Source organism: Methylophilus sp. TWE2 (assembly GCF_001183865.1).
Taxonomy (GTDB): Bacteria; Pseudomonadota; Gammaproteobacteria; order Burkholderiales; family Methylophilaceae; genus Methylophilus.
In genome coordinates, this window is sequence record NZ_CP012020.1 from 2638061 (window position 1) to 2751795 (window position 113735).

At 49.9% G+C, this 113735-nt stretch carries 120 protein-coding genes, 1 tRNA gene and 1 other RNA gene (2 of these 122 running past the window's edge); 44 read left to right on the forward strand and 78 right to left on the reverse strand.

The features are described from left to right. The 7 genes from argA to ACJ67_RS12450 form a co-directional block, all read left to right on the forward strand. Positions 1–1404, forward strand: partial view of an amino-acid N-acetyltransferase gene (gene argA, locus ACJ67_RS12420; RefSeq protein WP_049639340.1) — the 3' portion only. Its footprint begins 165 nt before the window's first position; only the last 1404 of its 1569 coding nucleotides appear in the window; the start codon falls outside the window, past its left edge; the stop codon is at positions 1402–1404. Between the two features lie 70 nt (positions 1405–1474). Next, positions 1475–2356 (forward strand): acetylglutamate kinase, encoded by an 882-nt coding sequence (argB, locus tag ACJ67_RS12425; protein WP_049639341.1) that lies wholly within the window; start codon positions 1475–1477, stop codon positions 2354–2356. 31 nt (positions 2357–2387) lie between these two features. Further along, complete coding sequence (locus ACJ67_RS12430; RefSeq protein WP_049639342.1) at positions 2388–3005, forward strand: glutathione S-transferase family protein; 618 nt, start codon at positions 2388–2390, stop codon at positions 3003–3005. A 15-nt stretch (positions 3006–3020) separates the two neighbouring features. Beyond that, positions 3021–3677, forward strand: coding sequence for a pyrimidine 5'-nucleotidase (locus tag ACJ67_RS12435; RefSeq protein WP_049639343.1), 657 nt, complete (start codon positions 3021–3023; stop codon positions 3675–3677). Positions 3678–3750: 73 nt separating this feature from the next. After that, positions 3751–4344 carry a nucleoid occlusion factor SlmA gene (slmA, locus tag ACJ67_RS12440; protein ID WP_049639344.1) on the forward strand — a complete coding sequence of 198 codons (594 nt, stop codon included), beginning with the start codon at positions 3751–3753 and terminating at the stop codon, positions 4342–4344. Between the two features lie 18 nt (positions 4345–4362). Further along, positions 4363–4587: a DUF2788 domain-containing protein gene (locus tag ACJ67_RS12445; protein ID WP_018987356.1), complete on the forward strand. Its 225-nt coding sequence runs from the start codon at positions 4363–4365 to the stop codon at positions 4585–4587. A gap of 116 nt (positions 4588–4703) precedes the next feature. Continuing rightward, a complete protein-coding gene (locus tag ACJ67_RS12450; protein ID WP_049639345.1) occupies positions 4704–5639 on the forward strand; it encodes a sensor domain-containing diguanylate cyclase in 936 nt (311 codons plus the stop codon). A gap of 19 nt (positions 5640–5658) precedes the next feature. Here ACJ67_RS12450 and ACJ67_RS12455 read toward each other — a convergent pair whose 3' ends face one another. The 21 genes from ACJ67_RS12455 to mraZ all read right to left on the reverse strand — a co-directional run bounded on the left by ACJ67_RS12455 (position 5659) and on the right by mraZ (position 28644). Next, positions 5659–6879: a multifunctional CCA addition/repair protein gene (locus tag ACJ67_RS12455; protein WP_049639346.1), complete on the reverse strand. Its 1221-nt coding sequence runs from the start codon at positions 6877–6879 to the stop codon at positions 5659–5661. Positions 6880–6896: 17 nt separating this feature from the next. After that, entirely contained in the window at positions 6897–7859 is a 963-nt protein-coding gene (locus tag ACJ67_RS12460) for a complex I NDUFA9 subunit family protein (RefSeq protein WP_049639347.1), read from the reverse strand. 56 nt (positions 7860–7915) lie between these two features. Further along, a complete protein-coding gene (locus ACJ67_RS12465) occupies positions 7916–9895 on the reverse strand; it encodes a transglycosylase SLT domain-containing protein (RefSeq protein ID WP_231587178.1) in 1980 nt (659 codons plus the stop codon). A 33-nt stretch (positions 9896–9928) separates the two neighbouring features. Continuing rightward, positions 9929–10111, reverse strand: a complete 183-nt coding sequence (locus tag ACJ67_RS12470; protein ID WP_049639348.1) for a hypothetical protein — start codon at positions 10109–10111, stop codon at positions 9929–9931. 19 nt (positions 10112–10130) lie between these two features. Next, complete coding sequence (gene lpxC, locus ACJ67_RS12475; protein ID WP_049639349.1) at positions 10131–11066, reverse strand: UDP-3-O-acyl-N-acetylglucosamine deacetylase; 936 nt, start codon at positions 11064–11066, stop codon at positions 10131–10133. An 87-nt stretch (positions 11067–11153) separates the two neighbouring features. Beyond that, a complete protein-coding gene (ftsZ, locus tag ACJ67_RS12480) occupies positions 11154–12314 on the reverse strand; it encodes a cell division protein FtsZ (protein ID WP_049639350.1) in 1161 nt (386 codons plus the stop codon). Between the two features lie 80 nt (positions 12315–12394). Then, a complete protein-coding gene (gene ftsA / locus ACJ67_RS12485; RefSeq protein ID WP_018987364.1) occupies positions 12395–13633 on the reverse strand; it encodes a cell division protein FtsA in 1239 nt (412 codons plus the stop codon). A gap of 35 nt (positions 13634–13668) precedes the next feature. After that, positions 13669–14373, reverse strand: a complete 705-nt coding sequence (locus ACJ67_RS12490; protein WP_049639351.1) for a cell division protein FtsQ/DivIB — start codon at positions 14371–14373, stop codon at positions 13669–13671. 17 nt (positions 14374–14390) lie between these two features. After that, positions 14391–15311, reverse strand: coding sequence for a D-alanine--D-alanine ligase (locus tag ACJ67_RS12495; protein WP_049639352.1), 921 nt, complete (start codon positions 15309–15311; stop codon positions 14391–14393). Beyond that, a complete protein-coding gene (gene murB / locus ACJ67_RS12500; protein ID WP_049639353.1) occupies positions 15308–16213 on the reverse strand; it encodes a UDP-N-acetylmuramate dehydrogenase in 906 nt (301 codons plus the stop codon). Before murB ends, ACJ67_RS12495 begins: the two co-directional genes overlap by 4 nt. Beyond that, the gene (gene murC, locus ACJ67_RS12505; protein ID WP_049639354.1) at positions 16210–17616 is read right to left on the reverse strand and encodes a UDP-N-acetylmuramate--L-alanine ligase; all 1407 of its coding nucleotides are present in this window, start codon (positions 17614–17616) and stop codon (positions 16210–16212) included. The genes murB and murC overlap by 4 nt, the downstream gene beginning before the upstream one ends. Further along, positions 17613–18695 (reverse strand): undecaprenyldiphospho-muramoylpentapeptide beta-N-acetylglucosaminyltransferase, encoded by a 1083-nt coding sequence (gene murG, locus ACJ67_RS12510; RefSeq protein ID WP_049639355.1) that lies wholly within the window; start codon positions 18693–18695, stop codon positions 17613–17615. Before murG ends, murC begins: the two co-directional genes overlap by 4 nt. Continuing rightward, positions 18692–19858 carry a putative lipid II flippase FtsW gene (ftsW, locus tag ACJ67_RS12515; RefSeq protein ID WP_082164045.1) on the reverse strand — a complete coding sequence of 389 codons (1167 nt, stop codon included), beginning with the start codon at positions 19856–19858 and terminating at the stop codon, positions 18692–18694. The genes murG and ftsW overlap by 4 nt, the downstream gene beginning before the upstream one ends. Continuing rightward, the gene (murD, locus tag ACJ67_RS12520) at positions 19843–21213 is read right to left on the reverse strand and encodes a UDP-N-acetylmuramoyl-L-alanine--D-glutamate ligase (RefSeq protein WP_049639357.1); all 1371 of its coding nucleotides are present in this window, start codon (positions 21211–21213) and stop codon (positions 19843–19845) included. Before murD ends, ftsW begins: the two co-directional genes overlap by 16 nt. Positions 21214–21241: 28 nt before the next feature. After that, complete coding sequence (mraY, locus tag ACJ67_RS12525; RefSeq protein WP_049639358.1) at positions 21242–22345, reverse strand: phospho-N-acetylmuramoyl-pentapeptide-transferase; 1104 nt, start codon at positions 22343–22345, stop codon at positions 21242–21244. Positions 22346–22353: 8 nt separating this feature from the next. Next, positions 22354–23718, reverse strand: a complete 1365-nt coding sequence (gene murF / locus ACJ67_RS12530) for a UDP-N-acetylmuramoyl-tripeptide--D-alanyl-D-alanine ligase (protein WP_049639359.1) — start codon at positions 23716–23718, stop codon at positions 22354–22356. Continuing rightward, positions 23715–25175, reverse strand: a complete 1461-nt coding sequence (locus ACJ67_RS12535) for a UDP-N-acetylmuramoyl-L-alanyl-D-glutamate--2,6-diaminopimelate ligase (RefSeq protein WP_049639360.1) — start codon at positions 25173–25175, stop codon at positions 23715–23717. Before ACJ67_RS12535 ends, murF begins: the two co-directional genes overlap by 4 nt. After that, positions 25172–26899 (reverse strand): penicillin-binding protein 2, encoded by a 1728-nt coding sequence (locus tag ACJ67_RS12540; RefSeq protein ID WP_272227272.1) that lies wholly within the window; start codon positions 26897–26899, stop codon positions 25172–25174. The genes ACJ67_RS12535 and ACJ67_RS12540 overlap by 4 nt, the downstream gene beginning before the upstream one ends. A gap of 24 nt (positions 26900–26923) precedes the next feature. After that, on the reverse strand, positions 26924–27202 hold the full coding sequence (gene ftsL, locus ACJ67_RS12545) for a cell division protein FtsL (protein ID WP_049639362.1): 279 nt from the start codon (positions 27200–27202) through the stop codon (positions 26924–26926). 9 nt (positions 27203–27211) lie between these two features. Continuing rightward, the gene (gene rsmH, locus ACJ67_RS12550; RefSeq protein ID WP_049639363.1) at positions 27212–28201 is read right to left on the reverse strand and encodes a 16S rRNA (cytosine(1402)-N(4))-methyltransferase RsmH; all 990 of its coding nucleotides are present in this window, start codon (positions 28199–28201) and stop codon (positions 27212–27214) included. After that, entirely contained in the window at positions 28198–28644 is a 447-nt protein-coding gene (gene mraZ, locus ACJ67_RS12555; protein WP_018987378.1) for a division/cell wall cluster transcriptional repressor MraZ, read from the reverse strand. The genes rsmH and mraZ overlap by 4 nt, the downstream gene beginning before the upstream one ends. A gap of 416 nt (positions 28645–29060) precedes the next feature. On the opposite strand from mraZ, the gene ACJ67_RS12560 reads away from it, so the two are divergent. Beyond that, the gene (locus tag ACJ67_RS12560; RefSeq protein WP_231587179.1) at positions 29061–29348 is read left to right on the forward strand and encodes a glutaredoxin family protein; all 288 of its coding nucleotides are present in this window, start codon (positions 29061–29063) and stop codon (positions 29346–29348) included. Between the two features lie 140 nt (positions 29349–29488). On the opposite strand, the gene ACJ67_RS12565 is transcribed toward ACJ67_RS12560, so the two are convergent. From ACJ67_RS12565 to rnpB, 3 genes are all read right to left on the reverse strand, one after another. Then, entirely contained in the window at positions 29489–30649 is a 1161-nt protein-coding gene (locus ACJ67_RS12565) for a hypothetical protein (RefSeq protein ID WP_049639364.1), read from the reverse strand. A 103-nt stretch (positions 30650–30752) separates the two neighbouring features. Beyond that, positions 30753–32327 carry a diguanylate cyclase gene (locus tag ACJ67_RS12570; protein ID WP_053092901.1) on the reverse strand — a complete coding sequence of 525 codons (1575 nt, stop codon included), beginning with the start codon at positions 32325–32327 and terminating at the stop codon, positions 30753–30755. Between the two features lie 259 nt (positions 32328–32586). Next, an RNA gene (rnpB, locus tag ACJ67_RS14530) (RNase P RNA component class A) lies at positions 32587–32929 on the reverse strand. 67 nt (positions 32930–32996) lie between these two features. Between rnpB and ung the strand changes: the two genes are divergently transcribed. Then, positions 32997–33683 (forward strand): uracil-DNA glycosylase, encoded by a 687-nt coding sequence (gene ung, locus ACJ67_RS12575; protein WP_197080623.1) that lies wholly within the window; start codon positions 32997–32999, stop codon positions 33681–33683. On the opposite strand, the gene pyrC is transcribed toward ung, so the two are convergent. Both pyrC and rsmI read right to left on the reverse strand, forming a co-directional pair. Continuing rightward, positions 33680–34714 (reverse strand): dihydroorotase, encoded by a 1035-nt coding sequence (gene pyrC, locus ACJ67_RS12580; protein ID WP_049639366.1) that lies wholly within the window; start codon positions 34712–34714, stop codon positions 33680–33682. The two genes, ung and pyrC, sit on opposite strands and share 4 nt — an antisense overlap. A gap of 14 nt (positions 34715–34728) precedes the next feature. Further along, positions 34729–35577 (reverse strand): 16S rRNA (cytidine(1402)-2'-O)-methyltransferase, encoded by an 849-nt coding sequence (rsmI, locus tag ACJ67_RS12585; RefSeq protein ID WP_049639367.1) that lies wholly within the window; start codon positions 35575–35577, stop codon positions 34729–34731. A 66-nt stretch (positions 35578–35643) separates the two neighbouring features. On the opposite strand from rsmI, the gene ACJ67_RS12590 reads away from it, so the two are divergent. From ACJ67_RS12590 to ACJ67_RS12600, 3 genes are all read left to right on the forward strand, one after another. After that, positions 35644–36000, forward strand: a complete 357-nt coding sequence (locus ACJ67_RS12590) for a YraN family protein (RefSeq protein ID WP_018987386.1) — start codon at positions 35644–35646, stop codon at positions 35998–36000. 75 nt (positions 36001–36075) lie between these two features. Beyond that, entirely contained in the window at positions 36076–36660 is a 585-nt protein-coding gene (locus tag ACJ67_RS12595; protein WP_049639368.1) for a BON domain-containing protein, read from the forward strand. 28 nt (positions 36661–36688) lie between these two features. Further along, on the forward strand, positions 36689–36976 hold the full coding sequence (locus ACJ67_RS12600; protein ID WP_018987388.1) for a DUF3579 domain-containing protein: 288 nt from the start codon (positions 36689–36691) through the stop codon (positions 36974–36976). An 8-nt stretch (positions 36977–36984) separates the two neighbouring features. On the opposite strand, the gene ACJ67_RS12605 is transcribed toward ACJ67_RS12600, so the two are convergent. Beyond that, positions 36985–37503: a TlpA disulfide reductase family protein gene (locus ACJ67_RS12605; protein WP_049639369.1), complete on the reverse strand. Its 519-nt coding sequence runs from the start codon at positions 37501–37503 to the stop codon at positions 36985–36987. Positions 37504–37694: 191 nt separating this feature from the next. Here ACJ67_RS12605 and trxA point away from each other — a divergent pair, with 191 nt between their 5' ends. The 4 genes from trxA to ACJ67_RS12625 all read left to right on the forward strand — a co-directional run bounded on the left by trxA (position 37695) and on the right by ACJ67_RS12625 (position 41483). Next, positions 37695–38021: a thioredoxin TrxA gene (gene trxA / locus ACJ67_RS12610; RefSeq protein WP_018987391.1), complete on the forward strand. Its 327-nt coding sequence runs from the start codon at positions 37695–37697 to the stop codon at positions 38019–38021. Between the two features lie 80 nt (positions 38022–38101). Continuing rightward, a complete protein-coding gene (gene rho / locus ACJ67_RS12615) occupies positions 38102–39361 on the forward strand; it encodes a transcription termination factor Rho (RefSeq protein WP_049639370.1) in 1260 nt (419 codons plus the stop codon). 103 nt (positions 39362–39464) lie between these two features. Beyond that, on the forward strand, positions 39465–39665 hold the full coding sequence (gene rpmE / locus ACJ67_RS12620) for a 50S ribosomal protein L31 (protein WP_049639371.1): 201 nt from the start codon (positions 39465–39467) through the stop codon (positions 39663–39665). 138 nt (positions 39666–39803) lie between these two features. Beyond that, the gene (locus tag ACJ67_RS12625) at positions 39804–41483 is read left to right on the forward strand and encodes a glycosyltransferase family 39 protein (RefSeq protein WP_049639372.1); all 1680 of its coding nucleotides are present in this window, start codon (positions 39804–39806) and stop codon (positions 41481–41483) included. Positions 41484–41571: 88 nt separating this feature from the next. Here ACJ67_RS12625 and ACJ67_RS12630 read toward each other — a convergent pair whose 3' ends face one another. Genes ACJ67_RS12630 through ACJ67_RS12650 form a run of 5 tightly spaced genes read right to left on the reverse strand, consistent with a single transcriptional unit; the run spans position 41572 to position 47691 of the window. Then, positions 41572–41790: a formate dehydrogenase subunit delta gene (locus ACJ67_RS12630; RefSeq protein ID WP_049639373.1), complete on the reverse strand. Its 219-nt coding sequence runs from the start codon at positions 41788–41790 to the stop codon at positions 41572–41574. 25 nt (positions 41791–41815) lie between these two features. Beyond that, a complete protein-coding gene (gene fdhD / locus ACJ67_RS12635) occupies positions 41816–42721 on the reverse strand; it encodes a formate dehydrogenase accessory sulfurtransferase FdhD (protein ID WP_049639374.1) in 906 nt (301 codons plus the stop codon). After that, entirely contained in the window at positions 42721–45612 is a 2892-nt protein-coding gene (fdhF, locus tag ACJ67_RS12640; protein WP_049639375.1) for a formate dehydrogenase subunit alpha, read from the reverse strand. Before fdhF ends, fdhD begins: the two co-directional genes overlap by 1 nt. A 20-nt stretch (positions 45613–45632) precedes the next feature. After that, positions 45633–47198, reverse strand: a complete 1566-nt coding sequence (locus ACJ67_RS12645; protein WP_049639376.1) for an NADH-quinone oxidoreductase subunit NuoF — start codon at positions 47196–47198, stop codon at positions 45633–45635. Further along, entirely contained in the window at positions 47191–47691 is a 501-nt protein-coding gene (locus ACJ67_RS12650; RefSeq protein WP_178055115.1) for a formate dehydrogenase subunit gamma, read from the reverse strand. The genes ACJ67_RS12645 and ACJ67_RS12650 overlap by 8 nt, the downstream gene beginning before the upstream one ends. A gap of 116 nt (positions 47692–47807) precedes the next feature. Here ACJ67_RS12650 and moaA point away from each other — a divergent pair, with 116 nt between their 5' ends. From moaA to lplT, 8 genes are all read left to right on the forward strand, one after another. Continuing rightward, positions 47808–48809 carry a GTP 3',8-cyclase MoaA gene (gene moaA / locus ACJ67_RS12655; RefSeq protein ID WP_049639377.1) on the forward strand — a complete coding sequence of 334 codons (1002 nt, stop codon included), beginning with the start codon at positions 47808–47810 and terminating at the stop codon, positions 48807–48809. Beyond that, positions 48809–49381, forward strand: coding sequence for a molybdenum cofactor guanylyltransferase MobA (mobA, locus tag ACJ67_RS12660; protein ID WP_049639378.1), 573 nt, complete (start codon positions 48809–48811; stop codon positions 49379–49381). Before moaA ends, mobA begins: the two co-directional genes overlap by 1 nt. Before the next feature lie 2 nt (positions 49382–49383). Continuing rightward, positions 49384–50649, forward strand: a complete 1266-nt coding sequence (glp, locus tag ACJ67_RS12665; RefSeq protein ID WP_049639379.1) for a gephyrin-like molybdotransferase Glp — start codon at positions 49384–49386, stop codon at positions 50647–50649. Positions 50650–50732: 83 nt separating this feature from the next. After that, a complete protein-coding gene (locus tag ACJ67_RS12670; protein WP_197080624.1) occupies positions 50733–51533 on the forward strand; it encodes a TonB family protein in 801 nt (266 codons plus the stop codon). Positions 51534–51540: 7 nt separating this feature from the next. Further along, complete coding sequence (locus tag ACJ67_RS12675; RefSeq protein ID WP_049639380.1) at positions 51541–53016, forward strand: HAMP domain-containing sensor histidine kinase; 1476 nt, start codon at positions 51541–51543, stop codon at positions 53014–53016. Between the two features lie 95 nt (positions 53017–53111). Beyond that, positions 53112–53573, forward strand: a complete 462-nt coding sequence (locus tag ACJ67_RS12680) for a peroxiredoxin (protein WP_049639381.1) — start codon at positions 53112–53114, stop codon at positions 53571–53573. An 11-nt stretch (positions 53574–53584) separates the two neighbouring features. Continuing rightward, positions 53585–54979, forward strand: a complete 1395-nt coding sequence (locus tag ACJ67_RS12685; RefSeq protein WP_049639382.1) for a PhoH family protein — start codon at positions 53585–53587, stop codon at positions 54977–54979. Positions 54980–55000: 21 nt separating this feature from the next. Then, positions 55001–56167 carry a lysophospholipid transporter LplT gene (lplT, locus tag ACJ67_RS12690; RefSeq protein ID WP_049639383.1) on the forward strand — a complete coding sequence of 389 codons (1167 nt, stop codon included), beginning with the start codon at positions 55001–55003 and terminating at the stop codon, positions 56165–56167. Positions 56168–56229: 62 nt separating this feature from the next. On the opposite strand, the gene ACJ67_RS12695 is transcribed toward lplT, so the two are convergent. The 5 genes from ACJ67_RS12695 to ACJ67_RS12715 all read right to left on the reverse strand — a co-directional run bounded on the left by ACJ67_RS12695 (position 56230) and on the right by ACJ67_RS12715 (position 61985). Beyond that, positions 56230–57561: an NAD(P)/FAD-dependent oxidoreductase gene (locus ACJ67_RS12695; protein ID WP_049639384.1), complete on the reverse strand. Its 1332-nt coding sequence runs from the start codon at positions 57559–57561 to the stop codon at positions 56230–56232. A gap of 68 nt (positions 57562–57629) precedes the next feature. Continuing rightward, positions 57630–58142 carry a cytochrome c gene (locus tag ACJ67_RS12700; RefSeq protein WP_049639385.1) on the reverse strand — a complete coding sequence of 171 codons (513 nt, stop codon included), beginning with the start codon at positions 58140–58142 and terminating at the stop codon, positions 57630–57632. 144 nt (positions 58143–58286) lie between these two features. After that, positions 58287–58769, reverse strand: coding sequence for a cytochrome c (locus ACJ67_RS12705; protein WP_049639386.1), 483 nt, complete (start codon positions 58767–58769; stop codon positions 58287–58289). Positions 58770–58996: 227 nt separating this feature from the next. Next, entirely contained in the window at positions 58997–59875 is an 879-nt protein-coding gene (locus tag ACJ67_RS12710; protein WP_049639387.1) for a quinoprotein dehydrogenase-associated putative ABC transporter substrate-binding protein, read from the reverse strand. A 244-nt stretch (positions 59876–60119) separates the two neighbouring features. Further along, positions 60120–61985 (reverse strand): PQQ-binding-like beta-propeller repeat protein, encoded by a 1866-nt coding sequence (locus ACJ67_RS12715; protein WP_049639388.1) that lies wholly within the window; start codon positions 61983–61985, stop codon positions 60120–60122. Positions 61986–62292: 307 nt separating this feature from the next. On the opposite strand from ACJ67_RS12715, the gene pip reads away from it, so the two are divergent. The 7 genes from pip to ACJ67_RS12750 all read left to right on the forward strand — a co-directional run bounded on the left by pip (position 62293) and on the right by ACJ67_RS12750 (position 71973). Next, a complete protein-coding gene (gene pip / locus ACJ67_RS12720; RefSeq protein WP_049639389.1) occupies positions 62293–63243 on the forward strand; it encodes a prolyl aminopeptidase in 951 nt (316 codons plus the stop codon). Positions 63244–63268: 25 nt separating this feature from the next. Next, positions 63269–64558, forward strand: a complete 1290-nt coding sequence (locus tag ACJ67_RS12725) for a YhjD/YihY/BrkB family envelope integrity protein (RefSeq protein ID WP_049639390.1) — start codon at positions 63269–63271, stop codon at positions 64556–64558. A gap of 100 nt (positions 64559–64658) precedes the next feature. After that, on the forward strand, positions 64659–66164 hold the full coding sequence (locus ACJ67_RS12730) for a tetratricopeptide repeat protein (RefSeq protein WP_049639391.1): 1506 nt from the start codon (positions 64659–64661) through the stop codon (positions 66162–66164). Between the two features lie 263 nt (positions 66165–66427). Then, a complete protein-coding gene (locus ACJ67_RS12735) occupies positions 66428–66895 on the forward strand; it encodes a YfiR family protein (protein ID WP_231587181.1) in 468 nt (155 codons plus the stop codon). A gap of 7 nt (positions 66896–66902) precedes the next feature. After that, complete coding sequence (locus ACJ67_RS12740) at positions 66903–68981, forward strand: EAL domain-containing protein (RefSeq protein ID WP_049639393.1); 2079 nt, start codon at positions 66903–66905, stop codon at positions 68979–68981. A gap of 53 nt (positions 68982–69034) precedes the next feature. Next, positions 69035–70309 (forward strand): OmpP1/FadL family transporter, encoded by a 1275-nt coding sequence (locus ACJ67_RS12745; protein ID WP_049639394.1) that lies wholly within the window; start codon positions 69035–69037, stop codon positions 70307–70309. A 191-nt stretch (positions 70310–70500) separates the two neighbouring features. Next, a complete protein-coding gene (locus tag ACJ67_RS12750; protein ID WP_049639395.1) occupies positions 70501–71973 on the forward strand; it encodes a porin in 1473 nt (490 codons plus the stop codon). A 104-nt stretch (positions 71974–72077) separates the two neighbouring features. On the opposite strand, the gene ACJ67_RS12755 is transcribed toward ACJ67_RS12750, so the two are convergent. The 6 genes from ACJ67_RS12755 to ACJ67_RS12775 form a co-directional block, all read right to left on the reverse strand. Further along, positions 72078–74714, reverse strand: coding sequence for an EAL domain-containing protein (locus tag ACJ67_RS12755; RefSeq protein WP_231587182.1), 2637 nt, complete (start codon positions 74712–74714; stop codon positions 72078–72080). Positions 74715–74922: 208 nt separating this feature from the next. Next, a complete protein-coding gene (locus ACJ67_RS12760) occupies positions 74923–75582 on the reverse strand; it encodes a pyridoxamine 5'-phosphate oxidase family protein (protein WP_049639939.1) in 660 nt (219 codons plus the stop codon). 106 nt (positions 75583–75688) lie between these two features. Beyond that, positions 75689–76453, reverse strand: a complete 765-nt coding sequence (locus tag ACJ67_RS12765; RefSeq protein ID WP_197080625.1) for a hypothetical protein — start codon at positions 76451–76453, stop codon at positions 75689–75691. 131 nt (positions 76454–76584) lie between these two features. Beyond that, entirely contained in the window at positions 76585–77871 is a 1287-nt protein-coding gene (locus ACJ67_RS12770) for a diguanylate cyclase domain-containing protein (protein WP_049639941.1), read from the reverse strand. Between the two features lie 226 nt (positions 77872–78097). Next, complete coding sequence (locus ACJ67_RS14865; RefSeq protein ID WP_156171685.1) at positions 78098–78262, reverse strand: DUF3309 domain-containing protein; 165 nt, start codon at positions 78260–78262, stop codon at positions 78098–78100. A gap of 173 nt (positions 78263–78435) precedes the next feature. Next, the gene (locus ACJ67_RS12775; RefSeq protein WP_231587183.1) at positions 78436–78885 is read right to left on the reverse strand and encodes a CBS domain-containing protein; all 450 of its coding nucleotides are present in this window, start codon (positions 78883–78885) and stop codon (positions 78436–78438) included. A gap of 74 nt (positions 78886–78959) precedes the next feature. Here ACJ67_RS12775 and ACJ67_RS14870 point away from each other — a divergent pair, with 74 nt between their 5' ends. Together ACJ67_RS14870 and ACJ67_RS12780 are read left to right on the forward strand one after the other, a co-directional pair. Next, complete coding sequence (locus ACJ67_RS14870) at positions 78960–79124, forward strand: hypothetical protein (protein WP_156171686.1); 165 nt, start codon at positions 78960–78962, stop codon at positions 79122–79124. Between the two features lie 2 nt (positions 79125–79126). Continuing rightward, positions 79127–80380, forward strand: coding sequence for a cytochrome P450 (locus ACJ67_RS12780; RefSeq protein WP_049639397.1), 1254 nt, complete (start codon positions 79127–79129; stop codon positions 80378–80380). Here ACJ67_RS12780 and ACJ67_RS12785 read toward each other — a convergent pair. Together ACJ67_RS12785 and ACJ67_RS14700 are read right to left on the reverse strand one after the other, a co-directional pair. Beyond that, positions 80365–80676, reverse strand: a complete 312-nt coding sequence (locus ACJ67_RS12785) for a hypothetical protein (protein WP_049639398.1) — start codon at positions 80674–80676, stop codon at positions 80365–80367. The genes ACJ67_RS12780 and ACJ67_RS12785 overlap by 16 nt on opposite strands. Before the next feature lie 4 nt (positions 80677–80680). Then, positions 80681–80833 carry a DUF3309 domain-containing protein gene (locus tag ACJ67_RS14700; protein WP_018987428.1) on the reverse strand — a complete coding sequence of 51 codons (153 nt, stop codon included), beginning with the start codon at positions 80831–80833 and terminating at the stop codon, positions 80681–80683. A 204-nt stretch (positions 80834–81037) separates the two neighbouring features. On the opposite strand from ACJ67_RS14700, the gene ACJ67_RS12790 reads away from it, so the two are divergent. Beyond that, positions 81038–81517, forward strand: coding sequence for a DUF421 domain-containing protein (locus tag ACJ67_RS12790; protein WP_231587184.1), 480 nt, complete (start codon positions 81038–81040; stop codon positions 81515–81517). Between the two features lie 315 nt (positions 81518–81832). After that, complete coding sequence (locus ACJ67_RS12795) at positions 81833–83434, forward strand: EAL domain-containing protein (protein ID WP_049639399.1); 1602 nt, start codon at positions 81833–81835, stop codon at positions 83432–83434. A gap of 35 nt (positions 83435–83469) precedes the next feature. Here ACJ67_RS12795 and ACJ67_RS12800 read toward each other — a convergent pair whose 3' ends face one another. From ACJ67_RS12800 to ACJ67_RS12815, 5 genes are all read right to left on the reverse strand, one after another. After that, positions 83470–84417, reverse strand: a complete 948-nt coding sequence (locus ACJ67_RS12800) for a PA2778 family cysteine peptidase (RefSeq protein WP_049639400.1) — start codon at positions 84415–84417, stop codon at positions 83470–83472. 47 nt (positions 84418–84464) lie between these two features. Further along, on the reverse strand, positions 84465–84863 hold the full coding sequence (locus ACJ67_RS12805) for a PA2779 family protein (protein WP_049639401.1): 399 nt from the start codon (positions 84861–84863) through the stop codon (positions 84465–84467). Positions 84864–84906: 43 nt separating this feature from the next. Beyond that, positions 84907–85059, reverse strand: coding sequence for a DUF3309 family protein (locus ACJ67_RS14705; RefSeq protein WP_081620827.1), 153 nt, complete (start codon positions 85057–85059; stop codon positions 84907–84909). Positions 85060–85391: 332 nt separating this feature from the next. Then, on the reverse strand, positions 85392–86177 hold the full coding sequence (locus ACJ67_RS12810; RefSeq protein WP_156171687.1) for a hypothetical protein: 786 nt from the start codon (positions 86175–86177) through the stop codon (positions 85392–85394). A 180-nt stretch (positions 86178–86357) separates the two neighbouring features. Beyond that, positions 86358–86768 carry a hypothetical protein gene (locus ACJ67_RS12815; RefSeq protein WP_049639402.1) on the reverse strand — a complete coding sequence of 137 codons (411 nt, stop codon included), beginning with the start codon at positions 86766–86768 and terminating at the stop codon, positions 86358–86360. A 170-nt stretch (positions 86769–86938) separates the two neighbouring features. Between ACJ67_RS12815 and ACJ67_RS12820 the strand changes: the two genes are divergently transcribed. Next, positions 86939–87172, forward strand: coding sequence for a hypothetical protein (locus tag ACJ67_RS12820; RefSeq protein WP_049639403.1), 234 nt, complete (start codon positions 86939–86941; stop codon positions 87170–87172). Between the two features lie 373 nt (positions 87173–87545). On the opposite strand, the gene ACJ67_RS12825 is transcribed toward ACJ67_RS12820, so the two are convergent. The 10 genes from ACJ67_RS12825 to ACJ67_RS14715 form a co-directional block, all read right to left on the reverse strand. Next, positions 87546–88409: a hypothetical protein gene (locus ACJ67_RS12825; protein ID WP_049639404.1), complete on the reverse strand. Its 864-nt coding sequence runs from the start codon at positions 88407–88409 to the stop codon at positions 87546–87548. A 25-nt stretch (positions 88410–88434) separates the two neighbouring features. Continuing rightward, complete coding sequence (locus ACJ67_RS14710; RefSeq protein ID WP_081620828.1) at positions 88435–88587, reverse strand: DUF3309 family protein; 153 nt, start codon at positions 88585–88587, stop codon at positions 88435–88437. A 413-nt stretch (positions 88588–89000) separates the two neighbouring features. Further along, positions 89001–89477 (reverse strand): acyloxyacyl hydrolase, encoded by a 477-nt coding sequence (locus tag ACJ67_RS12830; protein ID WP_049639405.1) that lies wholly within the window; start codon positions 89475–89477, stop codon positions 89001–89003. Between the two features lie 53 nt (positions 89478–89530). Continuing rightward, a complete protein-coding gene (locus ACJ67_RS12835; protein ID WP_049639406.1) occupies positions 89531–89734 on the reverse strand; it encodes a hypothetical protein in 204 nt (67 codons plus the stop codon). 29 nt (positions 89735–89763) lie between these two features. Next, positions 89764–90234: a CBS domain-containing protein gene (locus ACJ67_RS12840; protein WP_053092903.1), complete on the reverse strand. Its 471-nt coding sequence runs from the start codon at positions 90232–90234 to the stop codon at positions 89764–89766. 317 nt (positions 90235–90551) lie between these two features. Beyond that, positions 90552–90785 (reverse strand): DUF2171 domain-containing protein, encoded by a 234-nt coding sequence (locus ACJ67_RS12845; protein WP_049639407.1) that lies wholly within the window; start codon positions 90783–90785, stop codon positions 90552–90554. A 133-nt stretch (positions 90786–90918) separates the two neighbouring features. After that, entirely contained in the window at positions 90919–91407 is a 489-nt protein-coding gene (locus ACJ67_RS12850) for a TIR domain-containing protein (protein ID WP_049639408.1), read from the reverse strand. Between the two features lie 25 nt (positions 91408–91432). Next, entirely contained in the window at positions 91433–92017 is a 585-nt protein-coding gene (locus tag ACJ67_RS12855) for a hypothetical protein (RefSeq protein WP_049639409.1), read from the reverse strand. Further along, on the reverse strand, positions 92014–93147 hold the full coding sequence (locus ACJ67_RS12860; protein ID WP_053092904.1) for a toll/interleukin-1 receptor domain-containing protein: 1134 nt from the start codon (positions 93145–93147) through the stop codon (positions 92014–92016). Before ACJ67_RS12860 ends, ACJ67_RS12855 begins: the two co-directional genes overlap by 4 nt. Before the next feature lie 252 nt (positions 93148–93399). Further along, on the reverse strand, positions 93400–93741 hold the full coding sequence (locus ACJ67_RS14715; protein WP_082164049.1) for a PilZ domain-containing protein: 342 nt from the start codon (positions 93739–93741) through the stop codon (positions 93400–93402). A gap of 506 nt (positions 93742–94247) precedes the next feature. On the opposite strand from ACJ67_RS14715, the gene ACJ67_RS12865 reads away from it, so the two are divergent. The 5 genes from ACJ67_RS12865 to ACJ67_RS14875 all read left to right on the forward strand — a co-directional run bounded on the left by ACJ67_RS12865 (position 94248) and on the right by ACJ67_RS14875 (position 97216). Then, positions 94248–94589 carry a helix-turn-helix transcriptional regulator gene (locus ACJ67_RS12865; protein WP_049639947.1) on the forward strand — a complete coding sequence of 114 codons (342 nt, stop codon included), beginning with the start codon at positions 94248–94250 and terminating at the stop codon, positions 94587–94589. Continuing rightward, a complete protein-coding gene (locus ACJ67_RS12870; RefSeq protein WP_049639410.1) occupies positions 94586–95044 on the forward strand; it encodes an ArsI/CadI family heavy metal resistance metalloenzyme in 459 nt (152 codons plus the stop codon). The genes ACJ67_RS12865 and ACJ67_RS12870 overlap by 4 nt, the downstream gene beginning before the upstream one ends. Beyond that, a complete protein-coding gene (gene arsB / locus ACJ67_RS12875) occupies positions 95045–96091 on the forward strand; it encodes an ACR3 family arsenite efflux transporter (RefSeq protein WP_049639411.1) in 1047 nt (348 codons plus the stop codon). It begins immediately after the preceding gene. A 16-nt stretch (positions 96092–96107) separates the two neighbouring features. Beyond that, a complete protein-coding gene (locus ACJ67_RS12880; RefSeq protein WP_049639412.1) occupies positions 96108–96587 on the forward strand; it encodes an arsenate reductase ArsC in 480 nt (159 codons plus the stop codon). Between the two features lie 125 nt (positions 96588–96712). Continuing rightward, the gene (locus ACJ67_RS14875) at positions 96713–97216 is read left to right on the forward strand and encodes a hypothetical protein (RefSeq protein WP_156171688.1); all 504 of its coding nucleotides are present in this window, start codon (positions 96713–96715) and stop codon (positions 97214–97216) included. 491 nt (positions 97217–97707) lie between these two features. On the opposite strand, the gene ACJ67_RS12890 is transcribed toward ACJ67_RS14875, so the two are convergent. The 6 genes from ACJ67_RS12890 to rpsU all read right to left on the reverse strand — a co-directional run bounded on the left by ACJ67_RS12890 (position 97708) and on the right by rpsU (position 103420). Then, on the reverse strand, positions 97708–98535 hold the full coding sequence (locus tag ACJ67_RS12890) for a tetratricopeptide repeat protein (RefSeq protein WP_053092905.1): 828 nt from the start codon (positions 98533–98535) through the stop codon (positions 97708–97710). Positions 98536–98630: 95 nt separating this feature from the next. After that, positions 98631–98709 (reverse strand) — tRNA-Ile (locus ACJ67_RS12895). A 20-nt stretch (positions 98710–98729) separates the two neighbouring features. Further along, on the reverse strand, positions 98730–100679 hold the full coding sequence (gene rpoD / locus ACJ67_RS12900; RefSeq protein ID WP_049639414.1) for an RNA polymerase sigma factor RpoD: 1950 nt from the start codon (positions 100677–100679) through the stop codon (positions 98730–98732). Positions 100680–100830: 151 nt separating this feature from the next. Further along, a complete protein-coding gene (gene dnaG / locus ACJ67_RS12905; RefSeq protein WP_049639415.1) occupies positions 100831–102570 on the reverse strand; it encodes a DNA primase in 1740 nt (579 codons plus the stop codon). Positions 102571–102647: 77 nt separating this feature from the next. Continuing rightward, positions 102648–103091, reverse strand: a complete 444-nt coding sequence (locus tag ACJ67_RS12910; RefSeq protein ID WP_049639416.1) for a GatB/YqeY domain-containing protein — start codon at positions 103089–103091, stop codon at positions 102648–102650. A 116-nt stretch (positions 103092–103207) separates the two neighbouring features. Beyond that, a complete protein-coding gene (gene rpsU, locus ACJ67_RS12915) occupies positions 103208–103420 on the reverse strand; it encodes a 30S ribosomal protein S21 (RefSeq protein WP_018987466.1) in 213 nt (70 codons plus the stop codon). Positions 103421–103558: 138 nt separating this feature from the next. On the opposite strand from rpsU, the gene tsaD reads away from it, so the two are divergent. Beyond that, positions 103559–104581 (forward strand): tRNA (adenosine(37)-N6)-threonylcarbamoyltransferase complex transferase subunit TsaD, encoded by a 1023-nt coding sequence (gene tsaD / locus ACJ67_RS12920; protein WP_049639417.1) that lies wholly within the window; start codon positions 103559–103561, stop codon positions 104579–104581. 12 nt (positions 104582–104593) lie between these two features. Here tsaD and plsY read toward each other — a convergent pair whose 3' ends face one another. Then, entirely contained in the window at positions 104594–105205 is a 612-nt protein-coding gene (gene plsY, locus ACJ67_RS12925; RefSeq protein WP_049639418.1) for a glycerol-3-phosphate 1-O-acyltransferase PlsY, read from the reverse strand. Positions 105206–105315: 110 nt separating this feature from the next. Between plsY and folB the strand changes: the two genes are divergently transcribed. Together folB and ACJ67_RS12935 are read left to right on the forward strand one after the other, a co-directional pair. Continuing rightward, positions 105316–105669: a dihydroneopterin aldolase gene (gene folB, locus ACJ67_RS12930; RefSeq protein ID WP_049639419.1), complete on the forward strand. Its 354-nt coding sequence runs from the start codon at positions 105316–105318 to the stop codon at positions 105667–105669. After that, positions 105666–106598 carry a hypothetical protein gene (locus ACJ67_RS12935; RefSeq protein ID WP_156171689.1) on the forward strand — a complete coding sequence of 311 codons (933 nt, stop codon included), beginning with the start codon at positions 105666–105668 and terminating at the stop codon, positions 106596–106598. Before folB ends, ACJ67_RS12935 begins: the two co-directional genes overlap by 4 nt. A gap of 155 nt (positions 106599–106753) precedes the next feature. Here ACJ67_RS12935 and xerD read toward each other — a convergent pair whose 3' ends face one another. The 11 genes from xerD to tolB all read right to left on the reverse strand — a co-directional run. Next, positions 106754–107671 (reverse strand): site-specific tyrosine recombinase XerD, encoded by a 918-nt coding sequence (gene xerD / locus ACJ67_RS12940; RefSeq protein WP_049639421.1) that lies wholly within the window; start codon positions 107669–107671, stop codon positions 106754–106756. Positions 107672–107676: 5 nt separating this feature from the next. Further along, positions 107677–108153 (reverse strand): methylated-DNA--[protein]-cysteine S-methyltransferase, encoded by a 477-nt coding sequence (locus tag ACJ67_RS12945; RefSeq protein WP_049639422.1) that lies wholly within the window; start codon positions 108151–108153, stop codon positions 107677–107679. A 116-nt stretch (positions 108154–108269) separates the two neighbouring features. Further along, positions 108270–108659 carry a 50S ribosomal protein L19 gene (gene rplS / locus ACJ67_RS12950; RefSeq protein ID WP_049639423.1) on the reverse strand — a complete coding sequence of 130 codons (390 nt, stop codon included), beginning with the start codon at positions 108657–108659 and terminating at the stop codon, positions 108270–108272. A gap of 94 nt (positions 108660–108753) precedes the next feature. After that, positions 108754–109494: a tRNA (guanosine(37)-N1)-methyltransferase TrmD gene (gene trmD, locus ACJ67_RS12955; protein WP_197080720.1), complete on the reverse strand. Its 741-nt coding sequence runs from the start codon at positions 109492–109494 to the stop codon at positions 108754–108756. Positions 109495–109512: 18 nt separating this feature from the next. Further along, complete coding sequence (gene rimM, locus ACJ67_RS12960) at positions 109513–110049, reverse strand: ribosome maturation factor RimM (RefSeq protein ID WP_197080626.1); 537 nt, start codon at positions 110047–110049, stop codon at positions 109513–109515. Between the two features lie 37 nt (positions 110050–110086). Then, positions 110087–110521 (reverse strand): 30S ribosomal protein S16, encoded by a 435-nt coding sequence (gene rpsP, locus ACJ67_RS12965; protein WP_049639426.1) that lies wholly within the window; start codon positions 110519–110521, stop codon positions 110087–110089. A gap of 80 nt (positions 110522–110601) precedes the next feature. Next, positions 110602–111303, reverse strand: coding sequence for a 7-cyano-7-deazaguanine synthase QueC (queC, locus tag ACJ67_RS12970; protein WP_049639427.1), 702 nt, complete (start codon positions 111301–111303; stop codon positions 110602–110604). Positions 111304–111305: 2 nt separating this feature from the next. Then, positions 111306–111947, reverse strand: coding sequence for a 7-carboxy-7-deazaguanine synthase QueE (gene queE / locus ACJ67_RS12975; protein ID WP_049639428.1), 642 nt, complete (start codon positions 111945–111947; stop codon positions 111306–111308). 84 nt (positions 111948–112031) lie between these two features. After that, complete coding sequence (locus ACJ67_RS12980) at positions 112032–112901, reverse strand: YbgF trimerization domain-containing protein (protein ID WP_049639429.1); 870 nt, start codon at positions 112899–112901, stop codon at positions 112032–112034. After that, positions 112888–113439 (reverse strand): peptidoglycan-associated lipoprotein Pal, encoded by a 552-nt coding sequence (gene pal / locus ACJ67_RS12985; RefSeq protein ID WP_049639430.1) that lies wholly within the window; start codon positions 113437–113439, stop codon positions 112888–112890. Before pal ends, ACJ67_RS12980 begins: the two co-directional genes overlap by 14 nt. Positions 113440–113482: 43 nt before the next feature. Beyond that, on the reverse strand, positions 113483–113735 hold the 3' portion of the coding sequence (gene tolB, locus ACJ67_RS12990; protein ID WP_369799085.1) for a Tol-Pal system beta propeller repeat protein TolB. 1061 nt of this gene lie beyond the right edge of the window; 253 of the gene's 1314 nt are visible here — the last part of the coding sequence; the start codon falls outside the window, past its right edge; it ends in the stop codon at positions 113483–113485.

Below are 113735 nucleotides of genomic sequence, written 5' to 3' on the forward strand. Positions count from 1 at the left end.
ACCCCCGGGCGCTTGTATGACGCCAACCTGACGCCTGTGTCACTGACCAACACGCCACCGGCCATTTTGTCGCATGCCAATAGCAAAGACTTTGTGCACTGGTTCCGCTCGGCGGCGCCTTACATTCACGCCTTTGGCGGTAGCACGTTTGTCATCGCTTTTGGTGGCGAGGTGGTAAGCGAACAGCAGTTTGTCGCCTTGTCACACGACCTCAACCTGCTGGCTAGCCTGGAAGTCCGGCTGGTGCTGGTACATGGCGCACGGCCACAAATTGAGCAGCGACTCAAGCGCGACAACCTGACGCCCAAACTGCATAACGGCCGCCGTATTACTGATGATGCCGCCATGGAGGCGGTCAAAGAAGCCAATGGCGCCATCCGCGTGGAAATCGAATCCTTGCTTTCCATGGGCATTGCTAACTCGCCGATGGCGGGCAGCGATATCCGCGTTGCCAGCGGCAACTTTGTCACGGCCAAGCCACTTGGGGTGCGCGACGGTGTGGATCTTCAACATACTGGCGAAGTGCGCAAAATTGATGCCACCGGTATCCAGAAACGGCTAGACGACGGCGAACTGGTGCTGTTATCACCCATGGGTTATTCCCCCACTGGCGAAACCTTCAACCTGACACTGGAAGATGTGGCAGTGAGTGCCGCAATTGCGCTGGATGCGGAAAAACTGATTTTCCTGATGGATTCTGAAGGCGTCCAGAACCTGCGCGGCGAGTTGTTGCGTGAAATGACCTCAGCCAAAGCCAAAAACCTGCTGCGCAATGTGCAGGAAAGTGACGAGCCGATTCATTACTCGGAAGATGTGAACTACTACCTTCCTGCCGCCGTACGCGCCTGCGAGCATGGTGTGGCCAGGACGCACCTGATCTCGCGCCATATTGATGGCGCCATTATCCAGGAGCTGTTTACGCGGCAAGGCATAGGCACCATGATTACCGAACTGCCGCTGGAAACCATGCGTCAGGCTAATATTGACGATGTAGGTGGTATCCTGATGCTGATTGAGCCGCTGGAAAATGAGGGCATTCTGGTGCGGCGCGGCCGCGAACGCATAGAGATGGAGATCAACTATTTTTATGTGATGGAGCACGATAATCGGATCATAGGCTGCGCAGCCCTGTATCCATTCCCACAGGAGAAAATGGTGGAATTTGCCTGCCTGGCCATCGACCCAGCTTACCGTGGGGGAGGCCGTGGCGACAAATTGTTTAATTTTTGCCAGCAGCAAGCCAGTCAAAAAGGCTTTAAACAGCTTTTTTGCCTGACGACGCGCACCGAGCACTGGTTCCTGGAGCGCGGCTTTAGGGAACTGGAGATAGACCAATTGCCGCAGGAAAAGCAAAAACTCTACAATTTTCAGAGAAAATCCAAAGTTTTCATCAAATCGTTATGAGTTTTTAGCTAAAATTCAGCCTGTACCCGATTGATCGCAATCGCCTGATGATTGAATGAAAGTTTGACCTATGCAAACCTCCACCGCTAGCCAAAAAGCGCAAACCCTGTCTGAAGCCTTACCCTACATCAAACGCTTTTTTGACAAAACCATCGTCATCAAATACGGCGGCAATGCCATGACAGATGACCGCCTCAAGGAATGCTTTGCGCAAGATGTTGTGCTGCTCAAACTGGTAGGCATGAATCCGGTCGTGGTCCATGGCGGTGGTCCGCAAATTAATGAAATGCTGGATAAACTAGGCAAAAAAGGCGAGTTTATCCAAGGCATGCGTGTCACCGACGAGGAAACCATGGATGTGGTGGAAATGGTGTTGGGTGGACAGGTCAACAAAGAGATTGTGAACCTGATCAACCGTCATGGCGGCAAGGCTGTCGGTTTGACCGGCCAGGATGGCAACTTTATCCATGCGCACAAATTGCTCATGGAAGACCTTAAGGATCCAACCAAAATGATAGACGTGGGCCATGTTGGTGAAATTTCGGGCATAGACCCCAGCATCATCACGTTTCTGGACAGTGGTGACTTTATTCCAGTGGTTGCCCCGATTGGCGTTGGCAAAGATGGCGAAACTTATAACATTAATGCCGATGTGGTGGCTGGCAAGCTGGCAGAGATACTCAATGCCGAAAAACTCATTTTATTGACTAACACGCCGGGTGTGCTGGACAAAAGCGGGCAGTTGCTGACTGGCCTCACCCCGAAACAGATTGACGACTTGGTAGAAGATGGCACACTGAGTGGTGGCATGCTACCAAAAATCGGCTCCGCACTGGATGCCGCCCGCAGTGGCGTCAAGTCTGTGCACATCATTGATGGTCGCGTGGAGCATGCATTGTTGCTGGAAGTGTTGACCGACGAGGGCGTAGGCACTCTGATTAAAGCCAAATAATCCTACCTCCACCGCTGACAACCCGTTAACCATGGCCGAGATTGTTTTATACAGCAACAAACTGTCGCGTGGCCGCGCCGTGCATTGGCTGCTTGAGGAGCTGGCGCTGGACTATGAAGTGGTGTGGCTGGATTTTGGCCAGCCCATGAAAGAGGCAGAATATCTGGCGATCAATCCCATGGGCAAGGTGCCTGCCCTCAAACATGGAGAAGCCGTTGTCACTGAAACGGCAGCCATCTTGACCTATCTCGCGGATACTTTTCCCGAAAAAGGCTTGATGCCCGCTACTGGCTCTCCCGACAGGGCAGCATTTTACCGCTGGATGTTTTTTATCACAGGCCCACTGGAAGCGGCGACTACAGCTGAGTTTCTTGGCTGGAAAACACCACAAAAAACCCCATTGGGCACGCCCTGCCAAGCTTTTCTTGGTTTTGGCTCCATGGCATTGACACTGAATACGCTTGAGTCGCATTTAAGCCAGCATGCTTATGTGGTCGGTGACCAGTTCACGGCAGCAGACGTCTATCTGGCAACCCACCTGAACTTTGGCATGCGTTACACCAAGGCTTATCAGCCACGCCAGGTGTTTGAGGAGTATGTAAACCGTCTGCTGCAACGCCCTGCCAAGTTGCGTGCAGACGCCCTTTAAGCGGATCAATACGCGATGTCACGCCGGGTGTGGATTTTTGATCTGGATGACACCCTGCACAACGCTTCGGCACAGATATTCCCGGTCATGAACCAGTGCATGACGCGCTACATCATGCAGAGGCTGGAGATGGAGGAAGCGGAAGCTCACCAGTTGCGGCAGCATTACTGGCGTATTTATGGCGCGACTCTGAAAGGACTGATGCGCCATCACGGCGTCAACCCGTATCACTTCCTGGCCGAAACGCACGCTTTTTTAACCGACGACATGGTGCAAACCACCCGCCAGCTAAGGCAATTACTCAACAGCCTGCCAGGGCGCAAATGCGTATTCACCAATGCTCCACGCGTCTATGCCATGCGCGTCCTACAAGTGCTCGGTATTGCAGATTGTTTTTCACTGGTATTTAGCGTCGAATCCAGCCGCTTTCATGCCAAACCCAGCGTACGTGGATTCCAGCTATTGTTACGCCAGTTACGTTGCCGGGCCACCGACTGCACCTTGTTTGAAGACAGCCTGCCAGCATTGATGACCGCAAAACGATTAGGCATGCGTACCGTGTGGATCAGCCGTCGTTTGCATAAGCCAAACTTTGTGCAATATAGGTTGCCGCATGTGTTGGCACTCACTCACTGTGCACTGAAAAAAGCACCACATCCATTCCCGTGCTGAGCGAATACAGTTAAAATACTAGCCAAAATAACAACTTCAATAGGGTCAACAGGGCCTGGTCACGGAAATCATTATGGCAACGATCAATAAAGAAGCACGCGCAAACCGTAAGCAGCAGATTCTGGAAACACTGGCAGGTATGCTGCAAACCCCGCGTGGCGAAAAAATCACGACAGCGGCCCTGGCGGCCAAACTGGATGTCTCCGAAGCGGCGTTATACCGCCACTTTGCCAACAAGGCCAAAATGTTTGAAGGTCTGATTGAGTTTATCGAAAGCGCATTGTTTGGCGTCATGAATAAAATCACCAGCGATGAAACGGATGGACTTAAGCAGGTGCAACTGATGCTGCAAACCATGCTGAAGTTTGCCGAGCGCAATCCCGGCATGTCACGGGTATTGATCGGCGACGCACTGGTCAATGAAGACGAAGCCCTGCAAGCGCGTATCAACCAGTTACTGGACCGCCTGGAAGCCAGCCTAAAACAATCGCTGCGCATCGCCGAAGCGCAAGGCAACAAGATCACTGATGCAGGCATCGCGGCTAATACCATGATCAGCTTTGTGCTGGGCCGCTGGCATGCGTTTGCCAAAAGTGGCTTCAAGCGCAAACCCAGTGACAACCTTGAACAGCATGTGACGCAATTGATTACCGGCTGTTTGCAATAGAAGATTAGAAAGTTTTAGATGGAAACCACCGTTTTTGGCATGAATGAAGCCCAGCTGACCGAGTTTGGTATGAGCTGGGGCCTCGCTGGCCTGATCCTGTTCATCGTATTTATTGTCGGCAATCTGGCCTGGAAATCCAAGGCAGGCAAAACCGGGACATTTGCCTTATTTCTTGCACTCACCCTAGGCATGGTGGGTTTCGTGGCCAAACTGCTGATACAGCATTATCTGAATATCCATTAATTGTTCAGTAGCTGGCCAGGCAGTAATTAATACTTTATTTCGTAGGTGCTCCTGCAGACCATTGCGATGCAGATCACAGGCCCTAGATTATCAACAGCGATAAAAACTTGCAGGCTATGGATAACTCACCTCCTAATGATAGCGATACCTACAAAACCTTACTCGAATCAACCAAGGCTATTCCGTGGAAGATAGATTGGGCCAGTAAGCAATTCACCTATATCGGTCCACAGATCGAACCTTTATTAGGCTGGGCGCCAGAAAGCTGGCACTCCGTAGAAGACTGGGTCGCGCGTATTCATGAAGAAGACCGTGAGCGTGTATTTAATTTCTGTGTGCAGCAGTCCCTCCAGGGTTTAGACCATGAAGCAGACTACAAGGCACTGGCCGCAGATGGCAGTTATGTGTGGATCCGCGACGTGGTGCATGTCATACGGACGCCAAGTGGCGAACCGGAAGCCCTGATCGGTTTCATGTTTGATATCAGCGAACGCAAAAAAACCGAAGAACAGCTGCTGAACATGCAAAAACAGCTGGAAGAGCTTTCGTACAAGGATGGCCTCACCGGGGTTGCCAATCGCCGAATGTTTGATAGCGTGCTTGAACGCGAATGGCTGGAAGCCAGGCAGCATCAGCAGCCGCTGTCACTGATCATGATTGATATCGACTATTTCAAGCAGTATAACGACTTTTACGGGCACCTCCAGGGGGATGAAGTGCTAAAACAGGTGGCGAAAACCCTGTCTCACGCCGGCGTACGGGCCAAGGACTTTTTTGCGCGATTTGGTGGTGAAGAATTTGCACTGATTTTACCTGAGACCAATGCGCTCTCAGCCAGCAAGATTGCCGAGCGCTGCCGTAATCTGGTGTTCAAGGAACAAATCCCGCATGCGAAATCGGAAATCAGCCAGATACTGACGATTAGTGTCGGTGCTGGCAGTATGACGCCTGGTCCAACCGATGACCTTAAAGCATTTGTTGAGTCGGTAGATGCGCTGATGTATCAGGCCAAACACGACGGCCGCAACCGTATCGTAGTGAAAAGCACCTGACCCAAATCAGCTGGGCAACTTAATGCGTTAAGCGAAGTGCAGACTGTATCGCCTGTATACGGGCTTCTGCAACAGACTGCTTGATATGTGCCGGGGAATGGCATGTTTGTGCAATGGCGCCTGCATCTACCGTCCCCGCCGCTTGCAAAGCGGCTGACAAGTGCTTGGCATCGTCTAAAGGACAATTTTCCAGTCCCAGGCGGCCACGGCTATCGCATTCGCATGCGAGTAAAAAGTCCTCGAAGCGCCCACGCTGGCGGAACGCATCCAGTTCTTCCAGAAACTGCAGCAAGGTGCTGGCTTTCATTTGCCTGGCGGCATGTAGTTTGCCATGGTACTTGGCCACCACCAGGGCCAAGTCCTTGCAATCATTTGGCACACGCAGGCGGGCAACCACCTCACGTATCAGATCCACACTGCGCAACTCATGGCCGATATGGCGTGGCAGTACCTCAGCAGGCGTCGTGCCCTTGCCCAAGTCGTGCGTGAGTGCGGCAAAGCGTACTGGCAAGCCGTAGCTTTGTTTCGCAGCATAATCAATCACCATCATGACATGAATGCCGGTATCAATTTCGGGATGATAAGTGGCGGTTTGTGGCACGCCCCACAAGCGATTAAGTTCAGGCAATATCACCTGTAACGCGCCACAATCGCGCAACATTTCAAACATGCGGCTAGGTTGCTTTTCCATCAGCCCTTTGGCTATCTCCTGCCAGACACGTTCAGGCACTAGCGCGTCCACTTCCCCAGCAGCAACCATGCTGCGCATCAGCGCCAGGGTTTCAGGTGCCACTGAAAAATCTGTGAACCGTGCAAGAAAACGGCCTGCGCGCAATATGCGTACCGGATCTTCACTAAAAGCCTCGGTCACATGGCGTAATGTTTTTTTCTGAATATCAGCCTGACCTTGAAATGGATCGATCAAGCTGCCATCTTCAGCCTGGGCAATCGCATTGATGGTGAAATCGCGGCGAGCAAGGTCTTCTTCCAACGTGACCTTGGGATCGGCATACACGCTAAACCCTTTATAGCCTTTCGCAGTTTTGCGTTCGGTACGGGCAAGTGCGTATTCCTGCTGGGTATGTGGGTGCAGAAACACCGGAAAATCCTTGCCCACCGGCCGGTATCCAGCTGCTACCATCTGATCGGGTGTGGCACCCACGACCACGTAATCGCGGTCCTTGACCGGCAGGCCAAGCAGGCTATCGCGTACAGCGCCTCCTACCTGATAAATCTGCATGACTGAACGGGTGGAGCTTAGCGCCTGGCGTTGATCACTCGGCCAGCTGCGGCACGGAAATGGTCGTAGGCACCGCGAGGGGTGTTTTTGACCAGATAGCCGGAAATGACCGCAAACATATCGGTGGGTACCACGCACAGTTCATTGGCCATCGGTTGCTGGCAGACATTATCGACCTGCATGGATTTGACGTTATCGCGGGAAATCAGCTTGATCGGCAGTAATTGCATAAAGCTGCCTTGCAATAGAGACATCCTGAGGCTCAGGCCTATGATGGGTCGCTGGACATGAATGGTTTTCATGACCGCTTCCATGATTTGCTGCAAGGTCATAATGGCCGGCCCACCCAGTTCATAGATTTTTCCGTAGGTCGCTGGTTCATCCACCGCATTCACCATAGCGGCAGCCACATCCTCTACCCAGATCGGCTGGAATTTGGCTTGTGGCATGGCCAATACCAGCACTGGAATCCACTGGATCAGTTTGGCAAACAGGTTGATAAAGCGGTCACGCGTACCAAAAATCACCGATGGCCTGAAAATCGTGACATTCAGTTTCTTGCTGTACTCCATCACTGCCTGGTCACCGGCTGCTTTGCTACGTAAGTATTCGCTGGGCGCGCTAGCTGAGGCTTGCAGTGCGCTCATGTGTAACAAGCGTGAGATGCCCAATTCTTCACACAACTGCGCCACGCGACGTGGAAACTGGTGATGCATTTGCTCAAAGCCGTTATCACGTGTTTGATGCAGGATACCGATCAAGTTGATGACAACATCGCTGCCTTGTAATTGCGTTTTCAAGGCGGCATGGTCATGGATATCACATTCGACCACTTGCACTTTGGGCAACAGGATCAAGTGCTTGGCCTGCTCGCGCCTGCGCGTCAGCACCTTGACTTTGTAGCCGGCCTGGTCCAGCCGGGCAACTACACTACTGCCTACAAAACCACTACCGCCTAATACAGTCACTGTCTTCATCATGCTTATTCCTGATACGTCTTGCAATGGTTTCTATTGTACCAAAATACCCAGAGAAGCTACTCTTGCTCTGAAATAACAATGGTCGTCGTCACATTTTCCACCTCAGCGACCGCACGGGCGGGAATGACCCCCAGCCGCTTTTTAAGTGTCAGCATGGGTAGCCCCAGCCTTGGTGCATACATATGTGCATTGGCTAGTACTTTTTTGACATAATTGCGTGTTTCACTGAAAGGGATAGTTTCAGCATAAATGGCACCTTCGAGCGGGGTATTAGCGGCCCAGCGACGCGCACGGCTGGGTCCCGCATTGTAGGCAGCGGTCGCCATGACTTCCTGGCCGTTAAAAGTATCCAGCGTATAGCGCATGTAATACGTCCCCAGGTTCACATTAGTATCAATATCATGCAGCATGCCATCATGATAGCCATTCAAACCCAGTTTTTTGGCAATCCATTTGGCTGTGGCTGGCATCACCTGCATGAGCCCCCCGGCACCAACGGAAGATTTGGCATAATGCATGAACCGGCTTTCCTGGCGGATAATGCCATAGACCCAGGCCTCATCAATCGCGCGGCTGCGTGAAGCCTTTTGCAGGTAATCGCGGTATGGCGTGGGGTAACGCAGTTCAAAATTATGTGTACGGCTGGTTTTGTCGGCGGCCAGCACGGCGAGGTCATACCAGCCTTTGAGCAAGGCATATTGTGCGGCGACAATACGCGTAGGATCATCCAGCGCCTCTAGCAAATACATCCACTCCAGCCGTGCTTCATAGCGCGCATCTGCGTCAAATAGCGCTTCCATACGCTTGATGACAGGCTGCCTGGCAAACTGACGCACTTCTTCATCTGCAGGCTGATAAGTAGCCATAGGTTCCCCTGCCACCGGTCCCAAGTCTTCAGCCGCCAGCCAGCCATAAAAATGCCGCTCTTGTGACAATTTGGCCAGTATCTGGTTGGCATCCGCCATCTGTCCTTTGGCAATCAGCGCACGGGCTTTCCAGTAACGCCAGGCAGCCTCTTCGGCCAATACGGCAGGCATGTCATTAATGACTTTAAGTAAGCGCTCCCAATCCTGCTGGCGCAAGGCGCTGCGAGCATACCATTCCCACTGCTCGCTGCTGAGTATGGATGCATTCACTCGGTTAAATCCTTGCAAGGCTTCTGGTTCGTGTTTGCGTGCCGCTTCTAGCGCGATATACGCCTGGGCGAGTTGCTTTTCTTCGTTATCCAGCAAGCCGCTATACTTCTGGTAACTGGCCTTTGCCACATTGATATCTGCTTTGGCCTGGCGATGTATGGCATATAAATACAGTGCACGGCTATAGGCAGAGCGTTGCTGGATATTTCCCTTCTTAAGAGCCAGTGCCGGATTCTGCGCCATCTCATCAATTTGTTTGAATATGCCAGCATCGGTTTTGCTGCTACGCTTGGCCAGCACCTTGGCCAGGCCGGTTTTATTACTAAACAAAGCATCTCTGTAAAGGGTAAGCAACAGTTTTTCGTCGAGCACGCCAACCTGCTGCAAAGCCTCCATCATGCCCTGGCAATCAGCTGGTAAGTCCTTGCCATCCAGCAGCAATTTTTTGCCATCTTCATAGGCATTGGGATCATCCAGCGCGATCCCTGCCTGCACCTGATAGCACTGGTTACCTAAATCATTGAAGCTGTAATACATCGGGATTTGCGCACGCACTTCCACAAACTGGTCCCAAAACTGCACACGTCCCAGGCGCTTCAGCCACAGCTCCCGCACACGTTGCGAGAGCAGAGATTCGTTGTTTTCCTGTAAAAAAGCCTGTACCTGGTCATAAGAAAGCTGATCCAGGGTCAGAATCATTTGCCAGTATTGCAGATAAGGTAATAGCGGGGAACGACGTTGCCTGAGCGTTTCGGTGGCTTCAACCAGTTGCGGCAGGTTTCTACTCTGATACGCCTGCTTTGCCTGCACGTAGACTTCGCTATCTCCAGCAAACACTGACCTGGTCATCGCCAGCAGGCAAGCAGCAAAAACGAGGAGAGAATTGAGTTTAGTCTTCATGCGCCAACAATCACGTGCATCACGTGAGGACAATCAAATTCTGGCCAAGCGACTCAGAAAGAAAAACAGCAACAGCAGTAGGATAACCACAAAACCGCCACGCCAGACCATTTTAAGCCAGCGCCAGTAACGTGGCTGGCCTGTTTGCCAACCCAATAGCCCCAGCACCAGGGTGCTGATCACTAAGACTGTAAATAAAATACGTATCCACCACATAGACGCGATCTGCCTGGGCTTACACTGGCAACAGGGGTGCCGGCTTAAAGTACTCGCGCTGCTTGAGGAAGCCCACCGGCGCTTGGGCATCATTATCAAACGTGCAATATTCCCAGGCGGAATCATCGGCCAGCAGTGCTCGCAACAACTGGTTATTGAGGGCATGGCCGGACTTGAAAGCCGTAAACTGACCAATAATCGGATAGCCCAGGATGTAAAGATCGCCTATGGCGTCTAGCACCTTGTGTTTGGCGAACTCATCGTCGTAACGCAATCCGCCTCCATTCAATACCTTGTACTCATCGAGCACAATCGCATTATCCAGGCTACCACCTTTAGCCAGGCCATTCGCACGGAGGTACTCCACCTCGTGCATAAAACCAAAGGTACGTGCTCGGCTGATCTCGTCGACATAACTTTGGCTGTCGTAATCGATAGTGACTGTTTTACCAGAGAACTCGAACACAGGGTGTGCAAAATCAATGGTAAATTCGGCTTTAAAGCCATGATGCGGTGTAAATTTTGCCCATTTATCACCGTCTTGTACTTCTACCGGCTTGAGGATACGCACAAACTTTTTGGGCGCGTCCAACTCTGCCAGTCCGGCCGTTTGTAACAGATAGATAAACGGCCCCGAACTGCCATCCATGATGGGCACTTCAGCAGCCGTCAGCTCTATCAGTATATTGTCTACCCCCAGACCGGCGAGAGCAGACATTAAATGCTCCACGGTAGCAACGCGCGCACCTGAAAACTCTAGGGCGGAGCTCAGGCGGGTATCGTTCACTGCCGTCGGGGCGACCCGCATGGCAGGCGCATCGGGCAAATCGACACGCTGGAACACGACACCATGATCGGCGGGCGCAGGCTTGAGCGTCAGCGTGACTTTTTCACCGCTGTGCAGCCCAACGCCCGTGGCGCTGATCGTTTGTTTAAGCGTGCGTTGCTTTAACATGGTTTTCTCTGTATTAACTGATTGGCTCCATTATAAGCCAATCTCTTTAGTTACTAATCATTCGTCTGGCCAATCAAGGCTGGGCGATTAATCAGCCTGTTTACGCAAAAACGCTGGGATATCATATTCTTCAATCCCGGAGTTTTTCATGGCTTCTACCTGCGCGCGACGGCTGTTGCTGGTAAATACGGCTGGCTCATCTTCTTCTACTGTGTTGAAGATAGGCTGGTTAGTCGTCCCATCACGCAATGTTGTCATCACTTTCAGCTCTGGTTTGGCCTGGCGTTTGCCCAGTGAACCGTTCAAACCGGTCGCCACCATGGTCACACGCAGGTTGTCACCCATGCTTTCGTCCATGACGTTACCCACGATCACTGTGGCATCTTCTGCGGTGAATTCTTTGATGGTGTTCATCACATCATAGTATTCACGCATCTTGAAGCTGCCGCTGGCACTGATGTTGACCAGCACGCCACGCGCGTTCGCCAGGTTGACATCTTCCAGTAATGGGCTGGCAACCGCTTGTTCGGCCGCGATACGTGCCCGGTTAGGGCCGCTGGCTTCAGCAGAGCCCATCATCGCCATGCCCATTTCAGACATCACGGTACGTACGTCGGCAAAGTCGACGTTGACCAAGCCTGGGCAGTTGATGATCTCGGCAATGCCAGACACGGCATTATGCAATACATCGTTAGCGGCACGGTAAGCTTCCACCACGGTCACATCTTCACCCAATACGTCCATCAGCTTCTCGTTAGGGATAACGATAAGAGAGTCCACATATTGTGAAAGTTCTTCCAGGCCTTCTTGGGCAACCTTGGCGCGCTTGCCTTCGAATGAGAATGGCTTGGTCACCACAGCCACCGTCAGGATGCCCATTTCACGCGCGACTTCGGCAATGATAGGCGCAGCCCCGGTACCGGTACCACCACCCATGCCTGCTGTAATAAACAGCATGTCAGCGCCGTCTATGGTTTCAGCGATGCTGTCGCGGTCTTCCAATGCAGCTTCGCGGCCGATTTCAGGCTTGGCACCAGCGCCCAGGCCTTTGGTGATATCAGAACCAATTTGCAATACCACTTTTGCATGGCTCTTTTTCAGCGCCTGCATGTCTGTGTTGGCACAAATAAACTCTACGCCAGTCACGCTCTTGGTCATCATGTGCTCAACGGCGTTACCACCGCAACCACCGACACCAATCACCTTGATCACGGCGCCGTCATTCTCTTTATCAAAAATCTCAATCATACTAACCCTCCATTGCCTATTATTTGAGTGATTGGTTTGCCCCGCACACTCGCCCTAAAACATATAAAAAACGACCAAAATTAAAAGTTACCGGTAAACCAGCTCTTCATTCGTTCCAACAGTCTGCCAACTGACCCAGACTGCAAATTACCTACCATTTGTTTTTCTACCTGTTGCTTGGCCATGAGCAACAGGCCTATGCCGGTGGCATAACGTGGATTGCCCACGACCTCGGACAACCCTTCCACGCCCCTGGGCACGCCCAGGCGTACCGGGGTGTGGAAAATTTCTTCGCCCAGCTCAACCATGCCACGCATCTGTGCCGCGCCACCGGTAATCACAATGCCTGAGGCAATCATGGACTCCATGCCACTACGACGTAGCTCTTGCTGCACAAACTCGTAAATTTCTTCCACGCGGTCTTCAATCACCTCGGTCAATGCCTGGCAAGACAACTGACGCGGCTCACGGCCGTCGACTGCTGGCACTTCCACCACTTCACGCGGGTCCGCCAGCTGGCGCAAGGCACAGCCATGCTTGACCTTGATCTCTTCGGCCGATTGCGTCGGTGTGCGCAAGGCAACAGCGATGTCATTGGTGATCTGGTCACCGGCAATCGGGATGACCGCGGTATGGCGAATCGCGCCGTTCTTGAACACTGCCAGGTCCGTTGTACCGCCACCGATATCCACCAGACACACGCCCAGCTCTTTTTCATCATCGGTCAATACAGATTCGCTGGAGGCCAATGGCTGCAAGATGAGGTCGCTCACTTCGAGGCCACAACGTTTGATACACTTGATGATGTTTTGCGCTGCTGCAATGGCACCAGTGACAATATGCACGCGCACCTCAAGGCGGATGCCACTCATGCCCAGCGGCTCACGCACATCTTCCTGGCCATCAATAATGAATTCCTGGGTCAGGATATGCAGGATCTGCTGATCGGCTGGCAAGGCGATGGCACGTGCAGTTTCCACCACCCGGTCTATATCCATCTGTGAGACTTCGCTCTCCTTGATTTTCACCATGCCATGCGAATTCAGGCTCTTGACGTGGCTGCCCGCGATGCCTGAGTACACCGTGTTGATCTTGCAGTCGGCCATGAGCTCGACTTCTTCAATCGCACGCTGGATCGCCTGCATGGTGGAATCAATATTCACCACCACGCCTTTCTTCAAGCCACGGGAAGCATGCTGACCGACACCGATCACCTTCAACGTGCCTTCGGGCAGTATCTCAGCTGCAATGGCCACGACTTTGGAGGTGCCTATATCCAGGCCCACAATTAAATTTTTATCTTCTCTGACTCTACTCATGTTTCTTCCTTGACCTTTTTCTGGCAGTCTTATTTTCAGGCGCCACCACGTGGCATGCGCAATGCAAAACCATTCGGGTAGCGCAAATCGGCATAACGCCAGTCACTCTCTGCGATACTTGCCTGCTGGCGGTAAGCCGCCACAAACTGCTGTAATCGCTGCTTGGCCGCTTCACGACCCAGCATCATTTGTCGGCCATCGGCCGTTCTAATCTCCCAGGCGCGGCGTGAAGACAGGCTCAGCTGCTGAATTTCCAGCGGCGTCCCTGCCAGCATCTGCGCAAAACTGGCGTAACCCTGTGCCACTTCCTTGACGGCATCGCCAGGACCATAAAAGGTCGGCAACTGCGAATCTGACGCGGCCTGGAACAACTCGCCATGGCGATTGACCAAGGCAACCCCACCCCAGCGGCCCAATGCCTGGTGTTCCTCAATCTGCACGACTATTGTGTCCGGCCATTGGCGACGTACACTCACCTTGCGTGCCCACGGCAACTTCTCAAACGCAATGCGCGTACGCTGCAAGTCCAGCGTATAAAAATTACCTTTGAGGTACTTGCTGACAATCAACTGGATCTGTTCATGATTGACGTGATCCAGGTTACCTTCCACCTGCACCTGCTTGACCGGGAAGATAGGCAGGTGCAACACCACAAACAACAAGGCATAGAACAGCATCACCACTGCCAGTGAAAACAGCAGGTTGGCAATCCAGTTCAGCAATGTTGGCCTATCCCACATAGCTTCAATCGTCCTCTTTAAACGTTACCCAGTGTTTGTTGCAAAATTCGGATGACCAAAGCATCAAAATCCATGCCGGCTGCTTTAGCAGCCATCGGCACCAGGCTGTGGTCTGTCATACCCGGGCTGGTATTCACTTCCAGGAAGTAATGCTTACCTGCGTCATCCATCAAAAAGTCCACACGTCCCCAGCCTTGACAGCCCAAGACCTTGAACGCTTGCACCGCTTCGGCCTGTATCTGTTTTTCCTGCTCGGCAGATAAGCCGCAAGGGCACAAGTACTCAGTGTCATCACGCAGGTACTTGGCTTCGTAATCGTAATATTCGTTTTTAGGCACAATGCGCACGATGGGCAACGCAGTTTCACCCAGAATGCCGACCGTATATTCACCACCGCCGACAAACTGTTCGGCAATCACCAACGGGTCAGACTGCTTTGCCAGGTTGTAGGCGGCCATCAAATCGCCTGCCTGCTTGACCTTGCTCACGCCTATGCTGGAACCTTCATTGGCTGGTTTCACAAACAAGGGTAAACCCAATGCAGTCACCACATTCTCGGCGTGTGTGCTGTCATCCATGAGGACGTAGTTAGGGGTGGTCACACCTGCGGCGGTCCATAGCAACTTAGTGCGCCATTTGTCCATACCTAATGCCGAGGCCATCACGCCACTGCCGGTGTAAGGAATGCCCATCAGCTCCAGTGCGCCCTGGATAGTGCCGTCTTCACCATAGCGGCCATGCAAGGCAATAAAGGCACGGTCAAACTGCTTGAGCGCAGACAATTCTTGGCTGGCCGGATCAAACGCATGCGCATCGACGCCCTGGCGCTGCAAGGCCGCCAACACGGCAGAACCGCTTTTGAGCGACACTTCGCGTTCGCCGGAGCGACCACCGAACAACACGGCTACCTTGCCAAATTGAGACTGACTTGCACTCATGCTTGTAAAACACCTTCCCCAATGACTTTAACTTCTTGCACCAATGCCACGCCTTGTTTGGCGAGCACTGTGCTTTTCACCTGCTCGATCAAGGCTTCAATATCTGCTGCGCTGGCATGCCCCAGATTCACAATAAAGTTGGCATGCTTTTCTGAGACCTGCGCGCCACCGATGGTGAGACCTTTTAAGCCTGTAGCTTCAATCAGCCTGGCGGCAAAATCGCCTTCAGGATTCCTGAAGGTAGAGCCTGCACTCGGCATATTTAGTGGCTGGCTAGCCAACCGCTTTGCCAACAACTGTTTAATCTGTTCCGCAGAGGCCTTGCCATCGCCCGCAGGCACGGCAAACCAGCCACCCAAAAACCACTCATCCGCAGCCGGATGTACCACATGGCGGTAACTGGGCTGATATTCTGCCTTGGCGCGGATTTGCACAACCCCTGCACGGTTAATCGTCTTTACTTCATCCACCCATTGCCAGGTTTCGCCACCATAACAACCGGCATTCATCGCCAGCGCGCCGCCCACAGTGCCCGGAATGCCTGCCATAAACTCTGCGCCAACACGGTCTTGGCTAGCCGAAAAACGCGCCAGCTTGGCACAAGTCACGCCAGCATCTGCATAAATACGCTCACCTTGTATCTCTAGCGCTTGCAGCGCCTGATGCATGACCACGACCGTCCCACGCACACCGCCATCGCGTACCAGCAGATTGCTGCCCAAGCCAATAAAGGTCAGCGGCTCACTGGCCGACAATTGCTGCAAAAACTGCTGCAATGCTTGTACGCTGTCAGCCAGCACCAGCCGATCCGCAGGACCGCCAACGCGCCAGCTGGTATAGCGGGCCAACGGCTCGTTTTTAAGCACTTGCAAGCCGTCCGTTTTTAAACCCGTTGCACTCATGCGCTGGCCAACTCCCGTGTTTTGGCTGCCACACTGCCAATATTGCCGGCCCCCATCACCACCACCACATCGCCAGGCAACACACTCTCAAGAATGGTTGCAGGCAACTCTTCCGTGGTTTCTACAAACCGTGGCTCAACTTTGCCATTGACGCGGATGGCACGGATCAGGCTACGCGTATCCGCGGCCACAATCGGTGACTCACCGGCCGAATACACTTCGGTCAACAGCAGCGCATCCACGGTCGACAGCACTTTTACAAAATCTTCAAAGCAATCACGCGTCCGGGTATAACGATGTGGCTGAAAAGCCAGTACCAAACGTCTATCCGGGAAGGCGCCGCGCGCGGCTGCAATCACCGCCTGCATTTCAATCGGGTGATGGCCATAGTCATCTACCAGCGTGAAATGGCCGGGTTGCTGTCCGTTATTAGTCGGGATTTCACCGTAACGCTCAAAGCGACGGCCCACACCGCGGAACTCTGCCAGCGCCTTCAGGATGGCGGCATCCGGGACATTCAACTCGGTCGCAATCGCAATTGCCGCCAACGCATTCAACACATAGTGATGGCCTGGCAGGTTTAGCGTCACCTCGTTACGCACAGTCACGCCGTTTTTACGCACCAGCGTGAAATGCATTTTGCCGTTGTCAGCCACGATGTTTTCTGCGCGGATCGCTGCTTCCTCGTGCGTACCATAGGTCGTCACCGGACGCGTCACGCGCGGCAGGATTTCACGCACATTGGCGTCATCAATGCACAACACGGCCATGCCCCAGAAAGGAATCTGCTGCAAGAACTCCACAAACGCTGTTTTGAGTTTGTCAAAACTATGCTCATAGGTGTCCATGTGATCCTGGTCGATATTAGTCACCACCGCCATGATGGGGGTCAGGTGCAAGAAGGAGGCATCAGACTCATCGGCCTCCACCACGATCAACTCACCGGTACCCAAACGGGCATTGGCGCTGGCCGCTTCAAGCTTGCCGCCAATGACAAAGGTCGGATCCATATCGGCCTCGGCCAAAATACTGGCAATCAGGCTGGTCGTCGTCGTTTTTCCGTGCGTCCCTGCCACGGCAATGCCCTGCTTGAAGCGCATTAACTCGGCCAACATGACCGCACGTGGAATCACGGGCACTTTGCGCGCACGCGCCGCGATAATTTCAGGGTTCTCTTCATTGATCGCACTGGAGACCACCACTACATCCGCATTGCCAAGGTGCTCAGTCGCATGCCCTTGAAATACCGTGGCACCAAAACCTTGTAAACGCTTGGTAGTCGTGTTGCTCGCCAGGTCAGAACCACTCACCTCAAAACCAAGGTTGAGCAACACTTCGGCGATGCCGCTCATGCCTGAGCCGCCTATGCCGATAAAGTGGATCTTTTTGACTTTATGTTTCATGCTAACTTTCCTGTTGCCAGCTGCTGGCAAATCTCTGCAACCTGTTGCGTGGCTTGCGGCCTCGCCAGGGCACGTGCTTTTCTTGCCATCTCCAGGCAGGTGCTGCGATCAATCGTTTTTAAGGTATTTGCCAGTTGCGTCACATCCAGGTCACGCTGCTGGATCAGCAAGGCGGCCCCCGCCTGCTGCAAATACGCGGCATTGGTGGTCTGATGGTCGTCCACAGCAAACGGGAACGGCACCAGGATGCTGGCCGCGCCTACATTGGCCAGTTCTGCCACAGTGAGTGCGCCCGCGCGGCAAATCACCAAATCTGCCCAGGCATACACTTCAGCCATGTCATGAATAAAGGCCCGGCAATCGGCCGCGACACCGGCTTCTGCATAGTTCTTTTTAAGCGCCTCAATCTGCTTTTCACCGGCCTGGTGAATAATCTGCGGGCGCGTATTGACCGGCAACTGTGCGAACGCCTGTGGCAACAAAGTGTTCAACGCCACGGCACCCAGACTGCCACCCACCACCAATACGCGTAACACGCCGTGATGTTCGGCAAACCGCTGATCTGGCGTGGGCAGGGTTGTGATGACTTCACGCACCGGGTTACCCACCATTTCCCCCTTGTTGCCCAAGGCTTTGGGGAATCCAGTCAACACACGGTTAGCTATCTTGGACAGCACTTTATTGGTCAGGCCTGCGATGGAGTTCTGCTCGTGAATCACCAGTGGCACACCCGCCAGCTTGGCCATCACGCCGCCCGGAAACGCCGCAAAACCACCCATCCCCAGCACAACATCTGGACGGTGCTGGCCGATGGCCGCACGTGCTTGTGTAAAGGCGCGCGCCAGTTTCACCGGCAAAGTCAGCCAGCCCATCAAGCCTTTGCCTCGCACACCTTGCATGGTCATCATGGCCTTGTCATATGGCTTGTCTGCAATCAGATGATTTTCCATGCCGCCCGCAGTTGCCAGCCAGACAATCTTCCAGCCTTGCGCATGCAAGACATCAGCCACCGCGATCGCAGGGTAGACATGGCCACCGGTGCCGCCCGCCATCACCATGAGTGTGTATTGGCTGCTCATGTCTGCAAGCCTTTCTGCAACCGGCGGTTCTCAAAGTCGATGCGCAATAAGACTGACAAGGCGATGCAATTGGCCAAAATACCGCTACCGCCGTAAGACAGCAGTGGCAGGGTCAAACCCTTGGTTGGCAGCAAGCCCATGTTCACGCCCATATTGATAAAGCCCTGCACCCCCATCCACACACCAATGCCCTGGGCCAGTAAGGCAGAGTAATAACGCTCATTGGCGACGGCCTCTTTGGCAATGCTGAACGCGCGGATCACCAGCCAGGCGAATAGCAATACCACCACCAGCACGCCGACATACCCCAGCTCTTCGGCCACCACCGCCAGCAGGAAGTCGGTATGGGCTTCCGGCAGGTATAACAATTTCTCTACGCTGCCACCCAGACCCACACCCCAGAATTCACCCCGGCCAAACGCGATCAAGGCATGCGACAACTGGTAACCAGTATCAAATGGGTCATCAAACGGATTCAGGAACCCTTTCATACGTTCCAGACGGTAGGGCTCCATCACGACCAGGCCAATCACTGCCAATGGCAGGGCAGCCAGCATGGCCAGGAATACTTTGAGGTTCACGCCACCCAGCCACATAATGGAAAACGCAATGGAGGCGGTCACAGCAAAGGCACCGAAATCCGGCTCTTTAAGCAGCAAGACACCGACAAACACCATGACGCCCAGCATCGGCAAGAAGCCTTTTTTAAAGCTGTGCATATTACTGGCCTTGCGCACGGCATAATCGGAGGCGTACATGGCAATAAACAGCTTCATGAGTTCGGAAGGTTGCAGGTTCATAACCAGCAATGAAATCCAGCGGCGGCTGCCGTTCACCACTTTGCCTATGCCGGGAATCAAGACCAGGATGAGCAGCACAATGCCCATGATGAACAGGTAAGGCGACATTTTTTGCCACCAGGCCATGGGAATCTGGAACACCACCACGGCGGCGACCAGGCCAATGCCGATATACAGCGCCTGACGCATCAGGAAGTAGGTACTGTTATGGCCAAACATCTTGCTGGAATCCGCGTAAGCAATGGAGGCGGAATACACCATCACCATGCCAAACGCCAACAAGCACAATACCACCCATAACAACGACGCATCGTAACTGGGCGAGTTGTAGCGCTCACGGTTCATCATTAGTGGCCCAAGCATGCGGCCTCCAGTGCTTTCACAGCATCCACAAACACCTGTGCCCTGTGTTCGTAATTGCGGAACATATCAAAACTGGCGCAGGCCGGTGATAACAGCACGGCGTCGCCTGGCTCAGCCAGGGTTTTGGCGATGTGCACAGCAGCAGTAAGATCCACTGCATCCACTACCGGCAATTGCAAATTGTGCAAAATCTGCTGAATTTTTGGTCCATCGCGGCCGATCAACACCACGGCCCTGGCATGGTTCAATACTGCTTCGCGCAAGGGGTTGAAGTCTTGGCCCTTGCCGTCACCGCCAGCAATCAAAACCACTTTTTGCGGTTTGCCTTGCTTGAGCATACCGCTGATGGCGGCACAGGTGGCACCGACATTGGTGCCTTTTGAGTCATCGTAAAAATCCACATCATCGATATTGGCCACCCACTCCACGCGGTGCGGCAAACCGGCAAAAGACTGCACCGTATGCAGGATAGAGACTTTGTCGATGCCGATGGCTTGTGTGAGTGCAATTGCCGCCAGCGCATTGGCGATATTGTGTTTGCCACGGATCTGCAGACTGTCGGCTTCAATATAGTGCCGATTGCCGGCACATAACCAGCCTGCATCGTTCAGTCCGTAATCGTTGATGGTTGGCGAAGGATTCACGCCAAAGGAGACTTGCGGCATCTGACCAGCCAGTACTGCACTTGCTGAATCATCACGATTCACGATGGCAATACGGGCATTCTGGTAAATCCGCGCCTTGGCTTGCCCGTAATCGTGCATGCCGTCATACCTGTCCATATGATCTTCTGACAGATTAAGGATAGTCGCAGCATCGACCTGTAAATTGTGGGTGGTTTCAAGCTGGAAGCTGGACAGCTCAAGCACATACACATCAGGCGCCGTCATTTGCAAGGTGTCCAGCACCGGCAGGCCGATATTACCCGCGACAATGGTATTCAGGCCTGCCTGTTTGCAGATTTCGCCAACTAATGAGGTCACCGTCGTTTTACCATTGGAGCCCGTAATGGCAATCACCTTGGCGTACGGTGCGCGGAAGCGTGCAAACAGTTCCACATCACCCACCACACTCTTGCCCTGTGCCATCAACTCGACAATGACAGGCTCTTTTAATGAGACCCCAGGGCTAGCCACAATCATGTCCATTAACGCCAATAAAGAGGGATTGAACGGACCGAGATGGTATTCCACATCTGGAAACTCTTCATGCAGGCGATCAAGGTTCGATGGATGCAGGCGCGAATCAAACATGACCACTTGCGCATCCATCTGGCGCAGCCAGCGCAACGCTGAGAAGCCGGTGTCACCCAGTCCCAGTACGGCTATACGCTGTTGTTCAAAGTGTTTTTTCATGTGTTGACCCAACGAGTGATCCCGTGTTTTATCTCAGTTTCAGGGTGGATAAGCCCACCAGCACCAGCATCATGGTGATAATCCAGAAACGCACAACGACTTGTGTCTCTTTCCAGCCTTTTTGTTCATAGTGATGGTGCAGGGGCGCCATCAGGAAAATGCGCTTGCCTGTACCGGTCATTTTTTTGGTGTATTTGAAATACAGCACCTGCGCTGCCACTGAGAAAGTCTCGATCACAAACACGCCACCCATGATGAACAGCACGATTTCCTGGCGCACAATCACGGCCACCACGCCCAACGCAGCCCCTAATGCCAGTGCTCCCACATCGCCCATGAACACTTCTGCCGGATAGGCGTTAAACCACAGGAAACCAAGGCCTGCACCCGCCATGGCCGCACAAAACACCATCAACTCACTGGCACCAGCCACATATGGAATGCCCAGATATTTTGAAAAGACTGCATGCCCAGCGACATAGGAGAAAATGGCAAGAGCACTTCCTACCAATACCGTTGGTAGTGTCGCCAGGCCGTCCAGGCCATCGGTCAGGTTGACGGCGTTGCTACTGCCCACAATCACCAGATAGGTCAATACGATGAAACCCACGGCACCCAGTGGGAACACCAGATGTTTGAAAAAAGGCACAATCAGCGTGGTTTCAACCGGCGTCGTGGCGGTGGCGTAGAGAAAACCGGCTACACCGAAACCGATCAGGCTTTGCCAGAAATATTTTTCCTTGGCAGACAAGCCCTTAGGATTTTTGTATACGACCTTACGGTAATCATCGACCCAACCCACCGCACCAAAACCCAATGTAGTGACCAGTACGACCCAGACAAAACGGTTATGCAGATTGCCCCACAACAAGGTAGAAATAGCGATAGCCACCAAGATCAGTGCGCCCCCCATGGTCGGTGTCCCAGCCTTGACCAAATGCGTCTGCGGCCCATCATCGCGCACGGACTGACCAACCTTGTATTCCGTCAGCTTGCGTATCATGCCAGGCCCGACCAGGAATGAAATTGCCAGTGCAGTCAGTGTCGCCAGGACAGCACGCAAGGTGATGTAATTGAATACATGAAATCCATGGATATCTACTGCCAGCCATTTCGCCAGTTCAAGTAACATAAGCTTCCCTATTTCCCCACTGATTCAGTGGTTTGCGACCCAACCAAGGCATTGACCACACGCTCCATTTGCATAAAGCGCGAGCCCTTCACCAATACCACGTCTTTTGTTGTTATTTCCGCCTGCAAGGCAGCCACTAGATCCTCCACGGAGGCAAAGTGTCGCGCTGATCCGCCAAAGGCTTGCACCGCTGCCTGCGTCAATTTACCCAAGGCATACATCCTGCCTATGCCACTGTCTTTGGCATAATGGCCAATTTGCGCATGCATGGCCTCGGCATCTGTGCCCAACTCACCCATATCACCCATCACAAACACCGTGTTTGCGCCTGCGTTTTTCAATACATCCAACGCCGCTTTCATGGAGTCCGGATTCGCGTTGTAAGTGTCGTCTATCAGTGTTGCTCCAGTAGCGGCTGTTTTCTGCTGCAACCGCCCCTTCACGCCGCCAAATCCCTGCAAGCCCTGCGCCACTTCCACCAGGCTAGCGCCTGCAGCCAGGCTGGCTGCTGCTGCGGCCAACGCATTCATGATGTTATGTGTGCCAGGCACAGCCAGCGTCAATTTCGCCTCTTCTGCCTGATAGTGCAGTTTGAAACTGGATGCCACATCCAATACTTCACCTCGCACATCAGCAGCAGGGTGCAAGCCAAATGTCAGCACCTTGCGCCCGGCATTCAAGCCACGCCAGTAATCAGCAAACTCGCTATCAGCATTGATTACCGCGATACCGTCATGACCCAATCCGGCAAAAATCTCGCCTTTGGCCTTGGCGATATTTTCACGTGAGCCAAGCTCGCCAATATGCGCCGTTCCGGCATTGTTAATCACCGCGACATCTGGCCGCGCCAGGCGCGTCAGGTAATCAATCTCGCCGAGGTGGTTCATGCCCATTTCGATCACGGCACAACGGTGCGCCGGGCGTAAACGCAACAAGGTCAGTGGCATGCCGATGTCGTTATTAAAATTACCGGCAGTGGCTAGTACATTGTCCGCACCACCCACATGCACCTGCATAATGGCGCTGATCATTTCCTTGGTGGTGGTTTTACCATTACTCCCAGTCACAGCAATCAGCGGCAATGCGCGTTGCTGACGCCACCAGCTGGATAATTGGCCCAATGCCAGACGTGTATCTTTCACCAGCACGGTTGGTAAAGCAGTTTCAACAGGCTTGCTCACCAGCGCAGCCACCGCACCCTGCACAGCAACCTGCGGCAGGAAATCGTGGCCATCAAATTTTTCGCCAGGCAAGGCAACAAATAGCTGTCCCGGTTGCACGCGATGGCTATCGGTGTCGACCGAAGTCACAACGGCGTCGCCTCCCTGCATGATGCCTTGCAATACCTCAGCGATTGTCTGTAGTGAGATCATGCGGGCACCTTCTGACTGAATGTATTCTGATTCAATGCACTTTTTTTCAATGCGTTTTGCACCCACTCGGCATCACTGAACGGATATCTAATTCCCTGGATTTCCTGATAGTCCTCGTGGCCTTTACCAGCAACCAACACCACATCTCCTTTTGCTGCCTGGCTGATGGCAAGTGCAATCGCTTTGGCCCTATCTGTTTCTATTTCCACATCCCGTGTCATGCCCTCTGCAATGGCAGCAATAATCGCGTAGGGATTCTCAGAGCGTGGATTGTCGTTGGTTACAATCACGGTATCAGCCAGTTCGTCGGCAATACGGCCCATTTCACTGCGTTTGCCCGCATCGCGGTCACCGCCACAACCGAATACGCAGAGCAATCTGCCACGCGCCTGGATACGCAAAGTGTGTAAAGCCTTTTCCAATGCGTCTGGCGTGTGGGCATAATCGACCACTACCAGCGGTAAATCCCCCCCACCAAACATCTGCATACGACCAGCGACTGGGACCAGACCAGAGACTGCCTGCAACGCCGCTGGCAAAGCCACATCATTCGCAAGCAGGCTGGTCAGCACTGCCAGCGCGTTATACACATTGAACTGTCCCAGGGCATGCAACTGGATATCGCCACGGCCTTGCGCCGTGCGCACCTGGATTTCAAAACCCGTGGCATGCATGGTAACGGCAGTAGCACAGACATCAGCTTCCTGGTGCAAGCCATAACTCAACACTTTTTTGCCCTGCTTGCGCAGCGCATCGATCAAGCTCAGGCCAAAGGTATCATCCGCATTAACGACAGAAGCAGAGAGGGTTTGCCAGTCAAACAGTTTGCGCTTGGCTGCTTGGTAAGCCTCCATCGTCTGGTGGTAATCAAGGTGGTCACGCGTCAGGTTAGTGAACACAGCCACATCAAAAGCAACGCCATTGACTCGACCCTGGTCCAGGCCATGTGAAGACACCTCCATCGCCACCATGCGCACTTCATCCAGTACGAAGGTAGCCAGCAACTTTTGTAATTCCACCGGCCCTGGCGTGGTGTTCTGGGTTGGCTGCAAATCATCCAATGCCCCGTTACCCAGCGTGCCAATCACGGCCGATTTTTGCTGCAGGAAGCGGTAGGCTTGCGCCAGCCAATGGGTGACTGTTGTTTTACCGTTAGTGCCCGTGACACCCACGCACCACAGCTGTTCGGAAGGATCCTTATAAAACTGGCTGGCAATATGCCCAACTTGCGACTTGAGGTTAGGGATGGCGATATTGTGCACCGTCCATTCCGGGTTCCAGTCAAATCCCTGGCTGTCCCAGATCACGGTATTCACCCCTTTGGCGATGGCGTCTTCAATATAGTCGCGGCCATCGCTGTGCTGTCCTGGATAGGCCAGGAACAAGCCATGCTTTTCCACCTGGCGGCTGTCTGCCGTAATGCCGTGCACGGGCGCTGGAATAATGTATTTACTCACATCGCCTCCTTCACTTCAGCCGCATCAGCAGGGGTTGCGATTGGCAATGCATTGCCATCCTGCGGAATCACCAGCATACGCAACACATCGTTCATGACCGCACTAAACACCGGCGCCGCCACGCTGCCGCCGTAATATTCGCCATTGTTAGGCTCATCTATCATCACCGCCATGATCAGGCGTGGATTGGAAGCCGGCACCATACCGACAAAGGAACCCACGTATTTATCATGCTCGTATCCACTCGCACCCAACTTGTGCGCTGTTCCTGTCTTACCTGCCACACGATAGCCTGTGACTTGCGCTTTCAGTGCGGTACCACCCGGTTGCACCACCAGTTCCAGCATATCCTTGACTGCGTTGGCAACCTTGGCTGAGAACACCTGGCGCCCCACTGGCGGCTCAGGCAGCTTGGTCAGCGTGACGGGCAACAGCTCACCCTCATTAGCAAACACGGTGTAGGCGCGCGCCAATTGCAGCAAGGTCACGCTGATGCCGTGACCGTAAGACATGGTGGCCTGCTCAATGGGGCGCCAAGTTTTATAATCGCGCACTTTGCCAGAAGCCTCACCCGGGAAACCAATTTTGGTGGGTGTGCCAAAACCCAGTTGCACATAGGTATTCCACAACTGCTCGCGATTCAGGTCGAGCGCCATTTTGGCCGAACCGACATTGGATGACTTTTGAATCACTTGCGATACGCTTAACACCTGATTTGGGTGTGCGTCGTGTATGGTCGCCGAGCCTATGCGCAGGTAACCTGGTGCCGTCTGAATCTTGGTATCGGGCTGGTAAGGGCCGAACTCCATGGCCGCCGCCGCAGTCACCGGCTTCATGGTGGAGCCCGGCTCAAAAATATTGACGATGGCAGAGTTGCGCAATTTGCTGGCAACATTCACCGGATTGTTCGGGTTGTAAGTGGGAATATTGACCAAGGCCAGGACTTCGCCTGTTTTGGCATCCAGCACGACAGCGGCGCCTGCCTTGGCCTTGTGCTTTTCAACTGCACGGGACAATTCACGGTGGACCACATATTGCACGGTCCGGTCTATGCTCAACACCAGGTCCTGACCGTCATGGGGCAATTTCACGGCGACCAGATCTTCTACCACATGCCCCTTGCGGTCACGCACAAAGTCGCGTTTGCCTGGCGTACCAGACAGCACATTGTTGCGGTACAGCTCCATGCCTTCTACGCCTGTGTCATCGACACCCGTGAAACCGACGATATGCGCCGCCACTTCTGCCGCAGGGTAGAAGCGTTTGTATTCTTTCTGACTGAATACGCCGGGCACTTTCATCGCCATCACCTGTTTTGCCACATCGGGCGCCACTCTCCGTTTGATATACACAAATTCTTTTTTCTTTTGCTGCACTTTTTGCTGCAGCTCTTTTGCTGGCATGTCCAGCAATTTAGCCATCTGTTTCAGTTGAACCGGCGATATTTGCACGTCGGTCGGGTTCACCCATAACGACTCCACCGGCAGGCTGATGGCCAATGGCTTGAAGTGTCGGTCATAAATCTTGCCTCTGTGCGGCATTAGCACTACTTTGCGCCGTGAGAAAGCTTCACCCTTTTTAATCAGGTAATCCTTATGCAGGGTTTGCAGGTAGAACCCGCGCCCCAGCAGCAGGCCAAAACTCAACAGCAGCAACACCAGCAGCGTCCTGCGCCGCCAGGCCGGCAGCTTCACCAGCTTGTGTTGACTCTCTTTAAGCAGCATGACCATTTTTATGCAACTCCACACTCAAGGTGCAGGTGGAACATCCACCATGATCACCTGTGTTTGCTGCATGCTCGGGCTATGCATATGCAAACGAGTGGTCGCAAAGTCTTCCAGCCGCGAATGCATGGCCCAGGTACTTTGCTCAATCTGTAACTGGTCATATTCGGTCATATACTGCTTGGTCAGCATTTCCTGCCTGTCCAGCTCAAAATACAATTTGCGCGCCTTGTATTGCGCAGTCACCACGCCCAACGCCATGGCGATAGTCACTGCAAACAAAATCAAATTCAGGCGCAGCATAAATTAGCTCTATTGCACAATGGTGCGCTCAGCCACACGCAGCACCGCGCTACGTGAACGGACATTGGCGGCGACTTCTGCCTTGCTCGGCTTAATCGTTTTACCGACCGAGACCAGGCGCGGCTGCGGTAAATCCTTGGCGCGCACGGGCAGTCCTGCAGGCAGATTGTCCCGGTCCTCCTCAGACTGGATAAAGCGCTTGACGATACGGTCTTCCAGCGAATGAAAGCTGATCACCGCCAACCGGCCTTGCGGCCGCAGCAGGCGCAAACAATCCGGCATCACTAGCGAGAGTTCCTCAAGCTCTTGATTGACGAAAATCCGTAGAGCCTGAAATGTGCGCGTTGCAGGGTTCTGGCCCGGCTCATTCTTGGGGATGGCGCCTGCCACGACCTTGGCAAGTTGCCCTGTAGTGGTGATGGGACGCCCATCTTCGCGCTCCTTAACAATCGCCCTTGCAACCTGCTTAGCAAACCGTTCTTCACCATAATCCCTTATCACCTCAACCAATTGCTTCTCTGAAATAGCGGCCAACCACTCTGCGGCAGTCTGCCCCCGGCTTTGATCCATACGCATATCCAGCGGCCCGTCAAAACGGAAGCTGAATCCGCGCTCACCTTCATCAATCTGCGGCGACGAAATACCCAAGTCGAGCAAAATGCCATCCACCGCCTGCACACCCAACTCCGCCAAAACAGTAGCCATCGATGAAAAGTGTGCGTGCACCATGCTAAAACGCGCATCTGCAATCGCTTGCCCATGCGCCACCGCCGCCAGATCCCGGTCCAGGCCGATCAGGCGACCTTGACTACCCAATTTGGAAAGGATGAGCCGGCTATGGCCGCCGCGACCGAAGGTGCCATCGACATAAATGCCATCAGCCCGCACGTTTAATGCCTCTACCGCCTCATTGAGCAATACGGTGATATGACTGGCGGCGACTGGTGACACTGACGTTTCCGTCAAGGACGCGGGCGCTGACTTCGCGCCCCGCGTCATAGCGAGAATCCTTCTAGCTCTTGCGGAATCTGTAGCTGGTCAGCCGCCATCAGGCTCTCCAATTGCTGATCCCATGCGGCGACATCCCATAGTTCAAAATGACTACCTTGCCCGACCATCATCACGTCCTTGTCGAGCTTGGCAAACTTGCGCAGCACGGCATTCACCAGCAAGCGGCCAGCAGAATCCAGATGCATCACATCTGCCTGGCCCACGATCATGCGTTGAATACCACTGGTTTGAGGATTAAAACTGGACAAACTGGTCAGCTTGGTTTCAATCGGCTCCCAAGCTGCTTGCGGATAAAGAATCAGGCAACGATGGGGATGCGCTGTCAGCACCACTTCACCTTGCCCGCCTGCGGTCAGGGCGTCACGGTGCTTGGCCGGCACACTGAGCCGCCCCTTTGCATCCAAACTTAACTGTACCGCCCCACGAAACATGATTTATCGTTCCCACAACCCGTTTTTGATTAAAAATGGAAAAAATTTCCCACAATTCAACACAAAACCACCCTTTTGCACACTATAGATAAAAAAAAAGTGCTTGGCAAGCACTTTGGATGAAAAAATCTCTTTTAAAGACAATGACTTAGGTCATTTTAACAAAGCAATTCAAATCAATAGATTGGCGCAATAAACACATAAAGTTGTTTAATAAAAATAGATATCTCATTGAAATTATTGAATAATTAAAAAACGTTATTTTTTGATGATTTTTTACGCAAAAAACCGGTCCATTTCATCATGCCTATTTCTCTCAACCACCTATGACTATAAAGCTTTCCCCGCGACTGAAATTCCTACTCATCGGGACGGCCATTCTCATCGCCACGGAATGGCGCACGTGGTGGTTTTACTTGAATCCACCGCCTGACTTTAGTCACGGAAAAGTAGTGCTCTATGCCACCGACTGGTGTCCATATTGCGAAAAAACACGCACCCTGCTGACAGCCAAAGGCATTCCTTATCAGGAAATGAATATCGAAACCTCAGAAGAGGCGCGCAGCCAGTACCAGCGACTGGCCGGGGATGGCGTGCCAGTATTGCTGGTGGCAGGGGATGTGGTGCGAGGTTACAACCAGAAAAAAATGGAAGCAGTGCTAGATCAGTGGCAACAACAGAAGTCAGCCAGCCCGACCAAGTAGTAGATCAAATCGAAATGCCTGGCGTGACGGCGAGAAAAATGCATGATAGAAAAATCTGCTGTGAGGTGAGGCCGAAGTGAATAACGCCGGCCTCACCTCACAGGGTGCTGAGCAAACAATGGGACATGCGCCCCACAGCATTAATGCTTGTGACCATTATTGAGGATACTGGTGTTAAACCCAAACACCTTGCCCGCCCAGATAAACACCACCCATACCAGCACCCCAAATGGCAAATAGCCGGCAAAGCCTAGCAAGGGCATTTCAGCATGAATATGAATCACATTCACGTAAGGAATATCGTATACCCAGTAATTCGGGTTGGTGACAGGCAAAGCAGGATGCGCGCTGCCGTAGTTCCAAACCTCCCAGAAAAATCCGTTAAACAATGAGCTGAGCGCCATCAGCAGGACAGGACTCCAATTGCCATTGGCGAGATCAGTAAACGGCGTCCATATACACCGCATCATCAATATGCCAGCGATGCCTATCAGTGGGGCGATCCACATGGCCCAGAACAAAGGATAAGGCCAGAACGGCACGGCGGCAAACAACACAAAACTCAAAGACAACATTGGCTTTGCCGGGAGCGCGAGTGCGGGGCCTTGTGAATAACGACCTGCAATCTTAGGGAAAGCATTCAGCAAGGTATACCACTCAAAAACAGCAGGCCAAACGGTGGTATAGGCAAAAATAAAAATCCACACAATCGTGGTATGGCTTAATCCCGGGATATCGGTATTGGGGTAATACCAGTTACCCAAGGCAAAATAATCGAAATATTCAAAGAAATACCAACCGCCAATCGACACAATGGCACTGATGAGAAATGTTTTAGGGCGGCTGGCAAACAATGAATATCCGTTAGAATAACGGAATGTGAGGCCGTCAAGCACGAAGATAAATCCCCACCACATAGGGGTAAAGGCATAGTAGACCAAGTCACCAAATGGCGTCGTGCGTGTCCACAATAACCACCAGAAAAACAGCGTGGCAACCCCCCCCGCCCAAAACCACCAGGGAAATGCAAGCGGGTTTGGCGCTGGCGATGGGGCAACTGGTTTAAAACCAAACCATTGCGGAAAAATCAGAAAGACAGCAAATGCTGCTTCTAGCAGGGCCAATACAATAAAAACTGTCAGGTTAAACCCAGGCGGCTGCTCCACAAACTGTGGTGGAAAAACGCCAAAACCGGGAGGCAGATGCGTGGATGGATAAGCAAACCAGGAAGCGGCCAACGGGATCAACACCATCGCCAGAACAGCCATTACCAGCACATAACGTGTTTTAGTAGAAAACATGCACTCCCCCGCTTGATTTATAAATGACTTATTTAATGATCAGAACTGATTGAATGTTGCATGGCCAGATAGTGATTGCATTGCCACTTTAGCACTGCAATCGTCACCCCTGCTGGCGCGACCGCTTATTTTCATACATACGCTCGTCGGCGATGCGCAAGAGTTCTGCGATGGTATCTGCCTCATAATAATAGGCATAACCCGCGCTGGCACCAGAAAACTCAAACCCCTCAAGGCGTACGCGTTCAATCGCTTGCTGCAGCGCCCGCTCGACAACCGTCACCTCACCCTTGTAACTCATCACCGCAAACTCATCGCCTCCCAGCCGGTACAGGACGAGATCACTACCCAAAGAATGCTGATAGTTTTTTGCAAAGCAAATAAGCAGTTCGTCCCCACGCGCATGGCCATACTGATCGTTGTAGAATTTGAGTCCATCCAGATCAATAAAGGTCAGGCTGCCTTGCATGGTCATCTGCTCCAGCGCCTTTGCAAACGCATAGCGGTTCGGCAAGCTGGTTAACGCATCTGAATGAGCCACTTTTTCTGTCATGCCCAGCGCTTCCAGCGCCTCCTCTTTTTCTTGACGTAATTGCGAGAACTGGAAGGAAAGCACCAAGGCCAGCAATACCACCTCAATGGCCACACTCACCAATCCAAGATGTTCAATATACAAATCAAACTGCTGGTCAAGTTTGCTAAGACTAATCGCAATAATGCCGCATACAAAAAACAGGCTGATCGCCACCAAATAGCGTTTGGCGGTTGCATTTTTACGTTGACTTTGCCGGATAGCCACTGCTAGCCCATAGCATAAAAACAGCGCAACCTCATAGCGACAAAACTCCAGGGCCCAATTGGGGAATGCGATCCCCAGGCAAAGAAACAACACCATCATGAGCAAAATGAAAACACCAGCATAGTACAGTCGCTTGTGCTGATAAGGATTGATTTCCAAAAGACGCATCACAAACAACATGTAAGCCATGCTGGAAACCAGCACCGGCATAGAAACCAGATAAATCGAGTGCAGATTGAGAAGATCAGAGATAACAAGCAGCGCGGCACTGTTATAAATAAAGTTACCGGCAATAAAAATGGCATACATCGCTTCTACGCTGCGATTACGGCTCGCCGCAAGGACTGTATAGTAAATTCCCAGTCCCCAAAATATCCCCAGGCCAAACAATGTCAGTGCATTGCCGCGCTTGATCGCATGCATGTAGCTTGCCTGGTCATCCAGATAAGGTTCAGGAATCGCCAGATAATTGGTAGAAATCAATTGTGTGGCCAGGACATATTTTCCTGGCACCAGGGTCACAATGCGTCCATGCCTCAAGAAAAAAGGATTTTCCGCTCTAAGGCCGATGCCCCCCTCCAGGCTGACCACTTCACGACCTTGCTGGTCATATACCTGATGCCGGAAAAACTCTATCGTACTGGTGTTTTTGAAATCAATCACATACGCCTGCGCCTTGCTGATTTCAAAAGAAGCAATATAAAGATAATGCCCACCCGTCGGGCTCACTGTGTTAACTGAGGAGTATTTCTTTTGTAGCGGCTTAGAGAGAAATTGATGGTGATTTTGCGTACGCTCGTACGGATGTACAAGATACCAGTCACCCTCGATAGACTGAGGGAGTGCCTGTGCCGAGCCAATGGACAGCAAAGCGATCATGATCGCTATCACCCCCCGGCCGAAACAATCAAACATCCCCACTATAAAACTCACCGCTTTTTTATTAATTAATAAGCAAACTATACAAGAAAGTCATCCCATCGCCCAGTTTAACCAATCATCGCCGCTCCAATCTGAACGACCCAGGCGTTCAAAGCGACAGACTGATCGGAAGTCACCCAATGGCAAAAGCAGGCAACATTGCATGACCTGATTGAGATTTAAGAAGAGTCTTATAAAAAGATTGCAAGATGAGGGAAAACAAAGCCAACCGGTAAGCCGGGTTCTGTAACTACTTGCGTAGCTGACAGTCATTCCTCTAGGCGTGCAATTACTCACACGCTCAAGCTATCTACCCGCTGGCAGCGCGAGCCACGCCTTATGTCTTGCGACAAATGCCAGCCTATTTGATATTGCTGCAGATGGAGGTTACCGCGTTTCACATCCACCTCCCGAAAGAGGTTTACTCGTCTCTGTGGCCCTATTCCTCGCCTTATACTGTTGCCAGCTTTCAGCGTACGGCCGTTAGCCGTCATCCCGCTCTGTGCAGCCCGGACTTTCCTCCCCCTGTTTGCACAGGCGGCGACTGTCTGGTTGGCTTCACTGCTATTTTACCACGCATGGGTGAACACCCTATAATGTGCAAAATCGTTACTCACTTCAATACTAATGCACCTACAAGAAAAACCCGGTCAACTCGATCCCTCCTGGCAAGCTGTACTCGGCGCAGAATTTGAGAAGCCTTATATGCAGTCACTCAAGGCGTTTTTGCAACAGGAAAAGGCCGCAGGCAAAACCATCTTCCCCCCAGGTCCGTTGATTTTCAATGCCTTTAATCACACGCCTTTCAATCAAGTACGCGTGGTGATTATCGGCCAGGACCCTTACCACGGCCCTGGTCAGGCACATGGCCTGAGTTTCTCTGTCCAAGCCGGGGTTGCATTACCACCCTCTCTGGTCAACATCTTTAAGGAGATTCAATCAGATTTAGGGATACGCATGAGTGGCAACGGCGATTTAACACCTTGGGCAGATCAGGGCGTATTGTTACTCAATGCCACGTTAACCGTGCAGATGGCTAATGCCGGTTCACACCAGAATCGCGGCTGGGAGACTTTTACTGATGCGGCGATTGCCGCTCTCAATGCGCAACGCGAGGGCTTGGTATTTGTGTTATGGGGCAGCTATGCACAAAAAAAAGGGGCCATGATAGACCCGCATAAACATTTGGTTTTAAAGTCAGTGCATCCTTCACCACTCTCCGCGCACCGAGGTTTCTTTGGTACGCGACAGTTTTCAAAAATCAATGACTATTTGGTTTCGCATGGGCAAACGCCTATCAACTGGCAACTTTAAACCAGCCTCCACGCCACTGTTTGTCCTGCGCGCAATGGCACCAGCACATCCTCTGCAAAAGGGATGGTTTCAGGCACCAGCCAGCTCTCGTTCCGCAAGGTGATTTTGTCAGTATTGCGTGGCAAGTTGTAAAAATCTGGCCCATAGAAACTGGCAAAGCCTTCGAGTTTATCCAACGCCCCGGCCTCCTCAAAGGCCTCAGCATACAACTCAATCGCTGCGTGTGCTGTATACATGCCTGCACAACCACAACTGGCCTCTTTGGCAGACTTAGGATGTGGAGCACTGTCCGTGCCCAGGAAGAACTTTCCAGAATCCGAAATAGCCGCTTTCACCAAGGCTTGCCTATGCGTCTCACGTTTCAGGACGGGTAAGCAATAATGGTGCGGGCGAATACCGCCGGTGAACATGGCGTTACGATTCATGAGCAGGTGATGCGCAGTGATGGTCGCCCCTAATGTATCAGGGCCTGTAGCTACGAATTCAGCGGCATCCTTGGTTGTAATATGCTCAAACACCACTTTCAGGCCAGGGAAGTCTTTTAACAGTGGCCGTAAATGACGCTCGATAAATACCTTCTCACGGTCAAACACATCCACATCAGCATCAGTCACTTCACCATGAATTAGCAGCGGCATGCCTTGCTTTTCCATCTCTGCCAGCGCACTAGCACATTTATACAAACTCGTCACACCAGAATCGCTATTGGTGGTCGCACCAGCAGGATACAGTTTGACCGCATGTATGACACCACTTGTACGGGCTGCGGCAATCTCCTTTGCTGGCGTGTTGTCAGTCAAATATAAAGTCATGAGTGGCTCAAAAACCAGCCCTACTGGCAACGCCTGCTGGATGCGCTGGTAATAGGCAAGCGCAGCTTCGGCAGTCGTCACGGGCGGACGCAAATTGGGCATCACAATGGCACGCGCAAACTGCCTAGCCGTATCCGGCAATACAGCCTTCAGGCCGTCACCATCGCGCAGGTGCAAGTGCCAGTCATCGGGGCGGATCAGGGTTAATTCAGTAGTCATTCTATTACCTTTTTTTAGCTTCCGGCCTTGAGCGCAAGGGCCGTTTCATACAATTCATTTTTCTTGTGGCCAGTGATATCGGTTGCCAGCGCTACGGCCTGCTTGAGAGGGAGTTCCTGTAGCAAGCGCTGCAAAATTCTTAACGCCTCTTCATCCAGTCCTTCTGCCTTCTCCTGAATATCAGGATGCACCAGCAGGACAAACTCTCCGCGCTGCTGGTTGGGATCAGCCTTTAACCAGTCTACCGCCTGTGTCAATAGGCAGGTGTGTATGGTTTCAAAAGTTTTGGTCAATTCACGCGCCAGCGTCAATTGACGCGCTCCACCCAGCACATCATGCAGGTCCTGAACGCACTCCACAATGCGGTGTGGCGCCTCATAAAAAACCAGTGTTGCCGGAATTGCTTTCAGCGCCTGTAAACGCTTGCGACGTTGTGACCCGGAGGCTGGCAAAAAGCCTTCAAAATAAAAGCCTGGTTGTGTAATGCCTGATGCTGACAACGCTGTAATCACCGCACTCACACCGGGTACAGGCACCACCCGGATGCCTGCCTGACGCACCGACTGCACCACGACCGCCCCCGGGTCGCTTACTGCGGGCGTTCCCGCATCCGTCACCAGCGCGATAGACTCTCCAGCCAGCAATCGCTTGATCAAACCCTGTGCAGACTGGTGTTCGTTGTGCTCATGCACGGCCAGCAAAGGTTTGCTGATACCGAAATGACGCAACAGGCCCACGCTGTGGCGCGTATCTTCGGCAGCAATCGCATCCACTTGCTGCAAGGTAGCGAGCGCTCGCTGGGTCACGTCGCCCAGATTGCCGATGGGCGTTGCCACTACATATAATATGCCTGCTTCATTCATTTCATTATTTTAAGGCATCGTGCTGGTTTCGCTAAGTAATAAAATAACTCCGGCAAACTCAAGACCATGAAACTTAACCAGAATAACCAGGGGTTGGCGGCAGAAAAGGCGGCGGCGTTATTTCTGCAGCAGCAAGGCTTGTCTTTGCTTGCGCAAAACTATAGTTGTCGTTATGGGGAGATAGACCTGATTATGCGCGAAAGCAAAACGCTGGTCTTTGTAGAAGTCCGCTTGCGTACTCATCGCGGATTTACCAGCGCGGCCGACAGCATAGACCAGCGCAAACAACAAAAACTGATCCGGGTTGCACAGTTTTACTTACAAAGCCACGACCTGAATATGCCATGCCGCTTTGATGCCATCCTGTTTGATAACAGCGAATACCAGTCTCCAAACTGGATTCGTAATGCAATAGACACATAAAAAGCGTAGAATTTTATTTATTACCTGCTGTCACACCCAACATCTTTAGTTTTTCTCACAGATCTAGGAAGCTTCATGACCCAAAAAAAATTCACTGGTAAGATCTCCGCTATTGCCTTGTTACTGATCAGCACCCAATTGAGCGGTTGCTTTCCAGCCGTCGTCGGTGGTGCGGCAGCTGGAGGTGCCATGGCAGCAGACCGCCGCACTTCAGGCATTTATGTAGAAGATGAAAACATTGAATTAAAAACATTGAAACGCCTGTCGCAATATATGGACAAGGCGTCTCATATCAATGTGACCAGCTATAACCGCATTGTTTTATTGACAGGCGAGGTGCCTAACGAGGGCCAGCGTACGCAGGCGGAAACACTGACAAAGGAAATTTCCAGCGTCCGCAACATCCACAATGGCCTGACCATAGGCCCGGCTTCTTCCATCGGCGATCGCAGCAATGACACCTACCTGACCACCAAGGTTAAAGCACGCTTTGTCAGCGAAAACCTGTTCCCGGCCAATGTGGTAAAAGTAGTGACCGAAGCCAGCGTGGTATACCTCATGGGCATCGTGTCTGAAAAAGAGGCCAATGACGCGGTGGAGATCGCCAGAACGACAGAAGGCGTGAGCAAGGTCGTCAAGGTATTTGAATACACCAATTAATTATCAACTACATTCTCAAGGAATTTGAATGGAAAATCAGGAAATCATCATCCAGGGCATTACACTGGCTGGCAAGCCTTTCCGCCCTAGCGACTGGGTGGACCGTATGTGCAGCACTTACGCGTCATTTGGCGACGACAAGAAATTGCGCTACTCGCCTTACCTCAAGCCCAAACTGGTGAATAACGTGCGTAGCCTGTCAGTAGACATGAAATTAAAGGATGTGAATCCGGCTGGTTTTGAGCAATTAATGCAATTTGCCAAAGAAAACCAGCTCAGCGTGATTAATCCGGCGGGTGAAGCAGTAACCATTTAGTTTCAGCATCATTTGGACGCTGACGCGGCCTCCTTGAGCAAGGTTTCCAACCAACCTCTACTCAAGGCGCCGCGTTTTACTTTATAGAGCGAGCCATCGGGGGCATAAATATACGTCGTCGGCAACACCTCAGGTTGCAATAGTGCGCTTTTTTGCGCATCCCCCAGGATGATGGGATAAGAAATGAGCATATCGTCGACATAATCACGCACCGACCGCTCCGTTTTATATTGCACTGCCACGCCCAGCACGACGGCATCATGCCTGGCATGCGCGTCATAAAAAGTGACCAGGTCAGGCATCTCTTCCAGGCAGGGCGGACACCATGGTGCCCAATAATTCAAGATCACCCAGCGCCCCTTGTACTGGGATAGCTGGTGTGTGTGCCCAGCCATATCCTGCATGACCCAGCTCGGGCTCGCCGCTAAGCACGGATTGGGCCGTAACAAGCAGGCAACTAGCGCCAACGTGCCAAATAGGCAGAAGAGCTGGCAGCTCCTCTTGTTTTTATCCAAAATATTCCCCATATTGAATGACGTAGACGGAAAAAACTTGATTATGCTGGAAAACTGTTGCTATACTAGCCTTATCCCGTTTGGTAATTTCACCTTTCAGCAAATTACTCATCCAAACAAAAATTAGCCACACATTCAAAATTTTTCTGTTTAAATCCAGTCTACATTTGATTTAAATCCTTTACCATTCTTAAGAGGCAATAATGAGCGACAACATTACCCATTTAAGCGACGCCAGCTTTGAACAAGAAGTATTGCAATCCACGATTCCGGTACTGGTTGACTACTGGGCTGAATGGTGCGGACCTTGTAAAATGATTGCGCCTATCCTGGACGACATCAGCAAAGAATATGCTGGCCGCCTGAAGGTCGCCAAATTGAATATTGATGACAACCAGAATACTCCGCCAAAATATGGTATTCGTGGCATTCCAACCCTGATGTTGTTTAAAAACGGTAATGTTGAAGCCACCAAAGTTGGCGCATTGTCCAAGTCTCAACTCAGCGCGTTTATTGATAGCAACATTTAATTCTCTTGCCCGGTTTCCAGTCTGCGAAACCGGGTTTTCTTTTCAATCTCTCCGGCGTTTCTCAGTCTAGCGAGTTACTCATGCACTTATCCGACCTCAAACATCTTCCCGTGACCGAACTGGTCGAAATGGCAATTGCCAATGACATTGAAAATGCCAGCCGCATGCGCAAGCAGGATCTTATTTTTGCGATCCTCAAAAACAAGGCAAAAAAAGGTGACAGCATTTTTGGTGATGGCACACTGGAGGTATTACCGGACGGATTTGGTTTCCTGCGATCCCCGGACACTTCTTACCTGGCGGGTCCGGACGACATTTACGTGTCACCTTCGCAGATTCGCCGCTTTAACCTGCATACCGGTGACACCATCCAAGGCGAGATTCGTACTCCTAAAGATGGCGAACGTTACTTCGCCTTGGTGAAAGTCGATAGCGTCAATGGTGAAGCGCCAGAGAATACCAAACACAAGATTCTGTTTGAGAACCTGACACCGCTGTTCCCCACTGTGCCACTGACACTGGAACGCGACATCCGTGGCGAAGAAAACATTACCAGCCGCGTCATTGACATGATTGCGCCAATTGGTAGAGGCCAGCGCGCCTTACTGGTCGCGAGCCCCAAAAGCGGTAAAACCGTCATGCTGCAGAATATTGCACATGCGATTACCGCCAACCATCCCGACTGTGTCCTGATCGTATTGCTGATTGACGAACGTCCGGAAGAAGTGACCGAAATGACCCGCTCCGTACGTGGCGAAGTGGTGGCGTCTACGTTTGACGAACCTGCAACCCGTCACGTGCAAGTGGCTGAAATGGTGCTGGAAAAAGCCAAACGCCTGGTTGAGCACAAAAAAGATGTGGTGATCCTGCTTGACTCCATTACCCGCCTGGCCCGCGCTTACAACACGGTGATCCCATCTTCGGGCAAAGTCCTGACCGGCGGTGTGGATGCCAATGCGCTGCAAAAACCCAAACGTTTCTTCGGTGCAGCACGTAACGTAGAAGAAGGTGGTTCATTAACCATTATTGCCACGGCCCTGGTGGATACCGGCTCGCGGATGGATGACGTGATCTACGAAGAATTCAAGGGTACCGGCAACATGGAAATCCACCTGGATAGACGCATGGCCGAGAAACGGATTTACCCAGCCATCAACGTCAACAAGTCAGGCACCCGCCGCGAAGAGTTGTTGCTGGACAAAGATGTACTGCAAAAAATATGGGTTCTGCGCAAATTGCTTTACCCCATGGACGACCTCGAAGCGATGGAGTTCTTGCTCGATAAGATCAAAGGCACCAAGAGCAACAACGATTTCTTTGACAGCATGCGTCGGGGCTAAACCTCAGACGGATGCAATTATTTATCGAGTTGCTATTGATAAATCTGTCAAAATCATAGATAATCGCGCGTTTACTGCAACTGCTTAAGATTAGAGAGAAAGCATGAAAGCTGATATTCACCCAAATTACCCGGAAATCAACGTCACATGTAGCTGTGGCAACAAATTCAAAACCCGTTCGACTACCGGTAAAGACCTGAACATTGAAGTATGTTCACAGTGTCACCCGTTCTACACCGGCAAACAAAAGATCGTCGATACTGCTGGTCGCGTTGAGAAATTCCGCCAAAAATACGGCATGTAATTTCGGCACAGTATGTACAGAAAGGCAGCATGGCTGCCTTTTTTGTTTTATCTGCAGCAGTTCACTCTGGGCGCATACGCTTTGCGCTAATATATAACAACCGTATCATGCGTTTTATTCTGCGACTCGAATTCAAACATGCAGTTTTATATTGATCACGACTGGCAAGAAAACATGGCCACTCCCCGCGCCAAGGTGGGTGAGCGAGCAAAAACGCATTTATTGATTTTGCTGTGTGCCATCTGGCTTTGTGTGGGCCTGGTCGGCCACTCACCCTGGAAACCTTTCGAGTCCCAGTCAGCGAGCATCATTCAAAATCTGATTAACCACCCTTTTTTATCTCTTGATAGCTGGACAAATGGCTATTGGATTGCCCCAACTTCTGCCGGGCATCCGCTTCTGGAAACACCCCCATTATTTTATTGGGCAGCCACCGGCTTTGCTCATCTGCTCTCTCCATTGCTTCCTACCCACGATGCAGCACGTCTCAGCGTAGGCCTGTGGATGCTACTGACACTGATCATGACCGGACTCAGTGGCCGTGAGTTATGGAATCTGGGGGTAGGCCGCCAGACCAACTTTATTTTTATCGGCTGCCTGGGATTGGTAGTCAGCGCACACACCATGATGCCAGCTGTCGCTGCATTGAGTGGGATCACCATGGCGTTTTATGCGCTGGCGCTGGCAAAGCGCAAGCCTATGCGGGCCATGTGGTTATTGTGCACCGGATTATTAGTCGCCTTTCTCTCCGGTGGCGTTGTGCCAACACTGATGATTGTGTTGTCCGTCAGCTGCCTTCTATTACTGCCCTCCATTCGCCAGCAGAAAGTCGCTTCCCGAGCAATGATCATCGGCACAATTTTGGCCTTGCCTGGCATCTACTTATGGTGCTGGCTCTGTCAGCAATGGGCGCCAGGACTTTGGCACGCTTGGTGGGAAACACAATGGCAGGTACAGTGGCCCAGCAATCATGGCTATTTTCTGAGAACACTGGCTTGGTATGCCTGGCCAGCGCTGCCATTTGCCATGTGGGGCATATGGCGCTTCAGGCATTCTGTACTGACAACTTACCGCTTTCAGTTGGGACTGATTTTTTTTGGCATTGCCTTTATCCTGATTGGTTTTTTAAGTGATCGCAGCGAAGTCAGTGCTTTACCGTTACTGGTTCCCCTGACGGTGTTGGCAGCAGGCAGCATAGAAACCCTTAAACGTGGCGCAGCCGGTGCATTAAACTGGTTCGGACTCATCCTGTTTGGCATCCTGATCGCCCTCGCCTGGATTGGCTGGTGGGCGATGCTCAACGGCACACCGGTCAGGTTTTACCAACGTTTAAGCTACCTATCTGGTCTGCAAACCATCCCCTTCAGCCTGCTATATGGAGCGATTGCCGTTGCAGTGACGCTGATCTGGCTCTCCATTGTCTTGCGTTCCAAGCACTCCAACCGGTCCAGTGCCACCAACTGGGCCATCGGCATGACTTGCGCATGGACGGTGTTCATGAGTTTATGGCTGCCCATGATAGAAGCCGCACGTACCTACCAGCCGCTGTTTGAAGACCTGCGCAAACACTTGCCTGCGCATTACAATTGTATCCACGCCCAAAACATTGGCGCTTCACAGGCGGACCTGCTGCACTATCATGCTGGCATAAGGTTGAATTACCATATACCGAGCAACCCCACGCACTGCAATTTGTACCTGATTGAAGATCAGCCCGGGAAACGCCACGCATTACCCGGTGAAGGTTGGCAAGTGATCTGGGAAGGTGAGCAAACCCGTCAAAACAAGGAATCTTTCAGGTTGCTTCAACACCGCTAACAGATTATCAATGCTAGAAGTGATTAAGGCTGTATGTAGCTAGGTAATCACAGCCTTGCTGAGATAATTGCTTATTGTTAACGCTAATTCAGAGATGCACATGCTGCTGAATCGCAGCAATCACTTTGGGATGCAAACCCTGCCCCTGTTGCTGCTGCACATGCGCCACCAGGGTTTTAATCATGATTGAATTCCAGAACTTCTTCAGGTGACTGGCAATTTCCCGCTTCGCCTCTTCAACATCTGGATTTGCCTCAAAAAAATCGCCAATCTGGTTGGCCATTTTGATTAACTTTTCCACTTCCATACTTGCTTACTCTTTCTAGCGACTTTCAACGCTTACGATGGTCACGCAATTCCCCGCTATACACGACACATTGCGTGGCTCTAGCAAATCCAACCAGCAAAAAATCATACTCCTTTGCCAAACTGACAGCCAGCGCTGTCGGGGCTGACAATGCAACCAATGTCCTTCCGCCACAGACAGCCACTTTCTGAACCATTTCGTAACTTGCACGGCTGGTGGTTAATACCCAATGCGACGTCCAGAATACTGAAAAATCATGGCCTTGACGCAACAAGCTACCTATCAGTTTATCAAGCGCATTGTGGCGGCCAACATCTTCCCGCACGCATACCACCTGTCCGTGTGCATCTGCGATAGCGCTCGCATGTGTAGCACCCGTCAGCTGCTGCAGCGGCTGACGGGTCTTCAATCCATTCAATGCGGCCTCTAGCGCGGTTAATGCCAGTGACACCAGAGGGCCACTGGCTGGCATGGGCTGTTTAAAAACCTGCTGCAAACTCTCGGCACCACACAACCCACATCCGGTGCGACCGGTTAAATTGCGCCGCTGTGCTTTGAGCGCGACAAATTGCTCTGTCGCCAGCTCAATATGCAGTTCAATTCCTTGCAATTGACCATCTGCCTGCGTCAATGCTCTGGGCTCTACGCCATAGATTTGGCCGCGTTCGGTGATAATGCCTTCGGTAAATGAAAAACCATAAGCAAAATCCTCAAGATCCGCCGGTGTTGCCAGCATCACCACATGCGAAATACCGTTATATATCAGCGCAACAGGCACTTCCTGCGCCAACGCATCCGCCACAGTGGTGGACTGATCTTCACGCCACCGGGTGACGATCAGCGTAGTCGCAGCCTGTTCTGCAAGCATAGGCTGCCATTCCTGGCTATCAACCAACGCATAATCCTGCTCGTTTACGACGTCCAATGCCATCAAGAAACGACCGTTTGCGGATCCATCCCAGACAGTTCAATTTGGGTATCACTAAACGAACGATACTGCTTCTGCCAATCAGACAGCTGGTTGACTTTGGACACCTGAACTGCAGTCACCTTGTATTCAGGGCAATTGGTCGCCCAGTCAGAGTTGTCTGTAGTAATCACATTGGCACCAGATTCAGGATGGTGGAAAGTGGTATACACCACGCCTGGCTGCACGCGATCGGTAATCTTGGCCCGTAATACCGTCTGCCCGGCACGGCTGGTAATGCCCACCCAATCGCCTTCAGCAATGCCACGGTCTTCGGCGTCATGCGGATGAATTTCAATCACATCCTCATGGTGCCATGCCACATTATGCGTACGACGGGTCTGTGCGCCGACATTATATTGAGACAGGATACGACCGGTGGTTAAAATCAGCGGGTATTTTTGGTTGACGCGCTCAGTGGTCGGCACATATTGGGTAATAAAAAACTTACCTTTACCACGCACAAACTCATCCACATGCATGGTTGGCGTCCCCGTAGGAGCTTCGTCATTACATGGCCACTGGATACTGCCCAGTTCATCCAGTTTTTTGAAGCTGACACCAGTAAAGGTCGGCGTCAGGGCCGCAATCTCATCCATGATTTCACTGGCATGAGCGTAATGCATGGGGTAACCCAAGGCCTCTGAGAATTTAGCAGTAATCTCCCAGTCTTCCATGCCATTTTTTGGCGTCATCACTTTACGCACAGGTGAAATACGGCGCTCGGCATTGGTGAATGTGCCGTATTTCTCCAGGAAAGAAGCCCCTGGGAAGAAAACGTGGGCGAACTTGGCCGTTTCGTTCAGGAACAAATCCTGCACAATGACGCACTCCATGTTTTCCAGCGCATGTGTCACATGCTGGGTATCAGGATCAGATTGTGCAATATCTTCGCCTACACAGTACACCGCTTTAAAGCTACCTTCCGCAGCCAGGTCCAGCATATTGGGAATACGCAAACCAGGGTCTGCACTCAACGTCACGCCCCAGGCCTTTTCAAACTGTGCGCGAGTGGCATCATCAGAGACATGCCGGTATCCTGGGAACTCATGCGGCATGGAGCCCATGTCACAAGACCCTTGTACATTGTTTTGACCACGCAATGGATTCACCCCTACGCCTTCGCGGCCAATATTAGCGGTTGCCATCGCCAAGTTGGCAATCCCCATCACTGTGGTGGAGCCCTGGCTATGTTCGGTGACACCCAGGCCATAATAAATAGCAGCATTACCGCCTGTTGCATATAAACGTGCCGCTTCGCGTACATCGTTGGCTGGTACGCCTAATTCTTTTTCCAGCGCTTCTGGGGAGTTTTCCGGCTTGGCAGCAAAGTCGCGCCAGGCTACATAAGAATCCCACTCGCAACGGGCTTTGACAAATTCTTCCTGTACCAGACCTTCAGTCACAATCACATGTGAAATCGCGGAAATCATGGCCACGTTGGTGCCAGGACGCAGTTTGAGGTGATAATCAGCACGTATATGCGGGGAGTTATCCACCAGGTCAATTTCACGTGGATCAACCACAATCAGCTTGGCCCCTTCACGCAAGCGGCGCTTCATGATGGAAGCAAATACCGGGTGGCCATCAGTGGGGTTGGCGCCCATGACAAAAATCACGTCAGACTTCATGACAGAATCAAACGTTTGTGTACCGGCTGATTCGCCCAAGGTTTGTTTCAGTCCATAACCAGTTGGACTATGGCAAACACGTGCGCAGGTATCCACGTTATTGACGCCGAATACGGCGCGGATCAATTTTTGTGTGACATACACCTCTTCATTGGTGCAACGGCTGGAGGTGATCCCACCGACGGCTTCTTTGCCATATTGAGCCTGAATACGCTTGATTTCGCTGGCAGCGTAATTAATCGCCTCATCCCAACCGACTTTTTGCCAGGGATCATGAATACTCTTACGTATCATAGGCGTGGTAATACGGTCAGCATGGGTCGCATACCCCCAGGCAAAACGGCCTTTGACACAGCTATGCCCATGGTTGGCACCACCCTCTTTGCTCGGGGTCATGCGTACGACCTGCTCGCCTTTCATCTCGGCATCAAAGCTGCAACCAACGCCACAATAAGCGCATGTTGTGGTAATTTTGTGTTCAGGCGTACCCGCCTCAATCACGGTTTTTTCCATCAGGGTGGCAGTTGGGCACGCCTGTACGCAGGCGCCACAAGAAACACACTCCGAGTCGAGGAAATCCTTATTGCCGGCAGAGACTTTGCTATCAAAACCGCGCCCCTGAATCGTGAGTGCAAAAGTCCCCTGCGTTTCTTCACAGGCACGTACACAGCGTGAGCAGACGATACATTTAGAGGGATCAAACGTGAAATAAGGATTGGACTCATCCTTGGCCTGGCCCAGGTGATTTTCACCTTCATAGCCATAACGCACTTCGCGCAAACCGACAGCGCCAGCCATGTCCTGCAATTCGCAGTCGCCATTGGCAGCACAGGTCAGACAGTCCAGCGGATGGTCAGAGATATACAATTCCATGACGCCGCGACGAACATCTGCCAGTTTGGGCGTCTGGGTTTTGACTTTAAGCCCGGGGGCAACAGGCGTGGTACAAGAAGCCGGGTAGCCGCGCCGACCTTCAATCTCCACCAGACATAAACGGCAGGAACCGAAAGGCTCTAAAGAATCAGTAGCACACAGCTTGGGAACGGTGACACCTCCCAGTTGCGCCGCATGCATGATGGAAGTTCCGTCTGGCACTGTCACATCTACGCCGTCAATGTTCAGGGTCACCATGGTGGCACTGTCAGACTTCGGCGTGCCGTAATCCTTGTCAGGATCATACTTCGGCATCTGTGGCTGGGAAGAGGAGTATTTGATGTCGTCCATAATGTCTTCCTTTGCTACCCTCAGGCAGCAGCTTCTTTATTGCTTAGACCAAAATCTTCAGGGAAATGATTCAAGGCGCTTAACACCGGATATGGCGTCATGCCGCCCAGTGCACACAACGAACCATTGAGCATCGTATCGGACAAATCGCGCAGCAATTGCACATTTTGCGGATGGTTTTTGCCAAGCACTATCTTGTCCATGACTTCAACGCCGCGCGTCGAACCTATGCGGCACGGTGTACATTTGCCACAGCTTTCTTCAGCACAGAACTCAAACGCATAGCGCGCCATTTTGGCCATATCCACGCTATCATCAAAGGCGACGATACCGCCATGGCCCAGCACCGCCCATATCTTGGCAAACTCTTCGTAGTCCAGCGGTGTATCAAACTGGCTCTCTGGCAAGTAAGCGCCTAAGGGCCCACCCACTTGCACCGCGCGAATAGGCTTACCAGAAGCTGAACCACCACCAAAGTCGTACAGCAACTCGCGCAAGGTGGCACCAAAAGCCAGCTCAACCAAACCAGTTTGCTTGAGATTGCCTGCCAACTGAATAGGCAAAGTACCGCGTGAACGGCCCATGCCGTAATCGGCATAATATTGCGCGCCCTTATCTAAAATAATCGGCACCGTAGCCAGTGAAATCACATTGTTGACGATGGTCGGCTTGCCAAACAAGCCTTCTATCGCAGGGAGCGGTGGTTTGAACCGCACCAGTCCACGCTTGCCTTCCAGGCTTTCAAGCAAGGAGGTTTCTTCGCCGCAGACATAAGCGCCAGCGGCACGACGCACTTCAAGATGAAATGTATGGCCAGAACCGAGAATATTTTCACCTAAATACCCTTCCAAATTGGCTTTGCGGATGGCTTCATTGAGCGTTTTCAGCGCATGCGGGTATTCACTGCGCAAATAGATATAGCCTTGTGTGGCACCCACTGCAATACCGGCGATAGTCATGCCTTCAATCAAGACAAAAGGATCGTCTTCCATGATCATGCGGTCGGAATACGTACCTGAATCACCTTCGTCAGCGTTACAGACCACGTATTTTTGCTCTGCTGGCGTATTGAGCACAGTATTCCATTTGATCCCTGTCGGGAAAGCTGCGCCGCCACGGCCGCGCAAGCCAGAGTCTGTCACGGCTTTTACGATATCCGCACCGGACATCGCCAAGGCATTTTTCAAGCCCTTATAGCCATCATGCGAAACATAATCCTCCAGGGATAACGGATCAATAATACCCACACGCGCAAAGGTCAAACGTTGCTGTTTTTTCAGCCAGGCCAATTCATCCGTGAGGCCTAAATACAAAGCATGTGCTTTAGCTTTGTCGGCGAGGGCGTTGGTAAACTCTGCATCGAACAAGCTGGCCACATTTTTCGGTTGCACCGGCCCAAAAGCCACTCGGCCTTGCGCAGTATCCACCTCAACGAGTGGCTCTAGCCAAAACAGACCTCTCGAGCCGTTGCGAACCAGTTCAACCTGTATTCCACGCGTTTGCGCTTCTTGAACGATTCTGTTGGCGGTGCGCTCAGCGCCTAAAGAAAGCGCCGTCGAATCAATAGGCACATAAACCTTAACCATGACACACCTCTGCAATCAACTCTGTCACTTTTTCTGTGTTCATGCGCCCATAGACCTCATCGTCGAGCATCACGGCTGGTGAACAGCCACAGTTCCCCAGGCAATAGACAGGTAATAGAGTCACACTACCGTCAGCAGTGGTCTGATGGTAATCCACACCGAGTTTTGCCTTGAGTTCAGCCTCCATTTTTTCGGAACCCATGGACTGGCAGGACTCCGCACGGCAAACCTGCAACACATGTTTACCGATGGGATGGGTGCGGAAATGATGGTAAAAAGTGACGACACCATGCACTTCAGCCACAGACAGGGCCAGCGCTTTGGCAATCTCGGGATACACGACTTCAGGGACATAGCCGATATCGTCCTGAATCGCATGTAACAAGGGCATTAAGCCGCCTGGCACATGCTGGTGTGCTTGAATATGCGCTTGAATTTGCGCGTGTTGCTCATTGCTTAATGTGTTATCCAAACCGACCTCACATCCAACCATTTACAATTCAGTTACATTCTACCATCCTCGAATCATATCCTCTATTTATGCCTTGTGAAAGCACAAAAAGGGCATAAAATACGAATTACTTTAGGCGTTCACCAGTCAAACCGACAATGACCAACATTCCTTCACAATTGATAGACCAGTTTGGCCGACGTGTGGATTATATCCGCCTGTCGATCACTGACCGTTGTGATTTTCGTTGCCAATACTGCATGGCCGAAGACATGACTTTTTTGCCGCGCGAGCAAGTCCTGTCACTCGAAGAATGTGCACGTCTTGTTAAACTCTTTGTCCGTATGGGCGTACGCAAAGTTCGCGTGACAGGAGGGGAACCCCTGGTACGCAAAAACGCCATGTGGCTGTTTGAAGAAATCGGCCATTTACCAGGACTGGATGAGTGTGTACTTACCACCAATGGTGGCCAATTGGATAGATACGCCATTGACTTAAAAAACGCTGGCGTCAAACGCATTAATATTTCCATCGACAGCCTGCAAGAAGACCGTTTTAAAACCATCACGCGTGTGGGTGCGCTTTCAAAAGTGCTGACCGGACTGGATGCCGCGATTGCGGCTGGTTTCGACAATATCAAGATCAATACGGTGCTGATGCGCGGCATCAATGAAGACGAAGCAGAAGCGCTGGTAAGCTTCGCTATTCATAAACAGGTGGATATCAGCTTTATTGAAGAAATGCCTTTGGGCGAAGTGAATCATGACCGTGAACAAAGCTGCGTCAGTAATTCAGACACCCTGGCCCTGTTAAAAAGTAAGTTCTCACTCACACCTAGCACGCACCGTACAGGTGGTCCGGCCCGTTATTGGCAAGTCAATGGTCATGCCACCAAAATCGGGTTTATTTCTCCGCATAGCCATAACTTCTGCGAAAGTTGCAACCGTGTTCGCATCACTTGCCAGGGAGAGCTATTCCTGTGCTTGGGGCAAGATCATCAGGTGAATCTGATGCCCTTACTGCGCGACCATCCTGATGACGACCAGCCATTAGTTGACGCCATACTGCATGGCATGCGTATCAAACCACAAGGCCATGACTTTGATTTGCGCCGAGCAGCGCCTGCGGTAGTACGTTTTATGTCTCATACAGGTGGTTAATGCAGATTACCGCAGTGATTCTGGCCGGTGGCCGCGGTATGCGTATGGGTGGCGTGGATAAGGGGCTGGTAGATTATCAAGGCCAGGCCATGATTGAACATGTACTATCCCGCATGACGCCGCAAGTCGATCAAGTCATGATTAACGCCAATCGGAACCTGGACCGCTATCAACAATACGGTGTTCCGGTGATCACCGATGAGACCGACCAGTTTGATGGCCCGCTGGCTGGCATGCAGGCTGGCATGCGTCATGCCAAGCATGACTGGGTACTCAGTGTGCCTTGCGATTCGCCTTTATTGCCCTTGGACCTAGCAAATCGGCTGAGCCAGGCCATACAAACCATGCAAGCCCTCTCCCATCCGCCCTCCATCCTAGCCATCGCCCGAAGTGCCAGCGGCACGCATCCCGTGTTTTGCCTCATGCCACGTCAACTGGGCAATGATCTGGATGCCTTTCTGCAAAGCGGCCAGCGCCGTGTCAGTGCCTGGCAAGACAGGCATCCGCATGTATTTGTGGACTTCAAGGACGAGCAAGCGTTTACTAACATCAACCAGCTTCAGCAGACATGAATATGAATAACCAAGATCTTTTACAGCAGCTGGCTAGCAACCCTTCTTGCGCAGACGACTATGACCCGAATGCCATGTCAGTGACGCAAGCACGCCAGTATATCCAGCAATTTCTGTCTCCCGTGCAGGAAATCGAGACCGTTCCGATCAAGCAGTCTTTGGGCCGTACGCTCGCCGCACCCATTATTTCTGCCATCAATGTCCCAGGGCACAACAATTCCGCCATGGATGGTTTTGCCTTCAGACATGCTGAGGCGGCACAGCCGTTGAAAATAGCTGGCACAGCCTTGGCTGGCAAGCCATTTACCGGATCGCTGCCTCCAGGTGGTTGCATCAAAATCATGACAGGTGCCGTGATTCCAGCTGACGTAGATACCGTGGTCATGCAGGAACATACTTCTACACAAGGTGACATGGTGACGTTGAGCAAGGTCCCGCCATTGGGTGCCAATATTCGCCTGGCCGGGGAAGATATCTCCATCGGTCAAACCGTGCTAGCTTGTGGTCATCAGATGCATCCGGCCGACATGGGCCTGCTGGCCTCGCTAGGGATCGCTGAGATTCAAGTGTATCGCCAATTAAAAGTCGCTTTTTTCAGCACAGGCGATGAACTGATCAGCGTCGGCAAGCCATTGCAAACAGGCCAGATTTACGACAGCAACCGCTACAGCTTATGGGGCATGTTGCAGGCACTGGGGGTGGATGTGCATGATTTGGGAAATGTAGGCGACAACCCAGATGCATTAGAAAAAACACTGCTACAAGCAACGGCGGAACATGATGTGGTGATCACCAGTGGCGGCGTCTCTGTCGGTGAGGCAGACTTCATGAAGCAACTGTTGGCCAAACACGGACAAGTCCTGTTCTGGAAAATCAATATGAAACCGGGCCGCCCACTCGCTTATGGCAAAATTGGCCAGTCTCATTATTTTGGTTTGCCAGGCAACCCGGTCTCTACCATGGTGACCTTCTACCAGTTTGTACAGGAAGCGCTGAAATGTTTGATGGGATCCAGCAGTCCCCTCGTTCCTTCATTCAGGGTGGAATGTGTGACTGCCATCAAAAAAGCACCTGGGCGCACTGAGTTTCAACGCGGCATCCTATTCAAGGAAGGATCTGACTGGAAGGTAAAAACCACAGGCGGACAAGGCTCAGGCATATTAAGTAGCATGAGCCAAGCCAATTGCTTTATTGTGCTGGATGAACAATCAGGTACGCTAGAAGCTGGCACGCTGGTGGAGGTTCAGCCCTTTTACGGTATTTGCTAAACCCTATCTCAATCTGAAATCCTTACTCAGTCTGGCAACAACCATCAAAAATAGCTTATAGTTATGGGTCGTAGTGGGGGTTAATGATTAAGGATAGTGGCGTGCAAGCCGTTTTAAAAGAGTCAAAACAGTTCAATCATTTATTAGAGTGGTGCCTGGTTGCTTCGCTACTGATACATGCATTGTTTATGTTTACGCTGCCCAAGCCGGACTACGACCTGCCGCCACCCCAAAAGCAGGAAATTCGTATTGAGCTGGTGAAAGAACAGCCGCCAGTGCCTGTGCAGCCCGCGGCCGAGCCTGAGCCTACACCACCCAAGCCACTCCCGGAGCCTCCTAAACCAAAGCCGACACCGGTGAAACAAGAGCCCAAACTCACTAAACAAGAGCCGGTACCGCAAAAACCCACACCAGTCCCCGAACCTGTCGTGGAAGCTCCTCGCCCGGCTGTTGAGTCCCACACACCACCAGTGATTGCTGCCAAACCGACTGTCAGCGAAGCAAGACCGGAAGTGGTCGTTCCGCCCCCGGCTCCGCCAGCACCCCCACCTGAACCCATCAAAGTAGGGCCCAGTGAAGGTGATATTGAGGCGGCACGCAATGCCTTCAGAAATGCAGCCCATAGAGAGCTCAAGAAAAACCAGCGCTACCCCAGAATTGCCCAAGACAGGGGCATTGAAGGAGACGTAAAGTTAAGCATCAATATTGATGAACACGGCAATATCACTGGCATCGAAATCGTGGAGTCCAGTGGTAACAAAGCCATTGATCATGCAGCAATGACAGCTGCGCAAAAGTCTCAATTAAAACCGCACTTCAACGAAATACTGCGTGGCAAAATCAATAATATTATTGTCACGGTCAGCTTCAAACTGACCAGTTAACTCCTTCATGTTTTTCCAGCGTACATCTTCATCAGCTCACGGTGCTCACGACAAGCCGCTCCGGTACCTGCTCTTATTTCATGACCTGTATTTCATTGCCCTTATCATTCTGGCCGTCGCAAGTGGCGGCTATGGTATTTACCTATGGGACAAAGCATCCGCGCAATCACAGCGCATTAATTTCGTGATTCAGGAAATTTACCTGGTGCGTGGCGACCTTTACCGACAGACCAAGGAATTATTCGACGCTTTTTTCTTGCAGGAAGAAAATGCCTTGCATGAATATAACCAATACACTACCTCCATCCTTGCGCATCTGGAACGTCTCCAAAACATTGCAATTGATCAGCAGGAACGCGAAGCACTCATGGAAATTGAGCGCAAATACCGCAGCCTGGTGAACGAAGCGCCTGCTCTGTTCTATCGCTATCAAAACAATCCTAACCGCAAAGCACAAAAGTCTATTTACCAGGATATTGAAACCGGGATATTCCGGCATTATGAGGAGGTTTCCAAGCGGGCAGAATACCTGCTCATGGTTAAACAAGAGGAAATCAAACACCGTTTAGATGATGCCAGAAGCAACTCGATTGCCGTACTATCCATGCCGTTGATACTTGGCTGCATCCTCATTATCTATTCCCGTCGGATTTTGAAAAACTCTATCGTCAGGCCGATTAATGACATCATGCAAGCCACCAATGCCATCAGTGCTGGCAATCTGAGCCACCAGGTGCCGGAAGCTGGCGCAGAAGAACTGGCAGTCCTTTCCCGGGAAATCAATAAAATGGCTGAAGACCTGGCCGCCAGCCGCGACGCACTGGTTAAAAGTGAGAAACAGGCCGCGCTTGGCTTACTGGTCCCCATGCTCGCCCACAACATCCGCAACCCACTGGCTAGCATCCGCGCCACGGCACAAGTGATTGATGACCCGCTGCTGGATAAAGATACGCAGGAGTCCATCCAAGGGATTATGCACACGGTAGATCGCCTGGAGCGGTGGACTGGCAGCCTGCTGTCTTACCTGCATCCGATCAAACCCATGCTCAATCAGTTGCTACTGTCTTCCATTGTGCAGGGAGCCGTTTCGACCTTGCAACCCAAACTCGACGAAAAGCAGATCGCAATCATAGAAGACAGTGCAAACGTCAAACAACTGATCCTCACCGACGAGCATTTGCTGGAACAAATGCTTTATAACCTGCTTCTCAATGCAGCTGAAGCATCGCCCAAAGGCGCTGAAATCAAGATTTTGTGTAGCCTGGCGAATAATCTTTTAACGCTGGTGATGATTGACCAGGGGCCGGGCATGCCGTTTAAACCAGATCCACATGCCCTCACCCCAGGACCAACAACCAAACGATTCGGTACCGGCCTGGGCATTCCGTTTGCGTTCAAGGTCTGCGAAGAACTGGGGGGTGCCATGTCCTTTGAAAGCGATGCGGGTAGAGGCACTCGTATTACCATTACATTGCCACAGTAATATGCCTACCAGCCACTGTAATTAAATTTGCGTTTTGTGCTTGCTTAATTTTGTATTTTTATCAACAATGTGATTAAGTGATTGTCATGACTACTATGTTGAATTCACCTGTTCCAGAACTCTCCTTACCGGCTACCTCCAGCCTGCAATTTAATAGCAAAGACTATTTGGGTAAGTTTCTTGTTCTCTATTTTTACCCCAAAGATGCAACGCCCGGCTGTACCACACAGGGCATGCAGTTCCGCGATATGCATGATCAGTTTGCCGCAGCCAATGCTGTCATCTTTGGCATTTCACGCGACAGCCTGAAATCCCATGAAAACTTCAAAGCCAAGTACAGTTTTCCTTTCGAGCTGATTTCTGACAGCGAAGAAACCGCTTGCCAGGCCTTCAATGTGATCAAAATGAAAAACATGTACGGTAAACAGGTACGTGGCATTGAGCGCAGCACATTTCTTGTTAACCCACAAGGCATCATCGTCCGCGAGTGGCGGGGTGTCAAAGTGGATGGTCATGCCGCTGAGGTATATGCCAGCATCCAGTCTTCCCACTCATAAAGTGATTTTCTATGGCACGTGCTCCACACACCAAGCTGTTTGTTCTTGATACTAACGTCCTGATGCACGACCCATCGTCGCTGTTCAGGTTTGAAGAGCATGATGTCTATTTGCCAATGGTGACATTGGAGGAACTAGACAACAATAAAAAGGGATTAACTGAAGTCGCCCGCAACGCGCGCCAGGCAAGCCGCTTTCTTGAAGAAATCATCGGCAGCATAGAGACAGACAAACTGGAAGAAGGCTGCCCCCTTGGTATTCAGGGAAATCGTCACCTCACCGGCAAGCTATTCTTCCAGATGGAACATGTGCCGACAGACCTGCCAGGCCTCGCAGGTAGCAAGGCCGATAACCAGATTATCGGTGTCGCCCTGGCACTAAAAAAACAACACTCTAAACGCAGTGTGATCCTTGTTAGCAAGGATATCAATATCCGGATTAAAGCCCGTGCCATGGGCGTGCCGTCTGAAGATTACTTCAATGACAAGGTGCTGGAAGACAGCGACATGCTGTATACCGGCTTACGCGAGTTGCCAGAAGACTTCTGGGAATCCCACAGTAAGGATATGCATTCATGGCAAGAGTCTGGCCGCATGTTCTATAAAATCAGCGGGCCTATCGTCAAGTCGCTGCTGGTCAATGAGTTTGTGTTTTACGAATACAACAAACCGTTCCATGCCATCGTACGCAAAATTGAAGACAACTCTGCCGTGTTGGAAGTGATACAGGATCACCAGAATCCTAAACACAGCGTTTGGGGGATCACCGCCCGCAATCGTGAGCAGAACTTCGCCCTGAATTTGCTCATGGATCCTGACATTGATTTTGTCACTTTGCTGGGTCAGGCCGGTACCGGTAAAACCTTGCTGACACTGGCAGCGGCGCTGACGCAAACACTGGACAAGAAACGCTACTCCGAAATCATCATGACTCGCGTCACCGTTCCGGTCGGCGAAGATATTGGTTTCTTGCCAGGCACGGAAGAAGAAAAAATGGCACCATGGATGGGTGCGCTCGAAGACAACCTCGACGTGCTGAACAAAACGGATGAAGATGTTGGTGAATGGGGTCGCGCCGCAACGCAAGACCTGATCCGTACACGCATAAAAATCAAGTCGCTGAATTTCATGCGTGGCCGCACCTTCCTTAACAAGTTTTTAATTATAGACGAAGCGCAGAACCTCACACCCAAGCAGATGAAAACACTGATTACGCGTGCGGGACCGGGTACAAAAGTCGTTTGTTTAGGTAACATTGCCCAAATTGATACGCCTTACCTCACCGAAGGCAGCTCTGGCCTGACTTATGTGGTGGACCGCTTCAAGAACTGGTCACATAACGGCCACATTACGCTGGTTAGAGGTGAGCGCTCACGCCTGGCAGACTTTGCGGCAGAGGTCTTGTAGACACTCGTCTGCTCGTTTGTCATGGTTAAAGGCTTTTATACCTTACTGATTGCCCAATTCCTATCGGCAATCGCAGACAATGCGCTCCTGTTTGCAGCGATTGCCTTGCTGGCCAAACTTAACGCGCCTAGCTGGCACGAACCGTTGCTGCGGGAGTTCTTCGTCATCTCCTACATCCTGCTGGCGCCTTTTGTCGGCCCATTTGCCGATGCCCTGCCCAAAGGACGCGTCATGTTCCTGAGCAATGGTCTGAAGTTTATTGGCTGTTTCATGGCACTGATAGGCGTACCCCCTCTGTATGCCTATGCCATGGTTGGTGTTGGTGCGGCAGCTTACTCCCCTGCCAAATACGGCATCCTCACGGAGATGCTCCCCTCCCACTTGCTGATCAAAGCTAATGCATGGATGGAAGGCACGACTGTGACCGCCATTATCCTGGGGCCAGTGCTTGGATCCACCCTTTCAGCCAACAACCCCTACATCGGTATCGCATTCATCATGCTGCTGTATTTACTTGCGGCCGGGTTTAATTATTACATTCCCAAAGTACCTATCGACCATCAAGTTGAACAAAAGACCTTGCGGTTTTTACTCAAAGACTTCTGGCACGCGTTTATTACACTCTGGAAAGATCCACAAGGCCAAGTTTCGCTGGCAGTGACAACATTGTTTTGGGGCGCAGGTGCCACATTACAATTTGTCGTATTGCAGTGGGCAGATATCAGGCTAGGCTTTTCACAGCAGCAAGCCACATATCTGATTGCCATTCTGGCAGTCGGTATCGCAGTTGGCTCGGTGGTTGCATCGCGTTATGTCCAATTGGAAAACGCGGTCAAGGTCCTGCCTGCCGGTATTTATATGGGAATACTGGTCATGAGCATGATAGTCATCCACAGCCCCATCCTTGCAGGAGTATTACTCTTCGTCATCGGCATCCTGTCAGGTTATTTTCTGGTACCGCTGAACTCCCTTTTACAGCATAGAGGACATCATTTACTGGGTGCCGGGCATTCAATTGCCGTGCAAAACTTTAACGAAAACATAGGCATACTGCTACTATTGGGCGCTTACACCTGGATGGTAGGTGCCAAACTTGACATCAATACCATCGTGGCTATCTTCGGCGTATTTATTATTATAAGCATGTCCCTCATTACATTGGTCTACCGAAAACAGATTAAACATTGAGATGAACAATGCACTGCTAAAAAATAAAAGGGCGCTAAAGCGCCCTTTTATTTAGCCTAGTTTTAGTGCAGTTTTACATGCGGCTCAGTGCGTCTTGAAATGATACGGCCTATGGTATGTACAATCACAGCAAAAATGCCATGCAAAGCCATCAAGTGCATTTTGTATAACGAGCGATACATCACACGCGCAAACAGCCCTTGAATATACATGCTGCCACCAGCCACAGCCCCCATCAGGCTACCTACCGTTGAGTATTTACCCAGGTTCACCAATGAACCGTAATCATGGTAATGGAACTCCGGCAATTGTGATTTACCAGCGACACGTGCCTTCACTGTTTTTACCAGCAAGGAAGACTGCTGATGTGCGGCCTGAGCACGTGGCGGGACCGTCGTATCATGCCCCAACCATGGACAAGCAGCACAATCACCAAACGCAAAAATATTTTCATCACGTGTCGTTTGCAGGTTTTGGTTTACAACCAACTGATTAATTCTGTTAGTTTCCAAACCATCAATATCCTTCAGAAAGTCAGGTGCCTTGATCCCCGCCGCCCATACCACCAGTTCAGCCGGAATTGTACGGCCACTGTGCGTTGTGATGCCTTTGGGTGAGACCTCAGTGACACGCTCACCGGTAAACACGTTGACGCGCAACTTGCGTAACTCGACATCTACCGCATAAGATAATTTTGGCGGCAGGGCAGGTAGTATTCGGTCACTAGCTTCAATCAGTGAGATCTTAACATCACGGTCTGCGTCAATTTTGTCCAGACCATAAGCGGCCAGCTCACGTGTGGTGTTGTGTAGCTCAGCGGCAAGCTCAACACCGGTAGCTCCGGCACCTACAATCGCAACTTCCAGCTGGCCGGGTTTCAACGGCTCTGGCTGTGTCTGGGCACGCAATAAGGCATTATGCAGATATCGATGGAATTTCTGCGCTTGTTCCTGGGTATCCAAGGCCATCGAATACTCACGCGCGCCTTTGATCCCGAAATCATTGGTCGTACTTCCCACTGCAATAATCAATGTATCGTATTTAAATGAACGGCGCGCAATAATCTCATTACCATCTTCGTCATAAACTGGTGCCAGGAACACTTCTCGAGTGCTACGATCCAGGCCATCCATACGTCCCAGACGGAATTTAAAATGATGCCAGTGTGCCTGAGCCAAATACTCCAGCTCATGCCGATCCGGGTCCATGCTGCCAGCTGCGATTTCATGCAGCAATGGCTTCCAAACATGGGTCCTGGTGGCATCTATCAGCGTAATACGGGCTTTTTTCTTTTTGCCCAGTGAATCACCCAGTTTGGTCGCTAATTCCAGGCCACCAGCACCGCCACCAACAATGATGACATGGTGTAAATCATTTTCGTCTGTTACGCTCACGCTTCGATCCTTCAATAAAAAAGCGCGCCTGCCGTACTGCCAAGCGCGCACAACACTTCAAAATACCGTTATTCGTTACCAGTAATTTTGGCATGGCTACGGATAAAGGCGATGACTTTCAATACATCATCTGGCTTCAATCCATCATCGGGTGCCATCAGGCCAAATCCTTTCGCACCCATCCCACCATTGGTGCCATGCCAAATGGTTTCAAACATACCTTTATTGGTTGCATTTTTAGCGTAGCGGAAATTCTCACCTATCAAGCCAGGTCCCACTGCGCCTTCACCGTGTCCACCGTGGCAAGCCACACACGAAAACAGGTTAAACTTTTTCTTCCCTTCTTTGATGGCCTCTTCGTTGCCAATATAAGGGTTTTTACCAGTAGCCAAAAATTCCTTGGCGGCCGGTGTATCAAACATTTTTTGATCAATTTCCAGAGGCTGACCATCCTGCGTTGTCACAAACTGGATAGCCTTCACATCGCCACCTGTATCCGCAGCTGCACCAGATGATTGGCCATCCTTACTACATGCCACCACCAATGTCGCCAGCAACGCCATTAAAAGCATATTTCTCATCTTTACCCCCATCTTTCCATGTATCCAAATGTTCTTTGAAATAAAACGGTTTTTAATTGTTTTTTATAATCAAACCGACTGCATTTATTGTGCCACAAAAACAAAAAACGGTCACCTCAGTGACCGTTTTTATTCGCAACGAATTTACTCGTTACCTGTCGTGCCTACATTGCTGTTGCTACGAATGTAAGCAATCACCTTCAGCAATTCATCTGGTTTAATACCATCATCTGGAGCCATCAAGCCATAGCCTTTAGCACCCATACCACCGTTAGTGCCGTGCCAGATAGTTTCAAACATCCCTTTGTTAGTTGCGTTTTTCGCATAACGGAAGTTTGCACCGATCAAGCCTGGACCGACAGCACCTTCACCTTTACCACCATGACAGGCGACGCAGGAATACAGGTTGAAAATTTTCTTGCCTTTTTTAATGGCTTCATCGTTACCGATGTATGGGTTTTTACCAGTCGCCAAGAATTCTTTAGCAGCGTCTGTATCAAACATTGCTTTGTCGATGTTGATGGTTGAGCCGTCTTGAGTAGCTGAAAATGTAATATCAGCCATTGCACCCGTGGCAAATGCCATCAAGGAAATCAACAATGCTGATTTAAAAGTGTTGCCTAACATGTTTTCTCCTAATCCTAAACAAAATGAGCGACGTTAACATCCATCCCAACCAAAATATTAACGTATGCTCATTTAACGAATCGTTCCAGAAACGGTTGACGAATTTTTCCGAATCTCTGCACAGAAACTTTCACTCACCCATCTCAAAACAAGCCAATGATTCTACTGTGTTTTTTTTAGATTGTCATCAGTGACTGCCTGTTTTTAAAACTTTTCCGCCATGCCTGTTACTTTTTATACACACTATCACCTTCAACTACTGGCACAGTTGGAATGCCGTAATCTTTCAGGATCGCATCAATCTTGTCCTTATTACGCTCGAGCGCTTCGTTGATCATCTTGATACGATCCTTGTCCTTCATACGCACGGCAACCGAAATGTTCCAGTATTCTTTACCCTTGAGGTTCACCTTGTTGTATTCAGGAATCAGGCGCACCTCTAAAGGCACTTTTGATTGCTTGGCAAAATAACCTGCAATCGGCCCCCACATCACAGCAACATCAATATCACCTTTGACCAGATCATCAATAATAAAGCTGGTGGGTAAATTCAGGTCACGTTGCAAACGATATGGGCGTGCATTCGTCATCAAACCATAATCATTCAAAGGAATAGTTGCTGGACTCTTGTCAACAATACCAATGATGCCCTTTTTCAGATCTGGGGAATCCCAGTTATTAATGTCGTAGTTACTGTCTTTACGCCAGACAAACACATGGCCGGAACGATAGTAAGGTTTGGAGGTTCTCAAGCCATCAAAGTCAGAGGTCATACCGATAATCACATCACATCGCATCGCATTGATGGTATTACGCAAAAAGCCCTGGCGATTGTATGCATATTGAAAGGTCAATTTCTTACCGAGATCATCAGCCAGTACTTTAGCGATCTTGTCTTCAAAGCCTTCCAGCTTGATATTGGAGTATGGCATATTATCCGGGTCTGAACAGACCTTGAACTCTGACTCATCCGCGACACGACGTATTTCACCAATACGGCCTTCGTCCGGGTTAATGGACGGGATATCAATTTCTTCAGCAAACACCACACTTTGTGTGGCAAACATCATCGCAAACGCACCCAGAATATTCCATGTAATTCTCATTTTGACTTCATCCTTTTTTGTGATTGTTTCCTGTCGTTTTTTGAACTTATTCACCGGCAAAAGTTCGATTAACTCACGACAAACGCAGCAATCTTATCGCGAATACGTATGCATTTGTAGAGAAACACTACTTAATTATTCATTCATAATTTTGAATCATGATATTCATGAAAAAAAACACCCTGCCGAAGCAGGGTGTTGAGGAGTCAACGTATTACTACGTGTAACTTAAGACTAGCTCAAATTACAGTGAGAAAACGTTCAGTGCACCGCCGCCAGGAGCAGCGTTGTACTTGGTCAACTCTTTGTAGCCACCAGCAGCACCCAGTGCGTCGGTGTCGTTGGTCATACCCAAGTTCATCGCAACACCAGCCCAACCGCCGATACCGGACAGTACGCCAACGTATTGTTTACCCTTGTTGCCGTATGTGAATGCGTTACCAATCACGCCGGAACCAACTTGGAATTTCCACAGTTCTTTACCGTTTTGTGCATCAACAGCTTTGAACCAACGATCCAAAGTACCGTAGAACACGATGTTAGAAGCTGTAGTCAGAGCACCGCCCCAAGCAGAGAACTTCTCTTTGTTGTACCAAACTTTTTTGTTGGTCATTGGGTCGTAAGCACCGAAACCACCCATCACGCCGTCTGGACCAGCAAACATGGTCAGTGTCGCACCAACCCATGGTTGACCAGCAACGTATTTGGACTCAACTGGCTCGTATGTCATACATACGTGGTTCAATGGTGTGTACATCAAACCAGTTTTTGGAGAGTAAGCAGCTGGCTGTTGGTCTTTAGTACCCAGAGCCGCTGGGCAAACACCCTTAGCGTTGTAGTCTTGGTGAGTAGAAGCAGATGCCAGTTTGTTAGGCACACCTGTTTTCAGGTCAACATCAGTTGCCCAGTTAACGAATGGGTGCACTTTTTCAGCAGCTACCAATGTGCCGTTACCAGCTTGCCATGTGTAGATGAAACCGTTACGGTCATGGTGCCATGCGTATGTTTTGCCACCTTTGTCGAACAGGATCACTTCGTTAATACCGTCGTAGTCCCACTCATCGTGTGGAGTCATTTGCATGCCCCATTTAGCCACGCCAGTGTCCAAATCACGAGCAAAAATTGTCATGGACCATTTGTTGTCGCCTGGACGTACATCTGGGTTCCATACGGATGGGTTACCAGTACCGTAGTAAACCAGGTTTGTACGTGCATCATATGGCCACCAGCCCCATACGGAACCACCACCATGCTGCCAGCCGTCTTTCACAGCTTGTGGTTTCAACCAAGTACGTGTACCCAGTTCTTTTTCACCAACTTTGATGCTGTCGTTAGCCAGTTTTTTGAAGGAACCGCCTTGTTTGTTACCGCCGTTTACATCTTCGTAAACTGACAGAGCACTGTAAGATGGATTTTCCTTGTTGAAGTCAGCACCGATCAATACTTCGCTGTCTGGACCTGTAGAGTAAGCTTTCCATGCCAAAGAACCATCTTTCAGGTTGTATGCAGCGATAAAGCAACGTACGCCGAATTCAGCACCTGAACAACCGGTCAATACTTTGTCTTTGATTACGTGTGGCGCGTTGGTGTTAGTTGCACCGACTTTTGGATCAGTGTTTTTAACATCCCATACTTTAGCACCAGTTTTTGCATCTAAAGCAACCAACATACCGTCGTTTTGTTGCAGGTAGATTTTACCATCGCCGTAGCCCAGACCACGAGAAACGTTGTCACAGCACAGAACTGCTTGAACGCTTGGGTCTTGTTTAGGGAAATAAGACCAAACGATTTTTTGGTTATCGTTCAAGTCCAAAGCATATACGTTGTTTGGGAAAGCAGTATGAACATACATCATGTTGCCCACAACCACTGGTGAACCTTCGTGACCACGGTTTACACCAGTCGCAAATGTCCAAGCAGCTTTCAGGTTTTTAACGTTGCCTTTGTTGATTTGAGCCAAGGCACTGTAACCGTTGTTGTTATGTTGACCACGTGGGTGAACCCAGTTGTTTGAATCTTTCATTGCAGCTTCTTGGTCTGCAGCTGCGAAAGCAACCATTGGCAATGCTGCCACCAGACCCAAGGCCAGTTTGATTTTGTTAACTTGCATATTGATCTCCAAAGTTAGTACTAAGGGTTTAATATAAGTACACATTTAATTTTGCCAACACTAGGATCAGCACAATTAAATTTTAGCGCATACTTTACACATTAATGGTTAGGGAAAAACTCCTGATTGATCGTGGAATTTATCACTTACCGCATGTGAGGATTGCAATATAGAACAATTTGTTTTCAATTGCAACAGTTTGGTTACAAATTGGTTACAATTTTTTCGAATTATTTTTCGTTAGTTTTTTGCCACCTTTTTTATTCATTTTTTCTCAATAAAAATCATATAGTTAAGAAAATAAACCATGACAACATCCTCCCTGCACCCCGAATGCCTGCCTTATAACCAGACTGTCATTCCTGTTACAACCACACACTCTATTTATGTAGAGGAATGTGGCAATCCAAATGGCATGCCTGTCATTTTCTTGCATGGCGGCCCAGGCAGTGGATGCAATCCGGCTCAAAGACGCTTTTTCGATCCAAACTATTATCGGATCATCCTGTTTGATCAGCGCGGTTGCGGCCGTAGCCAGCCCGCTGGGGAAACGAGAGAGAACAACACACAGGCCCTGGTCGCAGATATTGAAACCATACGAAATTACCTGCAGATAGAACGCTGGCATGTATTTGGTGGGTCGTGGGGCAGCACACTCGCGTTAGCATATGCCAACACCCACCCCACACTGGTGGTTAGCCTGACGTTACGAGGCATATTTCTTAGCAGGCCACATGAAATCCGCTGGTTTCTCGGGCAGGTAGCTCTATTTTTCCCGGAAGCCTGGCAGACCTTGCTGGCACCCGTCCCCACCAGCCAGCGGGAAAATGTCCTGGATTACTACGCGAGCCTGGTGTTTGATGAAGATATCTCCATCAGCATTCCGGCAGCCATACGCTGGAACGCTTTTGAAGCGAGCATCATGAGCCTCATTCCAAAGATGGACAGTGCTGAGGTGAATGGCGCAGTTGAATTGGCACGTGCAAGGGTGCAAATCCACTACATACAACATTTATGTTTCGTCGATGGTGATGAGATGTTAAAGACTGCAGCCAAGCAGCTAGCTGCCATCCCGACGACCATTGTGCAGGGTCGTTATGACATGGTATGCCCGCCACAAACTGCCTGGGAACTCGCACAGGCCTTACCGCATGCAAGTTTGGTCATGGTACCCGATGCCGGACATTCGGCAATGGAACCTGGTACTTGCCAGGCTTTACTGGCAGCGACCGAGCAATATAAACGGTTGGCTGCATAATTGATCGCAAAGTGGAACGGACTTTATGCAATCTGCCTCATGGAAACTGTTGCTACAGCAATGGCTAAATGCAAAACAGCGTCTATTGTCTTATCGCTACTGCACGCCGCTATTTGTCGTTCATACTACCTTGCAAGGGGTCACCAGGCACCGCCTGATGGGGCTGGCTGCAGCACTCTCATTTTATGCGTTGTTTGCCCTGATCCCGTTGATCGTGCTGATTTTCTTTTTAATCAGCCACCTGGTGTATTCATCTGATTACGCAATTGTAAAACTGGCCATACTCACCAGCAATCTGCTGCCGGAATTCAGCCAGCGTATCATGGTCGAGGTTTATCACAATACACGCACCAAGGCAGGCTGGGGAGTGATTGGTTTCCTGATCTTGTTATGGACGATTACGCCCCTCGCAGCCTATATGCGATCAAGCTTTCATCTGATTGCGAGCCGCAATGATGCCAACTCGTTCTGGTATAAGAAATTTCATGATGTGATGGCCGTGCTGGGTGTTCTACTCGTCTTTTTTTTATTTACTGCTGCGGGCTTTGTGCTGGAAAGCATGATTGTTTTTTTAGCCAACCACCTCCCGGCAACATTCATCAACCATGTCGGCTCCATCCTCTCACTCACCTTGACGACATTGCTGATTGCTGGCTTTTATCATGCGTTTTCCCCGCTCCAGGTACACTGGCGCCACCTCTTGCTTTCAGCTTTTCTAACTGCAAGTCTATGGATGCTCATGCGGCCGGCTTTTGGCTTGTTTTTGAGTTTGAACAAGAACTTTGGGGCTGTATTTGGCAGCATGAAAGCCATGTTTATCTCCATCAGTTGGCTATATCTGAATTTTGCCGTATTTTTAATTGGCATCGAATTGATGGTGACACTCAAGCAAAAAGACGTTTTGCTATTGAAAGGCCTGTTCGACGACATTCCCAATCAGCAGCATTATTTGCAGGCGCTGATGCAGACCTATGGACAGACTTATACAGAGGGCCAGTATGTGTTTAAAGAAGGGGATGCGAACCACCATTACTACATGGTGATAGATGGCACACTACATTTAAACCAGCAGCAAGCAGATGGCACCGATAAAACATTGCGCATTCTGCAGTATGGTGATTTTTTTGGCGATATTGCTTTGTTTTCATCCATGCCAGTGACTGCCAGCGCAGTGGTTGTTTCGCCCCAAGCCTCCGTGATAGAGATTGAGGCCGACGTCATGGAAAACCTGCTCATTGAAGATCCGAAAATTGCCGTGCGTCTGCTAAAACAACTGTCTCATCATGCGCAAGTGAAGCCGGCGATGCCTATATAACCGTTGTGCTAACGATATTTGCGCCAAATCAATGCAGACAAACATTGCGAAATTGTAAGATGTGTTACAAAATTGTAACTATCTTTGGAATTTTCGCATCATGGCTGCTCCCCTTTCACAAGAGATCAATACACTGATACAACAATTGAATCACGGGCAATTTGAAACCGTGATTCAGCGCGCACGTCCTTTGGCTGCACAATATCCACGAGAATTTATTCTGCACCACCTGCTGGCATTGGCACTCGACCAAACCCAGCAATACGTGCTGGCTGCCCAGGCCTATGAAAAAGCGTTGCAACTCAACCCCAAAGCAGCAGAGCTTTGGTTCAACTATGCCATCGTCCAAACACAATTGGATGCGTTGCCAGCGGCCGAGCAGGCCTATCGCAAGGCGATTGCATTGAATCCGCAGTTCTTTGAGGCGCATGGCAACCTGGGGACGGTCTTGCAAAAGCAAGGGCGCCTGGATGAGGCCATGGCAAGTTACCAACAGGGATTGCGCATCCAGCCGCAAGACGCGCGAGGTCACTTCAACCTGGGGACAGTATTGCGTGACAAAGGACAGCTGTTGGCAGCTGTGCAGAGCTACGAGCGTGCGATTATGCTGTTTCCCAATTACGCCGATGCCTATAACAACTTAGGTGAAACCTGGCGCGACCAAGGCGATATGACCAAGGCGGTGCAATACTATCAAGAGGCCCTGCAGCGCAATCCACAACATCCCGGTGCCAATTACAACATGGGCGAGTTTTTATACCTGGCCAAACGCTTTGAAGAAGCGATCCCACATTTTGAGGCCTCTCAGCTGGATGACTGGCAAGCCCGTGTGCTTTATTGCTTATACCGGGCCGAAAAATTCGGCGCCTTCAAGCAACTACGTGACGACATTATCAAGCAAGCCCCGCATACCGCACCATTTATTGCAACATTGTCCACCCACTACAGCCTTAACCATGGCGAACCAGACCCCTACCAGTTTTGTCCGGATGGACTCTCGTTTGTTTATCACCGCAGCTTGCCTGAACTAGCGCCTGGCAGCCCGTTATTAACAGCGCTCCTGGAAAACATTGCGCAAGCGGACATCGCAGAGCGCAAGCAAGCACGCCTGACCAATGGCAAACAGTCCGCTGGCAATTTGTTCAAACGGCCCGAAGAAGCCTTCAGGACATTGGGCGAATTGGTTAAGCGGGAATTCCGTCAATATCGTGACCAATTCCAACATGCGGACTGTGCCCTGATCACCCATTTTCCGGAGACACTGGAATTTACCAGCTCATGGTATGTAAAAATGCAAAAAGGGGGACACTTGGATGCGCATATTCATGAAATCGGCTGGATCAGTGGCGCTGTTTACCTGGCAATGCCACAAACATTAGATCCACAAGAAGGTGCCTTTGAATATGGCACCCATGGCGATCATTATCCCCAATTGCATCACAATTTTCCCACGCGCTTTATCAAGCCCAATATAGGCGATATCGTCCTTTTTCCTTCATCCCTGTTTCACAGAACCATCCCTTTTAATGCGGATGCGGAACGCATTTGCGTCGCGTTTGATTTAAAACCGGCAGCACATCTGGTAAGCGCAAGAAACCAGTACTAGACCACTTGGTGAGTATACCAATCACTCCCCCAATTAACCTGAAGGCAAACCGCCTTATCAAACCGATACAGAAATTATCAGTTTTGCGGATTGTGGATTCCATGGCGCAAGGTATGATGCTTTATGGGTATAGTGCGGTCCAGGCATCATCACCGCAGCTCCCCCATTCGCGCGATTAACAACCTTAATGGAGTCCGATCAATATGAGCTCAGTTCGCCGGACATATGTATTATTATTCCTGCTCAGCATGGGCTTCATTCATATGGCTCAAGCGCAAACGGAAGACGTGCGCGCAACCAAGAGTGAATTGATCTTCAATTTAGCGCTGCTAAGCCAGGCACCGAACCGACCGCAACAGGATACATACGTCATTTGCGCCTTTGAAGAAGACATCGCCCATCTAAAAGCCACGACGCTGGAGTCACAAAAGCTGCAAAATCTGCAAATTTTTCTGGTCACAGTAAAATCCCTTGCGGATGTTAAACGTTGCAATCTGTTATTTATTCAAGACTATGTCGTACAAAAAACGCTAGAATTGCAACAGATCATTCAAAAAGATTCTGTACTAACCGTGGTCCATCGAAGCAATAAATTTTCCGAATACAGCCATGTCGAAATCAGTGAGCAGGACAAACACTATCAGTTCGCACTGCACCTCACCTCAGCAAAAGTGGCAGGTCTCGTCTTTGACACACGACTGATCAAACTGGCGACTAATATCATCAATTAATGTTCTTATGATTAGACTGCTACCTCATCTCAAAATCGCACACAAGCTACTGCTCACCGAGCTGGTGATGACATTGAGTATGTTGCTGGTATTTATTGTGTTTGCATTTGGCAGTCACTACCATAGCTTGCGCACGCACCTGATTCGAGACATTCTGGTACAAATGAATGTGGTGGCCAACTCGATTGGCCCGGCAGTCATGTTTGGAGAAGTGAGTTCCGCAGCCAAAACGCTGGAACCGCTCACCGACAACCAGAATATCCGCAGCATTGTCATTCTTAACCAGCAACAGCAGCCAATACAAAGCTTGCATCCAGAACATCCAAGAACCGCGGCCGTCTGGCAATGGCTATATCCCTTTTTTGGCGACCTGGAAATATCGACGCCGATCATCGTCAACGAAAAAAACGTTGGTAGCTTGCAAGCGACGATCAAGCAGGAACAGATCGTGGATGTGCTGATCGGCTTTGCCTGGTCAAACGCCATTGCTGTCCTGGCGGCGGCATTGACGGGCTGCCTGATCATGTGGCGACTGAACCGTAATATTATTGATCCCATCCATGCCTTGCAAACCTTCGTCAGCAATATCACGCGTAATCATCATTACGATCAGCGCGTCAAAATCACCAGCGCAGATGAGATAGGCATGCTGGGCCATGACATCAACAACATGCTGGAAAGCATACGCCAGCGTGACTCACAGCTGCAAAAAGAACTGGAACACCGCAAAATCATTGAAGAAAAACTGCAGTTTTTAGCGCATTACGATAAAAACACGCAGTTACTTAACCGTCACGCGTTTGAGGAAGCAATTACCCGCAAAATCACTGCCACGCCGGATGACCGCAAACATGTCTACCTGCTATTACTTGATCTGGACCGCTTCAAGATTGTTAACGATGCCTTTGGCCACGGCACCGGGGATAAATTGCTGCAACAAGTGGCCCATCGCCTGCGCGGCAACCTCTCACAAAAAGATGCCATTTTCCGCCTGGGCGGCGACGAATTCGCCATTCTGCTGGACGCCTCCGGACGCACGACCATAGAACAGGTCTGCAAACGCATTATCCAAACCATTTCTGCCCAGTTTATTGTCGATGATCATGAAATCCATATCGGGGTCAGTATTGGCATTGCGCTACTCAGGCCGGGCTTTGACTCAAAAACAGAGGTCATGAAAAACGCGGATGTCGCGCTTTACCAGGCCAAGGATGCTGGTCGCAATACATTTCGTTTTTATAGTGACGAAGATGAGGCTAGCACCTCTGAATTACGCACCCTGCGCGAGGAATTGCATTTTGCGTTGCAGAACCAGGAGCTGGAGCTGTATTATCAACCGATTATTCATACCCAGCAATTGAAAACCATCGGCTTTGAAGCCCTGCTGAGATGGCGCCACCCCACCAAAGGCTTGCTGGCACCAGACCAGTTCATCAGCCTGGCTGAAGGCTCAGGGCTCATTATCAGCATCGGCGCTTGGGTGATTCACCAGTCACTCAAGCAACTGGCAATGTGGCAGGAGATGTTTGACAGCGACCTGTTCATGAACGTGAATATCTCTTCACGCCAGCTCGACGACGACAGCTTGTCAAACACCATTCGCCATGCACTGGACTTCTACCGTATTGCCCCGCGGACGCTTAACCTGGAAATCACCGAGTCCATGGTGATGCGGAATATTGAATCAGCCAAACAAATCCTTTATGCACTCAAGCAACTCGGCATAGGCATTGCGATTGATGACTTTGGCATCGGGCATTCTTCCATGAATTACCTCAAGCAATTGCCCGTTGATATCCTCAAAATCGACAAACAATTTACTGCAGGGATCCCGCAGGACAAAGTGGATATCGCCATTGTGGATGCCCTGGTGGCGCTCGCGGTTAGCCTGAACCTCAAAGTAGTTGCCGAAGGTGTGGAAAGCGCGATCCAGTTTGAATATTTGCAATACAAGCTGTGCCATCATGTACAGGGCTACTTATTCAGTGCAGCACTGTCTGCCAGCCAAACCACTGTATTTATGGCCGAGTTTCCCGAGAGTATTCCGGCCATGTTTCGTAAAGTTGCGGGCTCTACAGGTTCTTAAACAAACGCGTTTTTAAAATAAGCAAGTAACAAAAAATATGTCTGGGGGAATACATGTTGCGATTTAAATCATCCTACCTTTGGCTAAGCCTGTCACTTTCTATTTACCAATTAAACAGCCATGCTGCAGGTTTTGCGCTGTCTGAGCAAAATGCAAGCGGTCTGGGCAATGCATATGCAGGTGCCGCAGCGGTGGCAGAAGATGCCAGCACGATTTTCTTTAATCCAGCGGGCATGACTTATCTGGAAGGCAACCAAATAGTAGGTGCCTTGCATTTGATTAGAACGACTGGGGATTTTGATAACAGGAACAGCCAGCCCGCTGGTGTACAACCATTGGGGAATGAAGGCGGAGATTTCGGCAGTTTAGCGGTCATCCCTAATTTTTATTACAAACAAGATATCAATGACCAATTTAAAGTCGGGATTGGCATAGGAACCCCCTTTGGGTTGAAAACCGAGTATGACAAAAACTGGCTAGGCCGCTTTCAGGCGCTTAAATCCGAGCTTAAAACCCTCAACATCAACCCTTCCTTCGCCTGGAGACTTAACGAGCAATGGTCGTTTGGCTTTGGTATCTCGGCCATGTGGGCACAAGCCGAGTTAACCAGCTCAGTCAATCTGGGCGCAACAGCTTCCACCATTAATAACAAAGGCAAAGATTGGGGATTTGGTTACAACCTGGGGGCGATTTACCAAGTCACGCCGGATACCAGGCTGGGCCTGGCCTATCGGTCAAAAGTTGAGCAACACTTGAAAGGGGATGCGCGTTCACCTTTTACTGCATTGAATGGTGTCCCTGGCAGCACCTTGAATACTGATATCACAGCCGATCTTACCTTGCCGGAAACACTTTCCCTGAGCAGTTTCAGTCGGCTGGACGAGCATTGGGATTTACTGGCAGATATCACCTGGACACGCTGGAGCCAATTCCAGACACTCAGCATTTTGCGGGACAATGGTTCAAATACCCTTATCGGGTCAACACAGGAGCATTGGAATAACACGCTGCGTTACTCTGTAGGATTGAACTATCGATATTCAGACAGCATTAAATTGCGCACTGGCGTCGCCTATGACCAAGAGGCGATTGATAATGATCGCAGAACGTCACGCATTCCTGGTAATGACCGACTCTGGCTCTCATTTGGTGCCAGCTGGCAATATAGTCCGCAGACTAGATTAGATGCTGGTTATGCACATCTTTTTATCAAAGAGGCCAGCATTTATGATGATCAGCGCACACCTGCCCCCAGCAAAGGGCTGATTGACGGCAAATATTATGGCAGCGCAGATATCCTCAGCCTCCAATTCACGCACCAGTTCTAAGCCTCATCACATCTGAAAAAACTACAAACAGCCAAACGTTTTAAAAACTGCCTGGCTGTTTGTTTTATGATTGATATACACATTTTTTTATTCGTAAGTTTCATGTAAGCCGGCTGTCATCCAACATTCACACACAAACTCGAAAATCCCTGTTCTGAAATCACCAGCAAAACCGTTTTCAAGGATAGAGGATGAACATCAAGCATTTTTTCAAACTGGCACTCCTGCCGTTAATCATCAACCAAGCATTTGCAGCCCAAACACAAACCACGACTGATACATCTATTACCACTACACAAGAATCACCTTCTCTTGTCTCCCGTTTTATGAATGATGATAATCCGTTCCGTATTAATTTCGATCTGGGCGATCATCCTTCTTATTTCCAGGTTTACGGCCTGGTGGATATTGGCCTGTCCCATATCAATCACTCTCTGCCCGAGAACTACGAGTTAGCCAATAACTTTTACCCTTATGCAGGCGCAAAAAAAACCAGCAGGGTCACGTCACGGACTAACTGGGTAAACGGTGGCTGGCAAGGGTCACGGCTGGGCTTTAAAGGTGAAGTGACCAAACTGCAGGCGTGGGACCATGACTTTAAATTCATCTACCAGTTTGAAGCTGGTTTTAACACGCTGGACATGAAGTTACATGATGCCGCACAAACACTGGCAGACAACTCTGGCACCAATGCCAACTCCAGCGTCAGCGCCAACTCCTCCATGAACGGCGAGTTGTTTACCCGGCAAGCCTGGGCGGGTGTTGATGGTGGCTCATTAGGTAAGTTGACTTACGGCACCCAATACAACCCGTTCTTTGAAATCACTGTGACCTATGATCCTAACGGCAAAGCCGATAGTTTTTCACCGCTGGGTGAGAGTGGTACTGTTGGCGGCGGCGGTGGCGTGTCAGAAAACTCTCGTATGAAAAACTCACTGAAGTATGCCAATGTGTACGAAACTGAGGATCATGACAAAATCAATTATGCCGTCATCAACCAGTTCGGTAACTCCGCCGGCACAGCTCACGGTAATGGCTATACAACGCAATTGGGCTATGAAAGCAGTGCGTTCGGCATTCAGTTGGCCTATGACAGATTCTTTGACTCCGTAAAATCAAACTCTGCTGCGCCTGGCAATCCGTTAGCGAATGACACAATCGCAGTCTCGCTGTATAACACCCAAGCCGTGTTGCTCACAGGCCGATGGATGCCAACGAAAGACCTGAAATTAATTGGCGGGATGGAGTGGTATCAATTACAACCGTCATCATCGCCTTCTATCAGTTATCACAACATCTATGATCAAACCGTGTTTGGCGGCGTGGCTACTTCGGCATTAAAACCGGGTTTCAAGCAAGATAACTATGTGTATTACCTGGGGGCCAACTTTGACTTTGCGCAACGCGTGCCTGCCCTGGCCGGACTGACAACATCGGTTGGTTACTACCTGACCAAGGCAGATGCGATTGAAGGCCCCACCGTTTCAACCAACTCGCAGGGTAAAATTGATACTTGGACGGCGATGGTGGACTATAAAATCAACAAGCGTTTCGATACTTACCTCGCCTATACCACCAACCACTTTTCAGGCGATAAATATCCAAGCGCGACAAACTATACGAATGTGACCAGCTACGGTGCCGGCTTACGTATGAAGTTCTAACTATCAGCAAAAGGCAATCATTTGAATTGCTTGTTGCAATAAAAAAGACTCAAGTAGCACTTGAGTCTTTTTTATTTGATGATGCTACTGTTTCACAAAACTGCCTACCTGGCTGAGGCAATCTCACGAGACTGCTGTACAAGCATTTGTTCAAAAGCCTCTGCCGGGACAGGTGGGGAATAGAAAAAGCCCTGCGCGTAATCGCAATGAATGTCTATCAGCAAGTCTCGTTGCAGGGCGGTCTCCACCCCTTCAGCAATGACTTTGAGCCCAAGTTTGTGTGCCATCACGATAATTGCCTCGCACAATACATAACTTTCGTTACCGGCATTCAGATTTCGCGTGAAGGACTGGTCAATCTTCAGGTAATCAATATCGAATTTGCTTAGGTAAGAAAGCGATGAATATCCGGTGCCAAAATCATCAATGGCTACCTGGATGCCCATGTCTCTGAACTGCAGCAAACGCTGCTCAACGATAGGGTCCGGATTAAGGAGCAATCCTTCGGTAATTTCCACCACAATCCGCTTACCTTCCACCCCCATGCTGCGCAAGGCGTGCACCCAGTCATTTTTTGTATCCATCTGTTCTACGAACTGGACTGGTGATTTATTGACGCTAATGGCAAAGGCGTCATCATTCACCAGTGACTGCCATTGCATTGCATGTTGTGCGGCCTGGGTTAAAATCCAGTCACCCATGGCAACAATATCGCCGGTTTCTTCGGCCACCGGAATAAACAAACTTGGACTGATCAAACCGCGTTGCGGATGTTGCCAGCGCATCAACGCTTCTGCTTTGGCAATTTTGCCTGTGGCAAGGTCAACGATGGGTTGGTAATAATCGCGCAATTCGCCGTTTTCAAGCGCCACGCGCAAATCACGCGCCAAACTGACGCGTTGTGACAGGGCCTCTTTAATCGCCATTGAGAAAAAACGCAGGTTGTTACGGCCACGATTTTTCGCCTCATACATGGCTTGGTCTGCATGCTGTATCATTTCTTCAGCATTGACCGCATCTTCAGGATATTGGCTGATGCCGATACTGACTGTGACATAGACGCGTTCACCTCCCAGAATCATCGCTTTGGAGATTTCCTGCAGTAACTGCTGGCCAAAGGCTTGTACATCGGCACAGGCTGGTTCTGGCAAAATAATGGCGAACTCATCGCCTCCCAAGCGGGCTACCAGCATTTGATCAGACAAGCATTGACGGATTCGTTGGGCGATCTCTATCAGCAATTCGTCACCACTGCGGTGACCCAGCGTATCATTCACCTCTTTAAACCGGTCCAGATCCAGTAATAACAGTCCGAGTTTTTGCTGATGGTCAGCGGCCTCGGCAATTGCCTCATGCAAGTGACTATTGAAATAACGCCGGTTGGGCAATTGCGTCAGGCTGTCGTAATTAGCCTGTTGCCAAATCACTGCATCCGCCTCTTTCTTGTCAGTGATATCAATATGGGTACCACGCATGATCCATGGCTCACCACTGCTGGTACGTGAAATCAGCCGTCCCCGATCAGTCATCCACACCCAGTGCCCGTCGTGGTGACGCATACGGATATCGCACTCATAAAAATCAATTTCCCCCTTGAGATGGCGCTCAACTACTGCAAGCGCAGTTTGCCAGTCATCAGGATGGGTTAATGATTTGACCTTGTCAGCATTGAGCGGAGCCAGCGTTTCAAGCGTATAACCCAGCATTTCTGCCCAGCGATGATTCACCTGGCACACACCTGTTTGTATATCCCATTCCCAGGTCCCGGCCCGGGTGGCATCAATAATGTCGGTCAACCGCAAGCGCTCAAGCTCAAGCTCCTCACGTTTACTTTCTATTTCAGCGGTTTTTCTTTTCACAGCAAGCCGCAGCATGAACACCAGCAAGACCAAACTCACAGCAACCGTCAACGCCGCAACCAACGCCCACAAAGCTTGGCCGTAATAGAGATGTTTCTGCAAAGGGCGGCCCTTCCATTTTGCCTCAATCGCCGCTAGTTCGGCAGGCGTGATCGCCGCCATGCCTTTTGCAATCAAACTGAGTGTTTGCTCATTCCCTTTTTTCACTGCCCGGTGAAATTCACCCTGGTAAAGTGTAAAGGCTCGCAATATGGTTTGGTCTGCGTGGGCACGATAGAGGTAATAAGTGGCCGGATAATCATCCATACACAGGATTTTGATCTCACCTTTGAGAGTGGCTGTGATCATTTCTTCGTAGTTGTTATACAGCCGGAATGATTGAACCCCGGCTTGCTTGAGGTGAAAAATACAGCCATCACCCTTTTGCACACCTACAGTAAAGCCACTTAAATGGTTGGAAGTCGCAAGACCGCCTATGCTTTCATGGGCATAGATCCCGACAGGCAAGGTGGCATACGGCGCACTGAAGCTGAATCGTTTTTCACGCTCGGGATCCTGATAAATCATTTCAATGACATCGGCATGCCCACTCTGCAGTTGCTGGAGCGCCTGTTCCCAGACAATCGCCAGCAAGGTCACCTTGACGCCTGTCTTTTGTTCCCACAATTTCCAGGTGTCAGCCACAATACCCACGGTATTACCGTTGGTATCTTTGAATAAATACGGTGGATAATTATCATCGCTAATCACCGTGATGGATTCAGCAGCGCTCACATTTATCGCGATGCTCAGACACAGCATCACCAGGCTGCAAAGACAGCAGAATCGTGACAGTTTGCCGTCAACAAAAGCACGTAAGAACCTGGCAACACACTTATTCATGGTTAATTAGATGTGGTCCTGCGATTGGTCGAAAAAGGCTCACCGCGCCATTATGAGCTGCATCATACAAACATTTACGGAAATTGTCCCTTGTACCTTTAACACAAGCCGTTATTTACGTTAAAAATACGGGCTCCCTCATCAGGCAAACAATCAACAAAAAAGCGCCAGGATCACCTTGCGCCTTCATGAAAAAGTCTGTTGATGGCTAAACGTCCGGAGCCCCAGCCTTGATTTTCGCAATCCAGTCTTCCACTTGGATGAAACCGGCCTCTTGCGCTTTTTTCGCGTCCGCCTCGGAAATCACATCTTGCACAAACTCAAGGCGCTTCCATTCAGCCAACGGGGTCTGGCATTGGGCAGTTGGCACGTAGCGTGAATTGCTCTCTCGGGTATAGCGATGGATATAGCGCGGGCAGTTTTGCCACAATTCGGACAGTGTGACCTTCACCACGAACTCGGCTTCCTGGTAAAGAGCCAACAGAGCTGGCTCCCTGGAAACCTGGCTGACGCCTTGCAACCGGATACGATGCGGGCGCTCGAATGAAATAAACAACATACCGATCTCCGCATTGCCAACCATATTGCCCACGGAAAGCTGCATGCCATTACCGTTATAAATGGGAAAAGTCAGCGTCTTGTCATCAATCACTCGCACAAAGCCAGGAAAGCCTCCTTTATATGAAACGGTAGGCCTGCCATTGTGGTCAACGGTAGACAGGAAAAACATGTCAAGGGACTCAATAAAGCCTTTGGCATCCTCATCAATCTCGGTTTTACAGGCAATTTCCTCAATGCGGTCCGCCAGCTTTCTTGTGCCTTGTTCATCCTGCACCTTGCGGTGCGTTTCTCCAAATAAACGACTCATCATTGCCCCATTCATTGACTAATTAGTATTGCATAGCATCCTACACGCGGCTTCTGGCACTTGATCGAGACAGTACGATTGCCGCGTACCTCATCAGGAGATGCCATTAAAATACACGGATAAGACGGAAACTCCATAGCCGCTCTGTTTTATCGGCCCGATCCAGCGTAGACCATGCCGTGCCCAGCTGCAAGGTGTAATATTGGCTGACATCATAATGCAACTGCGGGGTCAGCCGATAGCGCCAACTGCCTCGATGGCTGACCTCCTGGTTGAGCTCCAGGCCCAGGGTCAACCGGGGGGACACATCATAAAAAACCGTATTATTCAGCAGATAATCGACTTGAGCGCTACGATTGATATTGTGGATACGCAGCCCCAGCATACTCAAGCTTGACCATTGCGCTGCTAACTTCAGACCATAAATGTAAGTGGCATCGGCCGAAAGCGCACGCGTATGTTTGTTCACATCCACAAACGCCTGCCAACCATGTGCCATCCCCTGGCTGGCATCCATGCCCAAGGTTTTCTGCACGGCCAATTTATAGCGTTCATGGCTTGCATTCTGGAAAGGTAATTCGACTTCGATCGCCAGATCATCGGCCAGGCCATACTCCAGTTCAGGGGCCCAGTTGATATCACCCGTAAACGGGTTGTAGTCGCCTAATGCATTGATTTCAAGCTCACCCTGCTTGACGCCCAGAGGACGCACCAAGTCATAAACCATGGGCTCTGGAATTCTTAGGGAATGATCGCTATGGGCTGCATCCGGCTCGATGAATACCGGTTCGGGGAGCCTTTCTGAAGCATGCACGGAAGGATGCGCTGCCAGACTCGCGAGCCATCCGAGTAAAGGATAAAAACACTTCATCAATAGATTTATATCAATAAAATGTTATGTTAGCACACTCACTAAAGGATTCTTTGCATGCCTACGTGGTTAGTGAAAAGCGGATGCGGAAACCTTACCAATAACAAACATGTCTGCCATTTTTAAAGAGCCTATTTCCAGAGCCTGTAGGTATTTCGGCCTCTATGTTTTGCCTGGTAAAGCGCCATATCGGCCTGCTTTAATAGCTGCTTCAAAGTGACTTCAGTGTCCGGGTCAAACAAGGCAAGGCCTATACTAATATGCACCGGGATTTCCTTGTCATTGATCAACAGCGGTGTATGAAAAATGTCTAGCAGATTAATGGCAATCTGGATCAATGCTTGCTCCGACTGCTGATCTTTTACCACAATCACAAATTCGTCGCCCCCCAGGCGGCTGACCGTATCCAGATCGCGAATATTTGATTTCAGCCTGGCTGCCACGGCTTTGATCACTTCATCGCCGACATCATGGCCGTACTGGTCATTGATTGCTTTGAAATGGTCGATATCCAGCGCCATTAAACCAAACCTTTTGCGGTCACGCTTGGCTTCCGAATGCGCATAACTCAGACGGCTCTCGAGTAATCTGCGATTCGGCAGACCTGTCAGGCTGTCCATCAAAGCACCCTCTGATAAATAATAACGTTCCTGGGCAAAGAAATATGCCAGACTACCTATAAACAAGCTTAATAATGCACTCAAGACTATCCCCAGTTTGTGACTCGGTAACGATTGCATACTTTTGTTTTCAATCGCCCACTCCCATTTACCGTTCGGTACGCTGCTATGCATGATGAAAATGTTCTTTTGCTTGAATAGCGCAGCATCTCCATAAAAGACCTGTTTGTGATCTTGCGTCCTGATGGCAAAGGCAAACTGCGGGTTATGATCGCCCTTAAACGCAGCCTGCATAAAGCTGCTGGTATCAATCACTGTCGACATAATGCCCCAATAGTGATCATCCACAAAAATCGGGAATCGGAATATCATGCCATTCCCGCCCTGAATCAGCTCGAGGGGACCATCCAATACGCCTTGCCGGGAATCAATCGCAAATTTGACCTTGGGCCACTGGGAAGGCAGATCCCGATAATCCATGCCGATGATTTTCTCATTGTTTTTTTCAGGGTAAACATAGGTGACTTTATAGTTAACGGCAACAGCGAGATTTCTGACATGACGGGCATTCGACCAGAGGTCGGCCAATATGGCCTGCATTTTTTCATGCTTCAACTCATGGCGGTACGCTTTAATAAAGCTGGAAAAACCATTGGAAATAAACAATAGCGAATTTAACTCACGATCGAGTTCTGCGCGCAGCAGGCTGCCATAGGTGGCAGCTTCAATATACGCTTCATTTTCAGCCTTCTGGCGCTGGTAATCGAACAGGGAATGCCAGAATAAAAAAGCTAACATGGCTGCCAACACAGCAATGATCTGGCTTTTGAGTCTCTGACTTAACTTTTGAGGCACAATACGTTTTAAGGTAACGAAGAGTTCATGAACGAATCTGCTTACGATTTTACCTCAAGAAAACTGTTATCTTTGCAATAAACAGCCACGTGATAACTATCTACTTCGAAAATAATTACTGCGGAAAATTATTTCTCGTCAATGCCAGTTCTGGTATGGCGATCAATGGTTATAAATCAATAAACCCTATCGTAAACGCCAGAACCAGTAATATCGCCAACAATACACCTATGGCCCGGGCAGGATCAATGCTCCAATCAACGGAGGCCAGACTCACCCGGCAGGCATGTGCGAGCATGAGGACAAACAGCACAAGGAGTAGCATACTTAACATATCTTTCTCCCGCTCAAAAGTAATCAGTAATAACGATCAATTTGCCACGCTAAGATCTTTGCAACGCTAAACCCTTTGCAAAGTTAGATAAGCGCCATCATGCATTCGTCAACAAACAATTTCGAGTCTATGAAGACTGAATTTTCTGTAGGAAAGATCGGACAGGATGCATATTAAGACAAGATGAATGTTAAATAAGGCCCGACGCCTGTTTGGGAAATCGAATTCAAGGCTGCGCCAGCACTCTGTTGCTCACTTAAAGCAAGGTCGCCAAGTGAAACAATCCCCACCAGCCGGTGATCACGATCTACCACCGTCAATCGGCGAACTTGCAACTCACTCATATAACGGGCAGCCTCTTCAACCGGATAGTCATCAAAAATATATTCCACTTCCGAGGTCATCACCTGTTGTGCCCCGGTTTCCATAGGAGACAAACCTTCAGCAACGGCTCGAACGGTAATGTCACGGTCAGTCAGCAGACCGATTAACCTGTATTCTTCTCTCTCATCCGGATTTTTAACTCTCGCCTGACCACGCCATCGTTGATTGTCAGGTATGGGATGAAAGTTGCGTAGGAAATACGAAGTTTTCAGCACAGCCCACGGAATTCTGACAGGCATATCAGGGAAGCACCTATAAAAACAGTGTAGCAGTCAATGTATTTTGTTAACCATCCATTTTAAGGAGATTAAAAATGCATATTGCGAACTTGGTCACTGACAGCCTGGGAGATGAAAACACCCATCCGGTGTTTCCCGATGAGAGCCACAAGCCCATCAAGCCAGATCCGGACACCCCCTATCAACCCACGGAACCGGCAGAGCCCGATATCCAGCCGGAAATCATAGGAGATCAATAGCGTTGGCGGCTTTACCTCAAGATACCGCCTTTGACAGTACCTTATCGCTGATACGCAAGGGCTATCGGTTTATTTCGGACACATGTCGTGCGCTGGATACTGACGTATTTGAAACACGGTTATTATTCAGAAGCGTGATTTGCATGCGAGGTGCAGAAGCCGCCCGGATTTTCTACGATCCTGATAAATTTCTTCGTCATGGTGCCATGCCCACGCGCGCTCAAAAGACGTTGGTCGGCGTAGGCGGGGTGCAAAGCCTGGATGGTGCTGCCCATAGACACAGAAAGCACCTGTTTATCAGCCATTTGATGAATCATGAACGCATCAACGCGCTGGCAGAGCTTCATCGCATGCACTGGCATTCAACATTAGCCCTATGGCCAATTCATGAGGAGATGGTGTTATTTGAGCATGCGCAAAACACCTTATGCCGATCTGTATGTGCTTGGGCGGGGGTGCCATTGCCACCCAGTGAGTGTAGCCGACGCGCAAAAGAGTTTGGACGAATGATTGATAGCGGGGCGCGTCTTGGATGGCATCACTGGCGTGGCCGCATGGCAAGAAGTTCAAGCGAAAAATGGCTCATGGCCGAGATTGAAAAAATCAGATCAAGCAAACAGGAAGCAGCAACCAGCATTCTGCAAGCCTTTGCCTGGCATAGAGACGAACACGGTGACTTGCTCCCGTGCCACACCGCCGCTGTCGAGTTGATCAATGTGTTGCGCCCCACCGTGGCCATCGCCCAACTCGTGGCACTCAGTGCGCTTGCTATTCACCAATATCCACACGTGCGGGAAAAATTACTCAACCAACATTCAGAATACCTTGACTGGTTTATTCTGGAGGTACGCCGGTTTTATCCTTTTTTCCCGTTTCTTGCGGCATATGCCCGCGAAGATTTCAACTGGAAAGGATGGCACTTCAAAAAAGGCACCTTGACCCTGCTGGACATTTACGGAAACAATCATGACGGCCGACATTGGGAGCAGCCGGATGAGTTCAAGCCGGAACGCTTTAAAAATTGGTCGCAAGACGAGTACAGCTTTATTGCCAATGGTGGCGCGACCTATGCAGAGCACCACCGCTGTCCAGGCGAATGGATTACCAACCGTTTAATGAAGGTGGCGCTTAAACTCCTGGTACAAAATCTTCGCTACACCGTACCCAAGCAAGATTTAAGTGTCTCGCTGGCGCGCATCCCTACTTTACCCAAGAGCGGGATGATTATTGCGCCACTCAGTTACTCTGCTTCATGACCAACCGTATACCCGGCCTCAGTCAATGTGAAGGCTTCATCGACTGAGTAAATCCATCTCTTTGCTTTGGCATATTCCAACCCTTCGACAAGATCGGTTTGTCCCTTGTGTTTTTCGTACCAGGCGCCACTGAGCCTGACCGCCGTAAGGGTTTCCCCGGCAAACAGCCCGAAGTGATGCACGAAAATAACCGCGATCATGCGCGCATTCTGCTCAGGGGAGTGAATGGTATCAGCGGCGGTCTCCTGATTGGGCAGCGCCTGATCCATCCCGGTTTCAGTTTCTTTAGTCACCATGGATTTATTTTCCCGTCAATGCCAGCACCAGCAGAATAATGAGGATCAGCCCCAGCCCGCCACTGGGGTAATATCCCCAATTGGTGCTGTAAGGCCAAGTTGGCAAGGCACCGATTAAAGCAAGAATCAGAACTACCCAAAGGACTGTACTCAGCATCACCGTCTCCTATGATTATGTGAATGTTTATAATGCCGGTAGAGAAAGGCATGCGCCATGCATATTCAGCTGAAATGATTGTAGGAATCAGCGGACACACTTTTTAAATCAGCCCTTTCCTACAGAAAATTCCGCTTTATCTGATAAGTCCTCGGGGCTGCGGTTTTATAGCATGCGTTTATCGGAGTGATAAAAGGTTGATCCATGGATAGTTCTACATTTCATTTATCCGTCCCTTTGCTCGAAATTATCTTGCGTGGCTCTGTTGTTTTTTGGTTTCTTTTTCTTATTTTCAGGTTGATTCTCAGACGCGATATGGGCAATGTGGGTGTAGGGGATTTTTTATTTGTCGTGATTGTGGCTGATGCTTCACAGAACGCCATGACTGGCGAAGCAAAATCAATTGCCGATGGCCTGGTTTTAATTTCGGTATTGGTATTTTGGAATGTATTAATTGATTGGCTCGGCTACCATCACAGATGGATCAAGAAACTGGTAGAACCTCCTCCGCTCATCCTCGTGCGCAAAGGCGTATTGCAAACACGCGCCATGAGAAAAGAGTTTATTAGCCGCGACGAGATTGAGGCCAAACTTCGTGAAGAAGGCATTGAGCATCTTTCACAAGTGAAACAACTGCAACTAGAGGCAGATGGTCAGCTCAGTATTATTCAATACGATAACTAAACATGCACTTCTTCACAGTAACTGTTATGCTGCGACTATCAAAATAAATAAAATTAACATTTTTGCGGCAGACGCTACAGATGGGTTTTTATCTGCCGATACTGAAGTAGCAGTAGACAAGATTTTAATCAGAACACCAAGACGATATTCAGATAACCCTAAAAAAATGATGCCTATCACTCTTGCATTTTGCACCTACTCGATCACTTCCAGATTGCGCACGCTCATTACATAACCAATATAGGCCAGTGACGAATGTCCTGGCTTTTTTATTTTGGGCGATGTCGATAGATTAACGTTGGAAAGATGCATCACATGGACTATATTTTCAAGCAGGGTTGGCGACACAAGAAAATACTCGTCGGCCTGATTGTCTTCATCATTGTGGTGGCCGCATTCATCTCCATTTACCTGTCGTTAATCATTGCGCAAAACCAGGTCATCTCGAAAGAAACCAAACGCCTGCGCGACATTACAAATGGTGTACTGATGCGCATGAGTACTACCCGCGACCAGTTTGCCAACATCGTGAACCATTTCTCTTCTGTGCCAGAAAAGGATGCCTGCTTACCTGAGCACATCCAGAAAATGCAGGAATTTAATGTCACGGGATTTTTCCTGCATGCAGTGGCCCATATCCAGGGTAGCCGGATTACATGTTCTTCCATGTCGGAAGTTTTTAATGGCATGGAACTCGGCCCGCCATTCCGGATAGAGCAGGACGGCACCCGGATGTGGGCGAATATCAAGGTTGCTGACTGGCAGAATCATCACTTGGTGATCATGGAAAAATCAGGGTGGGCCGTCGTCTTTGTGCCATCCCATGCAATTGAGGCCTTGAATGATACGGAAGTGTCTGTAGGCGTATTTGGCATTCTATCCCACCGCCTCTATATCTCAAAAGGGGAGATAGCGCAGGCATGGCTTACGAAATACCAGGGTAAGCAACCGCTTACCTTTATCGATAAAGACCGCCAAACGCTGGTGTATATGGCGCCTAACAAACTGAACCTGACTGCCGTCGTCGCTGCCCTGCCACTCAAGGACACCAATCATGACATTGTGACATTTATCCAGATCCTCATTCCGCTGGCCATGGTCGTGGGATTGGCGCTGGCAGGGCTGTTTGTCTACATGCAAAGAACCAGGTACTCTACCAAATCGGCCATTTTGCGGGCGTTGGCCAACAACCAGTTTTATCTGGAATACCAACCGATCATGAATCTGCATCTCAACACTTGCGTCGGTGCCGAGGCATTGATTCGATGGAAAACGCCGGACAATACATTTATCAGTCCGGATACCTTTATTCCTGCCGCAGAAGCCTCCGGCGTCATCTGCCAGATTACACGGCGTGTGTTTGAAATCGTGGCGAGGGATATGCGCAATGCATTTGCCATGCACCCCGACTTCCATGTTGGGATCAATATCTCCTCCCACGATATCCGTTCAGGCGAGCTACTAGGACTGATCAAGAGCCTGATAAAATCGTCCGGCGCTCAAGGCAAACAGATCCTGATTGAAGTCACCGAACGCGGTTTCCTCGATGATGATGAAGCACTGACCACCATCAAAAATATCCGCGACTGCGGCGTACGCGTGGCGATTGATGACTTTGGCACCGGTTATTCCAGCCTGTCTTACCTGACCAAGTTCCAGCTGGACTACCTGAAAATTGACAAGACATTTGTGGATTCCGTCGGCACAGATGCCGTGACCAGCCATGTCGCGTTTCATATTATCGAAATGGCCAAAACGCTCAAACTGGATATGGTGGCTGAAGGAGTGGAAACGGCCACGCAGGCAGACATCTTGCAGTCACGCGGTGTGCATCATGTGCAAGGCTGGCTGTATTCAAAATCGCTTAAACGCAAAGAGTTTTATGCTTATCTGGAAAAGCATAGCCAGCCTGCTTAATAATCATTGTTTCACTAATGTGAGTGACTACTCACTTAATGCATCGCCTGCCTGATTTCAATCAGTGTCTGTGCAATCTGTGATTTTAATTTCTCATTGTTTCCCGCAATTGCCAATCCTTTTTGGGCCACCGTCTCCGCCTGTACAATCTCTTTTTGGGCAAGCAATACATTGGCAAGATTATTGTAAGCCGCCGCTGAATCGGGATGCACTTCCGTCATATGCCTGAAAGTCGCGGCCGCCAAAGGCAAATCGTTCGTGGCATAGGCAGCATTCCCCAGCCCCATCAACAAAACCTGATGATCCGGCCATTTATCCACGGCGGACTGGTACGCCTTTTTTCGATCTGTGGCAGAAGCATTTTTTTCATACGTCACCAAGGCTTTTGCCACCTCATCCGCACTGACGCTAGCTGGCAGTTTGCCTGGGGGCAGCGCCACAAAAGCCCAATGCTCGCTACGCGCCCAGGTGCGCTGGAAGGCGTTCAAAGACATTTCAAAGCGTTCAAATGTCCCTGAGCGCAGCCAGACCAATTCTTTATCCAGGTCGTAACCCACTACTACCGCATAGTGCCACGAAGGTACCCATGAAAATCCCAGATTCTGCATGACCACGACGACGTTGCCAGCCGAAACCTCTTGTATCACCGCTTCCAGCTGCGGCGGGATTTGCACTGCCAGGGCGCCATGGCGTCTTGCGGCGGCGAGCATTTCAATCTGTAGACTACCTTGCCTGCTTGGCACATACACTTCTGGCGTCAATTGATCAGGCGTGACTGGTATATCAACTGCGGTTAAAGCAGTCGCCAACGCGGCTGGACCACACTGGTATTCTGCTTGCGGGAAGAATGGGGTACTTGTGAGCTCGGCATGGCGCGGTAACTGTGTGTTCTGTGTTGTCTCACGCACACCGTTGGCCGCGCATGCGGTTAGCAGGCAGAAAAAAGCCAGTATGCAAATACGTAACACGCTGGCTTTGATCATGCGCCTGTCAACCAACCTCGCGTAGAAATTGTCGGCAAAAAATAGCATTAGCGCACTGAGCGGGTGAAAGGGAAGATTTTTGTAAAGCCCAGGATATCAGTCAACAGCAATACCAGGAATACCAGCACAATCGCACCAATAATGCCGCCACCGGCCGGTGCTTTATCCATTTGTGATGCGAGGTTGCTAGCTTCTTCATCCGTCAGTGCAGCCACGCGAGATTTGGCCTCTACCGGATCGATGCCACGCTTCACCAGTTCGGTCTGCACCTCATCTCTAGACAACATGCTGACAATTTTTGCCCTGTCCTGATCCCCTTTTGCGGAGATGGTAGACTGTGCGACCTGTTCAGTACTGATCATGGCCGCCTGGACAGCCTGCATTGAGCCGGTAAATAACATGGATGCCACCAAAAAGGCGCTTAATAAACGTTTAGCCATCATCATGATCTTGGTTCCTTTGTATTGAGAGTGAATGGACAGTTGAGCATTACAGCCTGCCGGTGAGCGCAAGTATGAGCAATATTAAAACGATTAGACCGAGACCTCCACTTGGATAATAACCCCAGCCAGCACTATAGGGCCAGGTGGGCAATGCACCGATTAATGCCAATATTAGAATCAGCAGCAATATCGTCCTCATAACAATAGTCTCCTAACGCAACATATTGCCGCTTGCGCTGGCAATGGTTTTGTAATGTGTGAGGCCTCATCATGCAGGGACGCAAAACCAGACACCATGCCAGTATTGCTGAATCTGTTGTAGGAATACTCTGATTTTTTATTGAACACCTTGAAACCACGCCATGCCATGCAGGAATGCTTCGTTTGCAGGCTGTTATTTTTCGCAGGGGGCTTACCGGGCACATCCGCCGATGCTGCGCGATGGATGACAGGGCTGTGAGGGAAAGAGAAAAATTCGAGGGGTGATCTGGGATTCAGGATGAATTAACAGAGGAAAACACAGTGAATGTGTTAACCATGTGCATTTATCTTATCAAGCTCAATATTATTTTCCGTGGCGTGACATTCCAGAATGTCTACTTCCCTTTTGTTAAAGCTTAACTTTTCCGCCGTATTGATGTTACTGGCAAATTTATTATCCAGCTCACCACATTTGCGGGAACGCTGAAGGACAAAATTCAGATAGTCCTTTTTTCTGGCCTCTATTTGCGAAGGCGACAGCGCACTGTCGTTCATAAAAGTGGTGTAAGCACTCCTTAAGCGCAGCTCGGACACGCTCCAGATATTAAACACAAGCATGTTTGTGGAGGCGTTTTCGGGAGAAACAGACTCTGACGAGGTGTTGGCATGACCGGCCTTGTCCTGACCGGTGGATGCCGGACTGGTACGCACACTCACTACAGGCCCTGACGCTAACACTGGTGAGACTTCGACTTTTTTGGGCTGCTTGTCGCTTGTTTTGGAGGTCACTTTTGGTAGGGCAGTTGTCTCCACTTCAGGAACATTACTTTCCTGTAATGCCCCTGGCGCCTCTATGTCAACTTCAGGAGCTTCCGCTTGCACTATCTGCGACTGCAGACGTGGTGCGGCGTGAGAAAAAGCTGCTGTTGGCTCTTCCTTGGCAATCAGTGTAAACAATATCACCACAATCAGGCCAATCAGAATGAGGTTGATTTTTCCAATCTCAATCGCGCCACCCTCACGACGAAATGACCTGGTTACAGGTTTTTCACCTGAAGGCAGCCAGGGCGACTTATAGGCGGCCTCTATATCTTTGCAATGAAGCATATTTCTCATAACCTCAATCGATTATGTTTTGATACCAATTTTTACTCAATGTCGAACAATGCCTCAAATCTGGCCAAGATTCAATCATCTGGGCCAATTCAATGATGTATGCCATCACTGAAGGCGACTGAAAGTGCTATTGTATTCTTTTAAATGGGAATGTGTAACGCAGAAAAAAGAGGGGATTGCCTAGATTTGAATGAGATGGGTTTGATTCGGTGATACGCTTGAGATGGCATAAACACGTGCAGGTCTGGAAGATGGCTGGGGATGACGATCAGAGGAATTGGCTGAATGCCTGTTGCCCTCATTGCGTAACAAGGCATCTACGAAATAGCCTTTCCTGGCCTGTGTTTTTTGATGATCAGTCATATTCTTGCTGTCTGCCACAAGCGTGATGGTCATTGCTGGTCTCTCATGATGCAGGCTGGCCGTCAATTGCGAATTGCCACCTAAAGACATCATGGTCAAAAACAATCCGACAAACATGATGAACAACGCCACAGAGACTGTGCCTGCCGTGATGGCAATCAAGGAAAGCACACTGGTGGTGGCAGCTGAATTTCTGCTTGGATGCGTACTTGCATGTGTTTTTTGCATGATGGAGTCCTCCCCTGTTTTAGCTTTTGCTCAGGTCACCATCTTGCGGCATCAGTCGCCCATCCCCTATCCCATTCCGGCTGAATCTCCTGTAGGAATTTGCTGACTTAGTGGCAAAATGATCTGCAACCTTTCTCACGTTATAATGAAAAATGCGTTAAGGAATCATCATGGACTTCAATGTTTTTTCTGCGTTTTATTTAGTACCCCTGGTCATCTCAGCGATAGGTGGTCTCATTGAATTCAGGAATTGTGAATTTGCTACGCCCAGGCATGCCTTTAGCAAAGCCTTTTTTCTCGCGTTCCGCAGCATGGTGCCCGTCCTGAATATCTTTTCGGCCATTTTGTACCTGATCACCTGTGGCACCTATACCTGGAAAAAATCCCCATTGTCTAAAAAGTGACTATCTCATTGCTTGTCAGCCATTAAACAGTTTGATGATTTTGTCGCTCAACCTTTGTTTGAGATTGAGGTATTCCTAATAGGGGTGGACTGCAACTGTGCCAGATGCAGCCCCCACCTCGTTCCAATTTACCGGCGGTAATCCACAGGCGCAACATCAGGCGCGACATCACATTCTCCAGCCATTGATTACTCCTATCCCCGCCTCTGCTGGCCCCAGAGGGACAAGCGGACCGGAATAGAAAGCCATGGTGCCTATGCAGTTAACGTACAAATAAAGCAATCAGAATAATTAATGGAATAGGTACACCTAGAAAATAAAGCAGTAATGAACGCATATCGCCTCCAAAATGAACAAAATGGAATTAAGGTTTTTACGCATCTCGGCAACGACCACCCCAGGTCGCTGCCAGGCTGGCTGAAAATGCACCCACCAATAAAGACACAAATAGCCACAGAGTGATATAAATCGAAGCTTTGCGTACTTTATCTGCAGCCGCTTTGGCTTTAGTTTCAGCATCCTTGGCTTTCGCCTGCAACTCGTGCACTCGTTGCTCAGCTTCCTGCTCTGTCAAACCGGTATTTTTTGCCACAAGCTGGGACAGGTAACGGACATCTTCCGGGGGTAACGACTCCCATGAGCCGGCATGGGCCAGCATCCGGCTCACTTCTGCTACCGGGACGTAAGACTCCCTATCGCTCGTATCCTCTTCAGTATTTTTGCGGAATAAAGCGTCAACGAAGTAAGTGTTTTCACCTGGTTGATGCGCTCCATGACCATGCTTACCGGCCATGGTGATCGCCCCAGTCTGGGCGGCGCCTCCTGCTACATGGGTGGCAGCCTGCATACCACCGCTGACAATCGCACCTATGGTAGTCGTCAAAAGTGCCGCGGTGGCAAGCGTGGCCACCGACCAAGCCAGGAATCCGTGTGCAGTATCACGGAAGTACACTTCATCCGCCGGCGTATCTGGCCATTTAACCCGTAGCCGGCCTGTTAAATAGCCACCCATTCCCGCTGCCAGGATTTGGGTCACCGTGATCCAGATAATGGCTGCTATGCCAAATGCGGGGGCATCTATCCCCTCGCGGGACCAAGGGGATATAGAAGACAAACCTAATCCGCTGCCCAATAGAAACAGGATTAATGAAAGGGCGGCTGCCACAACAGCGCCAGCCACGACAGCTCCCCAGGAAACTGCGCTAGCCGATTCGCTGAAAACACTCGATTGCGCCATGATGATCTCCTATTTGAATTGTTAATTACAATGCGCCCGTGACTGAAAAAATGAGCAAAAGGATGAGGATTAAACTCAACCAAGTACTTGGGTAATAGCCCCATCTACTGCTATAAGGCCATGTCGGTAACGAACCAATTAAAGCAAATACCACTATTAGAAGAAGGATGTTCAACATGATGTTCTCCACGCATCAATACATTTATTATTGGTGATTAATGGAGACTCCATGATGCAATCTTGCCAGCAAGCGCTGCATCCACATCACGCTGAAATCCCTGTAGGAATGCTCGGACGAAGCGTGCGATGAGGATGAGGCTGCGGTGGTACAAATAAGAACGGTGGCTCCTTCGGGAGCCACCGCATGTTGATGACCACTTTGGAGATTTAACCCGAGGTGGGTTTGAGCTCTGGTACCAACGTTTTCAGCTTACGCATATTCTGGAAATTTCTATGTCAGGCAATCCCTGATTGAGATGTAGGACTTTAATACTGTCAACAAATCCTCAGTTACCCACCTGTCATCAATACCAGCACGGACATCGACTCCCGCTCAGATGGTAAACATAGTGGCCAGGGAATTCGAAAAGCTTAGAAGCGGTAATGCCAATACACGCTAAGCACTTCCACCCCAGGGTTTTCTTTATCCAGATCCGCATTGGATAAGTGACTGACCGCCAAACCCAGGCTATTCTGCGCATTGATCTCCTTGGCCAGTTCCAGCTGTGAGCGGAATTCAATGGGGTGTCCTAAATCAAGGTCACTACTGCCACGGCTGTAATAACCGACCCCTAACCCTGGTTTCAAATGCCAGGTTTCGGCAAATTGCCAATCATATAGCAGCCCGCCTCCCAACCATAATGAGCCGTCGGTCGTTGCTTCTGCGCCCAACCAGGGTTTAAGATCTTGTAGCCAGACGGACGTATCGTATTCGTAATCCAGGCGGAAGTCTGCTGCACCATGGGAGCCATCGACATCGTAGCTGCCTAGCGCTATGCCTAAGGTATCTGCATGCGTAGTTAAAGTGGTGAAAACAAGTGCGGCAAAAATCAGTGTTATTTTTTTCATAGTTGGATTGGATAGAATGAGTGAGTAAAAATCTTTGCAATATCCTGTAACCGCTATTTTCTGTGGATGGCATCAGGATTGATGGCAGGTCTGGATGACTCCGCGGGCAAGTTCTCGGCGTCCTCTGCTTCGTCCGCCGGATCAGTATTCGCCGGATCGACTGAGTCCGGATTGGCCGGATCAAGCCGATCATGGTCTAACTCATGAATATTTTGGGGTTTGTTGGACTGATTTAGTGACCGTTGATTTTGCGGCATCGCAATCTCCTTTACTCAGTCTTTACTGGCTAATGCAGTGATTGTTTACGTGAAGCGGCGCTGAGATGAGGCCATTGATAGGCCTCAAGGTGTTTTATCGATCCCTCATGGCTCACCAGTATGGCCTGCAGGTTGCCCGCCATCAGCAAATCATCCACGGAAACGATACCGACCAATTGATAGTCCCTGTCGAGTACAAGTAGTCTGCGTACCTGCTGCTCAATCATAAAACGGGCCACTTCTTCTGCGGGCTGGTCCACAAACACATAGGCGGTTTCAAAAGTCATAAATTCCGAGATTTTGGACTCGGCCAGAGACATCCCTTTGGCCACTGCTTTCATGGCGATATCCCGTACGGTAAGCATGCCAATCACGCGATGATTGTCGCAGATGGGCAATGCATCAAAATCGTTTTCCTCCATGATTTGAGCAGCGGATTTAAGCGACTGCATAGGCGAAGCAGTCACCACAGAAGTAGTCATCAAATGGCCAATCATCATTTACAGTCCCTTCAGAAAGCGTTCAAAGCAGTGGATATAAAGGCGGTGGCCTCTGCCCGAGACCACCGTCATGTCAATGAGCAAGTCGGGAGACCTATATTGCGTCCACACTTGACATCAACACCACCAGATTAATAAATCAGGCGACCCAGGTTTATCAGGCAATGGCTGGAGTTCATGTAGGATTTCTCGGACCTCCCACCGACAGGATCGAAGCCACCGAGCTAAAAAGTAATCTTTTTTTAGAAATAGTTTACTTTTATTCCACATATAAAAAGCCCCAGGGCTGCCTGGGGCTGGGTGTGCTGAATGATTATTTAATGTGTTGGCGTTTCACTCCAATCCTCCATTGCCTGTTCACCGGGACGATCTACAATCACCTTCCCATTCTCGATATTGGTGACCCAACTCGTGGGAATATAGTGGTGCTGGCCGTTTTCATCTTTATTCAACTTGATGCAGTTGTCGCCTTCCAGGTGATCCACGGTCGCGAATTGCCCCCCTTGTGAACACACCACAGGCATTTCTGGAACAATTTGATTGGTATTCATGCTTTTCTCCTATCGCATTCCGGTCAAACCGGTATCTGCATAGAATAATGAGAACTGGCGGGTCTGGTTATAAGTGGTTTCTGATCCTGATGTAGGAGTTCTCACCCACACCGGATGACTTTCTCGTAAAACCTCAATAGCGTGCAGCGATCGCTGCTTCCACCCACCCCTCGAGATGTTGGCTGATATAGGAATAGACATCCGCACTTGAAACGCCCAATGGCTCATAAGTGGGTGCAACGGACGATAACCGTTGACCGTCGGGCAACATGATAGACTCAAATGGATTTGGACCCGCTGTCGTTGTTTGCTGATTTTGGTCCATTAACTGATGAATACGTATGCCCAGCAAACCCTTCCTGCTTTCCAGTGAACGCTGGATTTCATAGCGCACCCAGCGGCAGGAAGCAGTCTTGGCACCGATCAGGACGATCGTACAGCTGCGATGACGAAGTTGTGCATCAATCCAGCGTTTGATCGCATCGTCCTCTTCCCGGTTGACCTGCTCCCAGTGGTTATCGCAAACTGGCCGTCTGCGATGAATTGCGCCAATATTGCGCACCATGGCAGCGCGCCAGCAATCGTTTTGATAATCAAAGCTATAGAATACTCTGCGAGCCATTCTTTCCCCTATTGCAGACAAACCTTCAGGACAGTTTTTTATTGATCTCGGCGAAATGGGTATGGAAGAGTTGGGCGAAGTCGATGTCTTCAAAATCTGAATTCGAACTGTAGCCATGATCTAGCGCCAGGTTAAGGGCAGCACCGCCCGGTGACGGTACGGGTAATATCCTGGCGTCCGGATGATAGTGCCTGAATATTTCATGCTCTTGTTCCACGCCCTCCATCCCGCCGATAAATACTGCCCCTACCAAATCTGGCCGTGATAGCATTTCTTTTCTCATGCGAAGCAGGCTGGCTTCGCGGTTGCCATACACCGCATTGGTAAAAATGATATTTTTAAAACGGCGATTTTCTTCAGGAAAATAATCCTCAAAAAAACGGCTCTGGTACAAAACTACCGACTCGGAATAATCAATATTCAGGTCTTCGCAAATACTCCATATCATCGGCGTAATCGCCGGATGGCCACCCCAAACGATTTTATGTTGTTGCAAAGCCGCAATGACCAATTCGCGCACCGCACATTGAATCAGGAAAGGGTTGGCCGTTTCATGGTAAGTACCGCGCGTCGTCATCGGCACACTCGCAGAAAGAAAGATGGCACTCATAGACCCTCCTGTTCATGTGCAAAATGCAATTCCGCCTCATTTAGCCTGATCCACGGATAAGCTTGATCATCTGCCAGCCCGGCCTGTGACAACCATGTTGAATGCAAGCCAATAGGGTCGTAAATCAAGGCATCGGATTGTCGCAAAGAGGAATGATTATCCTGCTTGTTTACCGGCACACCAAGGGTCATCTCTGCCTTCAAACACTTGCCACTGGCTAACTGGATATAAGCCATATTGCCTGGTCCCACGCCCATCAACCTTCCGCCACTCGCCTCTACAGCAATACGCGCCTTGCTCGTGAAATTCACCAGACGAACAGCATAACTCTGGCTGCGCACTTCTTCGAGTTTCATACAAAGACGCTGCAAGGCACTTTCTTCAAATTGTTTAGAAAACGAGTTAAATTCATTACCGGAAAGTTGTAGCAAGCTGGCCGTGGAGACTCTTGCGGAAGAGGTTGAATCAGGCCACGCCACCCTCATGACACTGATCCCTTTGGCCAGGGCCCGTCCAAATTCTGCATTAGTCCACCGGCGTTCAAAATAAGTGGGCGTGTCCAGCATCAGCAAGACATCTGCATCACATAGCCTATGCCATAACTGGTGGCTGAACTTTCGGTCCACCGTATTATCATCGTGATCAAGGAATACTTCGAACTGCCGTGCAGACAGCCTTTCAAATAATTGAGTCGCCGCCTCACTGAGCTCTTCCCGGCAATAACTTAAAAACACCTTACGCTGCTGGGCGAGCAGGCCGACACTTTGCAAAAGGGCAACGGCGACAGATTGCGCACCACCAACAGCATAATCAATATAGTCAAATGGAGCTAATAAAGGGGGAAGTTCGACAGGTGCTTGTTTAGCCTTAGAGACCACAGGCACAATGGGAATGCCACGCCGCAACAACTCTCTCAAATTAGAGAGGTGGGTATTTACACCTCCAAAAAAAACCACGGCAGAAGGTTGTAACTGGTGAGGCCTGAACTCGGCAGGAGAAATCTCCCAACCTACCTCATCACCCAAGCGCAAATTGATCGCTTCCAGAGTACTCTTTAAAGATTTTTCTAATGCATGTATTTGAGCTTTGCTTGGCGCACCCAGCACAGCCAGTTGATAAAGAGCCGCCATTTTACCCCCCAAAATACATCATTAAATTCAATAAGCCCATCACCGAAATATCTTTAATTTTTTATCGTGAACAACAGCAAACCACAAACCATAGAAATTCGTGACAGCTATATTGTCTTACACGCATTGCATCTCCCCTATCAGAGACATACTGAAATCCGTGTAGGAAACGGGTGACAAGAACGCGAGCATCCCACCAAAACAAAAAGACTCAAGATGTGTCGCCTTGAGTCTTTTTGAATAGCAATATGGCTACCTTGCCATGACTGATTGAATTAATGTTTTATTTTCTGGCGGCACTTCGAGAAACTCAAGGTTTGTCCTAAACCCCCTCATGCCGCACAGCGAGGAAAAAATAACCCGGCAATCAAATCTGTAATGCCTAAGTCCTGAGCCGACAAACACTGGCACCTCCACATTACATAACTGGCCCGATTTGTATTGCTTATCGGCAAAAAGACTCATTCCCGTCATGGAAATGTCGTGCGTAAATACCGTATATTTTCTGCCCGTACTATCCACCAGCTGGGATTTTTTGTGCCATGAACGACGATTTTGATCTACGGAGGTATGTTGGAAACTACTGTAAGACATGGAAAACGCACTGCTCACTCAACGAGTGCCATATTATATGATGAGTTGCGATTTTTAACGCGTAAGACACGCGCTGGATAAGGTAAATAGCCTTTAAGAAACGACTGTCTATCCAGCACTAGCAAACAAGGCGACGTTAGAATCGAACCCCTAAAAGTAAAAAGGCACCTCAATTGAGATGCCTTTTTAGCACGGTACCAATATGCAAATTAGTGTATGCGGATAGGGAATGTTTGCCCCGCTTAAAATAAGTCACCCCACTTCAAACGGTCCTAGTGGCAACTCACGCCCTGAATAGAATCATGCTGGAAACTAACGGTATTTGATATGGGATAAATTCCCGAATTTTCCAGGATTTCATAATGAAATCACTTGCAAGCTCAACGATTGACGTCAATTCATCGGGTACGTTGAGTGGCTTTAATTTCCACCACTATTATGCCCATATTCAGTCTCTTATCTTAAAACCATTGCATATTTTCTATATTTATGGAAATATAGAAAATATGGACATTAAATCGGCAGTGACCCAACTCTCATCAATCGCTCAAGAGGCGCGCTTGGAGATATTCCGCTTGCTTGTTCAAGCAGGGATTGAAGGGCTACCAGCGGGAAGTATCGGGGAACAACTCAAGATACCGCCAAGCACGCTCTCTTTCCACCTTAAAGAGCTAAGCCATGCTGGACTGATTAACTCACGACAGGTCAGTAGGTTCATTTATTACACAGCTAACTATGCTGCGATGAATGGCTTGCTTGCTTATCTTACTGAGAATTGCTGTGCTGGCGTATCTGAATGCTGCCCAGAGGTAACAAGCTGTCATCCAGAGAAAGGTAACGAATCATGAAACGTATGCATTTGCATATCTCCGTCGAGGACATCACTCAAAGTATTGGCTTTTATAGCCACCTCTTTGGCGCTTCTCCGACCGTTTCTAAGCCTGATTATGCGAAGTGGATGCTCAATGACCCGCTAGTAAATTTCGCCATTAGCAAGCGAGGTGGTAAAGCTGGCTTGGATCACATTGGCATTCAGGTTGAGCATGAGTCAGAGCTTGAAGAGATCAGACATCGTTTAGAAAAAGCCGAGCTTAGCTTGGTGACTGAAGAAGGGACAACCTGCTGCTATGCAAAGTCAGACAAACACTGGGTGCAAGACCCATCGGGGATTGCCTGGGAAACTTATCGCACATTAGATAGTGCACCTACATTCAACGGTCAAGAATCAACCGAAGCTGACGCAGCTTGCTGTGTTCCTGCCATTCAAAAAATTGAATTCACTACAAGAAAGAAGAGCTGCTAAATGAATGCTACCGCTCAACCCAGCCAGATCAGCAGCTTTGAACGCAACCTGACATGGTGGGTGCTTGGCTGCATTGTGGTCGGTATTGCATTAGGCCAAGTATTTCCCGGCTTCTTTCAAGCAGTAGGTGGCTTTAAGGTGGCAGAGGTAAATCTGCCTGTGGCTGTCCTGATATGGTTAATGATTATCCCCATGCTGCTAAAGATTGACTTCAAGACCATGGGCGATGTGCTGGCGCATAGCAAAGGCATAGGTGTCACCTTATTCATCAACTGGATAGTCAAGCCTTTTTCAATGGCCTTGCTGGCTTGGGTATTTATCCGTCACTTATTCGGTGACTTGCTGCCCGCAGACCAGATTGACAGCTATATAGCAGGCCTGATTCTGTTAGCTGCTGCGCCATGTACTGCCATGGTGTTTGTCTGGAGTGGCCTCTGTGGTGGTGAGCCTAAGTTTACGCTCTCACAAGTTGCATTGAATGATGCCATTATGCTGTTTGCCTTTGCGCCCCTGGTAGCGTTGTTATTGGGGCTGTCTAGCATTGTCGTTCCATGGGACACGCTTCTGACATCTCTAGTGCTATTTATCGTGGTCCCTGTTGTCCTCAGTCAATTTGTGCGTGAAGTTGTACTGGCAGGACGTCAGAAATCACTGGATGCATTACTTAAGCGTATTCAACCGGTTTCCCTGACGGCACTGCTTGCCACATTGGTATTGCTGTTTGGCTTTCAAGGTCAGCAGATCATTGCACAGCCCTTTGTTATTGCATTGTTAGCAGTGCCTATCATCATCCAGGTGTATTTCAACTCGATGCTGGCTTACTGGCTGAATAAAAAGCTGAAAGTGGCTCATTGTGTCGCAGCACCATCCGCCCTGATTGGTGCTTCAAACTTCTTTGAGCTGGCTGTCGCAACAGCGATCGCACTCTTTGGCTTTCACTCTGGTGCAGCGCTAGCCACCGTTGTCGGTGTACTCATTGAGGTGCCCGTCATGTTGTCTGTCGTTGCCATCGTTAATCGTAGCCGCCATTGGTACGAGAACACCTAACAATCGAAAGATATACATGAACATCCTATTTTTGTGTACAGGTAATTCCTGCCGCTCAATCCTCGCTGAAGCCACATTCAATGCCCTAGCACCAGAAGGCATGAAAGCAATGAGTGCGGGCAGCAAGCCTACCGGTGAAGTGCACCCCCGTTCTATCGCGTTGCTTAAGCGTGAAGGCATCGCTACTGAGGGTTATTACAGCAAGTCATGGGATAACCTACCAGTGACACCAGATATCGTGATTACAGTATGCAGCAATGCAGCGGGTGAGACCTGTCCAGCTTATCTTGGTAATGTGATAAGGGCGCATTGGGGAGTAGATGACCCAGCCAAAGCAACAGGCACTGATGCTGAAATTGATGCCTCATTCATCCAGGCTTACTCAATACTTCGCAAGCGTATTGAAGCATTCTTAAGTTTAAGCTCTGAATCGCTGGGTGACAAAGAGAAGCTAAAGCATGAGCTACAACGTATTGGTAAGATTGAATCTATATAACATCCGCTACAAAACAAAAAAGCCCTCTGTGAGTCGAACACAGCACCTCCGAATAACTATATGCTAAAGTAATTCCAGCAGCACGTCTTTACTATCAGTCATTAAACTAACAGCACAAAAAATATATGTCTCCACAACAACTCGTCGGCATTGCAATACGTATGTTCTCAATACTATTGGCAGTTATGTCCATACCTTATTTGACTGGTATACCTGCTGCCTTAAGATCGCATGAAATGGAGGCATTTGCCTCAACTTCATTAATGATTGGTTTATCGTTTCTAGTCTTTGCAATAATTGCTTGGTTCTTCCCAATGATCATTGCCCATAAACTAGTTCCAAAAACCACATTCGAAAATCGTTTTGACACTCGCCCCGATGAAGTAGCAACGGTTGCAATTGCGATTATCGGCTTATGGAGTGCCATTCATGCTGGACCTGATTTAGTTTCTTATTTGTTTCAAGCAAGTCTAAAGTCTGGCTCTAATTCTATGTTCATGTCTTTAGGAGCCGAAGGAAAGGCGGATGTTTTCTTTTTATTATTAGAATTGATGATTGCGTTATTTTTTGTGTTCAAGGCACATAAAATTGCCAAGTTCATTACAAAGCCTTTTTCAGAATTGGATTGAATTTCTCACTTTCACGCCAAGCCGACATAACGGCCAACGATCTCTGTCGGGATTACCCTCGTATCAGACAGGCCCTAATTGCTTAGCTATGTTTCAAAGCGTGAGGCTATGGGCAGTACTACCCGCTCACTTCAATCGATTCACCCGTAGTTGGAATACAGCCACTAATAATTAAAACCATGCAAATAAAAATAGGCCAGAAAATTCTCATTATTTTATTTTTTACTCTTAAGATGTAATCAAGAAACCAAACTTAATTTAGTTCAGCACTATAACAACAAAAAAGACCCAAGGCGTTAACCTTGAGTCCCTCATGATGTACTGCCCACCTAGCAATCGAATCTAAATATCAACGACTAGACACACCCGCCTAGAAAACGCCAACGCTCCACGCTAAGCCAACATAAAGTCCAACGACCTGCACATTGAGCTAAAAGAAAATGAGTTTAGAAGCAAATGCACCGTTGGTGCTTGAGATACCCAGAATATGTTTACCTTCGCTGAAGAGCTAGTATCCGCGCAGCTTGATTTTCTATCAGCCCAGCTTCTTCATCCCGATTAGTGGCCCTATAAAGTGCTGCTAGATTCTTTAAATTTGTGACTAAAGCTGGGTGATTGGGACCTAGTGCCTTCGTCATGATGATCAACGAGCGCTTATAGAGTGGCTCCGCTGTAGCATAGTTTCCTGTAGCTACATATAGAGCAGCTAAGTTATTGAGAGACGTAGCTACACTAGGGTGGTCAGCTCCATGTACTTTCACTAATATCTTTAAAGAGCGGTAATAAAGCGGCTCTGCTTCCCTGTAATTACTCTGCTTATCGTAAATTCCTGCCAGATTATTCAAAGTTATGGCTACCTCGGGATGGTCTGGGCCTAAGGCACTCTCTCTAATCTGCAATGCCTGCTTGTACAGCGGCTCTGCTTTACCAAAGTCAGCCTCAGCCGCATATAGACCAGCAAGATTGTGCGCTATTATGGCTACATTAGGATGGCTGGAACCAAGCACTGCCTGATTGATCGCCAGTGATCGTTTATAAAGCGGTTCGGCCTTGGAAAATTCGCTTTTTCTTTCGTACATTCCCGCAACGTTGTTCAGGCTGGTAGCAACATGGATACTATCAGGGCCAAAACGTTGTTCTGCAAACTCTAACGATTTTTGAGCAACAACCATAGCCTGATCGAACTTGCCCGCCTGGTGTAACTGCATAAATTCGTAATTGATATTTGTCCACTCTGCGTCTGCATCCTGTGCATAAACGATAGAAAGCTGCATGCAAAGAAAGATAAAAATCAAAATACGGAATCTTTTGCTTATCATCAACAATCCTTTAAGCTATTTTTATAATGATATTAAAGTCTACACTAACCAAAACAAAAAAGACCCAAGGCGTTAACCTTGAGTCTCTCTATTAATGGTGGCCCCTCTGTGAGTCGAACACAGCACCAACGGATTATGAGTCCGCTGCTCTAACCAAGCATGAGCTAAGGGGCCGGAAAGCGTGGGATTATAAACTAATCCTGACCGTTTTCTAAGAAACTGCGCAGACGTTCCGAGCGGGTCGGGTGACGCAGTTTACGCAGGGCCTTGGCTTCAATCTGGCGGATACGTTCGCGGGTGACGTCAAACTGTTTGCCGACTTCTTCCAGCGTGTGGTCTGTATTCATTTCGATACCAAAGCGCATGCGCAGCACTTTGGCTTCACGTGGGGTCAGTGATTCCAGCACTTCACTGGTGGCGTCACGCAGGCTGGCGTAAACAGCTGCGTCCATCGGTGCCAGTGTGGTGTTGTCTTCAATAAAGTCACCCAAATGGCTGTCTTCGTCGTCACCAATCGGCGTTTCCATTGAGATAGGCTCTTTGCTGATTTTGAGGATTTTGCGGATTTTTTCTTCCGGCATATCCATTTTTTCAGCCAGGGTAGCCGGATCAGGTTCCAAGCCAGTTTCTTGCAAGATCTGGCGGCTGATACGGTTCATCTTGTTGATGGTTTCGATCATGTGGACCGGAATACGGATAGTACGTGCCTGGTCAGCGATAGAACGGGTGATGGCCTGGCGAATCCACCATGTAGCATAGGTGGAGAATTTGTAACCGCGACGGTATTCAAATTTATCTACAGCCTTCATCAAGCCGATGTTGCCTTCCTGGATCAGGTCGAGGAACTGCAAACCACGGTTGGTGTATTTTTTGGCAATCGAAATCACCAGACGCAAGTTGGCCTCGATCATTTCGCGCTTGGCGCGTCGTGCACGAGCTTCGCCAGTGGTCATTTGCTTGTTGATTTCACGCAGCTCTTTGATGGGCAAGCCGACGCGGTTCTGCAAGTTTTGTAAACGCTCTTGCTGGTCGAGAATAGAGTGCCTGAAACGTTCTAAACGCTCACCATAAGCAGGTTTGCCTGCCAGCTCGTCATCGAGCCAGTTAAGATTGATTTCGTTACCGACAAAGCTCTTGATGAATTGCTGACGCGGCATATTGGCCTTGTCTACACAAAACTCCATGATCTTGCGTTCATGCGTACGCACCTCTTCCACCATGTTGCGCACCTGGTCGCACAAGGCCTCAACCTGTTTGGCAGAGAAACGGAAGGCTGTCAGCTCATCCAGCACTTGCTGATGCAAGGTTTTGTACTCGCCATCGTTGGTGCCTTTGGCTTGGCGGATGGTGTTCATTTTTGCGTTGGCAGCACGGATGACGGCAAAGCGCGACAAGACTTCATCCTTGAGTTTGGCCAGCGCTTCGGCAGACATGGCAGACGCTTTAGCATCACTGTCCTCGTCCTCATCCTCATCTTCTTCGTCGTCGGCTTCTTCTTCCTCAACATCTGCGGCCGCCAGCGCGTCATCCAGACCCAAATCGCTGTCGATCAAACCGTCTACCAGTTCATCAACGCTCATTTCGTCTTTTTCAACCTTGTCGACCATCTCCAGCAACTGGGCGATGGTCGTTGGACAGGCTGCAATCGCCTGCACCATGTGCTTGAGGCCGTCTTCAATACGTTTGGCGATCTCAATTTCGCCCTCACGCGTCAACAGGTCAACAGTCCCCATTTCCCGCATGTACATACGTACTGGGTCAGTCGTGCGACCAAACTCAGAGTCCACGGTTGCCAAGGCCTGCTCAGCCTCTTCTGCCGCATCATCATCAGTCACTGCTGGTGGCGCATCAGACATCAGCAACACTTCAGCATCCGGCGCTTCTTCGTAGACCTGGATACCCATGTCATTGATCATGCCGATGATACTCTCGATCTGCTCGGAGTCTTGCACATCGTCCGGCAGGTGGTCATTGATTTCGGCGTAGGTCAGGTAGCCACGCTCTTTACCCAGGACAATCAGGGTTTTCAGGCGGGTACGGCGTGCCTCGGCATCCAGTGCCTGGGTAGCGGGATCTTTAGGGGTTTCGACTTCGTTGATTCCGAGTTCTTTATCTAAACTTTTATCTGCTTTGGGTCTGGCCATGGCCGATTCCACCTCTAAAATGGTTGTTGTCGAATGCTGATCAACACTGCTAGACAGATCATTCGATATAACATTACGGGAAACCCTTTATTTTACCAGATTTATGCACGCTTTTTAAGCACACTCTCACGGTTTTTCGGGTGACATCAGGTTAGCGTTTACTGGTTAATTGCCGCAAGGCCTCACGCTCAGTCTCTGACAGCGCAGAAAAAGGCTTTTCAGTGAGCTGCCCCAGTAGGGATTTTTCTCGCGCCATCAGCGCCATGTCTGATAGTTGGGTACATGCGCCCTCAAATTCAAGCGTAAAGTCCAGCGTCTCGTCCAATACAGACAATTCACGATGCAATTGGTGTCGCAAACCCTCTGAAATATAGGGCGTGATCATTTGCAGCAAGACCACGGGCCGAGATTCCGGCTTGGCCATGGCAGCTTTCACCATGACGCGCAGCATCTGCTCCTCGTCACTTTCACCCGTGATTTTATCCAGCAACTCCAGCCTCGCCCATTGCGGCCGCATGAGCAACATCAAAGCCAATCGTACATGTAGCGACAGGGGCGTACGCGAACGCTGGCGCACGGCTTTCTGCTGCGTTTTAGCCGGGTTTGGCAATTTGAGCATGCGCTGCATTTCACCTCCGGCCAAACCCGTCATTTCGGCCACCTTTTTCCGAAGCAACATGGCATAACGTGGCGCCTGGATCTGTTTAAGAATAGGCTCAGCATCATTTAAAAACTGTACCTTATCCTCTTGCGAAGCCAGCGGATTGTGCTCACTCAAATGCTGAATGATGTACTGCGACAACGGCATGGCTTTATCCATTTCTGCCTCAAATGCTTCTTTGCCAAATTCGCGCACAAAACTATCGGGATCATGCTCGGCCGGCAAAAACAAAAAGCGCAATTTCACGCCATCTTTAATCGCCGGTAAGGCATTCATGACTGCACGCCAGGCTGCCGTACGCCCGGCCTTGTCGCCATCAAAACTGAATACAATCTCATCGGTTTGCCGCATCAGCTTGGCGATATGAAAGGGCGTGGTGGCCGTCCCCAAGGCCGCCACCGCGTACTCAATGTCATACTGCGCCAACGCCACGACATCCATATAACCTTCCACGACCAGCACACGGCCAGCATCACGAATCGCACGTCGTGCCATAAACAAGCCATAGAGTTCATGTCCCTTTTGAAACAGCGGCGTTTCTGGTGAGTTGTAATACTTGGGGCTATCTTCAGGGTTGATCACACGTCCGCCAAACCCAATCACCTCGCCTTTTTGATTATGGATAGGGAACATGATGCGGTCACGGAAGCGGTCGTAACGGCGACCTTGCTCGTTTTGCACCACCAGGCCCGCCGTTTCCAACGGTTCGGCATCATATTGCGGAAAGACGGTTTGCAGGTTTTGCCAACCTGCCGGGGCATAGCCGATCTGGAATTTGGCCGCAACCTGCCCACTCAAGCCACGCGCCTTGAGGTAATCAATCGCCCGCGGTGATTTTTTAAGTTCGGCCTTGTAATAATTAGCCGCTTGTTGCAAGGTTTCTTGCAAACTTAACAACACTGCTTTAGAGGCAGGCGCAGGCTGATTTGGGTCACGCTGTTCTTGCGGCACAATCATACCCACCTGCTTGGCCAGGTCATGGATGGCCTCGACAAAACTCAGGCCGTTATACTCCATGAGAAAACTCAATGCCGAACCATGCGCACCACAGCCAAAGCAGTGATAAAACTGCTTGGTCGGACTGACCGTAAAACTGGGGGATTTTTCGTTGTGAAACGGGCAACAGGCAGAGTAATTCGCCCCGGCTTTTTTCAGCGGCACTGCCTTGTCGATCACTTCGACAATATCTACGCGATTAAGCAATTCTTGAATAAAACTTTCCGGGATCATAAATGCAAGTATCGCTTATGCAAGGCAAAAAACAAAGGGCGCACATGCGCCCTCTTGCTTGATGCATCAGCTGCCTATCAACCCAAGGCAGCCTTGATCAGTCCAGAGACTTTCGCCATATCGGCCTTACCGGCAACCAATGGTTTCACAGCGCCCACCACCTTGCCCATATCCTTGGCACCGGCGGCACCAGTCTCGGCCACCACTTTAGCGATAATGGCATTGATTTCTTCTTCGCTTAACTGCGCGGGCAAGTACGCTTGCAACACCGTCACTTCAAACTTCTCCTGGTCCGCCAAATCCATACGGTTGGCCCCTTCAAACGCAGCAATTGAATCACGGCGCTGTTTGAGCATTTTTTCGACTACACCCACCACAGCAGCATCATCCAACTCGATACGCTCGTCCACTTCGCGCTGCTTGATCGCCGCTTGCAGCAAACGGATCACGCCCAGTTTTTGCATGTCTTTGGCACGCATGGCAGTTTTCATGTCGTCGGAGATTTGTGCTTTCAGGCTCATAGCGTGTCTTAGTCCGGATAAATGTGGGCTGCATAAATAGCTAAAGGTTGCGGAAACCCACAACCTTCGCTTCATCGGTTAACCACGATATGGCTAACCGTTCACCCACTAAAAAATTAGTAGAGTTTTGTTGGCAACTGTTGGTTGCGCAGACGGCGGTATTGACGCTTAACCGCAGCAGCCGCTTTACGCTTACGCTCCCAAGTTGGCTTCTCGTAGAACTCGCGTGCACGCAAGTCGTTCAACAAACCGGTTTTCTCAATCAAACGCTTGAAACGGCGCATTGCAACGTCAAACGGTTCGTTCTCTTTCACACGAATAGCGGTCATGTAAATCCCTATCCTTCAAATATTGGTTAGACAATGGTGCTTGCGGATTGATGCAGCACTGAAAACCGCGTATTCTATCGCGCTTATTTGGATTTATCAATCCTTTCTACAAAAAATTGTATACGGGTCTGGTGTTAGATGTTGGTATTAGGCATTGAATCTTCTTGTGATGAAACCGGCGTGGCGCTTTACGACACACGCCGCGGATTGCTGGCGCACGCCCTGCACTCGCAGATTGACATGCACGCCGCTTATGGCGGCGTGGTGCCTGAACTGGCTTCACGAGACCATATCCGCCGCGCGCTCCCCCTGACGCAGCAAGTGCTGATACAAGCAGATAAGACGCTACAAGACATCGAAGGCATTGCCTACACCCAAGGTCCAGGCCTGGCTGGTGCTTTATTGGTAGGCACCAGCATCGCACAATCGCTGGCCATGGCGCTGAATGTCCCCTCTATTGGTGTGCACCATCTGGAAGGCCATTTACTGGCACCCATGCTGGAAGAAAACCCGCCCGCATTCCCTTTTGTTGCGCTACTGGTTTCAGGCGGACATAGCCAACTCATGCGCGTAGACGGCATCGGTCAATACGAATTATTGGGCGATACGCTGGATGATGCCGCCGGCGAAGCGTTTGATAAAACTGCCAAACTGTTGGGTTTAGGTTACCCTGGCGGCCCGGCGGTTTCCAAACTGGCAGACCAAGGCAAGCCACATTTCCAGCTACCGCGTCCCATGCTTAACAGCCCTGATTTAAACTTTAGTTTTAGCGGCCTGAAAACAGCCGTGCTGACATTGGTGAACAACCAGCCTGAACTGGACCCTGAAATAATTAAAGATATTGCCTGGGAGTTTCAGGAATCTGTCACCGAGATATTGGTGCATAAATGCATAAAAGCGCTCAAACAAACCAAACTGAAACGTCTGGTGGTTTCGGGTGGCGTGGGTGCAAACAAACGGCTGCGGACAAGATTAAATGAAGCCACTGCCAAACGCGGCTTTAGTGTGAGCTATCCCAGATTGGAATTCTGCACTGACAATGGTGCCATGATTGCTTTTGCAGGCGCCATGCGCCTGCATGCTATGCAAACAGGCAAGCAGGATTACAGCTTTAGCATCCGGCCGCGCTGGGGTTTGTCTGAGCTCAAAGCTCCTGCTTAAATCTTAGCCAGATTATTTTTTGCCAAATCGGCTCTCAGTCCCCGCGAGCAGTTTCTCAATATTGGACTGATGGCGAATAATCAAAAACGCTGACATCACCACCACAACCGCCACATATACCGGGTAAGGTGACAAGAACTGCCAGGCAATCACAGGTGCCAATACAGCAGCGACCAGGGCAGACAAGGAAGAAATACGGCTGATTAAGAACACCGCCACCCAGACGGCAACCACACTCAACGCCAGCCAGCCCGAAAAGGCAATCATCACACCCAGCGCCGTCGCCACCCCTTTACCCCCTTTAAACTTATGGTAAATCGGGTACAAGTGGCCAATAAACACCGCCAACCCCACGAGCGCCACCACATCCATGAGCATGCCAGCCTGCAACGCCAACCAAGTCGGTAGCCAACCTTTAAAGGCATCCCCCAGCAAAGTCAAAATCGCGGCGGATTTTTTACCACTCCGCGCCACATTGGTCGCACCGATATTGCCGCTGCCCACGGTACGCGGATCAGGCAGGCGATACAGCTTGCTGATGATGATGCCAAAGGCAATTGAGCCTATCAGGTAAGCTGCTACTATCCAGACCAATGCTTCAATATCAAAACCAATTTCGTTCATGCGTTTAATTCCACTGAAGTGCAGCCGCTTATGCCAGCCACTGCACGATGTTGTATGATGCCGAATCATACTGGATTCCGGCCTGCGCGGAAATAAAAGGACACTGATTCATGGACACAATTTTTCTCGAACAAGTCAAAGTGCAAACCAAACTGGGCGTGCCGGAATGGGAACGCACCCTCCCGCAAACTGTGATCCTGGATATTGAAATTGGCTATGATTTCAGTAAAGCCTGCCAAAGTGATGCGATTGAAAATACGATAGATTACGGCCTTGTAGTCGCGCGCATACGGGAGACATTAGCCGAGCATAGTTTCAAGCTTGTTGAGGCCTTGGGTGAGCATGTTTGCCAACTCATTTTGAAAGAATTTAAGGCGCAGAATGTGAAATTGAAAGTGAGTAAGCCGGGGATATTGCCGGGGTTAAAAGCATTGGGGGTGGTGATGGAGAGAGATCAAAAATGACTGCGATAGCTTGTCCGATTTGCGGAACCAATGCTCAAGACTACACAAAACCTGAATATGACGGAAAATCTGTAGGCTGTAGAAGGTGCGGAAATTTTTCAATTTCTGGAACTGCAATTGCTATGTGGTCTCGTTCTAATAAAAGAATGGTAGCAAATGCTTCTGGCTGGATTAGAAAAAATCAGAATATAGCCCTAACAAGTGAGAATATAAATTTTTTAAAAGGGCTCAAGACCCCAAGCCTCAATGAACGCGCAATGAGTATTTTGCAATACATAGCAGATGAGACAATTGATTTATCTAGTAAATTTTTTGTTGAGTCTTTGATTACCGATGGTTTACATGCAATTTCTTGCTCTGTAAGTCCAAATGAACTGGACTACTTACTACGAACCTATCTCAAAGATGAGCTAGGGTTTATTAGCATAGAGAGCACTGTAAATCGTTTTATAGACGGTCAATTCAATTATGAAGTTGCAATAACACCAAAGGGATATAGCTATCTAGATGGGCTTGCTAGGGTAAATTTAGAGAGCAGGATTGGTTTTTGCGCTATGTGGTTCGATAAAAGTGTTCTTCCAATTTGGACCAGTGCTATAGAACCAGCAATTAAAGATGCAGGCTACGAGCCAAAAAGAATAGACAGTCATCAACACAACAATCGAATAGATGATGAAATAATTGCCATGTTACGTCGTAGCAAGTTCGTAATAGCGGATTTTACGGGGCAGAGAGGTGGCGTTTATTTTGAGGCAGGCTTTGCTTTAGGTTTAGGACTGCCAGTTATTTGGACTTGTAAAAAACAAGATTTAAGCAATGTGCACTTCGATAACCGCCAATATAACTTTGTATTATGGGAAGAAGATAATCTCAAAGAATTCAAAGTGGCGATTCAAAATCGGATAGAAGCTACAATTGGCCGTGGTTAATCAACAACGGTAACCATCCCTATCAAATCTATTAGATAAATCAATTTCATTCCTGGAGCTCATATGGACGTCCGTTTTAGTGCATACCCTTTCGCAACTAAGCATGTATTGCAGTCACCATGTATTTCCTCTTTCGTGGGAATGACGCTCATACATTACCCTCTCGGATGATGCACCTTATGCAGTTGCTGCAACCTTTCCCTCGCTACATGCGTATAAATCTGCGTCGTCGAAATATCTGCATGGCCGAGCAACATTTGCACTACCCGTAAATCCGCGCCATGATTGAGCAAATGGGTGGCAAACGCATGGCGTAACACATGCGGGCTAATATGTTGTGAGATGCCAGCTTGCAAAGCATAGCGCTGGATAATGTGCCAGAACGCATGCCGTGTCATGGCATCACCCCGCGTGGTGACAAATACCGCGTCACTCAAGCTGCCTTTTAAAATCTCGGGGCGTGCCATCGTCAGATAACGGTCTATCCACTCCGCAGCTTCTTGTCCCATCGGCACCAGCCGCGTTTTACTGCCTTTGCCAGTCACACGCACTACGCCATCTTGCGTGCTGACTTCGGCAATGGTCACATTCACCAGCTCCGAAACGCGCAAGCCACTGGCATATAACAACTCCAGCATCGCCCGGTCTCGCATGCCTAGCGGCGTATTCACATCCGGTGCATGCAATAAATCTTCCACTTGCGATTCACTTAAGGTTTTGGGGAGCTGCTTGGGCATTTTAGGTGCCTCTATATGCAGCGTGGGGTCTTGCTTGATCAAATTAGCCGCTAAGGCGTAGCGGTAAAAACGTCTCAGCGTCGCAATCAAGCGGTTAATACTGCGGACTTTCACCAGCGGAAAGCGATGTGCCAGATACTCCTGCAAATGATGCGACTGTACGTCCCATACTCCTAAAGCCTGCTTGCCACACCACTCGACAAAGCCTTTTAGATCATTGCGGTAGCTGGATAAGGTGTTGGCTGACAGGCCATCTTCCAGCCAGAGCTGGTCGATAAAGGTATCAATCTCGGGGACATTTGGCGTGGCCGCCACAGACTTTTTTTTCTGCTGCATCGGTGTTACTGACTACGTTGCTCATGTGCCAGCAACCAGCGCTTAATCTCTAACCCACCTGCAATGCCTTGCATAAAGCCACCCAAACCGTTGCTGGCAACGATACGGTGACAGGGATTAAACAAAGGTAATGGATTGGCGCCGCAGGCATTGGCCACGGCTCGCGGACCAGAACCAACGGCTGCGGCTAGCTGGCTGTAAGTCCAGGTTTCACCGACAGGAATCGTGCGCATGGCCTGCCAAACCCGTTGCTGAAAGGCTGTACCGCGACTGGACTGAATGGGCTGCCAGGCAATACGCGGATTCTCCAGATAGGCTGCCACCTGGTCTGCCACTACTTGCGCACGGGGATTAGGGTTGGCTTTGAGCGGCAAGGCATGTAGTAGAAACTGAAGCACCTCGCCTGTCTCATCACTGCGCACACCGACAAAGCCAAAGGGCGCAGGCACTAATGCATCGAGTTCATCATGAAGACTTTTCATGTAGGTATTTAACTGTAATCTTGCGCAGGTTGCAACTTAAATACCACCAGATACATGGCTGCAAACGGCAATAAAAAAGCCCTTCAAAAGAAGGGCTTTTTTGTGCAACGCTTGAATTAAGAGTTGTCTGCTGCGATTTCTTTTTCGCGAGCAACCAGTTTCTCTTTAATACGTGCAGATTTACCTGAACGCTCACGCAAGTAGTACAGTTTAGCGCGACGCACGTCACCACGGCGTTTCACTTCGATAGAAGCGATTTGTGGAGAGTAAGTCTGGAATGTACGCTCAACACCTTCACCGGAAGAGATTTTACGCACGATAAATGATGAGTTCAGACCTTTGTTACGTTTAGCGATAACCACGCCTTCGTAAGCCTGTACACGTTTACGAGTACCTTCAACCACGTTTACACCTACAACCACGGTGTCGCCTGGCGCGAAGTCAGGGATGGTTTTGTTCAAGCGAGCAATTTCTTCTTGCTCTAACATTTTGATAATGTCTGCCATGTCAGTTCCTTTTAATTGTAAAGTGGCTCGTTCCTACTCCCAAGTCACTGATTCAAACTGCGCGTGTTATCTACTGCGTTGCGCGGTGCTTAACTCAGTCGCCTTGGTACTCTTTGAGTAGCCTAGCCTCTTCTTTCGTCAACGGCCTTTCAGCCAATAAATCCGGGCGTTTCGCCCTTGTTAGCAGCAGCGATTGCTGTAATCGCCATTGTCTAATCTTTTCGTGGTGCCCTGACAGTAATACGTCGGGCACCTTCAATCCTGCAAATTCTTCCGGGCGGGTGTAGTGCGGATAATCGAGCAGGCCATTCACAAAAGAATCTTCCTGCGCCGAATCGGCATCGCCTAACGCACCTGGTAACTGACGGATGATCGCATCCAGCAACACCATGGCAGGCAACTCACCGCCACTCAACACATAATCCCCAATGGAGATTTCTTCATCCACCAGGGTATCCAGCACACGCTGGTCTACCCCTTCATAGCGGCTGGCTAATAGCACCAGCCCCTGTAACTCTTTAAGCTGCAACACTTTTTCGTGTGTCAGCGGTTTGCCTCGGGGTGACAAATGGATCACCCTTGGCGTTACTCCTTGCGACTGTAACCGCGCTTTCGCATCACCAATGGCATTTGCCAGCGGTTCCGCCAGCATCACCATACCAGGACCACCACCATACGGCCTGTCATCCACTGTGTGATGCACATCTTGCGTGTATTGGCGCGGATTAGTCAGCGTTAACTGATACAACCCTCTTTGTCTGGCTCGGCTGGTAATGCCATATTCCGTCAGTGCTGCAAACATCTCAGGAAACAAACTGATCACTTCAATCTGCATCATGAGATCAGCTTTCTTTTAAAAATCGGCATCCCAGTCCACCAACACCGTACCCGCCTTGACATCCACCTCGGGCACAGCCTCACTGGTAAAAGGAATCAAACGCTCGCGATACTCTTCGCGCAATTTTCCATCCTTGCCTTTCACCTGGGTCGGCTTTAACTCACGTACAACCAGCACGTCGTTAGCGCCAGTTTCAAGCACTTGCGTAATCTTGCCGAAATCCACACCTTCAGTATTGCGAACATGCAAACCAATCAGGTCAGACCAGTAATACTCGCCTTCATCAGGCTCAGGCAATGCCTCACGCGGTACAGCAATTTGCTGACCTTTGAGCGCAAATGCCGCATCCCGGTCACTCACACCCACCAGCTTCACCAGTAACACATCGTTATGGATTTTGGCTTGTTCTATGGAGGTTTCACGCCAGTTAGGTGCTTTTCCTATCCACCATACCTCGTAGTCAAGCAAGCCATCCAGATACTCTGTGTCAGGCACGACTTTTAGCCAGCCATAAACGCCATATGGGGCGACAATGCGCCCCATCACAACCATGTTCTCAAACGCCATCTGAATTTAGGCGTCGAAACAATTACTCAGCAGCTGGTGTTTCAGCGGCTTCTGCGGCTGCAGCGTCAGCCTCTGCTTTAGCCTTAGCGGCAGCTTCTGCAGCGGCGGCATCAGCTTCAGCCTTTAACTTTGCAGCAGCTTCAGCAATGGCTTTCTCTTTAGCAGCTTCAGCTTTAGCAGTTTCTTTAGCTTTAACTGCAGCCATGCCTTCGGCACCTTTAGCGTGGAATTTAACCAGGCGCGCAACGGTGTCGGACAGTTGTGCACCGTTCTCAACCCAGTATTGTGTACGTGCTTCATCGATACGCAGGCCTTCAGCGCCAGCGCGTGCAGATGGATTGTAGAAACCAACGCGCTCGATAAAACGACCGTCACGACGGTTGCGGGAATCTGCCACAACTACGCTGTAAAACGGGTTCTTTTTAGAGCCACCACGTGATAAACGAATAACGACCATAATCTTGTTCTCTTAAAATGAATTTCTTTGCAGAAAGGCGCGGATTATACTTGATTTTTTAAGCAGGTGGCAAGTCTTTTTCACTTGCCAGAATGCGTGTTTCTGTATGGCGTTGGATCAACCACGCCCGCTTGTGCAAATCCAGCTTTGCGGAAACGGCAGGAATCACAGACGCCGCAAGCGGCGCCCTGATCATCTGCCTGATAGCAGGAAACTGTGAGCCCGTAATCCACACCTAAGGCATGCCCCGTCCGGATAATATCGGCCTTGGTCATATCAATGAGTGGCGCATGCACGGTAATGGTTTGCCCCTCAACCGCTGCCTTGGTAGCCAGATTGGCCATCTGCTGGAAAGCCTTGACATACTCGCCACGACAATCCGGATAACCGGAATAATCCAGGGCGTTCACCCCAATAAAAATATCACGTGCCTGTAACACCTCCGCCCAGGCCAGGGACAAGGAAAGCATAATCGTATTGCGCGCCGGGACATAGGTGACAGGAATGCCTTGCGTTTCCTGCTCGGGCACGGCGATATTATTGTCAGTGAGGGCGGAGCCGCCAAACAGCGATAAATCCAGTTGCACTGTTTTATGCTCAACCGCACCCAATGCCTGCGCAACACGCTGGGCGGCCAGCAACTCTACATTGTGCCGCTGATGGTAATCCAGACTCAGGCAATAGCAGTCATAGCCCTGAGATTTGGCAATGGCCAGCACGGTGCTGGAATCCAGCCCGCCAGATAATAAAATAACGGCTTTAGGTTTTTGAGATGCTGCCAAACTTATACTCCTTGCTTCTCGCCCCACAGGATTTTATGCAACTGTAGCTGCATGCGCACCTTGAGATGATCCTGCAAAATCCAGCTGGCCAATGTTTCGCCACTGACATCATGAAAACTTGGAGAGAATAACTGGTCGCAATGAGCCGGGAATGGACGGGTTTGCAGCATCCGCTTAGCCCAGTCGTAATCATCACGGCTGCAAATCACCCACTTCACTTCATCTCCGGCTTTCAGCAGGGGTAGATTTTCCCAGCGGTTTTTTTCAACCTCACCAGAACCGGGGGTTTTGATGTCCATAATGATTTTTACCCGTGAATCTACATCTGCGATATCCATGGCGCCACTGGTTTCCAGTGACACCTGGTAACCAGCATCACTCAGACGCATCAATAATTCGATACATGGCTTCTGCGCCAATGGCTCTCCTCCTGTCACGCAGACATAACGCGTGTCATAAGCGGCAATCTGCTGCATGATTTCATCAAGCGTCATATTACTGCCACCTTTGAATGCGTATTCGGTATCACAATAACCACAACGCAAAGGGCAACCGGTCAGGCGGATAAAAATCGTTGGCAGGCCAACACGCGAGCTCTCGCCCTGCAATGAATAGAAAATCTCGAAAATTCTGAGTGTAGTCATGAGGATATGAAAATAAAACGGGCAGATATTGCTATCTGCCCGCTATTATCGCCGAAATAAGCTAATTTCAATAACGAAAATCTGCTATTTGATACTTTCCAGCACCTTGAGGCGTTTTTGCGCACTGGGCGTCACTTCTGCCGATGGGTATGCCGCAATCAACTCTTTCAGGGTTTTCTTGGCGGCTGGAATCTGCCCCAGCTGAATCTGGCTATTGGCCAGGTTCAGCATGGCGTTAGGTGCCAGCGAATGCGATGCGTAACTATCCAGGAACTTCTGCTGTGTAGCTGCCGAAGACTTGTAACTCTTGAGCGCAAACTGCACATAACCCATACCGTAAAGCGCATCAGGGGTTAACTTGCTTCCTGAGTAATTTTTCAAAAAAGCATCATAGGCATTAAACGCTTCTTTGTACTTGCCTGCTTGGTTCAGTGACTCGGCTTCGGCAAACGCACTCAACTCTTGCTGTGGAACATCTGCCTTGATATTAACGTTACCACCATTTCCACCATTGGCGCCAGGCGTTGCCGCTTGGCCACTGGTGACTGACTGGGCAAGCGTTTCCAGATTGCGCACGCGTGTATCCAAATCAGTATAAGCCGCATTCTGCTTGGTACGCATGTCTTCCAACTGGTGCGTCACCACTTCCAGGTCGCCCTTGAGCTGCGCAACATCCTGACGGATTTGCTCGAGCTGGTTTTGCATGTCAAGCAAGCCCTTGCCATTGATTAATGCTTCCAGGCTTTGCACACGCTTGTCTAGAGACTGTTGTGTACGCGTCAGATCCGTAATGGCCTTTTGCTGGGCATCATGATCAGACGTTTGCTTGTTTTCCAGCTCGAGGATGCGTTTTCTGGCTTCAGTATCATCAAATAACGCCGCATGGCTGGCTGTTGTAACAGCCAGCCCCAAGGCGATCAACGTCGCAGATAATCGCAAATTACTGACCTGCATAAACGATGTCTACGCGACGATCTTGCTGGAAGCAACCGTCATCCGCGCAGTTTGCTTTGGCACGCTCTTCACCGTAGCTCACAGTTTCAATCTGGCTATCGTTAACGCCCAATACGTTCAGCGCATTTTTCACCGCCACAGAACGACGCTGACCCAATGCCAGGTTGTACTCGTGCGTGCCGCGCTCGTCAGTGTTGCCTTGCAGAACGACTTTGGTTTGTGGGTGAGCCACCAGATATTTGGCATGGTTTGCAATCAAAGATTTGTACTCATCGCGGATTGCATCGCTGTCGTAATCAAAAAACACCTGGCGTTTTGCCAACTCTGCAGCACTCAACTCATCCTTGCTGGTATCCACATCGACTGTTTTGATGTTGATTTTGTCAGTGTTGGCAGAGCTGTCAGCGTTAGAATCCTTAGCATTTGCCATTGGGCGAGTCACGCTGGAATCTTCTACTTTGGCCGGGTTCATCGGGGTGCTTTTACAAGCAGTCAACACTAATGCCAGTGCTGCAATTGTCCAAATACTCTTGTTCATACTTTCTCCTTAAAATGAGTGACTAAAATTGACCACGGATAAACTACTTGGGTGCCGCTTGCGCAGGTCCCCAAGCAGGTTCACGAATATCTCCGCCCGCTTCTGACAGGCGCTGCCTTACTAAACCGTCCACAGTCACCGTCGCTAGGGTGCCCTTTCCACCTACACGCGTTGCGTACATGATGGTGCGTGCGTTAGGTGCAAAAGTGGGTGACTCGTCCAACGAACCATTACTGAGCAATTTTACATCGCCCGTGCCAAGATCCTGAACGGCAACCTTAAAGGAACCGCCATCA

Excerpts from the sequence above, each read along its gene's own strand:
- argB (WP_049639341.1), top strand. The coding sequence starts at position 1,475 with ATGCAAACCTCCACCGCTAGCCAAAAAGCGCAAACCCTGTCTGAAGCC.
- ACJ67_RS12430 (WP_049639342.1), top strand. The coding sequence starts at position 2,388 with ATGGCCGAGATTGTTTTATACAGCAACAAACTGTCGCGTGGCCGCGCC.
- ACJ67_RS12435 (WP_049639343.1), top strand. The coding sequence starts at position 3,021 with ATGTCACGCCGGGTGTGGATTTTTGATCTGGATGACACCCTGCACAAC.
- slmA (WP_049639344.1), top strand. The coding sequence starts at position 3,751 with ATGGCAACGATCAATAAAGAAGCACGCGCAAACCGTAAGCAGCAGATT.
- ACJ67_RS12445 (WP_018987356.1), top strand. The coding sequence starts at position 4,363 with ATGGAAACCACCGTTTTTGGCATGAATGAAGCCCAGCTGACCGAGTTT.
- ACJ67_RS12450 (WP_049639345.1), top strand. The coding sequence starts at position 4,704 with ATGGATAACTCACCTCCTAATGATAGCGATACCTACAAAACCTTACTC.
- ACJ67_RS12455 (WP_049639346.1), bottom strand. The coding sequence starts at position 6,879 with ATGCAGATTTATCAGGTAGGAGGCGCTGTACGCGATAGCCTGCTTGGC.
- ACJ67_RS12460 (WP_049639347.1), bottom strand. The coding sequence starts at position 7,859 with ATGATGAAGACAGTGACTGTATTAGGCGGTAGTGGTTTTGTAGGCAGT.
- ACJ67_RS12465 (WP_231587178.1), bottom strand. The coding sequence starts at position 9,895 with ATGAAGACTAAACTCAATTCTCTCCTCGTTTTTGCTGCTTGCCTGCTG.
- ACJ67_RS12470 (WP_049639348.1), bottom strand. The coding sequence starts at position 10,111 with ATGTGGTGGATACGTATTTTATTTACAGTCTTAGTGATCAGCACCCTG.
- lpxC (WP_049639349.1), bottom strand. The coding sequence starts at position 11,066 with ATGTTAAAGCAACGCACGCTTAAACAAACGATCAGCGCCACGGGCGTT.
- ftsZ (WP_049639350.1), bottom strand. The coding sequence starts at position 12,314 with ATGATTGAGATTTTTGATAAAGAGAATGACGGCGCCGTGATCAAGGTG.
- ftsA (WP_018987364.1), bottom strand. The coding sequence starts at position 13,633 with ATGAGTAGAGTCAGAGAAGATAAAAATTTAATTGTGGGCCTGGATATA.
- ACJ67_RS12490 (WP_049639351.1), bottom strand. The coding sequence starts at position 14,373 with ATGTGGGATAGGCCAACATTGCTGAACTGGATTGCCAACCTGCTGTTT.
- ACJ67_RS12495 (WP_049639352.1), bottom strand. The coding sequence starts at position 15,311 with ATGAGTGCAAGTCAGTCTCAATTTGGCAAGGTAGCCGTGTTGTTCGGT.
- murB (WP_049639353.1), bottom strand. The coding sequence starts at position 16,213 with ATGAGTGCAACGGGTTTAAAAACGGACGGCTTGCAAGTGCTTAAAAAC.
- murC (WP_049639354.1), bottom strand. The coding sequence starts at position 17,616 with ATGAAACATAAAGTCAAAAAGATCCACTTTATCGGCATAGGCGGCTCA.
- murG (WP_049639355.1), bottom strand. The coding sequence starts at position 18,695 with ATGAGCAGCCAATACACACTCATGGTGATGGCGGGCGGCACCGGTGGC.
- ftsW (WP_082164045.1), bottom strand. The coding sequence starts at position 19,858 with ATGCTTGGGCCACTAATGATGAACCGTGAGCGCTACAACTCGCCCAGT.
- murD (WP_049639357.1), bottom strand. The coding sequence starts at position 21,213 with ATGAAAAAACACTTTGAACAACAGCGTATAGCCGTACTGGGACTGGGT.
- mraY (WP_049639358.1), bottom strand. The coding sequence starts at position 22,345 with ATGTTACTTGAACTGGCGAAATGGCTGGCAGTAGATATCCATGGATTT.
- murF (WP_049639359.1), bottom strand. The coding sequence starts at position 23,718 with ATGATCTCACTACAGACAATCGCTGAGGTATTGCAAGGCATCATGCAG.
- ACJ67_RS12540 (WP_272227272.1), bottom strand. The coding sequence starts at position 26,899 with ATGCTGCTTAAAGAGAGTCAACACAAGCTGGTGAAGCTGCCGGCCTGG.
- ftsL (WP_049639362.1), bottom strand. The coding sequence starts at position 27,202 with ATGCTGCGCCTGAATTTGATTTTGTTTGCAGTGACTATCGCCATGGCG.
- rsmH (WP_049639363.1), bottom strand. The coding sequence starts at position 28,201 with ATGACGCGGGGCGCGAAGTCAGCGCCCGCGTCCTTGACGGAAACGTCA.
- mraZ (WP_018987378.1), bottom strand. The coding sequence starts at position 28,644 with ATGTTTCGTGGGGCGGTACAGTTAAGTTTGGATGCAAAGGGGCGGCTC.
- ACJ67_RS12565 (WP_049639364.1), bottom strand. The coding sequence starts at position 30,649 with ATGTTTTCTACTAAAACACGTTATGTGCTGGTAATGGCTGTTCTGGCG.
- ACJ67_RS12570 (WP_053092901.1), bottom strand. The coding sequence starts at position 32,327 with ATGATCGCTTTGCTGTCCATTGGCTCGGCACAGGCACTCCCTCAGTCT.
- ung (WP_197080623.1), top strand. The coding sequence starts at position 32,997 with ATGCACCTACAAGAAAAACCCGGTCAACTCGATCCCTCCTGGCAAGCT.
- pyrC (WP_049639366.1), bottom strand. The coding sequence starts at position 34,714 with ATGACTACTGAATTAACCCTGATCCGCCCCGATGACTGGCACTTGCAC.
- rsmI (WP_049639367.1), bottom strand. The coding sequence starts at position 35,577 with ATGAATGAAGCAGGCATATTATATGTAGTGGCAACGCCCATCGGCAAT.
- ACJ67_RS12590 (WP_018987386.1), top strand. The coding sequence starts at position 35,644 with ATGAAACTTAACCAGAATAACCAGGGGTTGGCGGCAGAAAAGGCGGCG.
- ACJ67_RS12595 (WP_049639368.1), top strand. The coding sequence starts at position 36,076 with ATGACCCAAAAAAAATTCACTGGTAAGATCTCCGCTATTGCCTTGTTA.
- ACJ67_RS12600 (WP_018987388.1), top strand. The coding sequence starts at position 36,689 with ATGGAAAATCAGGAAATCATCATCCAGGGCATTACACTGGCTGGCAAG.
- ACJ67_RS12605 (WP_049639369.1), bottom strand. The coding sequence starts at position 37,503 with ATGGGGAATATTTTGGATAAAAACAAGAGGAGCTGCCAGCTCTTCTGC.
- trxA (WP_018987391.1), top strand. The coding sequence starts at position 37,695 with ATGAGCGACAACATTACCCATTTAAGCGACGCCAGCTTTGAACAAGAA.
- rho (WP_049639370.1), top strand. The coding sequence starts at position 38,102 with ATGCACTTATCCGACCTCAAACATCTTCCCGTGACCGAACTGGTCGAA.
- rpmE (WP_049639371.1), top strand. The coding sequence starts at position 39,465 with ATGAAAGCTGATATTCACCCAAATTACCCGGAAATCAACGTCACATGT.
- ACJ67_RS12625 (WP_049639372.1), top strand. The coding sequence starts at position 39,804 with ATGCAGTTTTATATTGATCACGACTGGCAAGAAAACATGGCCACTCCC.
- ACJ67_RS12630 (WP_049639373.1), bottom strand. The coding sequence starts at position 41,790 with ATGGAAGTGGAAAAGTTAATCAAAATGGCCAACCAGATTGGCGATTTT.
- fdhD (WP_049639374.1), bottom strand. The coding sequence starts at position 42,721 with ATGGCATTGGACGTCGTAAACGAGCAGGATTATGCGTTGGTTGATAGC.
- fdhF (WP_049639375.1), bottom strand. The coding sequence starts at position 45,612 with ATGGACGACATCAAATACTCCTCTTCCCAGCCACAGATGCCGAAGTAT.
- ACJ67_RS12645 (WP_049639376.1), bottom strand. The coding sequence starts at position 47,198 with ATGGTTAAGGTTTATGTGCCTATTGATTCGACGGCGCTTTCTTTAGGC.
- ACJ67_RS12650 (WP_178055115.1), bottom strand. The coding sequence starts at position 47,691 with ATGGTTGGATGTGAGGTCGGTTTGGATAACACATTAAGCAATGAGCAA.
- moaA (WP_049639377.1), top strand. The coding sequence starts at position 47,808 with ATGACCAACATTCCTTCACAATTGATAGACCAGTTTGGCCGACGTGTG.
- mobA (WP_049639378.1), top strand. The coding sequence starts at position 48,809 with ATGCAGATTACCGCAGTGATTCTGGCCGGTGGCCGCGGTATGCGTATG.
- glp (WP_049639379.1), top strand. The coding sequence starts at position 49,384 with ATGAATAACCAAGATCTTTTACAGCAGCTGGCTAGCAACCCTTCTTGC.
- ACJ67_RS12670 (WP_197080624.1), top strand. The coding sequence starts at position 50,733 with ATGATTAAGGATAGTGGCGTGCAAGCCGTTTTAAAAGAGTCAAAACAG.
- ACJ67_RS12675 (WP_049639380.1), top strand. The coding sequence starts at position 51,541 with ATGTTTTTCCAGCGTACATCTTCATCAGCTCACGGTGCTCACGACAAG.
- ACJ67_RS12680 (WP_049639381.1), top strand. The coding sequence starts at position 53,112 with ATGTTGAATTCACCTGTTCCAGAACTCTCCTTACCGGCTACCTCCAGC.
- ACJ67_RS12685 (WP_049639382.1), top strand. The coding sequence starts at position 53,585 with ATGGCACGTGCTCCACACACCAAGCTGTTTGTTCTTGATACTAACGTC.
- lplT (WP_049639383.1), top strand. The coding sequence starts at position 55,001 with ATGGTTAAAGGCTTTTATACCTTACTGATTGCCCAATTCCTATCGGCA.
- ACJ67_RS12700 (WP_049639385.1), bottom strand. The coding sequence starts at position 58,142 with ATGAGAAATATGCTTTTAATGGCGTTGCTGGCGACATTGGTGGTGGCA.
- ACJ67_RS12705 (WP_049639386.1), bottom strand. The coding sequence starts at position 58,769 with ATGTTAGGCAACACTTTTAAATCAGCATTGTTGATTTCCTTGATGGCA.
- ACJ67_RS12710 (WP_049639387.1), bottom strand. The coding sequence starts at position 59,875 with ATGAGAATTACATGGAATATTCTGGGTGCGTTTGCGATGATGTTTGCC.
- ACJ67_RS12715 (WP_049639388.1), bottom strand. The coding sequence starts at position 61,985 with ATGCAAGTTAACAAAATCAAACTGGCCTTGGGTCTGGTGGCAGCATTG.
- pip (WP_049639389.1), top strand. The coding sequence starts at position 62,293 with ATGACAACATCCTCCCTGCACCCCGAATGCCTGCCTTATAACCAGACT.
- ACJ67_RS12725 (WP_049639390.1), top strand. The coding sequence starts at position 63,269 with ATGCAATCTGCCTCATGGAAACTGTTGCTACAGCAATGGCTAAATGCA.
- ACJ67_RS12730 (WP_049639391.1), top strand. The coding sequence starts at position 64,659 with ATGGCTGCTCCCCTTTCACAAGAGATCAATACACTGATACAACAATTG.
- ACJ67_RS12735 (WP_231587181.1), top strand. The coding sequence starts at position 66,428 with ATGGCTCAAGCGCAAACGGAAGACGTGCGCGCAACCAAGAGTGAATTG.
- ACJ67_RS12740 (WP_049639393.1), top strand. The coding sequence starts at position 66,903 with ATGATTAGACTGCTACCTCATCTCAAAATCGCACACAAGCTACTGCTC.
- ACJ67_RS12745 (WP_049639394.1), top strand. The coding sequence starts at position 69,035 with ATGTTGCGATTTAAATCATCCTACCTTTGGCTAAGCCTGTCACTTTCT.
- ACJ67_RS12750 (WP_049639395.1), top strand. The coding sequence starts at position 70,501 with ATGAACATCAAGCATTTTTTCAAACTGGCACTCCTGCCGTTAATCATC.
- ACJ67_RS12755 (WP_231587182.1), bottom strand. The coding sequence starts at position 74,714 with ATGAATAAGTGTGTTGCCAGGTTCTTACGTGCTTTTGTTGACGGCAAA.
- ACJ67_RS12760 (WP_049639939.1), bottom strand. The coding sequence starts at position 75,582 with ATGAGTCGTTTATTTGGAGAAACGCACCGCAAGGTGCAGGATGAACAA.
- ACJ67_RS12765 (WP_197080625.1), bottom strand. The coding sequence starts at position 76,453 with ATGAAGTGTTTTTATCCTTTACTCGGATGGCTCGCGAGTCTGGCAGCG.
- ACJ67_RS12770 (WP_049639941.1), bottom strand. The coding sequence starts at position 77,871 with ATGTTAGCTTTTTTATTCTGGCATTCCCTGTTCGATTACCAGCGCCAG.
- ACJ67_RS14865 (WP_156171685.1), bottom strand. The coding sequence starts at position 78,262 with ATGTTAAGTATGCTACTCCTTGTGCTGTTTGTCCTCATGCTCGCACAT.
- ACJ67_RS12775 (WP_231587183.1), bottom strand. The coding sequence starts at position 78,885 with ATGCCTGTCAGAATTCCGTGGGCTGTGCTGAAAACTTCGTATTTCCTA.
- ACJ67_RS14870 (WP_156171686.1), top strand. The coding sequence starts at position 78,960 with ATGCATATTGCGAACTTGGTCACTGACAGCCTGGGAGATGAAAACACC.
- ACJ67_RS12785 (WP_049639398.1), bottom strand. The coding sequence starts at position 80,676 with ATGGTGACTAAAGAAACTGAAACCGGGATGGATCAGGCGCTGCCCAAT.
- ACJ67_RS14700 (WP_018987428.1), bottom strand. The coding sequence starts at position 80,833 with ATGCTGAGTACAGTCCTTTGGGTAGTTCTGATTCTTGCTTTAATCGGT.
- ACJ67_RS12790 (WP_231587184.1), top strand. The coding sequence starts at position 81,038 with ATGGATAGTTCTACATTTCATTTATCCGTCCCTTTGCTCGAAATTATC.
- ACJ67_RS12795 (WP_049639399.1), top strand. The coding sequence starts at position 81,833 with ATGGACTATATTTTCAAGCAGGGTTGGCGACACAAGAAAATACTCGTC.
- ACJ67_RS12800 (WP_049639400.1), bottom strand. The coding sequence starts at position 84,417 with ATGATCAAAGCCAGCGTGTTACGTATTTGCATACTGGCTTTTTTCTGC.
- ACJ67_RS12805 (WP_049639401.1), bottom strand. The coding sequence starts at position 84,863 with ATGATGATGGCTAAACGTTTATTAAGCGCCTTTTTGGTGGCATCCATG.
- ACJ67_RS14705 (WP_081620827.1), bottom strand. The coding sequence starts at position 85,059 with ATGAGGACGATATTGCTGCTGATTCTAATATTGGCATTAATCGGTGCA.
- ACJ67_RS12810 (WP_156171687.1), bottom strand. The coding sequence starts at position 86,177 with ATGAGAAATATGCTTCATTGCAAAGATATAGAGGCCGCCTATAAGTCG.
- ACJ67_RS12815 (WP_049639402.1), bottom strand. The coding sequence starts at position 86,768 with ATGCAAAAAACACATGCAAGTACGCATCCAAGCAGAAATTCAGCTGCC.
- ACJ67_RS12820 (WP_049639403.1), top strand. The coding sequence starts at position 86,939 with ATGGACTTCAATGTTTTTTCTGCGTTTTATTTAGTACCCCTGGTCATC.
- ACJ67_RS12825 (WP_049639404.1), bottom strand. The coding sequence starts at position 88,409 with ATGGCGCAATCGAGTGTTTTCAGCGAATCGGCTAGCGCAGTTTCCTGG.
- ACJ67_RS14710 (WP_081620828.1), bottom strand. The coding sequence starts at position 88,587 with ATGTTGAACATCCTTCTTCTAATAGTGGTATTTGCTTTAATTGGTTCG.
- ACJ67_RS12830 (WP_049639405.1), bottom strand. The coding sequence starts at position 89,477 with ATGAAAAAAATAACACTGATTTTTGCCGCACTTGTTTTCACCACTTTA.
- ACJ67_RS12835 (WP_049639406.1), bottom strand. The coding sequence starts at position 89,734 with ATGCCGCAAAATCAACGGTCACTAAATCAGTCCAACAAACCCCAAAAT.
- ACJ67_RS12840 (WP_053092903.1), bottom strand. The coding sequence starts at position 90,234 with ATGATGATTGGCCATTTGATGACTACTTCTGTGGTGACTGCTTCGCCT.
- ACJ67_RS12845 (WP_049639407.1), bottom strand. The coding sequence starts at position 90,785 with ATGAATACCAATCAAATTGTTCCAGAAATGCCTGTGGTGTGTTCACAA.
- ACJ67_RS12850 (WP_049639408.1), bottom strand. The coding sequence starts at position 91,407 with ATGGCTCGCAGAGTATTCTATAGCTTTGATTATCAAAACGATTGCTGG.
- ACJ67_RS12855 (WP_049639409.1), bottom strand. The coding sequence starts at position 92,017 with ATGAGTGCCATCTTTCTTTCTGCGAGTGTGCCGATGACGACGCGCGGT.
- ACJ67_RS12860 (WP_053092904.1), bottom strand. The coding sequence starts at position 93,147 with ATGGCGGCTCTTTATCAACTGGCTGTGCTGGGTGCGCCAAGCAAAGCT.
- ACJ67_RS14715 (WP_082164049.1), bottom strand. The coding sequence starts at position 93,741 with ATGTCTTACAGTAGTTTCCAACATACCTCCGTAGATCAAAATCGTCGT.
- ACJ67_RS12865 (WP_049639947.1), top strand. The coding sequence starts at position 94,248 with ATGGACATTAAATCGGCAGTGACCCAACTCTCATCAATCGCTCAAGAG.
- ACJ67_RS12870 (WP_049639410.1), top strand. The coding sequence starts at position 94,586 with ATGAAACGTATGCATTTGCATATCTCCGTCGAGGACATCACTCAAAGT.
- arsB (WP_049639411.1), top strand. The coding sequence starts at position 95,045 with ATGAATGCTACCGCTCAACCCAGCCAGATCAGCAGCTTTGAACGCAAC.
- ACJ67_RS12880 (WP_049639412.1), top strand. The coding sequence starts at position 96,108 with ATGAACATCCTATTTTTGTGTACAGGTAATTCCTGCCGCTCAATCCTC.
- ACJ67_RS14875 (WP_156171688.1), top strand. The coding sequence starts at position 96,713 with ATGTCTCCACAACAACTCGTCGGCATTGCAATACGTATGTTCTCAATA.
- ACJ67_RS12890 (WP_053092905.1), bottom strand. The coding sequence starts at position 98,535 with ATGATAAGCAAAAGATTCCGTATTTTGATTTTTATCTTTCTTTGCATG.
- rpoD (WP_049639414.1), bottom strand. The coding sequence starts at position 100,679 with ATGGCCAGACCCAAAGCAGATAAAAGTTTAGATAAAGAACTCGGAATC.
- dnaG (WP_049639415.1), bottom strand. The coding sequence starts at position 102,570 with ATGATCCCGGAAAGTTTTATTCAAGAATTGCTTAATCGCGTAGATATT.
- ACJ67_RS12910 (WP_049639416.1), bottom strand. The coding sequence starts at position 103,091 with ATGAGCCTGAAAGCACAAATCTCCGACGACATGAAAACTGCCATGCGT.
- rpsU (WP_018987466.1), bottom strand. The coding sequence starts at position 103,420 with ATGACCGCTATTCGTGTGAAAGAGAACGAACCGTTTGACGTTGCAATG.
- tsaD (WP_049639417.1), top strand. The coding sequence starts at position 103,559 with ATGTTGGTATTAGGCATTGAATCTTCTTGTGATGAAACCGGCGTGGCG.
- plsY (WP_049639418.1), bottom strand. The coding sequence starts at position 105,205 with ATGAACGAAATTGGTTTTGATATTGAAGCATTGGTCTGGATAGTAGCA.
- folB (WP_049639419.1), top strand. The coding sequence starts at position 105,316 with ATGGACACAATTTTTCTCGAACAAGTCAAAGTGCAAACCAAACTGGGC.
- ACJ67_RS12935 (WP_156171689.1), top strand. The coding sequence starts at position 105,666 with ATGACTGCGATAGCTTGTCCGATTTGCGGAACCAATGCTCAAGACTAC.
- xerD (WP_049639421.1), bottom strand. The coding sequence starts at position 107,671 with ATGCAGCAGAAAAAAAAGTCTGTGGCGGCCACGCCAAATGTCCCCGAG.
- ACJ67_RS12945 (WP_049639422.1), bottom strand. The coding sequence starts at position 108,153 with ATGAAAAGTCTTCATGATGAACTCGATGCATTAGTGCCTGCGCCCTTT.
- rplS (WP_049639423.1), bottom strand. The coding sequence starts at position 108,659 with ATGGCAGACATTATCAAAATGTTAGAGCAAGAAGAAATTGCTCGCTTG.
- trmD (WP_197080720.1), bottom strand. The coding sequence starts at position 109,494 with ATGCAGATTGAAGTGATCAGTTTGTTTCCTGAGATGTTTGCAGCACTG.
- rimM (WP_197080626.1), bottom strand. The coding sequence starts at position 110,049 with ATGGTTGTGATGGGGCGCATTGTCGCCCCATATGGCGTTTATGGCTGG.
- rpsP (WP_049639426.1), bottom strand. The coding sequence starts at position 110,521 with ATGGTCGTTATTCGTTTATCACGTGGTGGCTCTAAAAAGAACCCGTTT.
- queE (WP_049639428.1), bottom strand. The coding sequence starts at position 111,947 with ATGACTACACTCAGAATTTTCGAGATTTTCTATTCATTGCAGGGCGAG.
- ACJ67_RS12980 (WP_049639429.1), bottom strand. The coding sequence starts at position 112,901 with ATGCAGGTCAGTAATTTGCGATTATCTGCGACGTTGATCGCCTTGGGG.
- pal (WP_049639430.1), bottom strand. The coding sequence starts at position 113,439 with ATGAACAAGAGTATTTGGACAATTGCAGCACTGGCATTAGTGTTGACT.